99 protein-coding genes, 15 tRNA genes and 2 pseudogenes (2 of these 116 only partly in view) are annotated in these 115343 nt (G+C 42.1%); 72 read left to right on the top strand and 44 right to left on the bottom strand.

What is annotated here, in order from left to right:
• Together Q4A21_03115 and Q4A21_03110 are read left to right on the top strand one after the other, a co-directional pair.
• Positions 1 to 2009, top strand: the 3' portion of a protein-coding gene (locus Q4A21_03115) for a hypothetical protein (protein MDO4902510.1). Its footprint begins 1258 nt before the window's first position; only the last 2009 of its 3267 coding nucleotides appear in the window; the start codon falls outside the window, past its left edge; the stop codon is at positions 2007 to 2009.
• A gap of 8 nt (positions 2010 to 2017) precedes the next feature.
• Positions 2018 to 3187, top strand: a complete 1170-nt coding sequence (locus Q4A21_03110; protein ID MDO4902509.1) for a hypothetical protein — start codon at positions 2018 to 2020, stop codon at positions 3185 to 3187.
• 49 nt (positions 3188 to 3236) lie between these two features.
• Here Q4A21_03110 and Q4A21_03105 read toward each other — a convergent pair whose 3' ends face one another.
• On the bottom strand, positions 3237 to 5012 hold the full coding sequence (locus Q4A21_03105) for an ABC transporter ATP-binding protein (GenBank protein ID MDO4902508.1): 1776 nt from the start codon (positions 5010 to 5012) through the stop codon (positions 3237 to 3239).
• Between the two features lie 143 nt (positions 5013 to 5155).
• Between Q4A21_03105 and Q4A21_03100 the strand changes: the two genes are divergently transcribed.
• A complete protein-coding gene (locus tag Q4A21_03100) occupies positions 5156 to 7048 on the top strand; it encodes a fructose-bisphosphate aldolase class I (GenBank protein ID MDO4902507.1) in 1893 nt (630 codons plus the stop codon).
• Positions 7049 to 7278: 230 nt separating this feature from the next.
• On the opposite strand, the gene Q4A21_03095 is transcribed toward Q4A21_03100, so the two are convergent.
• Positions 7279 to 8019: a helix-turn-helix transcriptional regulator gene (locus tag Q4A21_03095; protein MDO4902506.1), complete on the bottom strand. Its 741-nt coding sequence runs from the start codon at positions 8017 to 8019 to the stop codon at positions 7279 to 7281.
• 202 nt (positions 8020 to 8221) lie between these two features.
• Here Q4A21_03095 and Q4A21_03090 point away from each other — a divergent pair, with 202 nt between their 5' ends.
• From Q4A21_03090 to Q4A21_03075, 4 genes are read left to right on the top strand one after another with little or no spacing between them, the layout of a single operon-like run.
• The gene (locus Q4A21_03090) at positions 8222 to 9775 is read left to right on the top strand and encodes an excinuclease ABC subunit UvrC (protein MDO4902505.1); all 1554 of its coding nucleotides are present in this window, start codon (positions 8222 to 8224) and stop codon (positions 9773 to 9775) included.
• A 40-nt stretch (positions 9776 to 9815) separates the two neighbouring features.
• Positions 9816 to 10445: a hypothetical protein gene (locus Q4A21_03085; protein ID MDO4902504.1), complete on the top strand. Its 630-nt coding sequence runs from the start codon at positions 9816 to 9818 to the stop codon at positions 10443 to 10445.
• A gap of 60 nt (positions 10446 to 10505) precedes the next feature.
• Entirely contained in the window at positions 10506 to 10715 is a 210-nt protein-coding gene (locus tag Q4A21_03080) for a hypothetical protein (protein ID MDO4902503.1), read from the top strand.
• A gap of 58 nt (positions 10716 to 10773) precedes the next feature.
• Entirely contained in the window at positions 10774 to 12090 is a 1317-nt protein-coding gene (locus Q4A21_03075; GenBank protein MDO4902502.1) for an FAD-containing oxidoreductase, read from the top strand.
• 79 nt (positions 12091 to 12169) lie between these two features.
• Here Q4A21_03075 and Q4A21_03070 read toward each other — a convergent pair.
• A tRNA-Ile gene (locus Q4A21_03070) sits at positions 12170 to 12245 on the bottom strand.
• 60 nt (positions 12246 to 12305) lie between these two features.
• Here Q4A21_03070 and Q4A21_03065 point away from each other — a divergent pair.
• Together Q4A21_03065 and Q4A21_03060 are read left to right on the top strand one after the other, a co-directional pair.
• Positions 12306 to 12725 carry a hypothetical protein gene (locus tag Q4A21_03065; protein MDO4902501.1) on the top strand — a complete coding sequence of 140 codons (420 nt, stop codon included), beginning with the start codon at positions 12306 to 12308 and terminating at the stop codon, positions 12723 to 12725.
• A 48-nt stretch (positions 12726 to 12773) separates the two neighbouring features.
• A tRNA-Met gene (locus Q4A21_03060) sits at positions 12774 to 12851 on the top strand.
• A gap of 92 nt (positions 12852 to 12943) precedes the next feature.
• Here the strand turns inward: Q4A21_03060 and Q4A21_03055 are convergent.
• The 5 genes from Q4A21_03055 to Q4A21_03035 all read right to left on the bottom strand — a co-directional run bounded on the left by Q4A21_03055 (position 12944) and on the right by Q4A21_03035 (position 16189).
• On the bottom strand, positions 12944 to 14317 hold the full coding sequence (locus tag Q4A21_03055) for an NAD(P)/FAD-dependent oxidoreductase (protein MDO4902500.1): 1374 nt from the start codon (positions 14315 to 14317) through the stop codon (positions 12944 to 12946).
• A 9-nt stretch (positions 14318 to 14326) separates the two neighbouring features.
• Positions 14327 to 14596 carry a hypothetical protein gene (locus Q4A21_03050; protein ID MDO4902499.1) on the bottom strand — a complete coding sequence of 90 codons (270 nt, stop codon included), beginning with the start codon at positions 14594 to 14596 and terminating at the stop codon, positions 14327 to 14329.
• Complete coding sequence (locus Q4A21_03045; GenBank protein ID MDO4902498.1) at positions 14593 to 15306, bottom strand: hypothetical protein; 714 nt, start codon at positions 15304 to 15306, stop codon at positions 14593 to 14595. Before Q4A21_03045 ends, Q4A21_03050 begins: the two co-directional genes overlap by 4 nt.
• 364 nt (positions 15307 to 15670) lie before the next feature.
• Entirely contained in the window at positions 15671 to 15856 is a 186-nt protein-coding gene (locus Q4A21_03040) for a hypothetical protein (GenBank protein ID MDO4902497.1), read from the bottom strand.
• Between the two features lie 256 nt (positions 15857 to 16112).
• Positions 16113 to 16189, bottom strand: a tRNA-Met gene (locus tag Q4A21_03035).
• Between the two features lie 61 nt (positions 16190 to 16250).
• Between Q4A21_03035 and tilS the strand changes: the two genes are divergently transcribed.
• From tilS to Q4A21_02995, 8 genes and pseudogenes are all read left to right on the top strand, one after another.
• Complete coding sequence (tilS, locus tag Q4A21_03030; protein MDO4902496.1) at positions 16251 to 17123, top strand: tRNA lysidine(34) synthetase TilS; 873 nt, start codon at positions 16251 to 16253, stop codon at positions 17121 to 17123.
• 56 nt (positions 17124 to 17179) lie between these two features.
• Positions 17180 to 19033, top strand: a complete 1854-nt coding sequence (ftsH, locus tag Q4A21_03025) for an ATP-dependent zinc metalloprotease FtsH (protein ID MDO4902495.1) — start codon at positions 17180 to 17182, stop codon at positions 19031 to 19033.
• A 1-nt stretch (position 19034) separates the two neighbouring features.
• Complete coding sequence (gene murJ, locus Q4A21_03020) at positions 19035 to 20663, top strand: murein biosynthesis integral membrane protein MurJ (protein ID MDO4902494.1); 1629 nt, start codon at positions 19035 to 19037, stop codon at positions 20661 to 20663.
• Positions 20664 to 20778: 115 nt separating this feature from the next.
• The gene (locus Q4A21_03015) at positions 20779 to 26151 is read left to right on the top strand and encodes a MucBP domain-containing protein (protein ID MDO4902493.1); all 5373 of its coding nucleotides are present in this window, start codon (positions 20779 to 20781) and stop codon (positions 26149 to 26151) included.
• Positions 26152 to 26226: 75 nt separating this feature from the next.
• Positions 26227 to 26769 (top strand): annotated as a pseudogene (locus Q4A21_03010) (GTP-binding protein).
• Positions 26770 to 26777: 8 nt separating this feature from the next.
• Entirely contained in the window at positions 26778 to 27305 is a 528-nt protein-coding gene (locus tag Q4A21_03005) for a hypothetical protein (protein MDO4902492.1), read from the top strand.
• Positions 27302 to 28528 carry a translation elongation factor 4 gene (gene lepA / locus Q4A21_03000; protein MDO4902491.1) on the top strand — a complete coding sequence of 409 codons (1227 nt, stop codon included), beginning with the start codon at positions 27302 to 27304 and terminating at the stop codon, positions 28526 to 28528. Before Q4A21_03005 ends, lepA begins: the two co-directional genes overlap by 4 nt.
• A gap of 80 nt (positions 28529 to 28608) precedes the next feature.
• Positions 28609 to 29322 (top strand): YebC/PmpR family DNA-binding transcriptional regulator, encoded by a 714-nt coding sequence (locus Q4A21_02995; protein ID MDO4902490.1) that lies wholly within the window; start codon positions 28609 to 28611, stop codon positions 29320 to 29322.
• 67 nt (positions 29323 to 29389) lie between these two features.
• Here Q4A21_02995 and Q4A21_02990 read toward each other — a convergent pair whose 3' ends face one another.
• Positions 29390 to 29830 carry a hypothetical protein gene (locus tag Q4A21_02990; GenBank protein ID MDO4902489.1) on the bottom strand — a complete coding sequence of 147 codons (441 nt, stop codon included), beginning with the start codon at positions 29828 to 29830 and terminating at the stop codon, positions 29390 to 29392.
• A gap of 136 nt (positions 29831 to 29966) precedes the next feature.
• Here Q4A21_02990 and Q4A21_02985 point away from each other — a divergent pair, with 136 nt between their 5' ends.
• Entirely contained in the window at positions 29967 to 30689 is a 723-nt protein-coding gene (locus Q4A21_02985) for a hypothetical protein (GenBank protein MDO4902488.1), read from the top strand.
• A 40-nt stretch (positions 30690 to 30729) separates the two neighbouring features.
• Here Q4A21_02985 and Q4A21_02980 read toward each other — a convergent pair whose 3' ends face one another.
• Positions 30730 to 31146 (bottom strand): hypothetical protein, encoded by a 417-nt coding sequence (locus Q4A21_02980; protein MDO4902487.1) that lies wholly within the window; start codon positions 31144 to 31146, stop codon positions 30730 to 30732.
• 181 nt (positions 31147 to 31327) lie between these two features.
• Here Q4A21_02980 and Q4A21_02975 point away from each other — a divergent pair, with 181 nt between their 5' ends.
• The 5 genes from Q4A21_02975 (at position 31328) to Q4A21_02955 (ending at position 36487) form a co-directional block, all read left to right on the top strand.
• Positions 31328 to 32068 (top strand): transcriptional regulator, encoded by a 741-nt coding sequence (locus Q4A21_02975; protein ID MDO4902486.1) that lies wholly within the window; start codon positions 31328 to 31330, stop codon positions 32066 to 32068.
• Between the two features lie 18 nt (positions 32069 to 32086).
• Positions 32087 to 32638, top strand: a complete 552-nt coding sequence (locus Q4A21_02970; protein ID MDO4902485.1) for a nucleotide exchange factor GrpE — start codon at positions 32087 to 32089, stop codon at positions 32636 to 32638.
• A 321-nt stretch (positions 32639 to 32959) separates the two neighbouring features.
• Positions 32960 to 33172 carry a hypothetical protein gene (locus tag Q4A21_02965; protein MDO4902484.1) on the top strand — a complete coding sequence of 71 codons (213 nt, stop codon included), beginning with the start codon at positions 32960 to 32962 and terminating at the stop codon, positions 33170 to 33172.
• Positions 33173 to 33223: 51 nt separating this feature from the next.
• Positions 33224 to 34099 (top strand): reverse transcriptase family protein, encoded by an 876-nt coding sequence (locus Q4A21_02960; GenBank protein MDO4902483.1) that lies wholly within the window; start codon positions 33224 to 33226, stop codon positions 34097 to 34099.
• A 24-nt stretch (positions 34100 to 34123) separates the two neighbouring features.
• Positions 34124 to 36487, top strand: coding sequence for a phosphoketolase family protein (locus Q4A21_02955; protein MDO4902482.1), 2364 nt, complete (start codon positions 34124 to 34126; stop codon positions 36485 to 36487).
• A gap of 40 nt (positions 36488 to 36527) precedes the next feature.
• Here Q4A21_02955 and Q4A21_02950 read toward each other — a convergent pair whose 3' ends face one another.
• Positions 36528 to 36902, bottom strand: coding sequence for a hypothetical protein (locus Q4A21_02950; GenBank protein ID MDO4902481.1), 375 nt, complete (start codon positions 36900 to 36902; stop codon positions 36528 to 36530).
• 251 nt (positions 36903 to 37153) lie between these two features.
• Between Q4A21_02950 and dnaK the strand changes: the two genes are divergently transcribed.
• Positions 37154 to 39046, top strand: coding sequence for a molecular chaperone DnaK (gene dnaK, locus Q4A21_02945; protein MDO4902480.1), 1893 nt, complete (start codon positions 37154 to 37156; stop codon positions 39044 to 39046).
• Positions 39047 to 39102: 56 nt separating this feature from the next.
• Here dnaK and Q4A21_02940 read toward each other — a convergent pair whose 3' ends face one another.
• Both Q4A21_02940 and Q4A21_02935 read right to left on the bottom strand, forming a co-directional pair.
• On the bottom strand, positions 39103 to 39336 hold the full coding sequence (locus tag Q4A21_02940) for a hypothetical protein (GenBank protein MDO4902479.1): 234 nt from the start codon (positions 39334 to 39336) through the stop codon (positions 39103 to 39105).
• A gap of 38 nt (positions 39337 to 39374) precedes the next feature.
• Entirely contained in the window at positions 39375 to 39752 is a 378-nt protein-coding gene (locus tag Q4A21_02935) for a hypothetical protein (protein MDO4902478.1), read from the bottom strand.
• 331 nt (positions 39753 to 40083) lie between these two features.
• Here Q4A21_02935 and Q4A21_02930 point away from each other — a divergent pair, with 331 nt between their 5' ends.
• On the top strand, positions 40084 to 40470 hold the full coding sequence (locus Q4A21_02930; GenBank protein ID MDO4902477.1) for a DNA-binding protein: 387 nt from the start codon (positions 40084 to 40086) through the stop codon (positions 40468 to 40470).
• Between the two features lie 54 nt (positions 40471 to 40524).
• Here Q4A21_02930 and Q4A21_02925 read toward each other — a convergent pair whose 3' ends face one another.
• Positions 40525 to 40923 carry a hypothetical protein gene (locus Q4A21_02925; protein ID MDO4902476.1) on the bottom strand — a complete coding sequence of 133 codons (399 nt, stop codon included), beginning with the start codon at positions 40921 to 40923 and terminating at the stop codon, positions 40525 to 40527.
• A 76-nt stretch (positions 40924 to 40999) separates the two neighbouring features.
• On the opposite strand from Q4A21_02925, the gene Q4A21_02920 reads away from it, so the two are divergent.
• The 3 genes from Q4A21_02920 to Q4A21_02910 all read left to right on the top strand — a co-directional run bounded on the left by Q4A21_02920 (position 41000) and on the right by Q4A21_02910 (position 43884).
• On the top strand, positions 41000 to 41281 hold the full coding sequence (locus tag Q4A21_02920; protein ID MDO4902475.1) for a hypothetical protein: 282 nt from the start codon (positions 41000 to 41002) through the stop codon (positions 41279 to 41281).
• 48 nt (positions 41282 to 41329) lie between these two features.
• Positions 41330 to 42418 (top strand): molecular chaperone DnaJ, encoded by a 1089-nt coding sequence (dnaJ, locus tag Q4A21_02915; GenBank protein MDO4902474.1) that lies wholly within the window; start codon positions 41330 to 41332, stop codon positions 42416 to 42418.
• 92 nt (positions 42419 to 42510) lie between these two features.
• Positions 42511 to 43884, top strand: coding sequence for a DUF1704 domain-containing protein (locus Q4A21_02910; protein ID MDO4902473.1), 1374 nt, complete (start codon positions 42511 to 42513; stop codon positions 43882 to 43884).
• Between the two features lie 5 nt (positions 43885 to 43889).
• Here Q4A21_02910 and Q4A21_02905 read toward each other — a convergent pair whose 3' ends face one another.
• Positions 43890 to 44156: a hypothetical protein gene (locus Q4A21_02905; protein ID MDO4902472.1), complete on the bottom strand. Its 267-nt coding sequence runs from the start codon at positions 44154 to 44156 to the stop codon at positions 43890 to 43892.
• 174 nt (positions 44157 to 44330) lie between these two features.
• Here Q4A21_02905 and Q4A21_02900 point away from each other — a divergent pair, with 174 nt between their 5' ends.
• From Q4A21_02900 to Q4A21_02860, 9 genes are all read left to right on the top strand, one after another.
• Complete coding sequence (locus Q4A21_02900; GenBank protein ID MDO4902471.1) at positions 44331 to 45710, top strand: RimK/LysX family protein; 1380 nt, start codon at positions 44331 to 44333, stop codon at positions 45708 to 45710.
• Positions 45711 to 46628 (top strand): 30S ribosomal protein S6--L-glutamate ligase, encoded by a 918-nt coding sequence (rimK, locus tag Q4A21_02895; protein ID MDO4902470.1) that lies wholly within the window; start codon positions 45711 to 45713, stop codon positions 46626 to 46628.
• 141 nt (positions 46629 to 46769) lie between these two features.
• A complete protein-coding gene (locus tag Q4A21_02890; GenBank protein ID MDO4902469.1) occupies positions 46770 to 47234 on the top strand; it encodes a hypothetical protein in 465 nt (154 codons plus the stop codon).
• 42 nt (positions 47235 to 47276) lie between these two features.
• Positions 47277 to 47353, top strand: a tRNA-Lys gene (locus tag Q4A21_02885).
• Positions 47354 to 47431: 78 nt separating this feature from the next.
• Positions 47432 to 47797 carry a phage holin family protein gene (locus Q4A21_02880; protein ID MDO4902468.1) on the top strand — a complete coding sequence of 122 codons (366 nt, stop codon included), beginning with the start codon at positions 47432 to 47434 and terminating at the stop codon, positions 47795 to 47797.
• Positions 47794 to 48021: a preprotein translocase subunit SecG gene (gene secG, locus Q4A21_02875; GenBank protein ID MDO4902467.1), complete on the top strand. Its 228-nt coding sequence runs from the start codon at positions 47794 to 47796 to the stop codon at positions 48019 to 48021. The genes Q4A21_02880 and secG overlap by 4 nt, the downstream gene beginning before the upstream one ends.
• 18 nt (positions 48022 to 48039) lie before the next feature.
• Complete coding sequence (locus Q4A21_02870) at positions 48040 to 49863, top strand: ABC transporter substrate-binding protein (GenBank protein MDO4902466.1); 1824 nt, start codon at positions 48040 to 48042, stop codon at positions 49861 to 49863.
• Between the two features lie 24 nt (positions 49864 to 49887).
• A tRNA-Leu gene (locus tag Q4A21_02865) sits at positions 49888 to 49974 on the top strand.
• Positions 49975 to 50031: 57 nt separating this feature from the next.
• Positions 50032 to 50388: a hypothetical protein gene (locus Q4A21_02860; GenBank protein ID MDO4902465.1), complete on the top strand. Its 357-nt coding sequence runs from the start codon at positions 50032 to 50034 to the stop codon at positions 50386 to 50388.
• Between the two features lie 34 nt (positions 50389 to 50422).
• Here Q4A21_02860 and Q4A21_02855 read toward each other — a convergent pair whose 3' ends face one another.
• From Q4A21_02855 to Q4A21_02820, 8 genes are all read right to left on the bottom strand, one after another.
• Positions 50423 to 51709, bottom strand: a complete 1287-nt coding sequence (locus tag Q4A21_02855) for a Mur ligase domain-containing protein (GenBank protein MDO4902464.1) — start codon at positions 51707 to 51709, stop codon at positions 50423 to 50425.
• Between the two features lie 70 nt (positions 51710 to 51779).
• Positions 51780 to 53456, bottom strand: a complete 1677-nt coding sequence (locus tag Q4A21_02850; protein MDO4902463.1) for a recombinase family protein — start codon at positions 53454 to 53456, stop codon at positions 51780 to 51782.
• A gap of 41 nt (positions 53457 to 53497) precedes the next feature.
• Entirely contained in the window at positions 53498 to 53671 is a 174-nt protein-coding gene (locus Q4A21_02845) for a hypothetical protein (protein ID MDO4902462.1), read from the bottom strand.
• Positions 53668 to 54450 (bottom strand): replication-relaxation family protein, encoded by a 783-nt coding sequence (locus Q4A21_02840; GenBank protein ID MDO4902461.1) that lies wholly within the window; start codon positions 54448 to 54450, stop codon positions 53668 to 53670. Before Q4A21_02840 ends, Q4A21_02845 begins: the two co-directional genes overlap by 4 nt.
• Positions 54451 to 54585: 135 nt before the next feature.
• On the bottom strand, positions 54586 to 56733 hold the full coding sequence (locus tag Q4A21_02835) for a type IV secretion system DNA-binding domain-containing protein (protein ID MDO4902460.1): 2148 nt from the start codon (positions 56731 to 56733) through the stop codon (positions 54586 to 54588).
• A 172-nt stretch (positions 56734 to 56905) separates the two neighbouring features.
• Positions 56906 to 57496, bottom strand: a complete 591-nt coding sequence (locus tag Q4A21_02830; protein ID MDO4902459.1) for an MT-A70 family methyltransferase — start codon at positions 57494 to 57496, stop codon at positions 56906 to 56908.
• A gap of 168 nt (positions 57497 to 57664) precedes the next feature.
• Positions 57665 to 57904, bottom strand: coding sequence for a hypothetical protein (locus Q4A21_02825; GenBank protein ID MDO4902458.1), 240 nt, complete (start codon positions 57902 to 57904; stop codon positions 57665 to 57667).
• A 9-nt stretch (positions 57905 to 57913) separates the two neighbouring features.
• Positions 57914 to 58177 (bottom strand): hypothetical protein, encoded by a 264-nt coding sequence (locus Q4A21_02820; protein ID MDO4902457.1) that lies wholly within the window; start codon positions 58175 to 58177, stop codon positions 57914 to 57916.
• A 187-nt stretch (positions 58178 to 58364) separates the two neighbouring features.
• Here Q4A21_02820 and Q4A21_02815 point away from each other — a divergent pair, with 187 nt between their 5' ends.
• Genes Q4A21_02815 through Q4A21_02805 form a run of 3 tightly spaced genes read left to right on the top strand, consistent with a single transcriptional unit; the run spans position 58365 to position 60908 of the window.
• Entirely contained in the window at positions 58365 to 59393 is a 1029-nt protein-coding gene (locus Q4A21_02815; protein ID MDO4902456.1) for a DUF2806 domain-containing protein, read from the top strand.
• Positions 59390 to 60724 (top strand): hypothetical protein, encoded by a 1335-nt coding sequence (locus Q4A21_02810; GenBank protein ID MDO4902455.1) that lies wholly within the window; start codon positions 59390 to 59392, stop codon positions 60722 to 60724. The genes Q4A21_02815 and Q4A21_02810 overlap by 4 nt, the downstream gene beginning before the upstream one ends.
• 4 nt (positions 60725 to 60728) lie before the next feature.
• Positions 60729 to 60908 carry a hypothetical protein gene (locus Q4A21_02805; protein ID MDO4902454.1) on the top strand — a complete coding sequence of 60 codons (180 nt, stop codon included), beginning with the start codon at positions 60729 to 60731 and terminating at the stop codon, positions 60906 to 60908.
• 144 nt (positions 60909 to 61052) lie between these two features.
• Here the strand turns inward: Q4A21_02805 and Q4A21_02800 are convergent, their stop codons facing one another.
• The 3 genes from Q4A21_02800 to Q4A21_02790 form a co-directional block, all read right to left on the bottom strand.
• A complete protein-coding gene (locus Q4A21_02800) occupies positions 61053 to 61904 on the bottom strand; it encodes a PD-(D/E)XK nuclease family transposase (GenBank protein MDO4902453.1) in 852 nt (283 codons plus the stop codon).
• 327 nt (positions 61905 to 62231) lie between these two features.
• Positions 62232 to 62308: transfer RNA gene (locus Q4A21_02795), tRNA-Pro, on the bottom strand.
• Positions 62309 to 62324: 16 nt separating this feature from the next.
• Positions 62325 to 62399, bottom strand: a tRNA-Glu gene (locus Q4A21_02790).
• A gap of 130 nt (positions 62400 to 62529) precedes the next feature.
• Here Q4A21_02790 and pyk point away from each other — a divergent pair.
• From pyk to Q4A21_02775, 3 genes and pseudogenes are all read left to right on the top strand, one after another.
• A complete protein-coding gene (gene pyk / locus Q4A21_02785) occupies positions 62530 to 63954 on the top strand; it encodes a pyruvate kinase (protein ID MDO4902452.1) in 1425 nt (474 codons plus the stop codon).
• 91 nt (positions 63955 to 64045) lie between these two features.
• Positions 64046 to 65292 (top strand): annotated as a pseudogene (locus tag Q4A21_02780) (glycosyltransferase family 2 protein).
• A gap of 44 nt (positions 65293 to 65336) precedes the next feature.
• Positions 65337 to 65411: transfer RNA gene (locus Q4A21_02775), tRNA-Gln, on the top strand.
• 99 nt (positions 65412 to 65510) lie between these two features.
• Here Q4A21_02775 and Q4A21_02770 read toward each other — a convergent pair.
• Both Q4A21_02770 and Q4A21_02765 read right to left on the bottom strand, forming a co-directional pair.
• Positions 65511 to 66467, bottom strand: a complete 957-nt coding sequence (locus Q4A21_02770) for a hypothetical protein (GenBank protein ID MDO4902451.1) — start codon at positions 66465 to 66467, stop codon at positions 65511 to 65513.
• A complete protein-coding gene (locus Q4A21_02765; protein ID MDO4902450.1) occupies positions 66464 to 66619 on the bottom strand; it encodes a hypothetical protein in 156 nt (51 codons plus the stop codon). Before Q4A21_02765 ends, Q4A21_02770 begins: the two co-directional genes overlap by 4 nt.
• Before the next feature lie 107 nt (positions 66620 to 66726).
• On the opposite strand from Q4A21_02765, the gene arcC reads away from it, so the two are divergent.
• Positions 66727 to 67662 carry a carbamate kinase gene (gene arcC / locus Q4A21_02760; GenBank protein ID MDO4902449.1) on the top strand — a complete coding sequence of 312 codons (936 nt, stop codon included), beginning with the start codon at positions 66727 to 66729 and terminating at the stop codon, positions 67660 to 67662.
• A 126-nt stretch (positions 67663 to 67788) separates the two neighbouring features.
• Here the strand turns inward: arcC and trmD are convergent, their stop codons facing one another.
• From trmD to Q4A21_02740, 4 genes are all read right to left on the bottom strand, one after another.
• Entirely contained in the window at positions 67789 to 68430 is a 642-nt protein-coding gene (gene trmD, locus Q4A21_02755) for a tRNA (guanosine(37)-N1)-methyltransferase TrmD (protein MDO4902448.1), read from the bottom strand.
• Positions 68424 to 69029 carry an alpha/beta hydrolase gene (locus tag Q4A21_02750; GenBank protein ID MDO4902447.1) on the bottom strand — a complete coding sequence of 202 codons (606 nt, stop codon included), beginning with the start codon at positions 69027 to 69029 and terminating at the stop codon, positions 68424 to 68426. Before Q4A21_02750 ends, trmD begins: the two co-directional genes overlap by 7 nt.
• A 199-nt stretch (positions 69030 to 69228) precedes the next feature.
• On the bottom strand, positions 69229 to 69597 hold the full coding sequence (locus tag Q4A21_02745; protein ID MDO4902446.1) for a KH domain-containing protein: 369 nt from the start codon (positions 69595 to 69597) through the stop codon (positions 69229 to 69231).
• Between the two features lie 18 nt (positions 69598 to 69615).
• Positions 69616 to 71988, bottom strand: a complete 2373-nt coding sequence (locus tag Q4A21_02740) for a cation-translocating P-type ATPase (protein MDO4902445.1) — start codon at positions 71986 to 71988, stop codon at positions 69616 to 69618.
• Positions 71989 to 72060: 72 nt separating this feature from the next.
• Between Q4A21_02740 and Q4A21_02735 the strand changes: the two genes are divergently transcribed.
• From Q4A21_02735 to Q4A21_02725, 3 genes are all read left to right on the top strand, one after another.
• Positions 72061 to 72136 (top strand) — tRNA-Trp (locus Q4A21_02735).
• A gap of 116 nt (positions 72137 to 72252) precedes the next feature.
• Positions 72253 to 73530, top strand: coding sequence for a phosphopyruvate hydratase (gene eno / locus Q4A21_02730; protein ID MDO4902444.1), 1278 nt, complete (start codon positions 72253 to 72255; stop codon positions 73528 to 73530).
• Positions 73531 to 73642: 112 nt separating this feature from the next.
• A complete protein-coding gene (locus tag Q4A21_02725) occupies positions 73643 to 74647 on the top strand; it encodes a DUF4367 domain-containing protein (protein MDO4902443.1) in 1005 nt (334 codons plus the stop codon).
• Positions 74648 to 74703: 56 nt separating this feature from the next.
• Here Q4A21_02725 and rny read toward each other — a convergent pair whose 3' ends face one another.
• On the bottom strand, positions 74704 to 76209 hold the full coding sequence (gene rny, locus Q4A21_02720; GenBank protein MDO4902442.1) for a ribonuclease Y: 1506 nt from the start codon (positions 76207 to 76209) through the stop codon (positions 74704 to 74706).
• A 142-nt stretch (positions 76210 to 76351) separates the two neighbouring features.
• Between rny and Q4A21_02715 the strand changes: the two genes are divergently transcribed.
• From Q4A21_02715 to Q4A21_02705, 3 genes are read left to right on the top strand one after another with little or no spacing between them, the layout of a single operon-like run.
• A complete protein-coding gene (locus Q4A21_02715) occupies positions 76352 to 76777 on the top strand; it encodes a hypothetical protein (protein ID MDO4902441.1) in 426 nt (141 codons plus the stop codon).
• Positions 76774 to 79158, top strand: a complete 2385-nt coding sequence (locus Q4A21_02710; GenBank protein MDO4902440.1) for an ATP-dependent Clp protease ATP-binding subunit — start codon at positions 76774 to 76776, stop codon at positions 79156 to 79158. The genes Q4A21_02715 and Q4A21_02710 overlap by 4 nt, the downstream gene beginning before the upstream one ends.
• A 3-nt stretch (positions 79159 to 79161) precedes the next feature.
• The gene (locus Q4A21_02705) at positions 79162 to 80364 is read left to right on the top strand and encodes a hypothetical protein (GenBank protein MDO4902439.1); all 1203 of its coding nucleotides are present in this window, start codon (positions 79162 to 79164) and stop codon (positions 80362 to 80364) included.
• 35 nt (positions 80365 to 80399) lie between these two features.
• Here Q4A21_02705 and Q4A21_02700 read toward each other — a convergent pair.
• The 3 genes from Q4A21_02700 to Q4A21_02690 all read right to left on the bottom strand — a co-directional run bounded on the left by Q4A21_02700 (position 80400) and on the right by Q4A21_02690 (position 80779).
• Positions 80400 to 80476: transfer RNA gene (locus tag Q4A21_02700), tRNA-Lys, on the bottom strand.
• Between the two features lie 48 nt (positions 80477 to 80524).
• Positions 80525 to 80601: transfer RNA gene (locus Q4A21_02695), tRNA-Arg, on the bottom strand.
• A gap of 103 nt (positions 80602 to 80704) precedes the next feature.
• Positions 80705 to 80779, bottom strand: a tRNA-Gly gene (locus tag Q4A21_02690).
• Between the two features lie 89 nt (positions 80780 to 80868).
• Between Q4A21_02690 and Q4A21_02685 the strand changes: the two genes are divergently transcribed.
• Complete coding sequence (locus tag Q4A21_02685) at positions 80869 to 81390, top strand: hypothetical protein (protein MDO4902438.1); 522 nt, start codon at positions 80869 to 80871, stop codon at positions 81388 to 81390.
• Between the two features lie 62 nt (positions 81391 to 81452).
• Positions 81453 to 81529, top strand: a tRNA-His gene (locus Q4A21_02680).
• Positions 81530 to 81623: 94 nt separating this feature from the next.
• Here the strand turns inward: Q4A21_02680 and Q4A21_02675 are convergent.
• Positions 81624 to 83153 carry a UDP-N-acetylglucosamine 1-carboxyvinyltransferase gene (locus Q4A21_02675; protein MDO4902437.1) on the bottom strand — a complete coding sequence of 510 codons (1530 nt, stop codon included), beginning with the start codon at positions 83151 to 83153 and terminating at the stop codon, positions 81624 to 81626.
• 157 nt (positions 83154 to 83310) lie between these two features.
• Between Q4A21_02675 and Q4A21_02670 the strand changes: the two genes are divergently transcribed.
• The 5 genes from Q4A21_02670 (at position 83311) to murB (ending at position 88797) form a co-directional block, all read left to right on the top strand.
• On the top strand, positions 83311 to 84633 hold the full coding sequence (locus tag Q4A21_02670; protein ID MDO4902436.1) for a hypothetical protein: 1323 nt from the start codon (positions 83311 to 83313) through the stop codon (positions 84631 to 84633).
• Positions 84634 to 84735: 102 nt separating this feature from the next.
• Positions 84736 to 86004, top strand: coding sequence for a serine hydroxymethyltransferase (gene glyA, locus Q4A21_02665; protein ID MDO4902435.1), 1269 nt, complete (start codon positions 84736 to 84738; stop codon positions 86002 to 86004).
• 45 nt (positions 86005 to 86049) lie between these two features.
• The gene (locus tag Q4A21_02660) at positions 86050 to 87549 is read left to right on the top strand and encodes a glycosyltransferase family 39 protein (protein MDO4902434.1); all 1500 of its coding nucleotides are present in this window, start codon (positions 86050 to 86052) and stop codon (positions 87547 to 87549) included.
• 40 nt (positions 87550 to 87589) lie between these two features.
• Positions 87590 to 87666: transfer RNA gene (locus tag Q4A21_02655), tRNA-Arg, on the top strand.
• Between the two features lie 84 nt (positions 87667 to 87750).
• Entirely contained in the window at positions 87751 to 88797 is a 1047-nt protein-coding gene (gene murB / locus Q4A21_02650) for a UDP-N-acetylmuramate dehydrogenase (protein MDO4902433.1), read from the top strand.
• A 139-nt stretch (positions 88798 to 88936) separates the two neighbouring features.
• On the opposite strand, the gene Q4A21_02645 is transcribed toward murB, so the two are convergent.
• Positions 88937 to 89530, bottom strand: a complete 594-nt coding sequence (locus Q4A21_02645; GenBank protein ID MDO4902432.1) for a DUF5684 domain-containing protein — start codon at positions 89528 to 89530, stop codon at positions 88937 to 88939.
• A gap of 78 nt (positions 89531 to 89608) precedes the next feature.
• On the opposite strand from Q4A21_02645, the gene Q4A21_02640 reads away from it, so the two are divergent.
• Positions 89609 to 90460 (top strand): bifunctional 5,10-methylenetetrahydrofolate dehydrogenase/5,10-methenyltetrahydrofolate cyclohydrolase, encoded by an 852-nt coding sequence (locus Q4A21_02640; GenBank protein ID MDO4902431.1) that lies wholly within the window; start codon positions 89609 to 89611, stop codon positions 90458 to 90460.
• Positions 90461 to 90529: 69 nt separating this feature from the next.
• Here the strand turns inward: Q4A21_02640 and Q4A21_02635 are convergent, their stop codons facing one another.
• The 4 genes from Q4A21_02635 to Q4A21_02620 all read right to left on the bottom strand — a co-directional run bounded on the left by Q4A21_02635 (position 90530) and on the right by Q4A21_02620 (position 95170).
• Complete coding sequence (locus Q4A21_02635; GenBank protein ID MDO4902430.1) at positions 90530 to 92785, bottom strand: hypothetical protein; 2256 nt, start codon at positions 92783 to 92785, stop codon at positions 90530 to 90532.
• A 215-nt stretch (positions 92786 to 93000) separates the two neighbouring features.
• Positions 93001 to 94242: a hypothetical protein gene (locus tag Q4A21_02630; protein MDO4902429.1), complete on the bottom strand. Its 1242-nt coding sequence runs from the start codon at positions 94240 to 94242 to the stop codon at positions 93001 to 93003.
• A 302-nt stretch (positions 94243 to 94544) separates the two neighbouring features.
• Entirely contained in the window at positions 94545 to 94922 is a 378-nt protein-coding gene (locus Q4A21_02625; protein ID MDO4902428.1) for a hypothetical protein, read from the bottom strand.
• 171 nt (positions 94923 to 95093) lie between these two features.
• A tRNA-Val gene (locus Q4A21_02620) sits at positions 95094 to 95170 on the bottom strand.
• Positions 95171 to 95284: 114 nt separating this feature from the next.
• On the opposite strand from Q4A21_02620, the gene Q4A21_02615 reads away from it, so the two are divergent.
• The 13 genes from Q4A21_02615 (at position 95285) to obgE (ending at position 113841) form a co-directional block, all read left to right on the top strand.
• Positions 95285 to 97555: a hypothetical protein gene (locus tag Q4A21_02615; GenBank protein ID MDO4902427.1), complete on the top strand. Its 2271-nt coding sequence runs from the start codon at positions 95285 to 95287 to the stop codon at positions 97553 to 97555.
• 77 nt (positions 97556 to 97632) lie between these two features.
• On the top strand, positions 97633 to 99459 hold the full coding sequence (gene typA / locus Q4A21_02610; GenBank protein MDO4902426.1) for a translational GTPase TypA: 1827 nt from the start codon (positions 97633 to 97635) through the stop codon (positions 99457 to 99459).
• A gap of 319 nt (positions 99460 to 99778) precedes the next feature.
• Entirely contained in the window at positions 99779 to 100993 is a 1215-nt protein-coding gene (locus tag Q4A21_02605; GenBank protein MDO4902425.1) for an MFS transporter, read from the top strand.
• A gap of 71 nt (positions 100994 to 101064) precedes the next feature.
• Positions 101065 to 102378: a phosphoglycerate kinase gene (pgk, locus tag Q4A21_02600; protein ID MDO4902424.1), complete on the top strand. Its 1314-nt coding sequence runs from the start codon at positions 101065 to 101067 to the stop codon at positions 102376 to 102378.
• 26 nt (positions 102379 to 102404) lie between these two features.
• Positions 102405 to 103172: a triose-phosphate isomerase gene (gene tpiA / locus Q4A21_02595; protein MDO4902423.1), complete on the top strand. Its 768-nt coding sequence runs from the start codon at positions 102405 to 102407 to the stop codon at positions 103170 to 103172.
• Positions 103173 to 103175: 3 nt separating this feature from the next.
• A complete protein-coding gene (locus Q4A21_02590; protein ID MDO4902422.1) occupies positions 103176 to 104621 on the top strand; it encodes a hypothetical protein in 1446 nt (481 codons plus the stop codon).
• A 41-nt stretch (positions 104622 to 104662) separates the two neighbouring features.
• Positions 104663 to 106546 carry an alanine--tRNA ligase gene (locus Q4A21_02585; GenBank protein MDO4902421.1) on the top strand — a complete coding sequence of 628 codons (1884 nt, stop codon included), beginning with the start codon at positions 104663 to 104665 and terminating at the stop codon, positions 106544 to 106546.
• A 117-nt stretch (positions 106547 to 106663) separates the two neighbouring features.
• The gene (locus tag Q4A21_02580; protein MDO4902420.1) at positions 106664 to 107923 is read left to right on the top strand and encodes a cell division FtsA domain-containing protein; all 1260 of its coding nucleotides are present in this window, start codon (positions 106664 to 106666) and stop codon (positions 107921 to 107923) included.
• A gap of 12 nt (positions 107924 to 107935) precedes the next feature.
• Positions 107936 to 109552 carry a hypothetical protein gene (locus Q4A21_02575; protein MDO4902419.1) on the top strand — a complete coding sequence of 539 codons (1617 nt, stop codon included), beginning with the start codon at positions 107936 to 107938 and terminating at the stop codon, positions 109550 to 109552.
• Positions 109552 to 109962, top strand: a complete 411-nt coding sequence (gene ruvX / locus Q4A21_02570; GenBank protein MDO4902418.1) for a Holliday junction resolvase RuvX — start codon at positions 109552 to 109554, stop codon at positions 109960 to 109962. Before Q4A21_02575 ends, ruvX begins: the two co-directional genes overlap by 1 nt.
• A gap of 11 nt (positions 109963 to 109973) precedes the next feature.
• On the top strand, positions 109974 to 111026 hold the full coding sequence (mltG, locus tag Q4A21_02565; protein MDO4902417.1) for an endolytic transglycosylase MltG: 1053 nt from the start codon (positions 109974 to 109976) through the stop codon (positions 111024 to 111026).
• A 257-nt stretch (positions 111027 to 111283) separates the two neighbouring features.
• Positions 111284 to 112447 (top strand): CHAP domain-containing protein, encoded by a 1164-nt coding sequence (locus tag Q4A21_02560; protein MDO4902416.1) that lies wholly within the window; start codon positions 111284 to 111286, stop codon positions 112445 to 112447.
• A gap of 74 nt (positions 112448 to 112521) precedes the next feature.
• On the top strand, positions 112522 to 113841 hold the full coding sequence (gene obgE, locus Q4A21_02555; protein MDO4902415.1) for a GTPase ObgE: 1320 nt from the start codon (positions 112522 to 112524) through the stop codon (positions 113839 to 113841).
• 43 nt (positions 113842 to 113884) lie between these two features.
• Here the strand turns inward: obgE and Q4A21_02550 are convergent, their stop codons facing one another.
• Both Q4A21_02550 and Q4A21_02545 read right to left on the bottom strand, forming a co-directional pair.
• A complete protein-coding gene (locus Q4A21_02550) occupies positions 113885 to 114175 on the bottom strand; it encodes a hypothetical protein (protein ID MDO4902414.1) in 291 nt (96 codons plus the stop codon).
• A gap of 30 nt (positions 114176 to 114205) precedes the next feature.
• Positions 114206 to 114361, bottom strand: a complete 156-nt coding sequence (locus Q4A21_02545; protein ID MDO4902413.1) for a hypothetical protein — start codon at positions 114359 to 114361, stop codon at positions 114206 to 114208.
• A 142-nt stretch (positions 114362 to 114503) separates the two neighbouring features.
• Here Q4A21_02545 and sbcB point away from each other — a divergent pair, with 142 nt between their 5' ends.
• On the top strand, positions 114504 to 115343 hold the 5' portion of the coding sequence (gene sbcB, locus Q4A21_02540; GenBank protein ID MDO4902412.1) for an exodeoxyribonuclease I. 615 nt of this gene lie beyond the right edge of the window; 840 of the gene's 1455 nt are visible here — the first part of the coding sequence; it begins with the start codon at positions 114504 to 114506; the stop codon falls past the right edge of the window.

Raw genomic sequence — 115343 nt, 5'->3', positions numbered from 1 at the left:
GAGGAAAGAGTGGGAGTTTCAGCTATAATTTAAGAGGAAGTCGCTGGAGTAGTCAGTTTGCTGGTGTTGGGACAAGAGCTCATTGGGACGCTAATTATAGTACAAAAAATGGACACGGAAATATTTCTGACGGTAGAGGTGTGATAACTAACCTAGGCGACCCCTCTGGCATAAACTGGTTTCCTGGAATTAACGGTGCCAATCTTAATATTGACGTTTATGTGGATCAGGTTCCCCCACCCCCACCATCCGAAGAGGACACCATCTCCGCCTCATCATCTGCTACTACCCAAATCAAAAAATCCACAGATTCCAACTGGAGCAACAATGGCAATATTATCGTTAAATCTGGCCAGACGATTAACTTCAAGCACACTGTAAGGGGTAATTTCTCCAGTAATTTCTCCAAATTCTATATTGGATGGAATCAAAATAACCGACACGCTTCATCTAGGCAAACAGGTAAATCTAACATAGGTCTAGGCAATAGAGCCTCTGGTGATATTGTTGTTCAGGGCGACTCTGCAGGTCTCAAGAATAATGTGCGTGTAACGGCATACACCGCCAGAGATGCGGATATGGGTAAAACTATCTGTGAGAATATCTCATACAATTGGAAGCTTGAGTATTCGTATAAAAAAGGCACAGTTATCGGAAATTCTCCAACCCATGTAATTACAAGAAACCCAAGCAGGGATCAAAATGGCTCTGGCCAATCTCAGGGGAAATGCTTCTATGTTCCTTATGAATATGAAATCAAGCCTTGCGTTGATGCTACGGTTGGCGGAACGTCATATAATTGTGGTGCTGACGATATTCCCGCAGAGCCTACTGAAACAATCAACCTCACACCAAAGCTAACTGGCGGTGGCGACAAGCCTGTCCGTGGAGGCAGTAGGTATAAAATCACTCGCTGGAAAGTTCCTCATAATTACGAGAACATCAAAACACCTAATAATGAGTCTACAGAAAACACAGAAAACACCTGCTCTGTTTACAGTAAAGCCTTTGCAGGTGCTAATATCGCTGATTGTGGTGTCGCTGAGACAGGTGAATTCTCAAGGACGAGTCAGAAGTTCAACAATCCTCTTCCAGAGATGCCAGAGGATGCGCATGTTGGTACAAGATATTGCGTTGCGCTATCGGTATCGCCTTATCAGATGTTGGGTAATGAGAACTCAGCGCAGCAATCTAGCAAGACTGCTTGGCGCCACTCTCGACCTATCTGCGCCATAGCAGTTAAAAAGCCACATATGGCAATATGGAATAATGGTGTTTATTCTCAATCTGGTATCGTAACCAATAAGAGCCGATACAAGAATACTCAATTTGGCTCTTGGGTTGAGTATGAAGCCATATCCAATTCTAAAATATTGCGATTCACTTCCGCAAGCTCTCATAATAGCAACAGCTTAACATTTTCTAATGATGGATCAACTGTTGGGGAGTTTAGCCCTAATAGCAGAAGTTCTAACCAAAGAATCAGGCAGGCAATAGAATCAAGATTCCCTAAGGGGTCTGGTGACGGTACTTTCGGAAAAACTTTCATTCTAGAATATAAAGGCAACCAAAGACTATATGATTATATAATGATAAATGCCATGGATACTAGGGTTATTTACGCTGATAATTTATATATTCAAGGTAACCAACACTACCAAAAATTAGGTCACCAGACAATAGTTATAGCCAAGAATATCTATATTGATAAGTATGTCGAAAAGATAGATGCTATACTGATCGCGGATAAAGTTGTTACTTGCGCGAAAGACTTTAAAGATGATATAACAATTGTCAATAACTCAGAGTGTAGCAAACCTTTGATTATAAACGGAGCCATACTAACCAATGATCTAAAATCATATCGCACGGGCGGAGATAATAAAACTGGTCAACCTGCCGAGATATACAACCAAAGACCGGACATGTATTTCTGGTCTCAGAGGCTAGGTGGCGGAAGAAATATACTAAAGACCACATACACTAAAGAATTGCCAGTGAGGTATTAAGGAGAGTTATGGAATTTTCGAAAAAAGATTTTATGAGGGGTGGTGTTTCGATGTTTATTGTCGTTGTTACCACCACGCTTATAGCCTTAATAACCGCTAGTTTCTTGAGACTCCAAGTGCGGGACCAGCAGATGGCAAGCACTCAAGACCTTTCTCAATCCTCGTACGACTCCGCTCAGGCGGGGGTTGAGGACGCTAAGCGTTTTATGGATAGGTATTATAGGGATTGCTCTATAGCAAATAGAGATAGTGCTAATTGTAAAAAGATAAGCGATGCTTTATCTAAATCATTAGATAGCTGTAATGCTTTGGGTGGATTTGTTGGTGCTACTTCTGGAGAGACGCAAATCCAGAGTTCTTCTGGTGGAGGCAGTGACTTAAACCAAGCATACACTTGCCTTAAAATAAAGAAGAATTCGCCAGATTTTTTGGGTGAGACCAGCAATGACCAGGCGAGGACGATACCTCTTAGGGGCGTTTCTCCATTCAATAAAGTAAGGATTAGCTGGCATACTAAGCGTAACGGCAGTAATAATGAAGCAATCACACTTGATTCTACCCCGTCCCCTAGACTAAAAAAAGTTGGTGATTGGGGTAATCGGCCTGCGGTGATAAAAGCACAATTTTATGGATATAGAAACGGAGGCTCCTTAGATGATTTAAACACCAACTTCTCTGATGACGGACATGGTATAGATGAGCAGATTTATTATCCTATAGGCTCTTCAGTATCTTCTTTTACTAGGGTAAAACTTCCTAATAATAAAAGAAGTGGGTCGAATATAACCAACCAAGTTACGCCAGTTGTCTGTAATAATAATTTTAATTCAGTTTACGCTTGTAGCTTGGAGGTTGTGATAGGGTCTGACATAAATTCTGCAAAAGTGGAGTCGTATTTAAGACTTACGCCTTTATATAAACAGGCAGAATTCAAGATTGAATTGATGAAAGATGATAAAGTCATAGATTTCGACGGTGTTCAGCCTATTGTAGATAGCACTGGTCGCGCTAACGATCAATTCCGTAGGGTTGAGAGTAGGCTTGAGATGGCGGGCAACGACCTCCCTCTTCCAGATTTCGCTGTTCAACAAGAAGGCAATACGCCTCTTTGTAAGAATTTTTATGTCACGCATTTAAAGAATAATTTGGGTGAATCTGGCCAGTGCGATGCTAAATAGTCTTAATGTGTACTATATAATTAAAAGACCCTTTGGCGGGGTCTTTTAACTATGCTTCTCCTGACTGTATCTTCCACAGTTTGGCGTATTGCGCGTCGAGTTTAAGAAGTTCTTTATGCGAGCCTTGCTCTACGATCTCTCCATCCTCGATAACGATGATTCTGTCCATCTGTTGAATGGTGGAGAGGCGATGAGCTATCACGATACTGGTGCGGTTCTTCATCAAGTTCTCGAGAGCGTCTTGGATTAATTTTTCACTTTCTGTGTCTAGCGCCGAGGTTGCCTCATCCAAGATGAGAATTGGTGAATTTTTCAAGATTGCTCGCGCAATTGAAATGCGCTGCTTTTGTCCGCCAGAAAGTTTGGTTCCGCGCTCGCCAACGGTAGTTTCTAAGCCATCTGGCAGATCTTTAATAAAGTCCCACGCATTGGCGAGTTTGGCTGCTTTAATTATCTCTTTTTCGCTAGCATCTGGTCGGCCGTAGGCGATATTTTCTCGTATAGTTCTGTCGAATAGTGATGATTCTTGCGGAACATAAGAGATTGAATTTCGGAGCGAAGATTGCGTGACTTTGCTGATATTTTGTTCGTCGATCAAAACTTCTCCGCTTTCAACATCAGAAAAACGCAAAATCATTTTGGTCAAAGTTGATTTTCCTGAGCCTGATGACCCGACAAGGCCAATTTTTTCTCCTGCCTTGATTTTGAGATTAAAGTCCGTAAATAGTGAAGTTGGCTTGTCGTCATGTCTGAAGTCCACGTCTTTGAACTCTATTTTTCCGCCCTTGACTTTAAGCGGCTTGGCGCCTTTTATATCTTTAATTGGATTTTCTGTAGAAATCAATCGAGTCATTTCATCTGCGTCACCAAACGCTTTAGAAATTCCGCGGATAATCCTGTTGATGTCCCAGAGTTGAGATAGAAGCCTTTGCGAGTAATCCATCATCAAGATCAGCGTTCCGAGAGAAATACCAAACCAAAATTGGCCAAAAACCGCCACCAACAAAATCAAAAGGTTTCCTGTTGCCAAAACTGACCCGAATCCTAAATCTCGAAGTGTCACCTTTTTAGCAAAATTCATCTCTGCAGAGAAAGCCTTCGCGCCTTGATCTTTGATGTTTTTAAGTTCCTGACTTTCGCGCGAGTTGGCCTTAGTAGACAGGATATTTGAGATTGCATCAGTAAAAATTCCGCTCAAACGGTTGTGTTCTTTGGTGGATTTTTTCTGTGCGGTGGCGACTTTGTCGAGCCCTGATGCTGAAATTATAGCAAAGATTATCGCTAGAGCGAAAAGGCCCAAAGTGTAAAGTGGCGCAATTGGTGTCAAAATTACAACAATTGCAATAACACCAATCAAAATTCGAAGAATATTAAATATTGCCGTATCCAAAAATCCAATGTAGGAATTGGCAAAGTTTCTCGCAGCGGAAACCATCGATCCGCTCATTTTTTGTGCATGGAATGACATCGACTGATTGACCATTTTTTCGAAGGCCTCTTCGTAAAGGTCATGATAAATTCGCATCTGCATTTTCCATAAAATCCAGATTCCGGCTCGCCAAACAAAAAGTTCAGAGAAGATATAAATACCGGCTCCAGCAAAAATTAAAGGAGAAAATACCTGCCATAACTGGTCTTGTGGAACCCCCGCCTGTAATTTGTTGATGACTTGCGCCACAATCAATGGCGAAACATAAGCGTTCAAAATAATCCCCAACGGAATCAATATTGCTACTGCTAAAGCGTGAAATTTATATTTTTTTGTGGCGCGCCAATAAATTTTAAGCGTCTCGGCGATGACGCTTTCTTTCTTATTTTTTGACATAATCTCCTTTGATTTTATAGTTTTTATAAAAAAGTCGTTATCATATTTTATCATTTTTATTTGGTGCCGTCAAGGGGTTGAAAGGTGTCGAAATTCGTGATATAATTAAGCGAAAGCACTATATTAAAATAAAAGGGTAGGCAATGGAACCGACAATTCTCTCAATTGGCAACGCGACAAAAGATAGTTTTTTAGACATCAATCAACGACAAGTTTATAAAGACAAGCAGAATGTTTTTCATTATGACTTGACTTTTGACGACTCTACGCTTGAGTATAAGAGGCGAGCGGGTATTTTGGGCGGTGTAATTTTGAGCGAAAAAATCTTTCAGGCGGCGCACATCAAGAGTTTTTCTAATATAAATCCGCGGGGCTTGACTACCTTTAACTTCGAAAAAGAAAACTATCCAGTTTTGTATCGCTATATTGTTTCGCACGGAGCGAGAAGTGTTATTTTGTCCAATTCGCCCAAGAAGTTGAACTGGGTTGCGCCGATTTTTGTGCCAGAAACGGTTTATATTGCAGACAATATTTTGTCAAAGAATTATTTGGCGGCATTCAAAAATTATCTTAAAAATCATCCGGAAATTCGTTTAATTTTTTCCTTGGAAGATTTTAACGTTGAAGTTTTGCGTGAATTTTTACCCCGCGCGCGAGTTGTTTTTGTTGATGTCAAGAAGCCGATTTTAGGTGATTTAATAGATTATAGTAGCGTTGAGACTGTGGGTAAAAGCCTGCGTGATTTGGGAGTAGAAATCTCTCTGATTGAGAATGGAGAAGAAATCTACGCTGTGCGCGATAGGGAAGTTATAAAAATTACAACAAAATTCCAATTAAATTCATTTTATCAGAAGTCGATCTTTCGGGCGTCATTCATTGGTGAAATTCTGAATGGAAATATTTTGCGTGAGAGTCTTGAAACGGCTGTCACTATCGCTGAAAATTCAGATTTTAACGCTATCTTGAAGCCGTTTTTAGCTAAGCAAATTTTGCTCCAGAACAAAGAAGAGCGTCTCCAAGTTATCTCTGAAGAGCCATCCCGGGAAGAAATCTTGCGCGAGGTGGCCCAAAAAATGCTGGGCTCAGGTAAAGGTATTTTTGCGGCGGATGAGAGCGGTGGAAGTATCGCTAAGAAGTTTGCTGAAGTCGGAGTTGATGATTCTACTGAAAATCGACGAGCCTATCGTGAAATGTTTTTGACTACACCTGAGATTGAAAAATATCTCAACGGAGTGATTTTAGCAGAAGAAACGGTTGAGCAGAAATCTGATAATGGCGAGTCTTTCTTGGAAAATTTGAAAAATCGCGGGATTTTGGTTGGAGTTAAGTTGGATGAAGGCTTGCGAGATCTGGAGGGATTTGATGGCGAGACAATCTCTGCTGGACTTGACAATTTAGCAGAAAAATTGGATAAGTATGCTAAATTAGGCTTAAACTTTGCTAAATGGCGCGTAGCATTTAAGATTGATAAAGAAAAAAATCTGCCATCGCCTGCGTCAATTGCGGTAAATGTTCAGACTTTGGCGAGATACGCTAAGATGTGTCAGATTGCTGGTATTGTGCCGATTGTTGAGCCGGAAGTGATTTTCTCTGGAAATCATTCAATTTCTGAGTGTAAAAATGTTACTGAACAAGTCTTGAAGGCGCTTTTTGAAGAGTTGAGATTGTTCCAAGTTGATATCTCGGCGGTTGTACTGAAGGTCAATATGGTGCTTGCTGGGCGAGATAATCCGCTCCAGTCTAGCGCACAAGAAGTGGCGAGTTCAACTTTGGAAATGCTCGAGCGAGCGGTTCCGGATGATATTGCTGGCGTGATTTTCCTTTCTGGCGGTCAAGATAGTCAGCGCGCGACACAAAATTTGGCTGAGATTGTTAAAAAATCTCGATTAAAGTTTCCTTTGACATTCTCTTTTGCGAGGGCTTTACAAGATGATTCGCTCAAAAAATGGGCTGGAAAGAAGCAGAATGTGTCATCCGCGCAGACAATTTTCTTCCAAAAGTTGCTAGAAAATTCCGCTGCTGTTTCAAGAAAGTAAGTTTCAAGCAAAATAAATCTCTCGCTGGCTTAACGAGAGATTTTGCTTTTGGCGTAAAATTATTTTTTGATGTTTTTGATGATTATTGCATAAATTCCGATGAGTATTCCAGAGATTGGATAAATAAACTTTGCGGAATCCCACGCATTAATACTGAATCCGAGAATCAAATACACAACTGTGACGCTCATCATCAAGATTGCGGCAAAGAGTCCGATTTTATTGTCGGTTTACTTATTGAATGGGCTGTTATCTTCAAAATTTTGGATTTTGGCGAAGGTAGAATTACCATAAGTTGAAGCTGTGACGCCAATTCCAAGAAGAATCATGAATGTTGCATTGGCTAGATTTTCTGGTGAACCAGAGATCGTGATGATTTGGTGAGCGGCGATAGCCAAGAAAGCTAAGGATGCTAGAATAATCGCTCCAAGATTTTTATTCTTATCTGCGATTTCGATTTCTTTATCGCTGAAAGTTTCTTCAATTTTTGCGCCAGATTTAACTAATTTGTCGTTAGCCAATTTATCTAGGTTCCCTGCGAATGTTAGTAAAGGAACGGATATAGCAAGAGATATCATAAGAGTTATTCCGCTCCAAATGCTAAAGTTGGGCATCTGTGCTGTAGTAAGACCTGTTCTAAATTTGAGATCAGACAGATATGCGGCTGCCGCCAACCCCAAGAATAGTATCAAGATTCCCACTGATCGAACTTTAGCGATTTGGCTGTAAGAATTCTCATATTCTTTTTTATCTAGTTTTCCGGTCTGATTATTGTCGTAAACTTCTCCCACAAGTTGGTCTATGCTTATTGAGAAAAATTTTGCAATTTGACTTGCTTTTTCTATTTCTGGAGAAGATTTTCCGCTCTCCCATGCCGATACTGATTGTCTTGAAACGCCAATTTTATCAGCGAATTGTTCTTGCGATAAATTTTTACTTTCGCGTAGTTTTCTTAAATTTTGACTAAACATAGTTTGTCCTTTCATATTAAGTTTATTATACTTCAATTATAGTAAGTTTCCAATATTTCAACCACCAAGTTTGCTTGAAATTTTATAATTTTCTTGCCAATATTTTTGACATAACAGATTGAATTATGCCAATATTCTTGACTTTTGATATTTATTGGTCTATTTTTGATAAAACTCAAGAAAAATGTTATAATATTATAATATGAATACAGTCATCGCTTCGAAATTGAAAAACCTTCCCAATTCCGCGGGCGTTTATTTTCATAAAAACCAAAATGATGAGATAATTTATGTTGGAAAGGCTGCCAGTCTTAAGAATCGAGTGCGGCAGTATTTTCACGCTTCAGCGCAACACGACAGTAAAACCCGTGCGCTCGTGGCGGAAATTTGTGATACGGATTGGATTGAGACGCAGAGCGAGATTGATGCGCTTTTTCTTGAGCAGGAGATGATCAAGAGATATAAGCCGCAATATAATATTTTGCTCCGTGATGATAAATCTGTTACTTTTGTAAGGATTGGCTTTACAGATGAGATTCCGAGTGTGACTTTTACCAAAAATCCATCTGATGATGGCGCAGAATATTTTGGCCCGTTTTATAGTGCTAATTCTGTTAAAAAAGCCGTTCGGACATTAAGAAAGTCGTTTCCTTTTTATGAAAAACCTTATTTGCCTACGCCTAATAATCTTAATTATCAGATTGGATTAACTCCTGCTCTGGAGAATTTTGATAAAAATGCGGCCCAGTTTGAAGACGCTCGGCGTGAGTATAAAAAGAATTTGCGAAAATTGGCGCGATATTTGCGCGGTGAAGGGCAGAAAATTCAGGCAGAAATTGACTTCGAAATGCGTCAACTTGCGCTCGAGCACAATTTCGAAGCAGCCGCCAAGAAGCGCAATCAACTTCGAAATCTGGCAGAACTTGCTCGCCAGCCGATATTTTCACGCGAGGAATTTCTTGACATCTCTAAGGATCACGCTTTGTCACAACTGGTCGATATTCTTTCGCTCGAAAATGCCCCACGCAGGATCGAAGCATTTGACATTTCTCATTTAGGTGGTAGAAATGTGGTGGCTTCGATGGTGGTTTTTACTAATGGCTTGGCGGATAAACGCGAATATCGAAAATTCAAAATGAAGTTGGGCGGTAACGACGATACTGCTAATATGCGTGAAGTTCTTTCGCGGAGATTTTCTAAAAAGCATGAAAAGTGGGGCAAGCCTGATTTGGTGATTGTTGATGGCGGTAAGGGGCAACTTTCCGCTGCCTTTGAAGAAATTCCGCCGCATATTACAGTAGTAGGGATTGCTAAGCGTGATGAAGAATTGATTATTCACGCGCAAAAATCTGGCGTAAATTTGGCTTGGTTTGAGAATAATTTGGGGGAAAAGTCGGGAGTTTCAGTGCGACGAGAAGGTGAGTTTTTTATCGTCAAACTTCATTCGCAGTCACATTCTCAAGGTCACGCGCGCAATCTATTGGGCGAAAATTCTTCGAAATTTGGTGATTTAGTCAAACTTTTTCAGCGAATTAGAGATGAGGCTCACCGTTTTGCGATCAACTACCACACAACAATTAGAGATAAAAGTCAAGTTAAAAATCAACTTGAGCAAATTGCTGGAATAGGGCCAAAAACGCGCGCAAAATTACTTAAAGAATTCGGCTCGGTGGCCAAAATTCGACTTGCTCAAAAGAGTGAAATTTCAAAAATTGTTGGCGAGAATTTGGCGGAGAAGATTAAGCAGAATTTGTAAAAAATTTCGAAATATGATAAAATAAACATAAGAGGAAAGGGTGGATAAGAAAAAGTTAAAAAAACGCCTCAAATGGCTGGCGGGACTAAAAAACTGGCAATTGTTTATATTGCTTTGTTTGGTTTTGGCGGTTGTGGCGACGGCTTGGCGAATGAACAACACGCAGATGCTCAGGCGCTTGGATGCGGTTATAGCGGCAGATGCGGCTCTGGATGAAGAAAAGGCTCGCGAAAATTTGCTTATCTTGAAAGAATTTTCTGCTCGACATATGAACGCTAATACGGGATTGATCTCTCTTGTGAAGATCTATGAGAAGGATGCGCAGTCGGAAATTTCTCGCGTGTCGAATCTTCGCCAAGGGGAAAATGTCCATAAAAAAGTGTCCGAGATCTGTGACCCGCAATTTGATGCGCGGACGCGATATTCTAGGCCGTATTTTGAGTGCTGGACTAGAGAGTTAGAAAAACTATCGCCTCGAGAAGGTGTTGACGCCCAGCCTAAATTTCGACCAAAAGAACTCTATGAGTATAATTTTATCTCCCCAATCTGGACGCCAGATCTTGCGGGTTGGATGACTTTGGTGGCGATTTTGATAGTTTTGGCGATAGTTTTTAAGATGATTTCCACTTTAATTTTGAAATTTATGCTTAAAAAGTATCAAAACTCTTGACACTAGTGTTTTTAAGGTGTAAAATGAAGATACACTAACAGTAGTAATGAAAGGATAAAAATGGCATACAGTCAGACAAATTCAAAGGGTGTAAAATATTTCCTACATAAATCAGAAGTTTCTCTTCGCGGCGGAAAAGCGCAAACTATTTATTTCTTCGCTAAAAAAGAAAAGAACGACAAAGGTGAGCCTTGCGATCTTCCAGCAGACCGAATTGTTAAAGAAAACCCACGCAACGGCTTCTTGACAGTTTCACGCAAGAAAGACTAATAATTTTAACTAGCGAGGCTTGAGAAATCTCGGGTCTCGTTTTATTTTGAAAGGAAAAATGAAAACTTACGATTTGATTGTGATCGGCTTTGGTAAGGCTGGCAAAACTTTGGCGGCAAAATTCGCCAAAATTGGCAAAAAAGTTGCCCTGATTGAACAAAATCCCCAGATGTATGGCGGAACTTGTATCAATATTGGTTGTATTCCAACCAAAACGCTGATTAACGCCGCTGAGAAGAATCTCAACTTTGAGCAGGCAATGGCAGACAAGACGGCTGTGGTTGGTCGACTTCGAAATAAGAACTTTGAAAATCTCGATAATCTTGTAGACATTATTGCGGGTCGTGCGGAATTTATTGAAGATAAGGTGATTAAAGTTAGTGCTCAGGATGATGAAATTATCCTTACGGCAGAAAATATTGTTATTAATACTGGCTCCGAGGCGGTAATTCCGCAAATTGCTGGCGTTAAAACTACCAAGAATGTATTCGATAGCACCGAGATTCAAAATCTTGATAATTTACCAGATCATTTGGCAATTATTGGTGCTGGTAATATTGGCCTAGAGTTTGCCAGACTTTACAATAAACTTGGTTCTGAGGTGACGATTTTTGAAACTACTGACAAAATTTTACCAAATGACGAGCCGGAAGTTGCGGACTTTGCGAAAAAATATCTCGAAGATCTTGGGATTAAGTTTAAATTTAATACTAATATTTCTCGGATTTCAAATGATGAAGCGGGCAAAGTTTTGATTGATGTTGATGGAGAAGTGATTGAGTTTGACTCCGTTCTCTACGCCGTAGGTAGAAAACCTAGAACTTCCAATCTTAGGCTTGAAAACACAAATATTAATCTTGGTGATAGAGGGGAGATATTAACTAATCAATATCTTGAGACGTCTGTTGAAGGAGTTTTTGCTGTCGGTGATGTTAATGGCGGGCCGCAATTTACTTATATTTCTCTAGATGACTATCGAATTGTTGCTGATTACTTGCTTGGAAATGGCCAATACTCTCTTTCTCATAGGCAATCAATACCCTCGGTTGTGTTCATCGATCCACCTTTAGCGCGGGTTGGTTTGACTGAAAAATCTGCAAAAGATCTCGGACACAATACTATATCTAAGTCAATTCCTGTTGCGGCTATGCCGCGCGGTCACGTTAATGGCGATTTGCGAGGGATTTTTAAGGCAGTGGTTGATGCTGATACTGGGCTGATTTTAGGCGCTAATTTTCTTGGCGAATCCGCTCACGAGTTAATAAATCTTGTTGCGATGGCCATAGACAATCAAATTCCCGGTAAAAATATCGCTCGGCAGATATTTACCCATCCAACAATGGCGGAAAATCTTAACGATTTGTTTGATATTTAGAAAAACCCGCATCGGGAGGTGCGGGTTTAATTTTATATAAAAATACCAGAGTTTAGTCTGGGATTTATTTAGAAAGGATTGGTAGGGGGTGCAGGGTTCGAACCTGCGACCAATCGTGTATGAGACGACTGCTCTAACCGCTGAGCTAACCCCCCACGCTTCCATTATAACAAATTTTGTGATAAAATTAAAGGGTGAAATTAAACTTAATCGAAATGAAGACTCAATTACGGCGGATTAACTATAAAATCCGTAACGGTGTTTTGACTACTAATAATCTCATGGTTATGATGGCTGTTGCGGTGGCAATTTTTTGGGCTTGGGGAAGTATTTCGGCGATGGGGCAAAATCACCTTCTTCAGCAAGAACTTGAGATTAAAAAGCGTGACGCTCGTATCGCAGAAATCGAACAGCAGACTCTTCAATTTGAGCAGAATTATCTTAAATCGGCTGAATATCAAGAATTGTCCGCCCGTGAGAAGTTGGGTCTTGTCAATGAGGGCGAGCATGTTTTAATCTTGCCTGATTATGAAGAAGAAGACAAAGCCAAGACAACTCCACCAAAAAAGCGCAGTAATTTTGCTGAGTGGATGAACTTCTTATTTGGCGGAAGCGCTAAAAAGATACAAAATTAAAAAAGTTATTGACTTTATTTTGCGCGGGTGATATAATTAAAGTTGTATCGCGGGATGGAGCAGCCTGGTCAGCTCGCTTGGCTCATAACCAAGAGGTCGTAGGTTCAAATCCTACTCCCGCAACCAAGAAATTATTTTCCGAAGAACCCCGTGCGAGAGGGTTTTTCTTTTGAATGAAGAAAATTTCAAAGTAAACCTTCGAGTTAAGATCGAAGGTTTTACCTTATTCTATTGGCACAAACGCGGATTGCTTCACTCCAAGATTGAAATGCGTGCGGCAGAGTGGCTAAATCGTGGGCATTCATACCCATTTTGGCTGCCAATGCGATTTCCCCAATCAGACTTGATGCCTCTGGCGCGACAATGCTTCCGCCTAAAATTCTCCCCTTGTTGTCGCAAATTAACTTTACGAATCCGTGTGAAAAATTCTCTGTATTGCTTCTTGCGATGAGATTTAGCGGTGCGATTGCGGTTTTTACGCGTAAATCTCGTTTGATACAATCATCTTCGCTCAGACCAACACTCGCCACCTCTGGGAATGAGTTTGTTATTCTTGGCGAGAATTCAACTTCTGGTGAAATTTTCTGCCGAGGCTTTAAGATATTGTGCGCGGCCACTCGACTCTGAATCAGTGCTTCTGTGGTCGAAGCACCGCCAGAAATTACTGCCCCACTTGCAAAGATATGCTTGCTAGAAGTTTGAAGAAGATTATCGACGATAATTCCACTTTCGTCATATTCAACATTAGCATTCTCGAGGCCGATGTCGGTGTTGGCCAATCGTCCATCCGCCACCAAGATTTCGTCGACTCGGACGAATTTTTCTTCCCCGCCACGCTGAAAAATAACTTTTTTACCCATTCTGTCTGCCTCAACTGCGACTACGCGCGTGTTGGTCAGAACTGCGATTTTCATCTCGTCAATCATTGCATTTTCTAGGGCTATGCCAATTTCTTCATCTTCTTTTGGTAAGATTCTGCTCGAAACTTCGCTCAAATAGACTTTTGTGCCAAAAATCGCCAAAATCTGCGCAATCTCTACAGCCTCGCTACCTCCGCCGATTATGAAGATGCTTTTAGGCGGACGAGTTGTCTCAAAAATAGTTTTAGGTGTGAAAAATTTGACATTTTTAATATTTATGATGTTTGGAATTTTGAATTCTGTGCCAGTTGCGATTAAGAAGTTTTTACTCGAGAAGTGTTTTTGATTAACTGTAATTTCGTGCGGATTGATGAATCGGGCATTTCCGCGAATTGTTTTTATACCAGATTTTTCATAGAAGTCAAGGTTATCGTGTGCGCCAGTGCGCTTAATAGCCAGATCCCGCCAAGATAGAAGTGCGGGGAAATTGAAGCCTAGTCCAGAAGTTCGAAGGCCGGTTTTGCTGGCTTTTTGCGCTTCAAAAAACACCTTAGCGGTATGAAAAATCGCCCGATTTGGGATCTCGCCGTAATTTGGGCTTTCTCCGCCAAGCAGATCCTTCTCAACTACAGCAACTCTCAGCCCGTTTTTTGCCGCCAGAATTGCCGCTGCGCTACCGCCTGCGCCCGTACCGATAACGATTAAATCGAAGTCGAATTTTGCTTTTTTCATTCTTTCTCCTTATAAAATTTTTTTGAAATTATCATATATATAACTTGCTTCTGGGTGAATTTTTTCTGTAATTTGGGTGATTTTTCTCCTGATGTCGGCGGTGGTGATTTCTGGCTTGTCGCTTTGCCAAAGTTGGAATTCTGCTAGAATCTTTTTTGTTAATGTCTCCAATTCTCCATCTGGTAATTTAACTATATTAAAGGTTTCATGAAGACTTTTTTCTAACTTTTTAAGAGAAAATTCTTCGATCTGACCAGATTTTTTTACCACTGTTCTCATTTTGAAACCCCTAAAAACCCGGCCCAAATTATTACACTGAGTAAAATTGCCCCAAGACTTGCGAATAATTTCAAAAATCGCTGATTTTGCTCTCGCCATATCTGTATTTGACTCAAGTTATGCCCGCCAGAAATCAAACAATACACTACAAAAAGCGGAAAATTGGCGATGAAAACGTAGGTGGTAAGCGCCACAAATTGCCACGCCGTGCTCACCATCGTTGTAGCCAAAACGGCTGAAAATAGCAGTGGAAAAATAAACAAAATCTCCGCCAAAACGCTCCCCGCTCCAAGAGAAAACGCCTCTGCTGAATGCTCGGAAGTCTTAGTTTTTTGGCTCAAATAATGAGCAAAGTTGCGTGGTAGCCAGATTTCGGTGCCGGTATTTTTACCCTTTTTATAGTAAAAGATCCAACTTGCCACAGACACTCCAGCGAGAAGTCCAATAGCGCCAGCCCAAAAGGCTTTAAAATTGCTGGCAAAAATGTTGCTCAGGCCACTCATCCAAAACGCCAGTGCAGAAAACAGCAAGATATTAGTGATAAAAACGCCCAATACCATTGCGGTTGACAACTTCATAATTTTGCGGTGTGGTAGCCTCTGGCTGATTTTATGACCACTAATCAGGGTAAAAATACTCACGCTCAGTTGAAAACTCGCCTGAACGCCTGCGGCCAAAATTATTACCAAAAACACCGTAAAAATATCCATAATCGTTATAAAAATTATACTATATTCGGCCAAAAAACACAAACATTTTGAAGATTTTGTTAGAATACTATTGACTTTAATTGATATTTATGCTATTATAAAACAGTAATATTAATCAAAACAAAAAGGAAAAATAAATGGCAAAACACGAAAAAATGGCAACTTGGGATCGACACCGCACTAAAAAAGAACTTCGAAATTTCATCGAAGCAAGAATTTCTACCTTTGACGATTACGAGGATTTTATCTAATATTTTTCTGAAAAGTCAATCCGCTCAGAATCGCTTGGCGGATTTTATTTTGTTTCGAAAAAAAGGGAAAAAGAAAACCCCTTCGAAGAAGAATATCGAAGGGGTAAAAAGAGTTAGGCGAGTATATCGGGGTCGTTGGAGTATTTCACAACACCATTTTCACTATAAGTTATCTGAGAATCCTGATCCATATGGAGTGCCTTTCTGGTAAGTTCCAGGTTACTCCTCTCCATTGGAGTTAAGTCCTGGCTGAGTCTTTCGTCGATCTCTTTGATTTGTTCTACTACTTTTAGTTTCATGTTTTTCTCCTGTGCTTAAAGCCCGCCGGTTGTTACGTCAAGAATTTTCATCCCTGCGAGCAACTTCGAACAATCTTCGAAACTCTTCGCAAGAATGAAATCTCTTTTCGAAAGGAGAATTCTCTAACTCTTTTATACTGTTCTGGCTGGACGACTAACCTGGTTTTGTTATAGTACATATATCGTAAAAAGTCAAGCTTAACTCAACCCAACAAAAAACCGCGCCCCGAAACGCGATTTTCGTTAAAATAATCTCTGGTAGTAGCGGCGGGGATTGAACCTGCGACCTTAGGCTTATGAGTCCTACGCTCTAACCAACTGAGCTACGCTACCATACCAAGGTATTTTAACACACTTTTTTGCGTTTTTCAAGAATTTCAAGTAAAATAGTTTTATGAAAAAGGCAATCGTGGCGGTTTCTGGCGGAGTTGATAGTGTTTTTTTGCTTGAATTTTTGATTAAGAAGTGGGGCGAAGAATGGTCGAAGAGACATCTCATTGTCGCGCACTTCGAGCACGGGATTAGAGGAGAAGAAAGTCTTGGGGATTTGAAGTTTGTTCAAAATTTAGCAGAATCCAAGGGCTTGCGGTTTGAATTTACTCACGGAAATCTCGGCGCCCAGGCAAGCGAGGCGCAGGCCCGAAGCGCTCGATATGCCTTTCTACGAGAGTTAGCGGACCGAGAAAACGCTGTGATTTTTACAGCGCATCATCTGGATGATTTGGTTGAAACAGTTGCGCTCAATATTTCTCGGGGGACTGGCTGGCGCGGTTTGGCGGTGCTGAATTCTTCTGACATCGAGCGTCCACTTTTGAATTTTCGAAAATCCGAAATCATTGACTTTTGTTTGAAAAATGGCATAAAATGGGTTGAAGATGCCACCAACGCCGAGCAGAAATACTTTCGAAATCAACTGCGGGTAAGGCTTGAAAATTCTGATTTTGACGCACATCAAGAAATCGCTGCGCTTCACGCTCGTCAAGTCCAAATCTCGCAAGAAATCTCGCAAATTACAGATGATATTATTACCAAAATTTGCGATGATAAAGGGCGGATTTGTCGTAAGTTTTTTGTTCAAAATGACAATAAAGTTTGTTTTGAAATATTGCGCGAAATTATCTTCCGTGCGTCTGGGGAGATTCCACTTCAACGTCAAACGCAGGATTTTCTTCATAAAATAAGAACATATTTACCTAAAAAATCAACACAAATTATTGGCGGGCGAAATGTCTACTTCGAAAAAGAATTTTTCTACTTCGAAGATTGAAAATTTTCAAAAAAAGTGATAAAATGGTAAGAACTGTAAGACTGAGAAAGGATGAAATGAAGAACGATAAGAAGAAAAAAACAATCAAGCGTGCCGGAAATGTGGCTTTTTGGGTGATGATTTTTGGTGGAATTTTGCTTTTTAATTTGGCGAATGGTGGATTTTCACCAAAGTTGAAGGATGTTGCTATTTCGAGTGTGATTTCTCGCGCTAATAAGGGTGAAATTGCCAAAATCGAAATTCAAGGAAATGATGTAAAAATTACACCAAAAGGCGAGAAAAAGCCAACTGAGCGATCTGTCAAGGAGAGCGGAACAATCTACGAGCAAGGTCTTGAAAAGGGTAAAACGGAAGTCGACGTCAAACCTATTGACACATCCAGCGATATGTGGTGGAACTTGGCGGTGATGCTTCTGCCAACAGTGGCGATTATTGCGTTCTTTACTTTTATGATGCGTCAGGCAGGCGGTCGAGATTCTCAGGCGATGAATTTTGGCAAATCTCGCGCAAAACTTTATGGTGAAGATAAAAAGAAAATTAAATTCGAAGATATTGCGGGCAACGAGAACGCCAAGCAGGACCTTTTCGAAGTGGTTGATTTCTTGAAAGACCCTAAAAAATACCAGAAGATGGGTGCTAAAATCCCAAGCGGTGTTTTGATGGTTGGCCATCCTGGAACCGGTAAAACTATGCTTGCGCGAGCGGTTGCGGGCGAGGCTAAGGTGCCTTTCTTCTCGATTTCTGGTTCTGAATTTATGGAAATGTTTGTTGGTGTCGGTGCGAGCCGAGTTCGAGATTTGTTCTCTAAGGCTAAAAAGAATGCGCCTTCGATTATCTTCATTGATGAAATTGACGCCGTGGGTCGTAAGCGTGGATCTGGAATGGGCGGCGGACACGATGAGCGTGAGCAGACTTTGAACCAAATTTTGGTCGAAATGGACGGTTTCGAAAAAGACACCGGCGTGATCGTCTTGGCCGCAACCAACCGCGTGGACGTTCTCGATCCAGCGCTTCTTCGCCCGGGTCGATTTGACCGCCGTGTTGAAATTTCTCTTCCTGAGCGAAAGGATCGTTTGGCGATCTTAAAAGTTCATTTCAAGAACAAGCCCGCTGTCGAAAACCTTGATCTTAACTCTTTGGCGAAGAAAACTGCAGGTTCGGCAGGTGCGGACCTCGCCAATATGGCTAACGAGGCGGCAATTCTTGCTGCTCGCGCGGGGCGTGAAAAAATCACCAATAAAGATTTGACAGAAGCCTTTGAGAAGGTGGCTATTGGTCCAGAGCGTAAGTCTAAAGTTATGTCTGATCTTGACCGCGAAATTACCGCCTACCACGAGGCTGGCCACGCCGTTGTTGGCCATGTTTTGCCAGACTCTGACCCTGTTCATAAGGTGACGATTATACCTCGTGGTCGAACCGGTGGTGTGACTTGGTTCTTGCCACCAGAGGATAAATCCTACACTAATATTTTTGAATATAAGGATGTTCTCGCTCGTGCGATGGGTGGTCGAATGGCCGAGATGATGATTTACGGCGAGAGCGGAATTTCGACGGGCGCTTCAAGTGACTTGCGATCAGCAACTAACATTGCTCGAAGTATGATTTCCGACTACGGAATGGGTGTTGAACTTCGGGACCAAGTTTTCCATGAAGAAGAGGGCGGAATGTTCTTTGATCGAATGACTCGCGAGAGGCCATTCTCTGAAAAAACTGCTGAAAAAATCGACGCCGAAGTCGCCGCTCTTATTAAAGAGGCCGTCGCTCGTGCCCAAGCGATTTTGCGAGCAAATAAAAAACCTCTCGAGGCTCTAACGCAGGCGCTTCTCGAGAAAGAAACTATCGACGAAGAAGAAGTTAAAGAGATTTTGAAAGACGCTAAACTGCCAAAAGAGGCGCAACTACACAACTAATATGTCAAAAGTCAAATCGATTTTTTCGAAAGCAAATTCGCGGCTAACGGTCAAGTTCGCCGCGATTGTGCTTGCTAGTTCGACGCTTCTCTCTAGTCTGCTTGGCTTTTTGCGAGACAGGCTTTTGAATTCTTACTATCTTGATTCTTATCCTGAGGGGATTGACGCTTATACGGTAGCCTTTACAATTCCTGATTTTATGTTCTTTATACTTGTTTCTGGCGCCTTAAGCGTGACCTTTATACCTGTTTTTAGCCAAAGAATGGCGAATTATAACAAAAAATCAGCCTGGCAACTGAGTTCTTCTTTGCTGAATTTTTTGGCGCTAATCACTCTAGTGACATCTGTTTTGATTATGATTTTTGCTGAGCCTTTAGTAAAATATGTCGTTGGGCCGGGCTTGAATGAAAGTTCTCGCGGGCTGGCCGTGTCTATGATGCGAGTGATCGCGATAAATCCGTTTTTGTTTGCAATTGCGACGGTGTTGACAAGTATTCAGCAGGCGATTGGGCGGTTTACGTTTTCTGCGCTGGCGCCAGCGATTTATAATGTTGGAATTATTATCGGAACGGTGTTTTTTACTGGCGGAATTAGAATTTTTGGCTTTGAGATTTTCGAGGGCGGAATTATGGGCGTAGCGCTCGGCGTGGCTTTTGGGTCGATTTTACAACTTTTAGTTGCGGCTTTTGGGCTGATTGGAGTTGATTTTGACTATAATTTTAAGATTTTTTGGAAGAATAAGGGATTCAAGCAGGTTTTGAAATTGCTCCCAACGCGGTCGATGGATCAGGGGCTGGATTATGTGAACTCGATTGTTGAAACCAATATGGCTTCACGAATGGGCTCGGGAGCGGTGCGGGCGTATTCGCAGAGTTTGACGCTCCAGATGATGCCAGTTAATCTGATTGGAGTGGCGATTTCGACGGCGTTTTTCCCTAATTTGACAGAAAAATTGGCGATTGGTCGTAAAGATTTGTTCAAAAAAGACCTTCAGGCGGCATTGAGAATGATTTTGTTTTTGAGCCTGCCGGTGGCGGTGATGTTTTTCTTCTTCCGTGGTTATATTGTGAGTTTTATCAAGAACGGCGGTGATGAAACGATTGCGGGGATTCTTGGCGTTTTGGTGATTTCGCTTTTTGCGCGATCTATCTATCACATTGCCGCTCGAAGTTTTTACGCGATGGAAGACACGCGGACGCCGTTTTATGTATCTGTTGCGGCGATTGGACTGAATATTTTCCTAGCGATTGCGTTTAGTCTTTTCTTGCGTGCGGGAGTTTATGGCTTGGCTTGGGCACAAGCAATTGGGGCGGTGCTTGAGATCGTGATTTTGACTTTTTTGATGAAAAAGCGAATCGATGGATTGTTTGATCTGGAATTTATTGGTGTTGTGATGCGAATGGTTCTGGCGGCGGCAATTACGGCTGTTGCGAGTTATTTGTTAGTTTCGATTTGGCCGCTTCTTGGTAGCGATCAGAGGTTTTTCTCGACTTTTCCGAAGTTCGTGATCATGGGAGTGCTAGCGAGCGGAGTATATCTTGGTACTTCGAAATTGCTGAGAGTTTCTGAGGCTGAGCCTATAATTTCTAGGATTAAAGCGATTTTATTCAAGCAATTTGGGCGAAGATAACTGAAGTTTTGGAAAATTACGGCAGAGATGCCGTTTTATTTTATTGACATTTTGCTTATGTTAATATATAATTTTAATAGAATATTGTCTCTTGTTGAGATTTAAGGGAGGGAAGATGAAAATAAGTGGAGACTTTTTTAGAAAGAAGAAAGAGAAAATAGCTTTGTTTGTGGCGCCAGCGGTTATTCTGGCTGGTTTATTTACGAGCGGAAAGATATGGGCAGAGAGTAGGGTTGGAGATTTCGTCAACAACGTTAAGACTACGCTGACTGTCTTGGATAAAGAAAATGGTGCCGAGAAAGTTAACTTTTTATCTGGTGAAACAATGACTTTCTCGTCGCGTATTGAAATAACGAGTGATGGTGGTGCTAGTTCCTATCCAGGAGCGTACCTTTTGATTAAATTCCCTAAAGAATACGCCGCTTCAGCCCCAGTTATCAACTCCACAGACTTGGTTACAAGCTCGTCTAATGTGGATACGGACACCCACTATGTTAAGCGACTAAACTATAAAAACTTAATCGCGGGATCTATAAATAGCATAAACTCCCAGTACAGGCTTAAAATTGTTGAGGCTCCGGCAGGATATAAGCCCGAGGTGATACATGAGTTGTATTCTGCAGACGGTAATCTGTTGAGCCGCCAAACTAAATCCGTTAATACTACTAAATCCGATCTTAACGCAGCAACATACAAGAGTAAGGTGGGGACATCCAATACGCACTATATTGCTAGATATACTGACCACACCAACTCCACTATAGATAAGAATTCGTATGAGACTATGGGAGTGATGGAATTTTCGATAACTAACAACATTACTTATCCATCGGGATCTTCGTACGGTAAAAAAGAGATAACAAGCGCATTCAATGAGTACGTAGTGCCTGAATATATGGAAGTTCATCAGGACTCTCTTGCTGATGGGTGGACCTTCGACCCTAATACTCGGATTGCCAGAAAGAATCTGTCGATAATTAGTGGTAAATCTAATGTCTCGGGCGCCAAGATAAAGCTTTACTATACCAAAAATACCGATGACTCTATCATAAATAAAACTGTAGAACACAATCATAAACTAGTAGTTGAAGTTAAAGATAACCCTCCTGTTGAGGGGACTCATAACTTAAACATAAGAGTAATGGCTAGGCGAGTTAGTGGCGAGGATAAGTTGACTGCATCTAAGATGCCGTTAACTTACGGTAATGGATACAGGTATGTCGCTAATAAGTTTGTATATAATATTAATACTATCTCCAATGATGGCGATTGGCGAATCGCTTTGAGGATTCGAAATGATGGTGATGGCGTTAGGGTTCCTTTGTCAAGAGTTGAGGATAGTATCCCTGACGAACTAAAGTTTACGAGTATTACTTTGCGCCCTGTGGATGTGTTTTTTGGCGTAGGTAATGAGAACGCTGTATTTCAGGTTTTCTTATATAAAAAAGACGGATCAAAGATTATGGCGGGAGAGATTAAAAAATCCACCCCTTCTTTGCGCCTATCCGCTATAGCTGAAATCGAAGATTATAGAAGGGTTGAGATTGTCATGCCTGAGGGTTATCAATTGCCCGACGCTCTGCCTGGACAGGATTCGTACGGGGTTGATTTAGATATAGATACGGACTTTAAGGATATTGATGAATATGCAAACAGTTTAGAATTTAACGCTGCTCCTACCGAACAGATAAATCGAGCCAAGGTATATTCTAGTGGTAAAGAATTGACGATTGACGCCTCTAAGTATTATGAAAAGATAGCCTCCAAGGTGGTTAATAAAATTACGCCAGGAAGAAATAAAGTGACATATACAGTCGGCGATTATGTAGACTTCTACGACTTATATTCTGCCATGATTTCTAACAGTGGGGTTTCTATCAATAAATTGAAAAACCCGAGACGTGCTATATTGTATAGCCCGGACTTCTCTCTAACTCCCCAGGTGCGTCAAAAGATAGCCGAAGGAGTAGTTGAGTATCACGAGAACTATAAAAATACAGGCAGAAGCGCGATAATAGACCTTAAGCCAAATTCTGGAACTAGTGAGGTTTTTGCTGGCATTAATCGAAACTCTCTTTTTAGTGTTAGCGAGGCTACACCTAATGGTAAGCATAAATTCGAGCTCGTTACATTCTGGGACGACTCTGATAAGAATTACATCGGCACCGAGGGACTAGATGACTTGGATTTCAATAACGACGGTAAGCAATCGCGCAATGTCGCTCGCTCGACCGCTAATATTATCGTTCTTAAGCCTGAGCAGGTCGCTATTAAGAAATATATTCGCGCTAAAGGAAGTGACTTCACTAAAAGCATAGATAAGCTAGATCCAGGTCAGGAGATTGACTACAGACTGTCGGTCATCAATACATCCGATCATCCTTTGTTGGCCTCTCGAATACTTGAAGTTTTACCAAAAGTAGGCGATAAGAAGATAGTCGAAGGAAATAACGGTGTTCAAGAGAGTAGAGGTTCTACTACCGGAGTTAAGATAACTGGGCCTATCGCACCGCGAGACGGATTTACGATCCTTTATTCTACCGATGAACCCGGCAATAATCAGAAGGAATCTTGGTCTAAGAATTTTATAACTGCAGACAAGATAGCTGATTGGTCTGCGGTCAGAATGATTAAAATCCAGCAAAATCAAGGATATCAAGTTCCGCCTCAAACTGTCGTTAATTTCGTTATAAACGCTAAAATTGACGACAATGCGGCCGATGGTTCTATTGCCAAGAATACTGCTGCGGTTTCAATTTCCTCTGGCGGAAATCTTGTTGAGTCTGATCCTGTCTCTGCTATCGTAAACTATCCAATCAAGATACAGGGTGTCGCATTTATGGACACTAACAACAATAGTCTTTTTGACCAAGGTGTCGACACTATTTTACCTAATTACCGCGTTGAGATTCTTCGAAATAATACTGTGGTCGCCGATCTTTTAACCAATGATCGTGGTGAATATAGCTATTCGACAAAAGATTGGGGCGCAAATTTCTCAGTGAGATTTACTAGACCGAATGGGATTGATTCGCATGCAATTCTTGTCCCTGCTAGAAATCAATCGAATGGAAGTACGCCCACCTCTGAAAGGGATAATGTGGCAACAACTTCGGATATTTATTTGAATTCCCAATCTAATAAAGTTCAAAATCGAAACATCGGTCTCTATATTCCGAAGGGTAGTTTGAGAGTAGTCTATCGATATACTACAAATCCAAATGGAGGATTGCCTTATTCTTACGAGAAGAGCTCTGAAGTCGTTATAGACACCGCTTTGATCGGTACCCCATATGATGTTAGAAGCAAACGCCTTGCGCAGATCTCAGACGGACGAGGCCTTGTTTATGAATTCGAGGAGGTAGGTCCTCAGGCACCGGAAGTTGGAGCAATTAAAAATGGAGAAACGATAGTATTCTTCTATTATAAGCCTAAGCTTGGCTCGCCGGTTAAGGCTAGATATGTCGATGAACAAGATCGTGAACTAAAATCTGAGGTAGTCGTGAAGCCAGATAGAACTCAAGTCGGTACCGAATATGCTTCGACCAAAGATAGCGAAATTACCAAAGATAATCTGGTCTACATCTTTAAACAGCTTAAAAATGGCTCTGCACCAGAGAGGGGTCGCGTAAGTGAGAATGAGCAAATAGTTACCTATGTCTACGCACCAAAACAAGGTGGATCGGTTAAGTCAAGGTTTGTTGACGAGCGTGGTCAAGAACTCTCAGCAGAAGTTGAAGTTAAGCCTCGTGGAACTCAAGTTGGCGTTGAATATTCTTCGTCTAAGCAGAATGAAATTCAAAAGAACGGATTGACTTATACATTTAAGCAGTTAGGTCAAGGCTCAGCATCTGAAAATGGTCGTGTTAAGGCAGAAGATCAGGTTGTAACCTATGTCTATACTCCAAAATTGGGCGGATCGGTGACGGCAAAATTTGTTAACCAGGATGGCGTTTCTATCAAGCCTGATGAAGTCTTAAAGGCTGATCAAACTCAAATCGGCACACAATATACTTCAAGCTACCCAAATGAGATTATAGCGACCGACGGAATTACTTATGTCTTCGAAAAGATTATCGAAGGCTCTGCACCTCGTGAGGGTCGGGTTAACGGTGAAGCGCAAGTAATTACTTATCGCTATGTGCCTAAAAAGGGTGGTGCGGTAATAGCGGAATTTATCGCTAAAACTGGCGAAAAACTTAAAACCGATGAAGTTGTCAAGTCGACAGACACTCCAGTTGGCACCAGTTATACCGCAAACAAAGATAATGAGCTAACCAAGAATAATCTTGTCTATGTTTTTGAGAGTTTGAAGCAAGGCTCTGCTCCGGAAACGGGCAAAGTTAAGGCTGAGTCTCAAACTGTGACTTATGTCTATACTCCAAAATTGGGCGGTAAGGTTGATGCTAAATTCTTGGATGAAAACGGTGTCGAAATTCGAGCACTTCAGAACATTTCGCCAGATAGAACTCAAGTTGGTACAAGCTATTCAAGCACGCCACCAGCTGAGATCACCTTCAATGATATTGTGTATGTATACAAAGAATTGGGCGGAAATTCTGCGCCTCAAAACGGACGCGTGAGTGAAAACCCACAGACAATATCATATATCTACACGCCAAAAAGAGGTGGCTCAGTAATTGTTAATTTTGTTAATGAAGCAGGCGATTCTATCAAGGAGACAGAAATTCTCAAGCCTAACGGTACACCAGTAGGTACTGCGTACAATGCGCAGGAGGATGCTGAGATCGAAAAAGACAATCTTGTTTATGTTTTCAAGGAGTTGAAAAATGGCTCTAAGCCAAAAACTGGTCGCGTTTCAGAAGATTCGACTGAAGTAACTTTCGTCTATGCTCCAAAACGTGGCGGAAAAGTTGTAGCTAAATTTACAACATCTGACGGCATTGAGCTTCAAGGCGAAGAAGAAGTTTCACCTCAAGATACACAGGTTGGCACCGAGTATGCTTCGACCAAGCCTGAAGAGATTGAAAAAGACGGTCTAACCTATATTTTCAAAGAGTTAAAAGAGGGATCAGCGCCAGAAGAGGGTCGAGTAAAGGTTGATCTTCAAACTATAAATTACATCTATGAGCCAAAGTTGGGTGACGCAGTAAGTATGCGGTTTGTTGACACTAACGGAGTTCTTTTAGGTGAGATTAAAGAAATTCTGCCAAAGGGAAAGCAAGTTGGTACACCTTACGAAGCTAAAATCCCAGAGACTGTCACAGTTGACGGCAAATCCTATCGTTTGAAAATTGTTCGAAGCGACAAAGGTGACGCGAAGGAGAAAGGTAAAGTTTCTGAAGATCCACAGATGATTACGGTTATTTTTGAATTCATCCCACCAGTTGAAACGCCAAACACGGGTCATGCACAAAATGACAAGGATAATACTGGGCTTATAGCTATAGTTGCATCTATAATTTTAAGTCTTGGAGGAATTTCGATCTTTACTATTAAAAAATCAACCAACAAGACAAGAAAATAGTCCTTAAAGAAAATCCCTCTAAAGGGGATTTTCTTTTGTGTGAAAAGTGTTTTTGTGGTATAATTTAGCGTAGTTATGAATTTAGAAAAAATCAGAAATTTTTGTATTATTGCGCATATCGATCACGGTAAGTCGACTCTCGCCGATCGAATGATGGAGCTGACCGGCACCGTTTCGACGCGCGATATGAAATCGCAGTTGCTCGACAGTATGGACTTGGAGCGAGAAAAGGGTATCACGATTAAACTTGCTCCTGTGACAATGAATTGGAAAGGCTATGAATTTAATCTGATCGACACGCCCGGCCACGTGGACTTTTCGTATGAAGTTTCCCGCTCACTCCAAGCCTGCGAAGGCGCGATTCTCGTCGTCGACGCCTCTCAGGGCATTCAGGCGCAAACCCTCGCCAATGTTTACCTTGCGATGAACGCCGAGCTCGAAATCATCCCTGTCCTCAACAAAATCGACTTACCCGCTGCCGACGTTCCGCGAGTTTCCAAGGAGGTGATAAATCTTCTCGGTTGCGATGAGAGAGAGATCATAGGAATTTCCGCCAAAACTGGTATGAATGTCGAAGCCGTCCTCGATGCTGTAATTGAAAAAATCCCCGCACCGAAGGAGGTTGAATGATTCAAGCGATAAAAAGATTTTTCAACGACCCAGAATTTTACGATTCGATATCGTTTATCTTTCGAAAAAGAGATGTGATATATTTTGCTTGGAGCGATTCAAAGATCGAAGACGGCAAAATTTTGTCAAAATACAGTTTTTTGTCAAGATTCGCTTACAATATTTTGTTTCGAAAAAAGCCACAAATTATCGTCGAGGAAGAGATTGAGGGGGTGAATTATGTCAGGATTTTTGTTTTTCGAAATGAGGAATTGAAGAAAAAGTCTGGACTGTCGAAAGAGGATTTAGTCAAGGAATTGAATCACGAAAAAATTGGTCTGGCGCTGGGATTTCCTAAATTTGCGATTGAGGATTTTTTGAAAAATCCAAAAAATCGACTGAAGGTTTTCGTTAAATGGCGACGGTCGCTGTTTATCATTGAAAATTCTGAATCTCGAATTGAAGATTTGAAAAATTGGGCAAAGCAAAATGGAATTGCTTGGAGAAATATTAAGATTAAAGAGTTGGGCGGAGGTAAAAAATGAAACCCCTCAAAGCGTTAATTTTTGACAGTTATTATGATGATTATCGTGGTGTGATTTTGTATGTGCGCATTTTTTCGGGCGAATTGAAGAAGGGCGAAGAAATCAAAATGATGGCGACCGATTCTAAAGGTTTGGCGCTGGAAATTGGCAAACTTCAGCCCAAAATGACGCCGCACGACAAGATGTCCGCTGGCGAAATCGGCTACATTGTGACCAATCTCAAAACTACGCGCGAGGCTAAGGTTGGCGATACTGTAACCCTTGCCAAAACGCCCGCCGCGGAGCCTCTCCCGGGCTATAAAAATGTTCAGCCGTTTGTTTATGCTGGGTTTTTCCCTGTTTCGAATGAAGATTATCAGGATCTCAAAGACGCGGTCGAGAAATTGTCGCTTAGCGACTCGGCGCTTCAATTTGAACCAGAAAATTCGCCCGTTTTGGGCTTTGGCGTTAGGATTGGTTTCTTGGGTCTACTCCATATGGACATTGTCCGTGAGCGACTCGAGCGCGAGTATGACCTCGACCTTGTAATTACCAACCCTTCGACCGACCACCATGTTCTTCTTTCTAATGGCGAAGAACTCGACATTAAATCTGCTGCCGATCTTCCTGATATGAGTAAAATTGCCGAGATCCGTGAGCCGTGGATCAAGGGCGAAATCGTTGTGCCGCAAGATTATGTTGGCGCGGTGATTCAGTTGATTGTTTCGAAAAGGGGTCTTCAAAAAAATCTCAGTTATATTGATGAGCGAGTTTTGGTGAGTTTTGAGGCTCCGCTTGCCAATCTTTTGACTGATTTTTACGACCAGTTGAAAAGTGTTACGAGTGGATATGGCTCATTCAATTATGAACTTTGGGACTATAAGGTCGAAGATTTGGTTCGTGTAGACTTTTATATTGCGGGCGAAATTGTGGATGCTCTCAGCGTGATGTGCCACCGTTCAGAAAGCGTTCGGATCGGTCGCGAAATCACCGCCAAGTTGAAAGAAGTTATCCCGCGGCAGAACTTCCAAGTGGCAATTCAGGCGGCGATTGGTGGTAAGTTTATCGCTCGAGAAAACCTTTCTGCTTATCGAAAGGATGTGACCGGCTATCTCTACGGTGGTGATGTGAGCCGCAAAAAGAAACTCCTCGCCAAGCAAAAACGGGGTAAAAAACGCATGAAGAAATTTGGCAATGTCGAAATTCCGAGCGAGGCGTTTACGGTGATGTTGAAGAGGGATTAGCTTGCGAAAATTGATAATTTCTCTAAAAAATGCTAAAATATATTTAGATTATAGATATAAATTAATTTCGAAGGAGAATTATGGCTGGTCACAATAAATGGTCCAAAATTAAACGACAAAAGGGCGCGAATGACGCCAAGCGTGGTGCGGTTTTCACTAGAATTGGCAATCAAATTGCCATTGCGGCGCGCTCCGGTGCCGATCCTGATATGAACCCTGCGCTTGCCCTCGCGATCGAGAAAGCCCGCGCGGTCAATATGCCCAACGTCAATATCGAAAGGGCGATTGCGCGCGCCGCTGACAAAAACGCCGCCGCTCTCGAAGAAGTAACTTACGAAGGTTACGGTCCGGGCGGAATTGGTCTCATCATCGAGGCTGCCACTGATAATCGCAACCGCACTTTCCCAGAGGTCAAAACTGCGCTCGTCAAAAACGGTGGTCGAATTGCCGACGCTGGCAGCGTGATGTTTCAGTTTGCGCGAAAGGGCGTGATTGCGGTCAACGCTTCAGGCGAAGACGCTCTGCTCGAAATCCTCGACGCTGGCGCCGAAGATGCCATCGAGCAGGATGGTGAAATCACCGTTTATACCGACCCTAAAGATTTGATGAAAGTTCGAAGCGCCTTAATCGAGGCTGGGCTTGAAGTCAAAGAGGCGGAACTTCAATATGTTCCCAATTCAGAAATCGAAATTTCGGACGAAGAAACTCAAGCCAAAGTTGAAAAACTAATGGATGCGCTCGATGATCTTGATGATGTCGTCAATGTTTCGACAAACGCTTCTATAGCGGAATAATCTATAAATTAAACCTCTCGAAAATCTCGGGAGGTTTAATAAAATAACCCTCCAAAATTGAAGGGTTTTAATTCTGCTCTGCGTATTTCTCTGCATTATAGATTAGGATGGCAAAAGCCACTACGCTTATTATTACATGAACCAACACAATCGTTAGCATAGTTCGCCAATCAGTTTTGGGCACAAACCAAGCGATCCAGATTGGAGCCGCAAGAAGTGGTAAAACCACAAAAGGTAAAACCAAAAATCTTAGCCCTGCCTTCTTTCTATCGTGCCTTGGTAGGATTTTCAACAAGAAACCCAACCACAGGATTAAGGCAGTCATTTGGCTTGGCTCAATCTCATACATCGCGATCGAGTAGCAGAGAAGTGTGACCGGTGTAAAATCCAGCACTGCAATAGTTACGGATAGTAGTTTTCCGCCGCGCTTTTGCCAGATTTTCCTTTCTAAAAACCAGATTGTCGGTGAAACATATGCCACCGCGACGACGATAAAGCTTAGAATCATAAAAGGTTCTTTTCGTATAAAATCCATTTTCCACCCCTTATTTTATAGAATTTTTGAAATGTGAATTTAATTTTACGATATTTTTGGAAAAAAGTCAATATTTGAAATTTTACTCAAAAAATGTTATAATCTGAAAATGAAAAATATCCAATTCTTAGTTGAAAATTATCAGACTCCGCCGCACGCCATTGAGTTGGTTGAAAAATCTCGAATTCTCCTCCTTGCCGGTATTTCTGGTGCCGGCAAAGATACCACCAAAAAGCACCTTTTGAAAAATCCAGAATACCGCGACATTATCAGTCACACTACTCGCCCGCCTCGCGAGAATAGTGGCGTGATGGAACAAGATGGCGTGGATTATAATTTTATCTCTAAAGAGCAGGCTGAAGAAATGCTCATCGCACGGAAGTTTGTTGAGGCTAAATTTGTCCATGGCAAGATTTACGGAACGAGTGTTGCGGAGATTGAGGCGGCGCACAGGGATGGGCAGATTTCTGTTACTGATATTGATATTCATGGAATTGCTGAGTATAAAAAGTTGAGTTCTAAGGTTGTCGCGGTGATGATTTTGCCACCAGATTATGAAACTTGGCGGGCGCGTTTTGCTAACCGCTATCAGAGCGAGGCCGAGTTCGAGCGCGATTTCAAAAAGCGCCTGCCTGAAGCTATCGAATCGCTCGAAGCGGCGCTCGCCGAGCCGTATTTTCACTTCATCCTTAACGATGATTTTCGAAACACGGCGAGAATTATCGACCAAATTATGCACCAAGATATCGAATTTAACTACAAAGACATCGAAGTTCGACTTTTGGCGGAAAAATTGCTTAAAGATATAAAAGCGAGAAATCCAGAGAATTAACAAAATAGAAAGCCCTACAATTTTGTAGAGCTTTATTTTATTATCTGATATCAACGAATGAATCTATTCGCCATTTAAGAATTCGCTTAAATTCTTCTTTGATTTCAGATTTTAGAACTGGAAGAGTCCTGAGAACTGATCTGTATCTATTTGGATTGCTCCCGCATTCCTCAGATAGAGACACCTCGGAGGCTAATGCCATATTAATGAGTTTAACAGAGAACTCTCCATTGGCGGCGGCTTTCATTTCTACATATAAATGAGGTAGTCTGCCGACTAGAGTGTGAACCTCTAAGATTGTATCCTTAGGAAGAAGGTCAAGTCGAAGACTTTTTGTATATTCTTCAATTTCTGAAACCTTTTTCTTCCAAGCGATTTGAAGTTTATTGGTATCACAAACTTCGATCAACCCTTTATCAGAGAGATTATCTTCCAGTTTTTTGATGAGCTTTTCCATTTTTATAACCTTTATCCGCCCTGGAAATATGGCGGGGCTTTCTATATATATTTGGTTAAATTCTTCTAACCATATCTTGATTATAACATAAAGATACTAAAAAGTCAATCATTTTAGGATTTTAGAGATCAAAAATTAGCACTCTCTTGACCCAAGTGCTAATTTGTGTTAAACTGTAAATATGAATATCACACCGCGACAAACGCAAATTCTTGTGGCGATAATTGAGCAGTATGCTGAGGTTGCTGCTCCTGTTGGAAGTGTTACGCTGGCGAAACTTTTTGGTGTTTCGAGCGCAACAATTCGAGCGGAAATGGCTCGACTTGAAGATGTAGGACTCATCACTCAGCCGCACACTTCTGCGGGTAGAATTCCAACTGATAAAGGCTACCGTTTTTATGTTAATCGCTTGACAGAATCGCAAGAAGATGGCGTTATAATGCTGAATGCTGATAACTCGCGAGATAATTTTGTGGGAAGTACGCGTGTTATTTCGAGCAGAGTTTCTTCGCAAAAAGAGCGAGCGGATCACGCTATTCGTTCTGCCGTAGATAGTCTGGTTGAACTTACCGGTAACTTGGGTCTCGCGACAATTGGGGATCAACTTTATATGAACGGAATCTACAATCTGTTTTCTCAGCCGGAATTTGAGAGTGGTGAGGCAGTCCAATCTGTTGCGCAACTTCTTGACAATCTCGAGCCGTGGCTCCGCGAGGCCAACCCCAACCAGCCGCTCAACATTTACATCGGCTCAGAAAACCCGATCGGCAAAAATTCTGGCGTAAGTTTAATAATTTCCAAGTTCGAAAGTCCATTTTCAGCAAATTCATACATCGGCGTGCTCGGCTCGACCCGCCAAAATTACGCTAAAACCATCAAACTTGTGCGCCACACGGGCGAGATTTTGGAAGAAATTTTATAATTTTAAGGAGAAAATTTTATGGAAGAAAATAATTTTGAAAAAAATCAAGTAGCGGAAAATCCTGCGCCAATTTCGAACGAAGAAACTTCGAAAAAGCAGGGCGGACTTTTCAAAAAAAATCCCAAAGTCGAAAAACTGAAAGAAGAAAATGGGCAATTGTTGTCAGATTTACAACGAACTCGCGCCGACTTTGAGAATTTTCGAAAAAATGTCGAAATCCGCGTTTCGAATGCGCAGATTTTGGGTGAGAAAAAGGCGATTTTGAACTTTTTGCCAATTTTGGATGATATTGAGAGAGCGATTGCGCACTTGCCGGCTGATCTTGCTGAAAACGCTTGGGCTCAAAATGTTGTAAAAATGGCTACAAACTTGGAAAAATCTCTAGCCAACGCGGGCGTTGAAAAAATCGATTCTTCAAAGGGTGCGCCGTTTAATCCGGATTTTCACGAAGCGGTTCAGTTTGACGACGACGGTGAGGGTGAAGAAATTGTCGCCGAGCAATTGCGCGCTGGCTACAAATTGAAGGGCGAAGTCCTCCGCGCCGCGATGGTGAAGGTTGGGAGGGGTTAGTTGCTAGATGTCTTAATATTGACAAATATAAAATCATCTCGTATAATAATTTATAGACATACGATTCGTATGTACATTAAAATCCTTTTCTATTCTGAAGTGTCAATTATTTAGTGTTGACATCCTTTGTTGGGGTGTCGAGTGTTGTAGCGTCACTCTATTAAACGAGATATGTTGTTTGGATCTTATTTATAAAAAATAAACTAGACGGCGGGTATTTCTCTCATGGGGTTCGGTAAAATCTTTCATTAACTAGTATTTCGGATACTTGGCATGACGGCGGCCTTTTGGCTGAAATATTAAATTTTAATAGAAAGGAGGATGATGTTTAATCGAAAGATTAAAATATCACGTACTTTCTTTCCTGATGGAAGAAAGAAGAGTGAGAGGATCGAGAAAAACATCTCGGTCGGTAATTTTACCGAACTGGCTCAATTACTAATTGTAGCTGTCGTACTTCTAATCAGCATGCTCTCTACTGATGAGCGCTATGTTATGATTTTGATTTCGATGCTGGAAGCTATAAATAAATAGTAATTGAGCACCAAAATCTGCAATTCATTGAAATGGATTTTAGATTTTGTCATGGCTAAGTTGAAATCTTTAAATAGACTATGTAGAATTCTTGAGATTGACAAGGATGATCTTTTACATATAGTAAATAATAAGAGTGTACACACTTTTTATAAATGTAAAAAAGAAGGCTTTAAGTGTAGGAGAATTGATGAGCCTAGGGGTGATTTGAAAATTGTCCAGAAAAAAATACATTCTAGAATTTTGAAGCCAGAAGTTCAAAAAATGCCAGAAATAGTGATGGGGTATAGAGGAGGGGGAGACTCGGTAATTAACGCCAAAATTCACCAGGGCGCAAAAGAGATGCTAAAGTATGATTTTGAAAATTTCTTTCCGTCTATTTCTAGTGATCGAATTAGGTATGTTTTTCGATATGAATTAGGTTTTACCGCCTATGTGGCGAATTTATTAACATATTTATGTACTAATAACGAGGGCGTATTGGCACAAGGAATGCCCACTAGCTCTTCGTTAGCTATTTTGGCTACGAAGAAAATGGCAATTAGATTGGGCGAATATGCCAAAGAAAATAATATCAATATATCAATTTATGTTGATGACATTACGATCTCTTCGCGGAGGAGGGGCGAGTTATCCAGGCTTAAGGGCGGCATTGAATCAGTTATTAAATCTACTAAACTACCCATAAACAATATGAAGAGTGGAAAAATAATAAAGAAGGGTCAGCCTGGATTTAGTGTTACTGGAATTACCATAACACGAGATAATAAGCTTTCTATCGGCAGAAGGAAGAAGTCTAAGATGAGGTTAATTAACAGGGTCGTCAATAGGGGTAATAAAACTAAAAAGATGGTAATGTCTAGAGATGGACTTATTAATTATGAAAAAAGAGTTAAGAAGTTATCTTCTCTGTTGATTGAAAAATAAATATAAACATGTTAAAATATAAGAATGAATAGTGGGCAAAATCTTGATAATATTAAAAAGTTTATTCGCGCGACCAATTTTTTAACTGTGGCGCAGATTTTTTTGAAAGAAAATTTTACTCTCGAGCGCAGTCTTGAATTCGACGACATCAAACCGCGCCTCCTTGGTCACTGGGGCAGTTGCTCTGGCGTAAATACGGTTTACGCGCACCTTCTCGCGGCGCAGAAGAATCTCGATTTTGCTTCGAGCCCGCTCAAAACGGCGTTTATGCTTGGCCCGGGTCACGCGTTTCCGGCGCTTCAAGCCAATCTTTTCTTGGAAGGCACACTTTCGGAATTTGATAAAAATGCTCCGCGAAATGCTAAAGGTCTCGCGCATATTTCGCGTAAATTCTCTTGGCCAAAGGGTTATCCAAGCCATGCTAGCCCCTACACACCCAATGTTATTCTTGAGGGTGGTGAACTCGGCTATTCGCTCGCGACCGCTTTTGGCGCGGTGCTTGACAATCCTGATCTGATTTTGGCGACATTGATTGGTGACGGCGAGGCTGAAACTGGCGCAATTGCCAGTGCGTGGCATCTTTCTAAGTTGATTGATCCAGTTAAAAATGGCGTAGTTTTGCCGATCCTGCATCTTAACGGCTACAAAATTTCTGGTCCAACAATTTTTGGTTCGATGAGCGATTTTGAACTTATTCAATATTTCCACGGTCTTGGCTACAATCCCAAGATTATTGATGAATATTCTGCCGAAGACATTGACGCAGATTTTGCTAAAACTTTGCGTGAAGTCTACTGCGAGATCTCCAAGATAAAAATGAATCTTGCTCCTCGCGATGACTTTGTTCGTCTACCGATGATTATTTTTCGAAATAAAAAAGGAAGTGGCGGAGTTAAAGAAGTTAATGGCGAAAAAATCGAGGGTAACTCTGCGGCGCATCAAGTGCCTCTGCCGAACGCTGGTAAAGATAAGGCTGAGTTGAAGGCTCTTGAAAATTGGCTCAAATCTTACGATTTTGAAGAACTTTTTGACCGAGAAAAGGGAGAATTTAGCGCTTGGTTGGAAGAATTTTTGCCCGCACGAGGATCTCGTCTTGGTATGAATAAGTTTTTGGAAGGCTGGAATAATTTTAGGCCGCTTGAAATGCCTAAAATGGCAGATTCGCAGGGTGAAAAATCTCTCGCAATGAATGCAATTGGTGAATTTTTGCGCGATGTATTTAAGCAAAATCCCGACAATTTCCGCTTTTTCAGCCCAGATGAGACTTATTCCAACAAATTGAATGCGATTTTCGAAGTTACTTCTCGAAGTTGGCAGCGTGATATTAAGCAATGGGAAAAAGATTTGTCAAGAGATGGTCGGGTTTTGGAAATTTTGAACGAAACTTCGCTTCAAGGTTTGCTTCAAGGCTATATTTTAAGTGGTAGACACGGTGTAATGACGAGTTACGAGGCGTTTATGCCGATTGTTTCAAGCATGATGGATCAGTACGCTAAGTTCTTGATACAAAGCCAAGATGTGGTATGGCGTGGCGATATTGCTTCGCTTAACTATGTCTTGACGTCTACTGGCTGGCGACAGGACCACAATGGCTTTTCTCACCAAAATCCGAGTTTTTTGGATGAAGTTTTACGACGGCATAATGGAATTGGGCAAGTTTTCTTGCCGGCTGACGATAATCTGGTCCTTGCTTCAATGAAAAAAATGCTCGAAAGTCGAAATAACATCAATGTTTTGATTGCTGGCAAGACGCCTGAGCCGAGATTTTTCTCACTCGAACAGGCGGAAAAGATAATCGAACGGGGCGGAATTTTTGTTTATGACCTCTGGCGCGGAGAAGAATTTGATGCTTGGCGGGCTGGCGGTTCGATCGATAAGCCTGATGTGATTTTGGCAGCGAGTGGTGACTATGTCTTTAAGGAGGTCGTCGCTGCGGCGCAGATTTTGAATCAAAAAATGACAGGTGAGAAAAAGAAGAAAATTCGAATCGTCTATCTCTCGGCGATGAATTCTGGCGGATTTGGCACCTTCAAAAATACACTTTCTAAGCAGAACTTCGTCAATATTTTCGGTGAAAAAACTCCCGTGTTTTTCTCCTCCCACGGCTATACTCAATCTGTTAAAGCACTTCTTTTTGACTATATAAACCCTTCACGATTTACTGTTAATGGCTATGAAGAAAAGGGCTCGACGACGACGCCATTTGATATGTTGGCGCGAAACCAAGTGTCGCGATATGATGTGGCTGAGCGTGTGTCGGAGCACTTTAACCATAAAAAATTGGCGCAACAATTTGCTCAGAAGCGACAAGAAATTCTTGATTTTGCTGAAGAAAACTCTGTCGATCCGAGCGAAATTGAAAACTTTAATTATTTGCGATTTTATTAAAAGAAAACCGCCTGCTTAAATGCGGGCGGCTCAACTTGCTCTACCATATTGAATAAATCAAGTCTAAGCGTCGAGCTTCGATGTCTCGCGCCAAGCGCTTGATTATAGCCTCATCCACCTTCAGTATTGCAGATGCGGCAAAATCTTTGTATCTATTCATGTCGCTTGATGGGATGTTCCTATTTTCATACATCTTTCCATCTTGAATCATGAATAAAAACTCCTGATTCGGCTTAATGAGATAAAATCTCACTTCGAACCCATCTTGCGATAAAGCAACCGTCATTCTGACAGCCTCTTCTTCAGAGCTATCGACGAAGGATGTGAAGTTGGTTGAGCATCGCTTATCCTCTGCGTTTACGGAAAAGCGTTTTGTGATAGCGAAAGTATTGTTGTATCTTTCTAGCAGTGTCATTTCATGTACTAGTCTCGCCCTCTTCTCGGCGAGCCTCTCTAATTTAATTTTATCCGAAGATGTTTTTATAATACCATAAAATACATAAAAAGTCAATAAGTAAATACACATTAATACTATGTTGTAAATAAAACAACATTAGCACTCTTGACTTGTGAGTGCTAAAAGCGTATAATTTAGATATGGCGCTGGACACAACTGCGAGGGCGCCAACTGAATTTTGTGAAATAATTTAATAAGAAAGGATAAAAATGGGAAAAATTATCGGAATTGACCTAGGTACAACCAACTCAGCATTTGCGTATATGGTTGCTGGAAAGCCAGAGGTTATCACTAACGCGGAAGGCAATCGCACAACTCCAAGTGTGGTCGCAATCAATAAAAAGGGCGATCGTCTCGTTGGTCAAGTTGCGCAACGCCAGCGCGTCACCAACCCAAAAAACACGATTTATGGCGTAAAGCGCCTCATCGGACGCAAATTTACAGATGCAGAAGTTCAAAAAGACCTTGACATTTTGCCTTACGAAATCGTTAAAAAAGGCGACGGCGTTGCTGTAAAAATGGGTGACAAAGAATACACTCCAGAAGAAGTTTCAGCGATGATTTTGAGCAAAATCAAAGCCGACGCAGAGGCATTTCTTGGCGAGAAAGTCACAGAAGCAGTTATTACCGTTCCTGCTTACTTCGACGATTCTCAGCGTCAAGCAACCAAGGACGCGGGTAAAATCGCAGGGTTGGAAGTTAAACGAATCATCAACGAGCCAACTGCTGCCGCGCTTGCGTATGGTTTGGATGGCAAAAAAGATGAAAAAATCGCCGTCTTCGACCTTGGTGGTGGTACCTTCGATGTGTCGATTCTCGATATCGCGGATGGCGTTTTCGAAGTTCTTTCGACCAACGGTGACACGCACCTAGGTGGTGAAGACTTCGACAACCGAATTGTCAATCATTTCCTCGATGAATTTAAAAAAGAAGAGGGAATCGATCTTAAAAACGACTCCGCGGCAATGCAGCGACTCAAAGACGAGGCGGAAAAAGCCAAGAAGGAACTTTCTTCAACAACTTCTTACGAAGTCAACTTGCCGTTCATTGCGATGGAAGACGGCGTGCCAAAGAACTTCGAATATACTTTGACTCGTGCCAAACTTGAAGATCTCGTATCTGATCTCATTGAGCGTCTTGCCGTGCCAGTAAATAAAGCGCTTGACGATGCTGGACTTAAAGCGAGCGATATTAGTGAAGTTGTGATGGTTGGTGGTATGACTCGAATGCCAGCCGTTGTGGAAAAGGTTGAAAAAATCTTCAACAAAAAGCCAACCCAAGGTGTTAACCCAGATGAAGTTGTGGCTGTGGGTGCGGCAATTCAAGGTGGTGTTTTGGCGGGCGATGTCAAGGATGTTCTCCTTCTCGATGTGACACCTCTAACGCTTGGTATTGAAACTGCTGGTGGCGTTCGAACTCCAATGATTGATCGCAACACTACTGTTCCAACTTCTAAGAGTCAAGTTTTCTCGACTTACGCTGACAATCAGCCACAAGTTGAAATCCATGTGCTTCAAGGTGAGCGTGAAATGGCTGCCGACAACAAATCGCTTGGAAACTTCATTTTGAGCGGAATTGCTCCTGCGCCACGAGGTGTGCCACAGATTGAGGTGACTTTCAATATTGACGCCAACGGAATTTTGACCGTTTCCGCCAAGGACAAAGGCACCGGCAAAGAGAACAACATCACCATTCAAAACAGCGGAAATATGAGCAAAGAAGATATCGAAAAGGCTCAAAAAGATGCTGAACTTCACGCCGATGAAGACAAAAAGAAGCGTGAAACTATCGAGGCCAAAAATGCTCTTGAAAACGCCATCTATCAAGCCGAGAAGATGCCAAAAGAATTTGAAGGCAAAATCTCCGACGACGATAAGGAAGCGATCGAGAAAGCGGTAGAAGAAGCCAAGAAGTCTCAATCTTCGGACGATAAGGCTGAACTCGAAAAAGCCGCTCAGACGCTTCAAGACGCGATTATGCCAATCGGTGCCAAGTTGTACCAAGCCGAACAAGCGGCTGCCCAATCAGATGAAAAATCTGGCGAAACCAAAACTTCGCGCAAAAAAGCTGATGATGCTGTTGAGGGCGAAATTGTAGAATAGCCTACCCATAAAATAAAAAATCACCCACTTTTGTGAGTGATTTTTTAATGTTGAAACTATTTATTTTCGAGCGATTCGATTCGTTTTTTGAGTTCTTGAATTTCAACTCGCTGGCTTTGCTCGTAGTCGCCGTCAAGTTTATGGCTTTCCAGATAGTTGTTGTAGAAAAAAGCCACAAAACCTACCATTCCAACCAACCCCAACACAGATAAAATCGTGATGATAAGATGGATTATTTGCCAATCTCTTTTGGCGAAGAATTTAATGTGGTTAGATTGTTTTTTGCTCATATATACTCCTTTGAAAAGAGCCTACGCAAAACTCTTATCTATTTGATATAAACCATTATTGCTCCGTGTGGAACATACACGGTCTTAACATGCCTTCCGAACGGAACGGGCAGGAAGCCAAATAATTGATATCTGCCTTCAACAACAACATTATAACTTCTTCCTGTCTGTATTCTGAACGAACGAGCCGATTGATAGTTGACCATTTGTCTAGAGGTTGATTGGTCGTTATCGTAAGCATCGGCAATTACGATTCTTGAGTTCAGGATAGGATTTCCGTTTGTTAGTGACTTATCGATAACAAACGAAATCGAACGAGTGTCTGCCTTAACGGTATTATCTTCAAGGGCTGTTGCCCCAACGAATCCGAGAGCAAGCAGGGCTGTTATGAATAATTTTGAAAAGAACTTCTTCATTTTTATTACCTTTTATCTTTCTATTATGAAGATTTTGGCGAGTTGTGCGTAGACCTACCTAAATATTAGCAAGTCGCTATAAGTTTGTCAATAAAAATAAACATAATTTGCTTGATTTTTGCTTGAAAAAACGGTAAAATAAAACTGCGAAAGCGATTAAGATTAACTAAGAACATTTGCGGGTAAAATCTGCAACAAGTTGCCAATCTTTTGCCAACAAGTTGAGAATTTTTTCTTAACAAGTGTAGAAAATTTTCCCGACAAGTTCACAAATCTTTTTCAACAAGTTGTCATGGATTTCTCGACAAGTTCAGAAAAGGAGCAACTCTTTATGTCTATCAAATTCAAAGCGGTTCAAAAAGCCAATCCTCGCAAACTCGACGACCCCAAAAAACACTACGCCACCGCTATCTCCGCTGGCCTCGTCGATCTCGATACGCTGACCAAGCGGATTGCGCGACGCTCGACAACCGTTTCGGACATTGATATTATGGCTGTATTGAAGGCGCTAACCCACGAAATCGCCTATTCTGTGGAGGCGGGCGAAACCGTCCATCTTGGCGATCTGGGCTATTTTCATATCACGCTCAAAAGCAAGGGGCAGGACAGCGCCAAGGCGGTGAGTGCTGGCGACATTGAGGCTGCCAAGGTGCGCTTTGTGGCTGGAAAGGAACTTGAAGCAGTGTTGAAGACCGCCCAATTCGAGAAAGAAAGTTAAACGAATAGCAATAAAAAGGCGCCTCTCCTGATGTGGAGGGGCGCTTGTAGTGTGCTAGAAGTCTCTAATCTCGACTCTGCGAGTCCGGGCGGTCAATCCAATGTCTGCCAGAGAAGATTTTTCCTTCTTCTCGTGATATATTGTGATTTTCTTAGTGATTGAGTCGATTTTGACATCAATAACGATTTCGCCATCGCCAAGACTCTCATCAGATTTAAGTGAGTATATCTCAAGAAAATCGTTAGCTACGGATTTAACAGATTCTTGCTTGAAAGCAAAATCCAAGTTAAAATCGCTTGTGTCAAAATTTTGAACCCAGTAATTTTTGGGCAGATTGTTATCATCTCGAATTTTTTCAAGATCGATGATTTCTTTTGCGAGTTTGCAGACAGCGTCAAACAGAGAAGTACTCTTGTTGGTGAAGCCGTTGATTCTGATATGCGAAATGTTCATAAGGTACCTCCAAATATAGATATAACCCCATTTTACCATATATTGACAAAAAATCAATATGTGATACAATTAAAATATGAATAATTTCGAAAATCAAAAACCAAATAGCCAAGAAAATCACAGCGAGCAGTGGGAAGTTTCGCCCCAAGAAATGCCAGCATTTAGTCAAATCGAACGCCTCGAAGCCGAGAGAAACGAGATCGCTACGACGTATTTTCAGGGCAGGCGCGAGGATTATCTCGAAGAATGGCAATATCTGATGGCGCGCGAGGGCTTCGAAGATATGAAGACTGCGCAACTTCGAAAAAAGGATAACGAGATTTATATCGCACGCGCTCAGCAATCTTCGCAAAACTAAAACATTAGCACTCTTGAAATGAGAGTGCTAATTTGTTATAATTAAAGAATGAGTAAATCTGACTATTATGATGTTTTGGGCGTAAAAAAGGACGCCAGCGCTGATGAAATTAAGAAGGCTTTTCGCCGAAAGGCGGTGGAACTTCACCCCGATAAGGGCGGTGATGAGGCCAAATTTAAGGAGGTTAATGAGGCTTATGAAGTCCTAAAAGATAAGGAAAAGAGGCAACGGTATGACCAATTCGGCCACGCTGGCGTGGGCGGCGCAGGCGGTGGCGGTAATCCTTTTGAAGGGTTTAATTTTGGCGGGCAAGGCATCAATTTTGACTTTGGCGGTGGATTTGGCGATATATTTAGCGACCTTTTTGGCGGTGGCTTTGGCGGTGGTCGGAGTTCTGGGGTGCGTCGCGGGCGAGACCTTCAAACAGAAGTTGTGTTGAGTTTTAAGGAGGCGATTTTTGGGCTTGAAAAAACGCTCGAAATCACTCTCGATGATGATTGCGACCACTGTAATGGGAGCGGTGCTGAGCCAGATTTTGGTATGAAGAAGTGTCCGACTTGTGGCGGAAGTGGTCAGCAGACGCGCGTGACGCAGACGCTGTTTGGGCCGATTCAGCAGACCACAACTTGCGAGACTTGTCAAGGTAGGGGTGAGGTGCCAGAAAAGGACTGTGGTGTTTGTGGTGGGGCGGGCGTGAGGCGCCAGAAGCAAGAGATTAAACTTAAAATCCCAGCCGGAATTGATGACGGTGCGACGATCCGTCTTAGCGGTCGCGGTGAGGCGATAAAGGGTGGTGAAAAGGGTGATCTATATGTTAATATTCGTGTCAAGGCGGATAAAAAATTCACTCGTGAGGGCGATTTAATCTTGAGCGAAGAGCGCATCTCTATGATTGACGCGGCTCTCGGCACCGAGATCGAGGTAGAAACTGTCGATGGGCCTCTAACTATCAAAATTCCTGCTGGAACGCAGAGTCACACCGACTTTAAGTTAAGCGGACACGGCGTGCCTCATCTGCGTAGCGACAGGCGAGGAGCGCATATTATCACTATTATCGTCGAAACGCCAACTCGACTTTCTAAGAAGCAAAAAGAACTGCTTAAAGAATTTTCCAAAACCAAGAAAGGCATTTTCTGAAAGTTTGCCGACATTTTTAATATTAAAGCGCCCTGATTTAAGCAGGGTGCTTTCTTGACTTTTTGCGCAGAATGTGGTAATGTTTATTTAATATGAATAAATTTAACGCGCCGAATTTTGAAAAGTCGCCAGAAAAATTCTCAACTCGCGAGGCTTATGAAAACATCGATCCCGCGATTTTGAGCAAATTTCGCCCAGCAAATGCTGAAGAGGCGGAGGCGGAGTTTCACAAAAATCCATATCTCTACAAGCCTAAAAATAATTATCAAAATTACACGCCGGAAAGTGTTTTCGAGCTTGGAAAAAGCATCGAAAGCGCGATTGAGATTCTCGAAAATGACCAAGATTTGTCAAAAATCGAGCAAGAAATCTACGGCTCGCAGATTGAAGTTCAAGCCAAACGCTATAAATTTTTGCGGGCGGGCTTGGATTTTAAATCGGCACAAACGGAAGAAGAAAAATCCGCCGCGCGCGAAGAATTTATGAAATACAACCGCGAAATCTGGGGCGCGCCAGAACGCGAAACTTTTGAATCTTTGCTCGGCGAGAAATTATCTAAGCTTTCGAAGAAGGAATTTTCGGGTCACGGAAAATGGATCCGCGAGTCGCTTTTGGCGGAATTTCCAGATGTGGATTTGGAGAAAACCGGCGAGAGATTTAAGCCTTCGAACGAGGTTTTTGAGGCTTTTGGTGACGGCGTGCGAATGCTTTTTGCTGAGCAATTGGCGCAAGTTCCGGACGCGCCACGCGATGGTGATAAATTTTCTGCCCAAGAAATTGGCGAAGTTTTCCAAAAAGTTTTGGGTAGCTTCGAAGACGGAACAGAATTTTCGAAATATGAAATTTCTTGGAAGGATTCTGGCGCGATAAGCGTAAACTCCTCCAAGCGGCAAATCTCAATTTCGAAAAACCGCGCTGGCGTTTCGAAAAAGCAATTGGAGGGCTTGGTTGCGCACGAAATCTGCACGCATTACTACCGTGCGCAGATTGGCGAAGGCTACGGAATTACGCCACTTCGAAAGGGGTTGGATGGCTATCTTGACACCGAGGAAGGGATTGCGCGGGCGATGGAAATGGCGGTTTCTGGTAAATATGTCGAAGCGGGTGTTCCACATTATTTGACAGCCGGAATGGCGGAATTTATGGGCGCGAGCTTCCGTGATGCTTATGAAATAAACTGGCGAATTTACGCGTTGGAAGATTCAAAAACTGGAGAAATTTCGGACGAAGACATTCAAAAAGCGCAGGCAAAAGCCTACAAAAACACTCAGCGAATCTTCCGCGGGACGGATGAGCTGCCATGGTTTAAGGATTTGAGTTATTATAACGGCGGGCAAAAAATCTGGCAATATATCGAGAAAAATATCGACGATCCGATGCTTTTTGATAATTTGTTGCTTGGTGGAAAGTCTAATGTTTTCGATAAATCTCATGGGCGGATTTTGTACGGCTTAAAAACTCAATAAATAAATTAAAAACCCCGCGAATTTGCGAGGCTTGGAGGTTTAGACTGCCGAACGGGCAGAGATGAGCGCTTTATGTGCTCTTTGCTGTGGCGAAAGACCGCGTTTTTGTGCGCGCGGAACTCATACCGTGTCATAATTCTCTTACGGAGGTATTGTTCTCCGCAGGCTTGCAAATACTCACGCTCACTGACAAATCGACCGCCTTCTTCCCAACCATCTGGCAAGACGACGATCTCTGTGCCATTCAATAATCTGATTTCAGGTTTTTTCATAAAACCCCCTCCTTAAAGTTTCTAACGAGTTTTGGTAAGGTCTCGCAAACCGGTTTTTATATTGCATCATAAAATTATACCAATGTCAACTGAATGCACAATATTGACTTTTTGCGTAAAATATGATAAAATTAAGCCAGTTATTCACCCAAATCAAAAGAGAAAAGGAGTAAAATGCGCAAGCCGGTTTTTGGATTTTTTAGAGAGAAAAGAGACATAGAAGAATTTAAATTTAAAGCCGAGCACTATAAGCAGGCGTATCACGAACTTTTCTCGGAGTTGGAGTTTAGAGGTGTTGAGCCTGTTTTTTTGATGGGGAACGGGACTTATTTGGGTGATGGGGTTTTTTCGAAACACTGGGTTCAGGTAGAGAAAGACGGTGAATTTATCTTCGAAAAACGAGGTAAAATAAAAGTTGATGTTCTATGGGCCAAAGATTACTTTGAAGGTGACGGCGTGCCACAGATTAATTCTGTTGAATTTCGAAAAGTTTGTTCTGACAAAAACCTAACATACAATCTTTTGGAAGAATTTCAACCAAAAAGTTTTTTGGCGCAAAATGAGACAGAAATTATCGCCGCATTCGAAAAAATCCCAACCAGCAAGGTCGCGGTCAAGACATTATCGGGAAATTCTGGGGCCGGCGTTTTTGTGGGTGAAAAATCTGATTTTAATCTGGCGGAATTTGGTAAAGATTTTCCACTTCAAGTTCAAGAATTTATTGAAACCGATTGCGGCGTGCCAAATATCGTTGAGGGTCGTCACGATTTCAGGGTGATAATCATCAATGGCGAGGCGATTCTTGCGACGCTTCGAACTCCGCCCGAAGGTGGCTTGAAGTCCAATATTGGCTATGGCGGTACGACTTTTTTACTCGAAAAGGAAAAAATTCCGCAAGATTTGCTTGAGATTTGTGCTAAAATTGATGAAAAACTTGCCGCGATTGGAGCAGATAGATTTTATTCTGCTGATTTTGGCCTGACTAAAAACGGCTGGCGATTGTTTGAAGTTAATGCAATGCCCGGCACGATTAACAGAGGTCGTGGTGAGTTTTCAGTTGAGTATCAGCGCCAACTTGCTAACTTTTTTGCAGCGGCTACTATCAAAAATTCTGTGCTGAAAATTGGTCGTGCTGAGCGGGTTAATTTGCCGAATTTCGAAATTGCTGAAATTCCCGCTAAAATCGACAGCGGTGCGTGGAGTTCTTCGATCGACTGCGAAAGGGCGGAAGTTTTTGAAGAAAATGGTGTTCAGAAATTGCGATTTGTGCTTTTCTCCAAAAATCGTCCAGAATATACGGGGCGAGAAATTGTGACGGAAAACTTTGAAGTTACAGAGGTGAAGAACTCTAATGGCATCGAAACGCGTTTTGTGATTTTCGAAAAAATTGAGATTGGCGGGCGAGTTTTCGAGAGTCGCTTTACGCTGGCGAGGCGCGCGCATTTGCGTTATCCGATCTTGATCGGGCGGCGACTTTTGCGCGAAACGGGCTTTTTGATAGATGTGAATTTAGGGCAGGGATTGCCTGATGATGAAGAAGAAAGGGATTTGTAAATGAAGATTGCAATTTTGTCAAACTCTGAAGAGAATTATTCAACCAAAAGACTAAAAGAAGAGGCGGAAAGCCGCGGTCACGAAGTTGATATTATTGCCTATCGCGATTGTTATATTTCGATCGATGATAAGAATCCCAAGGTGCTTTTTGATGGTAAAAGTGTTGAAAAATACGATGTGATTATTCCACGCATTGCTAGTTATATGACCAAATATGGCACCTCTGTTGTGCGTCAGCTGGAAGCGATTTACCCAAAGGCGTTTTTTGTTAATAAATCGTTGGCGATTACTCGCGCGCGCGACAAACTTCGTTCGACGCAGCTGCTTGCTAAGGCTGGCGTTTCGATTCCAAAAACCGTCCTTTCTCGAAACACCGCCGACATCGATGATTTGCTCGAAGAAATTGGCGGCACGCCTGCGATCATCAAGTTGGCTCGCGGAACGCACGGCAATGGCGTGGTTTTGGCTGAAACCAAAAAGGCTGCCAAGTCCGTTCTTCAAGCATTTTACCTCAATAACTCCGACGGGACTAACATTTTGATTCAAGAATTCATTAAGGAATCCGCCGGCACCGATATCCGTGCGTTTGTGGTGGGTTCGCAAGTGGTGGCTTCAATGAAGCGCCAGAGCCTTGATGATGATTTCAGAAGCAATCTTCATAAAGGCGGTTTGGGTGAGCCGATCAAACTCACGCCAGAAGAACGAAAAATGGCCGTGCGCGCGGCTAAGGCTATGGGGCTTTCGATCGCAGGTGTTGATTTGATGCGCTCTGAGCGGGGACCTTTGGTTTTGGAAGTTAATGCTTCGCCCGGATTTGGTATCGAAAAAATCACCTACCGCAACGTCGCTGGTAAAATAATTGATTATATCGAAAGAAACGCCAAACGGGGCAATAAGAAGGATAAGATTGGCGCTTAGGCTTGTGATTTGATTTTTTGAATTTTCCGCAGGGCGCGCCCGAGGACTTTTCGAAAAACAGATCTAAGCCGTAAGCATTTTAATCACACCTCCTTGAGCGTGTGGTTTTGATTTTTGATTGCTTCGTGATAAAATAAAATTATGGTTGTGCTTATTTTCTTCTCAATCTTGGTGATTTTTCTGATACTTTCTCGGCGTAAAATGGGCTATTTTACTCTTGCGCTTTTTGCTGGATATGTTTTGGATAGTTTTTGGAATAGTGAAGTCACGCAAGCCTTAGCAACTCTTGGTTTAAACATTCCGCTAGCCACATTGAGCGGAATGGCGGGGCTTTTCTTGACGCTTGCGCCCGCAATTACGATCCTTGTCAAAAATCCCAAACAAGAAAATTGGCTTGGTGGTATAATTTCTAGTGTTTTCTCTGCTGCGGTGGCTTTAAGTTTGAGCATTTCGCATCTATCGCGTGTTTTTTCTTTTGATTTTTTGTCTAAAAATTTGGCATTGACTATCGAGCCTTTTGCGAAATATTTAATTTTGGGCGGCGTAGTGGCTTCGATTTTAGGAATAATCTCATTCAAATTAAAAAAGTTGGATCAAAAGTCTTGACTTTTTGAAAATTTTAATGTAAGATAGAAAAGTGTTATAGATGGGTCTGTAGCTCAGCTGGTTAGAGCACCTGCCTTTTAAGCAGGGTGTCGTGGGTTCAAGCCCCACCAGACCCTCCAAATTGAAAAATAAACACTCGCCTGTAAAAGACGAGTGTTTTTATTGAATAGAAAAAGTTAATGTGGTATAATTATAGAGTGAAAGACACATTGCAAATTTTTATTGTTAGATGGTTTTTGAATAGTTTTGCGCTATGGATTTTGGTTTCTATCTTTGGCGATATTAAAATTGGTGCAGACACGGGAACTTTCTTTTTAGCGGGATTTATTTTTTCACTTTTTAATAGTATGTTGAAGCCAGTTTTGAAGATTTTGGCATTACCTGCGATAATTCTAACACTTGGGATTTTTACGATTTTTGTTAATGGATTTATTCTGTGGCTTTCGATCAAAGTTTCGCCTAATTTATCGATGAGTTTTTGGAATTCGGTTGTGGCTGGAGCGGTTATGAGTTTTGTGAATTATTTACTGACGGAAAGTGTTAAAGAAAAGGAGATTTTATGAATTTAGATACAATTTTACAGATTGCAACGGTAGTTTTTGGCGTGTTGACAGTTGTTTTGATTTTGCTTCAACAACGTGGCGCTACTCTTGGAGCAGGTTATGGATCCTCTGGTGAACTTCACATTGAGCGACGAGGTGTCGAGAAAAAAGTTTATCAAACTACTATATTTTTTGCGATGATTTTTGTGATGTCGATTGTTGCGATGTTAGTTTTGCCAAAATAATTTTGATTTGGAGAAAAGGTGGAGAAAAAAACTAATTCGAAAAAGCCTCTGGGCTCGAAGTCATTGACGATTTTTAAGGGCGATAAAAAAGTTTCAATCTCGAAGATTAAGGATGTTGATTTTGCTAAGGCGGCAGATCTGGCTGAAAAGGTTGTGGTTGGGCATGCTCGTAAGCATATTGGCTCGCGTATAAAAAATCTTCACGAGATCCGTCGGTCGGTGATGGTTTGGCTTGGTATTATGGTCGTTTTGGTTGGCTCATTACTGATATTTAGGAGTATGGGGCAGAAGAGTTACCGCGAGCGAGGCTTTGCTGATGGTGGCGTCTACACTGAAGGAGTTTTGGGCGAGATTTCAACGCTCAATCCGCTGTTTGCTTCTTCTACTCCGGAAAAAATATTTGCCGAGATCGCTTTTTCTCGACTTTTTGATATTGACTCGAGCGGAAAATTGAATTATGAGGCAGTCAAGAATGTCTCAACGCAAGACAATTATAAGAATTTTACACTCAAACTCAGGGAAAATATCATCTGGAGTGATGGGGGTAAATTAACAGCAAACGATGTAATTTTTACAACGGAAATCTTGAAGAATAAAACACTTTTTCCGCAGCGATCTCAGATATGGAAGAATGTTGAAATTTCTAAAATTAGTGATTTTGAAGTATCTGTAAAAACACCTTCTGGCACACCTTTAGTTCTCCAAAGTTTTGATTTTCCTATTTTACCAAAACATAAATTTAATAATTTGTCAATTGATAAAATTAGAGAAAGTGATTTTGAAAAAAAACCTGTGACTTCTGGAGAATTCTCGTATAGATCATTCTCGAAATCAGATAATAAAAGTGTGATTCGGCTTGAGAAAAATGATAAATTTTATGGCGGAGCGCCCAAATTAGACTTTTTCGAGATTGCCGCCTTTACGGAAAAAGATACCTTGAAAAAATCTTTATTAAATGGTGAGGTATCTGGAAGTGGCGAATTTTCTGATGGCGAGTTTTCTGTTCAAGAAAAGTCTAAATTCAACAAAACGGAAAGTAATCTTAACAAGGGAATTTTTGCGTTTTTCAACAATTCCTCTGAGATCTTGAAAGAAAAGACTCTCCGACGGGCACTTGCAGAAGGCATTGATATGTCGAAAGTTAGGGAGAAGTTGTCTGACGTTTCTTCACTTAATTATCCAATATTTGAAGAGTTTTTCAATAGCGATGAGTCTCCTAAAATTAAATATAATCAAGCAGAAGCAGAGAAAAAACTTGACCAACTTGGCTGGATTAAGAGCGGCAATATCCGCCAAAAAGATGGTAAAAAACTAAAGTTGAATATTTCTTCAACCAATAATAAAAATCTTGAGTCGGCCGCTTCTGAAATCAAAAATCAACTTTCCCAAATAGGTGTTGAAGCTGTATTGACAATTGCCGATAAAGATGATAAAACTGGGGCATATATTCAATCAGTTGTTCAAGCAAGAAGTTATGATATTTTGCTCTTCGAAGTTGATCTTGGTGCTGATGCTGACATCTATCCATTCTGGCACTCTTCTCAGGCTACGCTTGAAGGCCTAAACTTCTCCAGCTACAAAGATTTTGTGGCGGATGATATTCTCTTTAATTATAGAAATTCTGTCGATGAAAATGCCAAGAAATCCAGAATGACAGCGTTTGTTAATAGGTGGCTACAAGAGTCTCCCGCGATGCCTGTTGCTAGATTAAAATCGACATACTTTTCTCGAAGTAGCGTGAACGCATATTCATCAAAAAATAAATTAGTCAATCAATTTAACAGATATACGGATGTTAAATATTGGCAAGTCAATACAAAAAACCTTTACAAAACGCCATAATTTTGATATAATAAGATTGGTTTTGCGCGCGTGGCGGAATTGGTAGACGCGCTAGCTTGAGGGGCTAGTGGGCTTCGGCCCGTGGAAGTTCAAGTCTTCTCGTGCGCACCAAAATTGTTTTATGACTTCGAATTGCTGAATGGCGGTTCGAAGTTTTTATGATTAATTATGATAAATCTATATGATACTTATTTCTTGACTGTATCTGTTACCGTACTTATAGTTAGGGTTTTGGTGTTTATTTTTCCCAAGCCCAGTCCGACGGTTGGCGGATTTAGGCTTCATCATTGGATGTATGGGGCTTTTTTGACCACTTTGCTAATTTTGGTGCGAGGTATTTTTCAGAATATTTACCTTTTGGCTATATTTATGGGAATTTTTCTGGACGAAGTTGGTTTTATCGTGATTAGAGGAAAATACCACGAGGATAATTATAGCTCCAAGTCGTTTATATGGATTATGTTTTTTACGATTTTGGTTTTTATTTTTAAAGAGCCAATTGTTGATTTCTATCTTGGAATTTAAAAAATCGCCCGCATGTTGGGCGATTTTATTTGGATTATTTTTTGAAATTTTGTCGAAGCCAACCATCGAGCGAGCCGGCGCTCATTGCAAGAACGAGGCGGTTTTCTGCTTGAAGTTGCGCAATTTTTTCTGCTAATTCTGGCGACATTTCGATGATTTGGGTTTTTGAAGAAATGTTTTTTGATAAGAATTCTGGCGTTAGGATTTCGAGATCGGGATTTTCTCGACTGAGGTAAGTTGGAAGCCAGATGACTTCATCCGCGTTTTTGAAAACCTGCTCGGTGTAGTCTGGTGCGACTTCGTGCTGGCGGACATTTTGGTGCGGCTGATAAATTAGTGAAACCCCAGAAAATCCTTGACGCCTTGCAACTTCCTTAGCCATCTGGAGCGTAGCCTCAATTTCGACCGGGTGGTGTCCATAATCGCTATAAATCCCTTCGGCGATCCGCTCGAAGCGACGATCTGTTCCTGGGAAATTGTTAAGCGCCTCAACAGCACGCTCGAAGTAGCCTTCGCCCAAGTTGAAGCCACTTTCCGCCAGAAAGTCGAGCGCTTCTAAAACGAGCGTGGCGTTTTTGAGCAAAAAATCTCCTGGTAGTGTCAGCGATTCTTCAACTGATTTTAAGAGAATTTTGTTATGAATTTTACTGTAAATTTGCGGATTCTGGTCTTGCCAAGAGAGGGTAAAATTGCTTTGTTTGGCAAAATCTTGAAATGCCGAGAAGTATTCCTCGGGCGTTTTATAAACATCGGTATGGTCGTGATCGATAGAGGTAATAAGACTTAAAAAGGGCGAAAAATGGAGAAAATTACGATCGAACTCATCCGCTTCATAAATAAAAAATTCGCTTCTCGGATCAAAAAATCCGCTTTCGCCATAAGTCAAAGTTGTGCCAACAGACCAACTCGCAGGGACACCAAGTTGTTGAAGTGTCCATATAAGCATACCAGTAGTAGTGGTCTTGCCATGGGTGCCGGCGATGGCTAGCATTTTGAGATTTTTTTCTTCAATGATAAAGTTGAGAAGTTCGTCCCGTTTGGAGGTTTTTAGCCCGAGTTCTTGTGCGAGGACGAGTTCTGGGTGATTCTGTGGCAGGGCAGAAGTATAGACTAGCCACTCCACACCATCTTCTATGAATTTTTTCTTCAAAAAGTCGCCGTTTTGCTCGCCGATGTGGATTTGGGCGCCTTTGGATATGAGTTTTTGTGTCATTGGGCTTGAATTTTGGTCGCTGCCAAAAATCTCAAAGCCCGCCTGTTGGGCAATTTCTGCCAGCGGGCCAAGACCGACGCCACCAATTCCTGAGAAGTAGATTTTCATATTGCGATTATAACACATCTCACCCCCACCAGTCCAGAAAACCAGTAAAATCAAGCGACGAGAGGATTTCTCAATCGCTTGATTTGTCGTATTGTCCGATAAAATTGTAATAAATACTCACCTTGATTTGGCGGTTTCGCCCCTTGCCAATTGGGTGGTGAATAACAATCCTATCAATCAACTGGTTAACTGTTTCGATGGTTAAATCAGAAATAGTTGTGTAGCTATCAATCTGCTCAATAAATTTTGTCAGATTATCGCTTGCTTCTGTTTGCTGGTTAAGGCGAGCTTCGAAGTTCTCAATTTTTCGAGATAGGTCTTTCTGCTCGGCTTCGTAGGTTCGGTTAAGGGTCGAAAATCGCTCCTCCGTGATTTTGCCCAAAGCCAAGTCCTCGTAAGCTCGCTGAATAATGCGGTCAATGGTCTGGTGGCGTTGCTGGGTATTTTTCAGTTCCTTTCGAACCTGCTTGATTTGCTCGTCTTGTTCCAGTTGATACTCTTGTTTGAGCTTGGCTAAAAACTGTTCTTTATCGAAATGAAAATCACCAAGCAAGGCGTTCAAATCGCTTTTGACCAATTCTTCCAAAACGGCTTTTCGAATGTAATGGGGATTGTCGCAAGGTTCAAACCGCTGACTATACTTGCCACATTTGTAGTGGTCGAGAATTAAGTCTCCCTTTTTCTGGGGCGTGAAGCGGTGTTTGGTGCCACAAGTCCCACAAAAGACCAGTCCCGCAAACAAGTTGGCGTGACCGCTGTAATCGTGTTTGGCTTCAATTCGACGGTGCTGGCGGATTTTTTGAACCGTGTCAAAAGTCTGCTGGTCAATGATAGCCTCGTGGGTGTTTTCGAAAATCAGTTGCTGGTTTCGGGGAATTTTAATCACTCGCTTGTCCTTATAGGATTTGACGCGACTCTTCAAATTGACCGTATGCCCCAAATAATCCTCTCGTGTCAGAAGTGAACTGATTGAATAGGCATTCCAAGCATAAGGATTTTGAGCGATTGAGGGGCTCAAATTAGTCAACTTTGTTCCCTTGAAAAAGCGGTAAGCGCTGGGGGTCAAAATTTTGTCAGCTTCAAGTTGTTTGGCGAGGGTTGTCAGAGGCAAGCCCGTTTTGACCGTTTCGAAAATCCGCTTAACCACTGGGGCGGTCTCGGGATTGGTAACCCACTGCTTGGGGTTGCTCGGGTCTTTCATGTAGCCATAAGGCACATGGGAGCTGGAATGCTCGCCAGCTCTTGCCTTTGCCAGTTTGGCAGCCCTGATTTTCTTGCTGGTGTCTCTGGCGTAAAAGTCGTTAAACATAGCTTTTAGCTGGATAAAACTGGCGTCCGAATCCGTCTGCTTGAGGCTATCAATGTTATCTCCTCTGGCAATAAACCGCACATCATAGGCAGGAAAGGTCAGCTCGGTCAGTTGTAAAACGTCCAAGTTCGACCGACTGAGCCGACTCAAATCCTTGACCACAAAGGTGGAAACTTTGCCAGATTCGACAAGCCTCAACGCCTCTTGAATAGCTGGGCGTTTTAAGGTTGTGCCACTAAAACCGTCGTCCACAAAAAGGACTGGGTTGGGCAAGTTTTCTTGTCGGACGACTTCTTCCAAAAGGCGTTTTTGGGTACTAATGGAATTGCTTTCGCCATCTCGGTCGTCCTCATTGCTCAAACGGCAGTAAAGCACGGTCACGTCTTTGAGAGTCGAAAAATCCAAGGTCTGGTAGTCTTTAATTGTCAATGTTCTCATCTGTTTAGTTCTCCTTTAAGAACCAACATAACCTAGTCCTATTATAACTCCGATTTGGATTTTTGTGGAGCGTTTTGGTCTGGTTTTTGGGCTAAAATTAAGCCCTGAATCAGGCTGTCCAGCTGATATTTTCCGACAAAAAAGCGGTTGGTGAAGTAAGTGGTTTGCCCGATTTTTCGAGCGTTTTGGTTGGGGGCTGGTGGGACTTGCTTCATGCTTGACCGCCTTTCAAATGGCTTGAAAACTCGTCCAAAGTCACTACCGAAAACAGCTCCCAGTCATTGTAAAGCTCGGCTTGAATGGCTTTTGCCAAGGCTTGTTTGCGATTATCATCTGGCACAACCCAAAGTACAAAAGGAAAAACCTCATTTTGGCGTTGCTCAATCCCCGTCCGATAATAGGCGATGTACTGCTTGCACTTGTTGACGATGCGGGCAAGGCTTTCGGTATTTCGGTCAAGTTCGATGAAATAGGAATCTTCAAAAGCCCCATTGCTGAGCTGAAGATAAGCGTCAGGTTTGAGCGTTGAACCCGTTCCAGCTACGGTCGAATACCCTCGCCAGCTTTTAGGTTCAAAGGCAAACCGCTCCAAGCAAATTTCGGAGTGATGGCGGTCAAGCTGAACGGCTTCCAGATAAAGCTGGGTGACCGCCAAGGTGTGCTCCAAATGACCAAGGCTGGGTTCATAAGTGTTTTTATACCGCAAGATAACAGCCTCATCTTGTTGCTTCAAAATCTTCAAGCCTTTGAGTGTAATACCATAAACAAAGCTTCCGCTACCAGCTCGCACGCCACCAATGCGACGATCGAGGCGATGAAGCAAGCCTTGGTTGGTCAGCTTCATCAGAGTAAAATTGGCACGCCGAAGTTGGGTGGCTGGTTTTGTGCTACTGGTAAAAAATAGGCTGGCAAGCTGGCGACTGGTCGCATAGCGAGCCTTGTCCAGAAATTCAAGCAGATTAGTTTCAAGGTTTGTCAGATAAAAATGTTCCATAAAAATCCTTTCTGTTTGGCTGATAAAATGAAGAAAATAGAGGGTAAGTCGCCTGACAAGTCGGCAAGATTTTCCTAATATTACAGGGAAAACCTGCCCAGCTTGGACGACCCGATAAGAAGAGCGACAGGAAGCCTAAGTTTTGGCTTTTCTGCCGATTGGCTGGGCTGGTTTGTCGTCTTTGGTCGCAACTTCCAAAGCCAAGTCTTGAATGGCTTGGTCTATGGCTCGGCTATCCTGCCCATAGCGGTCGAGACTTTGGGCGTAGAGATTAGCCTTGTTTCGAGTTGAAGCTGGGGCTGGATTGGTTTTCCCAGAAACCCACCGCCAGCCAGCTGAAGTCAGGGGTAATTTAGCGTAAATGTGGTAGGCTGGTAGGAGGTGAAAATCTTCTGCTTCCAAGTCCAAGGTTTCCTTGGCAACTTCTCTGGCTTCACCTAAACTTAATCCAAAAACAATTTTATTATGGCAGTTGGCGTCAATGGCAGACTTGAGTTTGGGCGATAGCTGGTTGCGGTATTGGTGGGATAAGGTAAAGCCAACACCCAAGCCTCTTGCCTGTGTTAAGGCATCATCGAGATTGGTATTGAGGCGAAGATAGTCTTGAAGTTCGTCGATATAAACCAAAACGGGGTGGCGTTTTTCTGGCGGAACATCCGCCCGCTTCAAGACCAACAGCCAAAGGCAAGACACCAAGATAGAACCCAACAATTTTGCAGCCTCCGCTCCAATAATGGATTTATTCAGGGGGACAAGCAAGGTCTTTCTGCTGGTGAAAATATCCATGAGACTAAATTTAGCATTAGTCTGCCCCAAAACCGCCCGAAGTTGCGGTCTTAGTAAAATCTGTCGCAATTTGTTCAAAACTGGGCTAATATACTGCTGGCGTTCTGCCGACGAAATCCTCTCATACCACGCCCAAAAACTATCTAAACCAATGGGGTCAGATACCTGCTTCAAGACCTTGTGCTGAAAGGCAGGATTGGTCAATAAACTGGGCAACATGACCAAGCTGGCATTAGGTAATCTTGCCAAGGTTAAAAACGCGTGAGACAAGACGTCGAGGCTTCGAATGCCAAAATTGTCTGGGTAAAGTTCCTGAAAGAGGTGAAGCAGGCTATCCGCCACAATTTCGGGTGGCACGCCATGTTTAACCAAATCAAAGGGATTTATTCCCACCACCAGAGAAGCCGTCGGATCAAGCACGACCAAACTCTCTTCCTGCCCTTTGGGGTAACGCTCCAGAATATCGCTAACCAAATCACTTTTAGGGTCAATAACCACCGTGCTTCGCCCAGCCTTAATGTCTGCCAAAATCAGCTGAAGCATGGCGGTGGATTTCCCAACCCCAGTCGGTCCCGTTAAGACCGTGTGGTAAAGTGCCTTGTGGGGCGACAGGCTCAAGGGTCTGGCTGGCTCTTCCAAACTTCGTCCAAATACTCGTGCGTAACTGGGGTTGTTCACCATGCCAAGCGGTGGGTCAAGGCGTTTGGGGTGAATCTCGCTCAAGCCCTGAATCGCCATATCGCCAACTGGCAGACAAAGAAAGCAAGCGACTTCGGAGGCATTGAGCCGGTAAGGTGGTATTTTGGGTAAGACCAACCGCTCCAACAAGTGAGGCGACATAGATTTGACCTCCACCTTGGCCAAGCTGTTTAATTGCCGAAAACTAGCCAAAAGCGTGTTGGTCAATTCTGTTTGTCGAAGCGAACTGCGAGACTTAATTCCAAGCCGAACCACGGCTTCGAACTGGGCTTCTTGGAGCTTGTCGGTTAGTTGTTTCTTGCTTGTAGCGTTCAAAGGCGGTAGATTACCTGAAATCACCTGATACCATTTGGCGAAGGGATTACCCAAATCTTTTGGGATTGGTTTAGGTGGCGTGGCTCGCCCGAGAATCAGCTGGAGACAAATCGCTTCATCTGAAGCCAGCAGACTCGCCACCGACAGGCTTGAGCGAATCATCTCCTCGGCGTTTTCAATCTTTAATTGACAATAGCTGTGCTTGATGCGGATTTCTTTTGCCACATCAAGTTTTGGGCGTTTGACCTTATTTGAAAAAGTAATCGGTCGCTGGGTTTGAAGCAGTTGACTAACCACCGCCTTATCTTTTTCTCTCGTGCCTAAAATGTAGGAAATCTTATCCTTGCTTAGCCAAACTTCAAAAGCAATTCCCCCACGCCGACTAAGACCAGACAACTGAACCGCCAAGCCCTTGATGTCCTTGACGTCAAAGGGTCTTTGGTAGTCCCATTTTTGCCAAGTAAACTGTTTTAAGTCTTTCATCACGACCTCCAATGTTTGCGGTGAAGCCAGTATTTAACCAAACTATAAACTGAAATCAGCCCACCAGCCAAGAGAATCAGAAAAAAGTAGACCTCCTGAATCATATACGCCCCTTGATAAAGCAACCACGCCCCAAAGAAGAAAGACAAGGCAAAGGAAACGAATTTCTTCATCAAGCGGTCTCCTTTCTGAAGTCAATCGGGTTTGGGCTGTACTTAGGAACTGGGAATTTGGGTAAAATCACGTCGCTGTCAATCTCATTTCCCCAATAAGACCAATGCGGAAAAGTCCTCTCTCGGGCAAAGAGCTCCAAGCACCGTTGCCCTTTGGCAATTCGGTCAATCATATCCAAGAAGAGTTTGGGCTTTTGGGAATGCCTGCTTGTTGGCGCGAGATACCAGTTTATCAGACGGCGGTCTGGCAGGTATTTCTTGCCTTTGGTCGCAAAAATGAGGTGCTCAGTAGCGTTTCTAAAATAGTAAGAACCCAAGCCCAACCGCAATTTATTCCAAGTAATCAGGCTTCGATAGGTGAAGCCCCAGCCCTCAAGCAGGTCGAAGGCATGAGGTAAGGAGGCATTGGTCACCCAGAGAAAGAGCCAGCTATCGTCCTTGGTTAACTCATTTATTGGGAGCTCTTTGATTTGGTTAAGATTCATGGTTTGGTAGTGGTTGCCAGCTCCACGGCTACCACCTTGACCGCAATCAGCTCCCCAAGGCGGGTCGATAACCACCACGTCAAATTTAGGTTTTGGTTTTGTCATAAAACTCCTTTCTGTCGGCTGTCCGACAATGCGGTTATACACCAGGTTTATCAAAGAGAAAAGTCCAGCCACCACCGTTAAGGCGAGCGATAAGAATGGTTTTTCTAAACCTTAACAGTAGTGGGTGCGACTTCTTTTTGACCAATTGTTCGATGTTGTAAAAATTACTTAGAAACGCCTCCTTTCATCAAATAATTCTTTCAGCAGTTGGTTTTGGGCTTTCAGAAAATCCTCATTGACCGCTTGGCGAGTTTCGAGGAACTCCGCCAAAGCAAGGTCTTCTTGCGAATAGGTTTCAAGCTGTTCAGCTTGTTTTCTTTCCTCCTCTTCGCCCAAGGCAATCAAGAACAGACCGAGCAAAAACAGAAGTCCAGCTCCCAAAATAAGAGCGATTTGCCAAGTTTCCATAAGCACCTCCTACTTAAACCGTTGAATTGAAGCGTAAGTGAACGCCTTGATGATAAAGTCCGTCCGCTCCAAGGCTTGGGGATTTTGGGTGAGGATTTGACTTTCCAGCTCTGAAAGACTGGCGACCTTGTTCAAAATATCCTGAGCCAAAAGCTCGTTGGCTTGAACCGAAGCCATATCTTGAGACAGGTTGCGAGCGATTGCCAGCTTGGCTGGATTGAGAGCGGTGACTGGCAGGGTTTCTGCTTTGTAATGTTGGGGTAGATTGGACATGAGACTCCTCCTTGAAAGTAAAGTTTTTTAGCGTTTTCACCTGTTCTGACGAGCATTTTCGGTAGTTGGGTGATATAATATAGACATAAACTTAGTCGACCTTGTTTACATTTTTAGTTTATCACGCTAAAGAAGTAAATACTTGCCGATTGTAGTGCCAAAATCTTGCCAAAAAGGAGGTGCGGTATTGTTTACAATTTCGAGACTTCTTCAGATTCTTTTTGAACGTTCCAAGCATAAAGATTGGACTGACCCGAAGAATTTGACCGAGGGTATTGCTTTGATTTTAGAGCCCACCAGCTTTGTCCACACCAACGAAACCTTCTATAACAAGCTATATACAGGAGTAAATAAGGGGCGGACGCTTTACCAAGATATTGGCGAAAAAATTGAGCAAATGGGCTTTTCTGCCTATATTTTCAAGGTCGAAGAACGATTTTTGAATAAAAATCACAACGAACGCAACATCTCCTTGGCGGATACTTTGGAAGAGTTTCGAGATGTTCTCGAAACAGATACACCGCCCCGAGATATTCAACTGGGACTCCTCGCCTCCTATGCCAGCAATAAAACGACCCGTCCCTATTTGTTTTTGTCGGAATGCTTGTTTTATAGCTTGGCTATTTGTCACAATAAAAATACCAGCTACCAAGAGTTGGAGCTGGAAAATACGGCGAGCGTGACAAACCCTCTATTTGATAAGGCTTTGTTTTTGGAAGGGGAATATTCTGCTCGAACTTATCAAACGCTGAATCTTTTGACAAAGGAGGAGTTAACCATCTTTAAGAAAATCGCTCCACTGACATTTTACGATTGTGCAGAAGATGAGTTGTCTGGCGAGCTTGTCGAAGACCGTTATTTGATTTCACACGAAGACTATTTTGACCTTTTCGAAAAATACGGCGTTAAGGCGGTGGAAATTTCGAAGATGCTTGAGTGCGGTTTGTTAAGTAGTGGTGGAGTTCATGAGCTCGTGGTTGAAAGAGGTTATTTGTCAGGATTTCAAAATGACAATTTGGTCTTGACCCTTACCACAGAATCTGATGACATTTTTACGATATCCTACAAAGCCTTTCATGTCACGCAAGCTGGCAAGGATTTGATAGAGATTTTGGGGATTGAGACGGATGATGGTTTTTTTAGGAAACTAAAAGAACTCTTTGAGCGCAAGGTAAATAAAATAAATATTTTAACAATAAAGGTGTTTGAAGTATGACAACAAAAGATAAAAGCCTGATTCGACGATTTTTTATTTTTATGGCGGAAGGCTATAAAGATAGGTGGTTTGTGTCGGTTGCTACGCTAATTAATTTTATAGCAACGATAAGTAAGATGTTTTCCGCATCTACTCCTGCAGAAACTTTTATGTCTATAAATTCGCTTATTCTCAATATTGGAGTAGTTCTTTTATTATTGGCTGCCTTTAATATGTATGAAGTGGAGCGAAAGAGGGAGGAGCGCGAAAAAGAGTTACAAAAAGAACTTGATAATAATAAACTTTACATCAGTCATCTATTATCTTCAATAGCGAATGAAAATGTTATACTCTCGGACAGTCAAAATAAACACAGTCTCGATAAGCCTCTATTCAATTTATTAGCCGATATATCGGAAGACTATAGTGATTTATTGGAAGACTTAAAGCGGAAAAACCCAGATATAGACTTAGATAAAATTGAGGAAGTTTTTAGGTATGGTACCGCCGTTCAACAAAAGGAATTCTTGAAAGTACTAAATGTTGATGACGATAGTAAAAAATTATTTGATAATTTTCAGATTGTTATTTCTAAAACACAAACTGCCTTTTTTCAATATATAAAAATGTTTAGGAGTAATTTTAAGGATTACCTTAAGGACTTTTTGAAGATTATAAAAACCGACACAGAAGCTTATCTAAGATTACAGGGGGTTGATGCTGATATGAATGTATCAATTAAGCTATTTGATTCAGAGGTTTGCTTATGGTCTACCGCTCCATTACCTCAAATGTATTTAGCTTTTACAGGGAATGAAATAAGGGATAATGAACGAATTCTTAAGCGTAAAGTAAGAACAGCTCCTTCAATTTTAGAAGATAACTCAATATACCATAAATCTTTTCAAAAAAATTATATCCTGATAGATAGTACAGTAGTAGACGGTAAATCCGATAATTCTGAATTTTATAAGGATAGGAATATATTTGACTTTAATGAAAATATAGAACATAATATTATTGCTGTAGCCCCTTTATTTTCTCTTCATGACGGACAAAATTCATCCAGAAAAATGTATGGATTTTTGACGATTGATGCTATAATAGAGGAGAGTAGCCTTGAGAAATGCCATGAAATATTTGAGTCAAGTGATTTTAAACAAATATTAAACATAAAATCACATATACTTAGTTATTACATGTATGAAACGTGCTATAAAATGTCGCATGATATCACAGTTCATTTAGATGTTGATATAGAATTAGATACCGCAAAATTCTTTAGCTACGCTTTTACAAAAAAAGAACTGAATAGTATTTCCGAGCTACTTACAATAAATCAGAAGGGGTGATATTGTGGAAACAACAAATCACATTCAAAATACTACTAATCTAGATGAGATACTTGCGAGATCTGTAAGAAAAATTCCTACAGATAAACAAATTCTTATCGCTCATCATAAAAAAATGAGAAGAATTAGACGGAAAAAATATCCTAATCTTTACGATATCGCATTAACTCAAGAAAGCAAGTAGTATACTCCCTCGCAAAAAAGCGAGGGATTTTTTATTTATTTACATTAAAAATCCCCACGGCTTTCCGTGGGGATTAAAAGGTGCTTTGAGTGTTAGGGTTGATGGATAAGACCCTAAATATCAACTATTTGCAGCTATTTTCGCCTAGAGAGTTTCGGAACTGATACCGAACTGCTGGGCGACCGCCTCGGGATTTAGACCAAATTCTTTGACCACTTTTCGGGCGACTTCTAATAGCTGAGCTTTAGCTTCGGCTCTTTCCTCTGCTCGAATCTCCTGCTCTTTAATCCAGTCCATAATATCTTCCTCCGTCCAATCTTTGGTTTCATATAGAAAATCATCTGTTGCTGTAAGAATTGATGGAATATTTCCAGATGAATATGGCTTATTTAAGAAAAATTCATACAATGATTTTTCATCTTCTGTCATATTGTCGGGACTATATTTATCAATCTCGATGATTGTCATCTGAATCATCTGCTCGTGACTGTCAGACTCTTTATCTAACACGAGCAATGGCTGATTATTCTCTAGACCTTTTAGCCCAAAAGTTCTAAAAGGAATATCATCGTCAAAATATCTTCCTTTTACGATAGCGACACCATAAACAGGCTTCATCAGAGGGTACCTATCTTGAACTTTAGTATCAACGTCCATATTCCTGAACTGCTCAATGATTATACCGCTCATGTAGAGAAGCAATCTCCAAAAGAAGAAATCTTGTTTAGAAACTTGAATCTCAATGATAATTTCTTTTCCGTTTTTTAATTTGACGGAAATATTAATTATCATTTTTAGAGATTTAACCCTACCATCTTCATGACGTTCTTGAACATAAAATAGCTCGCCATTAGTATAACGAAAGTCCGCAACTGTCTCAATGTCTAAATTTAGAAACGTTTTTGAGAAGAATTTGAGAAATTCAGGTCTATGAAAGGCAATCTTTGACTGCTCGTCCTTCATCGGACTGACAGGTAACCGTTCCTTAATGCTCAATAAATTTTCCTCGCATTTCTAACACCTTGACCCTAACCAGCCAAGGTGAAAAGCACCTTTTGGCTGGTTAGAGCCGTTCGAGTTTTTAATTTACTCGGAATAATCCATCTGACTATATTATAGCATAAAGTAAGCGTTTTTTCAAGAGTGGCGAGTTTTTCGAGACTCAAAAAGCCCTATTTCAAGGGCTTTTTAAGGGGTTATGCTGGTTTGATTTATAGTTGATTATTGTTGGTTTTCTGGACTGGCAGGGGGTGAGTGTGTTATATCATATTTGAGATAAAAATAAAACCGCCTTTGAAAAGACGATTTTAGAATAATTTCTTCTGGTCGGGGTGAAAGGACTCGAACCTTCGACCTCACGGTCCCAAACCGCGCGCGCTAGCCAACTGCGCCACACCCCGACAGGGGAATAAATTTTGGTGATCTCACGGGGAATCGAACCCCGATTGCCAGGATGAAAACCTGGTGTCCTAACCGTTAGACGATGAGACCATTGAGCCAGTTTTGGGGTGATAAAACTGAACTCGATTTTTATTATAACAAAATACCCCGATAATTTCAAGCCCTTTTTATAACAAAATAAATTTCGTTTAAGATGAATTTTATGATATAATTGAAGAGTATGAAACCACTATATAAACGAACAAAGATTTTGGCTACGATCGGGCCTGCTAGTGATAGCGAAGAAATGATCGAAAAACTAATCAAAAACGGTCTTAACGGCGTTCGACTTAACTTTTCTCACGGTTCTTTTGAAGAGCACGCTGCGAAAATCGAAAAAGTCCGCGAGATTTCTGCTCGACTAGGTAAAAATATTGCGATCCTCCAAGACCTTCAAGGTCCAAAAATTCGACTTGGCGACATTGTTGATAACCGACTTGATGTGGTTGAAGGCGATGAGCTCGTTCTTGATTATACCGTAAAAGAGCATGACGGCAGCAAGACTTTACCGGTTCAATATAATTTGGCGGCTAAGGTTAAAGTTGGTGAGCCTGTTTTCATCTTTGACGGAAAAGTTAAAACTGAGGTTGTCGAAGTTATTTCCGACACCGCAATCCGTTTGAAAGTTCTCAACAAGGGTTATGTTGCTTCTCGAAAGGGCTTGAACTTGCCAGATACCGACTTTGGTGGTGATGTTATCACTGAAAAAGACAAGCGCGACATCGAGTTTGGTGCAACTCAAGATATCGACTTTGTTGCGATGAGTTTCGTTCAGACAGCGGAAGATATTATTGCTGTGCGAGAAATTTTGGATTCTTACAATTCAGATGTAAAACTGATCGCCAAGATTGAAACTAAAATGGCTGTTCAGGATGAAGAGCTTGAACGAATCGTCCTTGCATCTGATGGTATTATGATTGCTCGTGGCGATATGGCTTACGAAGTTGCTCCAGAAGTTGTGCCAATCGTTCAGCGCAAGATTATTGCTCTTTGCCGCAAGCATGGTAAGATTTCAATCGTTGCGACTCAGACAATGGGCTCAATGGTTGATAATCCACAACCAACTCGCGCAGAAGTTTCTGACGTTGCCAATGCAGTAATCCAAGGCGCTGATGTTGTTATGCTTTCTGACGAGTCTGCGATGGGTAAATATCCGCTCGAAACTGTCCAAACTATGCGCGACATTATCGAATACACCCAAGAAAACGCTGCCGTATCTCCAATTGACGATATCGTAGAGCGTGGTGAAGATGCTTCTCTTAACGCAATTTCACTTGCTGCTGTTGAACTTGCTGAGCAGATTAACGCTGATGCGGTTATTGTTGAAACTAAATCTGGCGAGGCTGCTTCAACAGTTGCTGCCAATCGTCCAGCGCTTCCAGTGGTTGCGGTTTCTGATTCTGCCCGCGTTGCGCAACAGCTTGGTTTGACTTACTCAATTCAAGCGTTTGCTAATGAAGGTAAGGATGTCGAGCAATTTGCTTCTGATCTTAAACAAAATGGCTTCTTTGGCGAAAATCAAAACCCAACAGTCGTGATTGTTTCAAGCGAGCAAGCTGGTCTTGTGAGCGGTGCAACTGACACTATCCGCGTTCGAACAGTCTAATTTTAGACTTCGAAAACCTAAAACTCTCGCATTTTGCGGGAGTTTTTTGTAAAAATTGTCAGGGAGAGGTAAGTATGGTAAAATAGAGTATATGATTAAAAAACTTGTGGTGGCTTTACTCTTTTTGGCGCTATTTGCTCTGTCTGTCGCGGTTAAGGGTGGTGGAATTTTGGGTATTTATGGTGCAGTTCTTTTAGTGTATTTAATAACAAAGATGTTTTTATCGTTCTTTTATAGACCTTTTGGCGGAGAAGTCAAAAGAGGAATTAAGATTGACTGTGTTATCCCGACTTATAATGAAAACGGCGAGGGGTTGATTGAAACGCTTGAAAGTCTGGCAGTTCAAACTTACCCGATCAGAAAGATCTATCTGATTGATGATGGATCTTCGGACAAAAGTGGCTTTGAGATGGTTAAAAAACATATTAAGAGTAATCCTGAAAAATTCTCCAATGTTTTTACTCATAGCGCTCGGCGCGCAATAAAGGCAAGCGTCACGCGCAGGCTTGGGCTTTTAGGACTTCAGATGCGGATATGTTTTTTACTGTCGATTCTGATTCTTATATCTATCCAAATGCGCTTGAAGAGCTGGTTAAATGTTTTAATAATGAGCAAGTTTATGCTGCGACAGGACATATCAATGCGCGCAATAGGGATGAAAATCTGCTCACGCAATTAATCGACATTCGATATGATAATGCGTTTCGGGTAGAACGCGCCGCACAATCAATGACCGGCAATATTTTAACCTGCTCCGGCCCGCTCAGCCTCTACAAGCGCGAAGTCATCATCCCAAACCTCAAACATTACACCAATCAATATTTCCTCGGCGTAAAAGTCAATATCGGCGACGATCGCTGTTTGACCAACTACGCCGCACGACTCGGCAGAACCGCCTACCAATCAACCGCGCGATGCGATACTGATGTGCCGAATAATCTGCGAACTTTCGCTCGCCAGCAAATCCGCTGGAACAAATCTTTCTTTCGAGAAAGTTTAATCGCTCTTTCAATGTTTGCTCGAAGGCCACTTCTCAGCGTTTGGTCATTTCTCGAAGTCGTCCTCTGGGTTTTGCTGATGACTTCGACCATAAACCTATTTGTCGGCAACTTTGGCAAAATTGATTTTTGGTGGGTTGCGGGCGCGGTGGCAGTGATTTCGATCTCTGCGCTGTTTCGAAACGTTCACTACGCAGTTAAGTATCCGCTTCTTTTCCTACTCTCGCCGTTTTATGGCTTTCTTCATATATTTTTACTCCAACCAATCAGGCTTTATGCTCTGCTGACTTTGCGCGATGTTCGTTGGGGGACACGTGTTTTTAAGCCAAAAAATAATTAAAAGTCTTGAATATTGGCGCAACTTCTGGTAAAATATTGAAGTATTGGGATGTCGCCAAGTGGTAAGGCACCGGGTTTTGGTCCCGGCATTCGGGGGTTCGAATCCCTCCATCCCAGCCAAGAAGACTACACGAATTGTATATCGATTCGTGTATTTTTTATATATAAAAGAGACGCGCTTCCAGAGTGGCATGTCTCTTTTTATGTATCTATTTAATGCTAATGATTATCATTCCATCCACCGTGACCCCAGCAGGAATTTGCCCTGCCTCTGGCGGACGGATTTCCGTATGCGGGTGTCCCGTCTCGACAGTATCCGTCTGGGCCACGAGGTTGAGGCTGCTGTCGCGGTGTCGGCTGATGCTGTATTTGTGGTCGAGGCTGTGGGGTGGCATTTTTTGAGGCAGCCTCTTGCTGTCTCCGTCGAGCCTCTGCCGCCTGTCGATACTCTTCATTACGCCTCTCTATTTCAGCTCTTTGCTTTTCTTCGGCTTCGCGTCGAGCCCGTTCAGCTTCTTCCGCTTTACGCTTATCATCTTTCAATTTTTCTGATTGTAGGTATTTGCTATTCAATTCCTTGAGAGTTGCTTTGTCTTTGTCGGTAAGAAAAATGTCGATTTCAATGCTCTGATCCGCCATACGGTCGTTATTTAAAACCGTATTTTTAACGACAAATTCCCCAAAGTATTTCTGAGAAGTGATTTTTTCTGTATCAAAATCAGACTTAGCCCAATCGCTAATAGGAATTTTTCGAGAAATCTTCGAAGTAAATTTTCCATCTTTATCGCTAGAAATACTCACTCCATTGCTATCCAATTTGGCATTTTCTACATCAGAAAATTTGCCAGAAATTTCAACTTCTTTACAGTCGAGTGGCTTTATTTCACTATCGTAATTATCGATAGAAACCTCAATCGGCGTTAACTCACAGGGAATCTTCTGCTTATCGCCTCCAATAATATTAATGCTATATTTCTTAGACTTTTCCCTATTGATAGTTTTATTAAACTCTTGGTAAAGATCGGCCTTTTCGAATCCTGTGATCATTCCGTCAATAGATACACAAATAACGAGGGCTAGAAGTATTCCTGTAACTATAAGTAAAGCATTGAACTTCGGTTCGTCTAAGTTAAGGTATTTTTCCGTAAGATTTTTTGTCGTTGCGACTTTCTTCATTTCGAAACTCCGCTATTTTTAGTTTTTTCGTAATATTCTGAAAAAGATTCTTGATACGGTTTTCTGCCAATAATTACCAAGAATATCGTAACAGCCACCACGGCTAACATAAAAATAATTCTAAATTTTCTCGAAACTTTCAGCTCTTTCATGACTTCAATTATACGGTTTTTATTTTTACTAGTCAAGGACTTGCTTTTTTGTGTTGAATATTCTAGAATAAGTATATAATCAACCATAAAAATAAAAAGGAAAAGTTATGAGTAAAATTGTAGTGGCGCTCGGCGGAAATGCGCTCCAAAACGGCAAAGAAGCCCGCGCCGATCAGCAAGAGGCGGTTGCCAAGCAAACCATAAAACGGCTGATGCCTTTGATTGAAGAGGGGCACCAAATTGTGATTGTTCACGGTAACGGTCCGCAAGTAGGCAATATAATTCTTCACGAGGAGGCGATCAATACTGAGGCGACGCCGACTATGCCACTTCATACGGCGGTTGGAATGACGCAAGGTATGATTGGTTTTTGGCTTCAAAAGGCGCTAAAAGAAGAATTCCATTCAATAAATCTTAAAAAAGACGCTGTGGCGGTGGTAACGCAGATTGAAGTTTCGCGGTCGGACCCTGCGTTCGACAGTCCGTCCAAGCCGATTGGGCCATTCTACACGGAAGAAGAGGCTAGGACAGCCGAGCAGGAGAAGGGTTACGCGGTCAAAGAAGACTCGGGGCGTGGGTGGCGTCGTGTGGTTTCTTCGCCTAAACCGATCGACATTGTGGAGCTTTCTGTAATTGAAAGGCTATTGGAATCGGGCGCAGTGGTCATCGCAGGTGGCGGTGGTGGTATCCCTGTTGAGCGCAGTGCGGACGGAAGTCTGTCTGGCGTGGATGCGATTATTGATAAAGACTTTGCGGCGGAACTTTTGGCTGAGCAGATTGGTGCGGATATGTTGCTGATTTTGACGGCGGTGGATTATGCTGCCATCAATTTCGGCAAAGAAAATCAAGCAGACTTGAAGCAAATTTCTGTCGAAGAGGCCAAAAAGCATATCGCAGACGGACAATTTGGTGCGGGATCGATGCTACCTAAGATTGAAGCCTGCGTAAAATTTGCCGAATTTGGCGGAAAAGCGGTGATTACTTCACTCAAAAATGCACAAAACGCTATCGAAAATGGCGATGGCACGGTGATCATTGGTTGAATTAATCGGACTATAATTTTGCATAAAGCAAATTAACTTTCGAATTTTCCGCAAGGCTTGCCCGAGGACTTTTCGGAAATAATTTCTTTATACAAGATAAAAAACATCCTTCTTGCGAGGGATGTTTTATTTTGAGTGGTTGGTACGCCATTTGGCGATTTCGCCGTGGTGGCCGCTGAGGAGAACCTCTGGGACTTTTAGCCCGCGAAATTCCGCAGGGCGCGTGTATTGCGGAAATTCCAGATTGCCACCGTCAGAATAGCTCTCGATCTCGGCGGAAGTTTCGCCACCAAGAACGCCTGGTATTAGGCGCACGATACTGTCGATGATGGTCATTGCTGGCAGTTCTCCTCCGGTCAGGACGAATTTGCCGACACTGATTTTCTCATCAACTAATTCAAATATTCGTGCATCGAAGCCTTCGTAGCGACCGCACAAAATTATCAAATCGCGTGCTTCGTCGGCGTAATTTTGCGCCATTTGTTGATTCCAGATTGTGGGGCTAGGTGACATTGCAATGACGCGGGCGTGTGGCGATTTGCTCTTAGCAAACTCTACCGCTTCAAAAAGGGGCTCGGGCTTTAGTAGCATTCCATCGCCTCCGCCATAGGGTGTGTCGTCGACTTGCTTGCGAGGGCCAATTCCGTAATCGCGTAAATTTATCATCTCGAAGCGAACAGCGCCTTGATTTTGCGCCTTCCACATCATTGAGCCATTAAGTACCGGCTCGAACATTTCTGGGAAGAGGGTGATTATTTGGATTAGCATTTCGAGTCCCTTAGGAAGTTATTGATTGTTTTTGCTAAATCTTGCGGGTTGTCTATATTGACTTCATGCCCAGAACTTTGGATGATTTCGAGAGTGGACTTTGACAATAGTTGGCTCATTTTCTTCGAAGATTTTTTATTGGCGAAGTCTTTTTCTCCGACTACAACTAACGTTTCCGTGGCAATATCATTGAGGTTGTCTTCAAGATTTATATTTTTTAATGAATTGGTTAAAGATAGAACATTTTCTTTACTTTGATTCATTTTTTTGAAAAAAGATATTGGAAGCATTCTGAATATTGTCGACTGAATCGAAAACAAGAATCTTGGAATCTTGTAAGGCGTAGCGATTAGAATGAGTTTATTTATCTTATGAGGGTTATTTATGGCGTATTTTAGAGATAATAAACCGCCAAGAGATAATCCGCATAGCGTGAGTTTTTCCTCAAATTTATTGCATTCTTCTTCAAATATTTTATAGAGACTATCAAAATCACTAATACTTGGCAGGCTTAGCGCTACAGATTCCTGATGAAGATTCTTGGAGACTTTTGCCCAAGAGTTTTTATCTTGACCGAGTCCGTGAACTAAAATTAACATATTTATATTTTAGCATATTTTGATAATTTTGGCAAATTCTAATAAAAATCAAAAATCCCGCCAGGAGATGAAAAGGCAGGGTTTTTGATAAGTATAAGCTCTCAAACTTGTAGTTTGCTCGCATAGAGCTTTTGTTTTTCCGCAGTTCAATTGTTATAAGCGAAACTCCACTTAACGCTTATGTTTGAACTAATTTATATTATACATCAAAGTCATCGAGTTCTGCAAGGGCTTTTCGAGTTTTTTCTGTGAAATTTTCAGAATTTGCCGAGTTTTCCACAGGCTTATCTGTTGAGTTTTCCACAACAGTTTCTTTTGGAGCGGAATTTTCAACAATTTTTAGATTATAGCGCGCATCATTCTTTACTCCCAAAGCGCGAAGTAGATTTCGAAGGCTCTGAGCAGTTGCACCACGACGGCCGATGATTCGTCCAAGATCCTCATCACCAACGGTTAAAGTCAACAAAACTCCTTTTTCATCAATAGTGCGTTCAACTTGCACGGCCTCTGGATTCTCAACGAGATTTTTTACGATATATTCTACAAATTGCTGGTCGATAGTCGCCATAGTCCTCCTTTAATCAGTTTATGCTTTAATTTTATCACGAATTTTGCCCAAATTCAAGTTGGTCGCCAAGAAAATTAGTGCGAAAATACTTGAAAGCACCGCAAAAATAGGGAATGTCTGAGAGGTGAGTAGGCCAATTTCAAGTAGTGGGCGGAAGAAGATCGCCGTGGCAGTAAATGCGAAAATTGTCCAAATGAGAAGCAGACTTCGCCAAAGGTTGAGCGGAAGGCTTGCACGCACCACGCTAAAGAACCCGATCACGCCTAAAAGGTAATATTGCGTTGTTGATATCGCCTCGCTTGTCCAGCCGTTTTGTGAGCCAAAAATTCGAATAAAAATCACGCTAAACACCACCATCAAGGCACTTGGTAACGCTGCAAGAAGGGAACTTCGTAAAAAGTTTTTCTCGACTGGCTTGTCGTTTTTTTCGAAGGTCAGCACAAATGGCGGGAAGCCTTCGATAATTTGATCTACTAATGTAATTTGGACCGGAATGAACGGGAAAATCATTAGCGCATCTCCGCCAAACAAAATCGAAATCATGCAAATTATCGCCAAAATAAACGAATAGATTGTCTTGATGAAGAAGATTGGGGCGATTCGGGAGATGTTGTTGACCACGCGGCGGCCTTCGAACAGAATTTCTGGCATATCGTTAAAGTCTGAATTGAGAAGCACGAGGTTGGCTATTTGGCGAGTTGCGGGATCGCCTTCAGCCATTACGATTGAGCAGTCCGCTTCACGAAGCGCCAAGATATCATTGACGCCATCACCTGTCATCGCGACTGTGCGACCAGCATTTTTGAGCGTTTGGACGAGCAATTTCTTTTGATGCGGAGAAACTCGACCAAAGATTGCTGTTTTGGTGGCGATTTTTTGAAGTTCCTTATCTGAGATTTTGGAGCAATCGACAAAATTCTCAAAGTTGTCAAAGCCTGCCTCCTTAGCAATAAAAGAAACAGTCACGGGGTTGTCGCCAGAGATGATTTTAAGATCTACTTGCTGTGAGCGGAGATATTCGAGCGTCTCTCGGGCACCATCACGGATTGGGTCGAGAATTTCGAGCAGGGCAAGTTTTGAAATTTTGGATGGCAATGAGATTTTATGCGAGTCAATTTTGCTTGAAGAAACCGCTACCGCCAAAACGCGAGAGCCTCGAGATTGTGCTTCAATCGCTTCTTTAGGCAATTTAGAAAAGATAAATTCTGGCGCCCCAAGAATTATCGTGCCAACACCTGAAATCTCCATCGCACCCCATTTGCGATCGCTCGAGAATGGGATTATGTTAGAAGCCTCAAAATCGTGTGAAGTTTTACTAAATTTCTTTCTGATGGCCTGAGCGGTTGGGTTGTTGTCTTCTGAAAAACTCATATACGCGGCGATGATTTTTTCCGTATCGTCTTCGGAGAATTTTTTGCTTAAATTATAAAAGCCTGCCACCTTCATTTTTCCCTCTGTTATTGTGCCGGTTTTGTCGAGACATAGCGTATCGACACGGGCTAGAGTTTCGACAGAATACATTTCTTGAACGAGAACTTTACGAAGTCCTAACTTAATCACGGCTGTGAGGAGAGAAGTAATTGTAAGAAGGGCAATGCCTTTAGGGAGCATTCCGAGAAGTGGGGCTGCTGTATAAATTACAGCGTTTTTAATCTCGCTACCTTTGTGTGGGGTGTGCTTAGCAAAGTAAATCAGCCACGCTTCAAAAAACAGAGCAAGACCAAGAGGGATGATGATTTTACTAGTGAAGCCGGCAATTTTGTTAAGAGAGAAGAGAATTTGCGAATTGATCGGCTTGAGTGTTTTAGCCTCAACCATAAGTTTGTTGGCGTAATTGTCGGCGCCGACTTTATGTACGCGCGCCAAGATCTTACCACTGGCCAAAAAACTTCCAGATAAGACTTCCGCATCCAATTCTTTAAGCACCAAGTCGGACTCACCTGTGAGCATCGCCTCGTTGGCTTCTGCCATACCTTTAATCACGATGGCGTCGCTTGGGATTTGCTCGCCGGCAGAAAGTTCTAAGATGTCGCCGAGAACGATCTCTTCTGGATTGATCTGTTGTTTTCTTCCTGAACGAAGCACGGTGACTTTTTCTTTGGACAAAAGATTGAGTTTGTCGATCATCTTCTTGGCTCTAATCTCTGTTAAGATTCCAGTGATGGCGTTGACGGCAATCACGGCAATGAAGACCATATTTGTCCAAGCACCAACCAGTGCCAGCGCCACGGCAATAGCGAAGTTCAAAAAGTTGAACGGCGTGAAGACATTCCGCTTAAAAATATCCCAGTTAGAATTGCTGGTCGATGCCGTAAAATTGTTAGTATTTCCGAGTTCTATCTGTTTTTGGACTTGTTGTTTATTTAGCCCGCTAAATTTCTCTTTGCTCATATAATATATTATAACATTTTATGCGTTAAATCGGTTGAGATTTTATAAAAAGTATGCTAAAATTGTGAGCATACGGGCATAGCTCAGTTGGTAGAGCACAGGTCTCCAAAACCTGGTGTCGGGAGTTCGAGTCTCTCTGTCCGTGCCAAATTCGATTTTCAAAATCGCCTCTCGTGGAAAGCGGGGCGGTTTTTATTTTTTTTGAAGTGAAATTTTCGATCAAAAAACCTTGACCGCTTCGCTTAAAAGGCGTAAAATAGGAGTATGGAATACATAATTAAAGAGATTAAAGGACGACAAATTTTGGACTCGCGCGGTAATCCTACCGTGGAGGCCGATGTAATTTTGGAAAGTGGCGCAATGGGTCGCGCGGCTGTTCCGAGCGGTGCTTCGACTGGTTCTGGTGAGGCGCTTGAACTTCGCGATGGCGGTGACGCTTACGTTGGAAAAGCTGTAACTAAGGCAGTTGATAATGTGAACGGTGCGATCCGTGAGGCTTTGATTGGCAAAAATGCTGAAAACCAAGAAGAGATCGACCAAATTATGCTCGACATCGACGGCACAGATAACAAATCTAATCTTGGTGCTAACGCTGTTTTAGCGGTTTCGCTCGCGGTTGCTAAGGCGGTCGCTGCTGAAAAAGGCATTGAACTTTGGCAATATATCGCTGAAAAAACCAACTCCAAGCCAAGCCTTCCGCTTCCAATGATGAATGTGATGAACGGTGGTGCGCATGCTGGTTGGGCAACTGATATTCAAGAGTACATGATTATGCCAGTTGGCGCAAAAACTATTTTTGAAGCAGTACAAATGGGCGCAGAAACTTTCCACGCTCTCGCCAAAGTTCTCAAGAGCAAAGGCTACCCTACTACTGTTGGTGATGAAGGTGGTTATGCTCCAAAAGTTCAAAACGGCAACGAAGAGCCACTTCAATTGATTTCTCAAGCAATCGCTGATGCTGGCTATGAACTCGGTAAAGATATCGCGTTCGCGTCCGACCCTGCTTCGACAGAATTCTATAAAGAAGATCAATACGATCTCAAGGCTAACGGCGTTAAACTTTCAAGCGAAGAGATGATTGCGTTTTATGAAGATTTGACTTCAAAATATCCATTCACCTCAATCGAAGACGGGTTGGCGGAAAACGACTGGGACGGCTGGAAACTTTTGACTGAAAAATTAGGCAATAAAATCCAATTGGTCGGCGACGACTTGATGGTGACAAACTCAAAATTGCTCCAAAAATCAATCGATCTTGGTGTCGCTAACGCAATTTTGATTAAGCCAAACCAGATCGGATCGCTTTCTGAAACGATCGCCGCTGTCAAATTGGCACAAAGCAACGGCTACAACACCGTAATGAGCCATCGCTCTGGTGAAACTGAGGACACCACAATCTCGCACCTTGCTGTTGGCTTGGGTTGTGGTCAGATCAAGACTGGCTCGCTCTCACGCACCGACCGCGTTGCTAAATACAACGAGTTGATGCGAATCGCCGAAGCCAACCCAGAACTTGAACTTGCTCGACCTTTCGGCAATTAGTTTTTGAAAGTATAAAACCGCTCCATTAAATTGGGGTGGTTTTATTTTGCTCAAAAATCTTGAAAAAGCGTAAGTTTTATGATAAAATAAGCGTAAGTTAATTGGAGATGAGATGAAAGAAATAATTGTAAATGGCAGGCGATATGATGCCGAAACTGGACAATTGTTGGAGGTAGTTGAGCCTAAGGCTCCAGTTTTTGAAGCAAAAAATATCCATCAATCACCCCAAAAGTCACAAACCCTGAACAGAAAATTTGTGCGAATGCCCGAGAAGAAGACTTCTGAGCAGATCGCTATTGAGCAGTTTAAGCGTCGCCACGATTATGCTGAAGAGAGAAAGTTGGCATCTTTGGCGGAAGTTAAAAAATATCACGCTGAAAACTCTCGCAAAATTCTGCGCAGAAGTGGATCAGCGGTGATTCAGCCAATTTCAAGAAAGGTTGAAGGTGTGACCCGCGCGGAAAATTCCTCTTCGAAAGACAAAAAATCTGAAGAGATTGCTCCGTATAAAATCCATCCAATTCAAGCCCAGGCAATTGCGCAAATCCAGGCTAAGAATTCTGACAAAATTTTACCGTCAATGGCAGAGATTAAGCAGAATGCGATTGCGTCTGCCTTGAATCGCGTGGCTAAAGAGCAGCAAATCGAACAAAAAACCCAGAAGAAATCGCGTCGAGCGTGGTGGATTTTTGGTGGAGTTTTTGCTGTGGCGATCATTGTTGGTGCTGGAATTTTAATGAATTTACCACAAATTTCTGCTCAAGTTGCTTCCGCGCAGAGTGGATTTTCTGCTACAATTCCTTCTTTTCAGCCAGAAGGTTTCAGGTTGAAGGAATTGCCATATTTTGATGGAAAGTCAATAGTAATGAGATTCTCCAATAATAACAAGAACTATGAGATTAAACAGATACAATCTTCTTGGGATTCTGCTTCACTTCTTGAAAATTATGTATTGACAAAGTGGGGAGAAGATTATACAACTTATCGTGAAAAAGGTCTGACCGTGTATAAAAAAGATGGCTCGGCCGTGTGGGTTAACGGTGGTCGGATGTTCGAAATTTCTGGTGCGGAAGAACTTTCTAATGAAGAAATTTTGCGCATTGCTGTCAGTTTCTAATCTATTAAACTTCAAGAAAAATAAAACTTCGCCCGAGTAGAGCGAAGTTTTTAATTTTATTTAGCGTATTCGATCGCACGAGTTTCACGGATGATGTTGACTTTGATTACGCCAGGATATTGCATTGTGCTTTCAATCTTGTTGGCAACATCACGGGCAAGTTTGATCGCGCTGAGATCATCGACTTTTTCTGGGCGAACAATCACGCGGATTTCACGACCGGCGCTGATTGCGTAAGCCTTTTCAATCCCATCGAAGGAGGTTGCTACGTTTTCGAGTTCTCGCATTCTCTCGGCAAAATTTTCTGCGGCGGCATTCCTGACGCCAGGTCGAGCCGCACTCATTGCGTCTGTAATTTTAACAATAATCGCCTCTGGAGTGGTTGCCTCAACATCGTCGTGGTGTGCGGCAATAGCGTTGACAACGCGTGGATCCATGCCGTATTTTTCGGCGAGTTCTGCTCCAATTTGCGCGTGCTTACCCTCAATTTTATGAGTTACGGCTTTACCGACATCATGGAATAGGGCGGCAGTTTTGGCGATTTTTACATTTGCGCCAATTTCTTCGGCAATTAGGCCGGCGATATTGGCCATTTCTGTGGAGTGTTTGAGGACATTTTGCCCATAACTTGTGCGGAATTTGAGTTCTCCAAGCAGGCGGAGCATCTCTCGGGGTAGGCCAAAGACGCCAACTTCGCGCGCGGCATCTTCTCCTGCGCGGTTGATCTCTTTGTTGATTTCTCGCTCGGCCTTTTCGACAACTTCTTCGATTCGAGCAGGGTTAATCCGACCATCTTTCATTAAAATTTCCAAAGAAAGTCGCGCAATCTGGCGTCGAACAGGGTCGAAACTGGACAAAACCACCATTCCGGGAGTATCGTCAACCAGCACATCAACACCGGTGGCGCGCTGAATTGCTTGGATGTTGCGGCCTTCTTTGCCGATGATTCGACCCTTCATTTCGTCATCTGGAAGTTTGAGGGCGGTGACAGTGCGATCAGCGGTGACCTCGCTCGAAATCCTTTCCATTGCGCTCACGAGAATCGTTTGAGCGCGAGTTTCAGCGTCCTCGGTGGCATTTTTTTGGAGTTTTGCTACAAGATTGATCATATCTTGCTTCATATTTTTTTCTGCTAAGACGAGAAGTTTTTCTTCTGCCTCCTTTTTGGAGAGTTTAGCGATTTTCTCTAGTTTCTCCGATTGGCGATTGCGAATTTCGAGCACTTCATTTTTGAGATTTTCGACTTCAATCTCTGAATTTCGAAGTTTCTCGGCGCGACTATCGAGTTGGTCGAGTTTTTTGTCGAGGTTATTTTCGCGCTCAGCAAGGCGATTTTCCATCTTGCGGATTTCAGCGCGACGCTCATTGTCGTCTTTTTGTGCATCAGATGTGATTTTTAGCGCTTTTTCATTAGCACGCTCTAAGATTTCTGCTGATTTTTTCTTGGCTTCAGCGATAATTTTGTCGGAATTATTGCGAGCGTTGGCGCTTTTTACCTTTTCATACGCCAAAACACCACCGCCACCAGCCGCAAGACCAGCGATGAGAAGAAGTATTTCCATAAAGTTCCTTTCAGTATTTGTAAAACAAATTTATCAAGTTTAATATCATTCAAAAGGCTAAAAAGCCTACTTCAATTATAACACAAAAATCATAAAAATTGTTGAAAAAAATCAGATTTTGGCGTATAATCTTAATATGCTTATGGCTTTTATTTCTTGGTGGTATGGAAAAGGTTGGGCGTGGCGCGCGGAGCGGATTTTGGATGGCTTGGAGCGCTCGATGGATACTTTTTCTCTTGGGCTTTTAGTGAAGACTTGGTTCTCGCCATTTAGGCAAATTGATGCTGGTGGAAGTAGCGGAGGCTCTCTTGAAGTGTGGTTTAGGCGTGCGATGGACAAGCTGTTCTCGCGGTTTGTCGGGGCTTTTTTACGCACGATTATGATGGCGGTTGGCGTGATTTGGATTTCTGCTAAGGCTATTTGGGGGATGTTTTTGCTTTTGCTCCATCCGATTTTACCGATTTTACCGATTTTGCTTGTGATTATGTTTTTTGTTGGATGGACGCCTAAAATGCCTAAACTTCGACAGATTTTTAATCTTGAAAAATCAAGGAGTGTAGAAAGATGAGTCAAATTTATAACTCTATCAGAGCGAAGAAATCTCGCCTTGAAGTTGGCTTAAAGCCGTGGATTCTCGTACTTAAAATTGCTAAATGGGCGTTGATTTTAGGCGGAATTACATTGATTCTATCTGGGCAAAAATTGGGCTGGCTGGTCTTGTCTATTTGGCCGGTTATTTCTGCTATATTAAATTGGCGGGCCGGCGAACTCCACAGATTGAATCCAATTTCTGGATCTTCTAAAATTGAAGATTTATTATCAAGCAATATTATTGGTAAAATATCAAGTAGCGTGACTTCTACGGAGATTGCTAAAATTGTAATGGAATCGAGCGGTGGGCAATTTATTGTGGCCCGATTTGGTCTGGGTAAAACCACTATTGAAAGTTTGGCTGGATTACCACAAAATTCGCCCGAAAATATTTTTCAAACAGCGCTGGAGATTCATAAAAAACTACACACAAATACTATCTCTGGATCGGTTCTTGCGCTGGCAATTGTAAAAAATTACCCCGAACATGAAAAACTTTTGGCGCAATTTCGGATTGATTTTGGGGATCTCGAGAGAGGCGTCGCTTGGCATGACCATCTGTTTTCTCTAATTGACAGGGCCAAGATTCCTGTTAGGGATGGCGGACTGGCGCGCGATTGGAGTTTTGGCTGGACGCCAATGTTGGACAGATTTGGCCAGAATATTTCTAGGGCTGTGTCTGGCAATATTTTGATGAGTTCTAACTTGGAGCAGCATCACGAATTGGTTGATAGAATGGTTGAGCAATTTTCTAAGAACGGTCGCCAAAATGTCGCGTTGATTGGACCTGATGGTGTAGGCAAATCTACCGTAGTTAATGCATTCGCTCATAAAATTTTGGACGGGAATTCTAAAGTCCCTGCCACTCTGCAATACCGTCAGGTTGTGTCGTTGGACGCAAGCAGTCTGATTAGCGCGGCTCCAGGTCGAGGCGAGATTGAGAGCCTTATTAATCATATTTTGGTTGAGGCGTATTCTGCTAAAAATATAATTTTGTGTCTTGATAACGCGCAATTGTTTTTCGAAGAAGGTGTTGGCTCGGTTGATATTTCGAATGTTCTTCTACCGATTATTGAGGCGGGTCGTGTGCGGATGATTTTGACAATGGATGAGCAGCGCTTCCTTCAGATTTCTGCTAAAAATCCGGCGCTTGCGGGGGCACTTAATCGACTCCAAGTTTTGCCTGCTGGGTTCGAAGAAACTTTGGCGGTGATGGAAGATAAGTTGATCCTTTTCGAAAACCAAAATAAAGTTTTTTACCGATATCAAGCGTTGAAGCAGGCGTTTAATCTGAGCCAAAGATATATCTTCGATCTTGAAATGCCGGGCCGTGCGGTACGACTTCTTGAAATGGCTACTGGCTTTGCGGAGGGCGGTATAGTTGATGCGCAAGCGGTGGAGAGAGCGATCGAAAAAACTATGAATGTCAAGGTAGCATCCTCTAATTCCGAGAGCGAGAAGTCTACTTTGCTCAATCTTGAAAACTTGCTTCATCAGAGAATGATTGGTCAAGAAAAGGCTGTTTCTGCTGTCTCGAATGCGCTTCGACGAGCGAGAACTGGCGTGCGCAACCAAAACCGTCCGATCGGAACATTTCTTTTTCTCGGGCCGACTGGTGTGGGTAAAACCGAACTCTCTAAGGCGCTGGCGGAGATTTATTTTAATGGTGAAGAAAATATCGTGCGCCTCGACCTGAATGAATTTGTCCGCGCAGAAGATGTCGCTCGCCTGATTGCAGATGGCTCGCAGGATGCCAATTCGCTCACTGCGCAGATGATGAAGAAGCCGTTTTCGGTTGTGCTTTTGGACGAGATTGAAAAGGCTCATCCCAATGTCTTGACTGCGCTTCTTCAAGTTTTGGATGAGGGTATTTTGCGTGATGAGAAGAATCGCGAGATCTCCTTCCGTGATGCCATAATTATCGCCACATCCAACGCGGGCGCGGCGCGGATTTCGGAGTTGATTTCTCGAGGTTATGACGCGAATTCGGCTGAGCCGATTATTCTTCAAGATTTGATCGAAAGCCGTGAGTTTAAGCCAGAATTTCTTAATCGCTTTGACGAAATCGTCGTATTTGAGCCTTTGAGCAAAGATAATTTGCTTGAAATTATAGATTTGATGATCGCTGGCGTTAACAAAACTCTCGCTCAGCAAAAGATTAGCGTTTCTGTTTCGCCTGAGGCAAAGAGTCTGCTCGCCGATCTTGGCTACAATCCAGTAATGGGCGCGCGACCGATGCGCCGCGTAATCCAAAAAGTTGTCGAAAACACCGTTGCGCGAAAAATGCTCTCTGGTGAAATTTCCGCCGGCTCCAATATTGAGATTGGCGCTGAAATCGTGAAAGAAATGGCGCGCTAGTCAATGAAGCAACTCTTCAAAATTGGATTCGACCTTTCTTTGGCGTCGCTCAGCCCGATCGCGTCTTGGTTTTTGCTCGGCGTAATTCTTGACGCTAATTTGGTGAATATTTTTTCTTTGACTTATCCGCTTCAATTTTTGTGGCTTTTACTTAAGGATATTTTTGCGGTTGGCGGAAATCTTCTTGCTACTAAAACTCGCAATTCGCAACTTGCCGATGCTGGAATTATTGTCGGTGCGCTTATATCTGGCGTGATTTTTGGTATTTTGGCGCTCAATATCGACGGATTTATTAGATTTATGAATATGGATCCGCAGATCTATCGCGAATTTTCTCTTTATATCGTGCTTCAACTTTGGATCCAGTTGATCGTGATGATGATTATAGAAAAACTTTATTACGCCGACAAAAACACTTTAGCGAATAAATATTCTACAATTTTTAACTCAGTTAATTTTGTTTGCCTGATCGGTTCTTCTCTGCTGACTAAAAATAAATGGGTGATTGTTGGATTTACGCTGATGATGATTTTGTCGGCCGCGCTGGTGATTGTGCGGAGAGAATTACGCTTTTCGAAGATTAAATTTAATGTCTTAAGCGCTGCTCGACTTAATTCAATGGATATTTTGGAGAATTCTGTTTTATTTTTTGTCTATCTTTTGGGGATTGGGCAGGCGTTTTCTTTTGGCGCAGAATATGCGCTTGCGATCACTTTTGCGACTCTCGTGACCGATATCCAGTGGGATGTGTCGACCGCGATTCAAACTAAGGCCAAGATTGATATTGCTAAAAATCGGATGAACTTTAAGACGAGTTTTCGAGATGCGTATGTTTTGATTGCTGTTCTAGTGGCGACTTCTGTGGTGGGGTTTGTTGTAATGAAGAATTTTTATCAATTAAATTTGGTGCTAGCGGTGATTTATACAGGTATTGAATATATCGCCTATTGTTTTTATCCGCAATATCGCTTGAAGATGGACTTCCTCCAGCTTAAATATTCCGCCGTCAAAACGACTGCGGTTAAATTCTCGGCTATGATTTTTCGCTTGATTTTGGTGGTGATTTTATCTCCGATTACTCCTTTTGCGCTTGCTGTAGGGCAGTTATCGGCGCAACTTTATCAAGTTTTTTGGATAAATTTAATTTTTCATCGAAATTACAAAATCCTTAAAAACGGCAAAGCGACCAAAAAAGTTCGAAAATAAAAATCCAACTCTGCAGAAAAGTTGGACTTTTATTTTGGAGGGCCAGGAGGGGCTCGAACCCTCGACACCCTGCTTAAGAGGCAGGTGCTCTAACCAGCTGAGCTACTGGCCCAATATTGATATTTTACCGCAAAATTTAGTAAAAATCAAGTGTAAAATTTGGTACCCCCGGTAGGATTCGAACCTACGGCCAGGAGGGTAGAAACCTCTTACTCTAATCCACTGAGCTACGGGGGCTGACCACTACCATTTTAGCACAAAATTTTTCAAAATTCAAATTTTTCAAAAAAGCAAAAACTCCCGAAATTCGAGAGTTTTCACTAAAACAAAAAAGATCAAATGGTGCGGGCGGAGAGAATCGAACTCTCATCACTTGCTTGGAAGGCAGGTATATTAGCCGTTATACGACGCCCGCATATTACAATTATAGCAAATTGGATTTTGAATTTCAATAGTTTTTGCTTGAAATTTGCTAAAAACCACTGCTTATGGTAAAATTTTATTATGAAAATGAACTCTTATATCACGCGGGCTAAGTTGGAAGATGTCGCACATACTAGCGGATATGCCAAAACGCAAAATGGAGCAAGTTTTGGTGCGAGTGGTGGTGGTCGGACTTTTGCCCAGCGGCAGAGTGTGGATTATCGAAATTCTCGCGTGGGGCAATACTCCCAGTCAATATTGGGGCGGAATGATATGACTCGTCGCGGTGCCGTTCTTCAAAGTGTTGAGTCTACTCGTAAGCGGATTTTGGACAATCGGCAAATTAGAGAAGAAAATTCAGAAAGTAATAGAAGAATTGCGGGCAGTCGAGAGGATGGTGTTGGCACTGGTAATCGTCGGAGTTCTTCACTTAAACCTTGGCAGGTTGAGAATTCCACCCGAGTTGCTATGCGCCGTAGTGAAAAGAAAGATTTTTCTGGCGTCACCCAGTCTGGGATGGCAGGATTTCATGTTGGCGGAAATGGTGCTTCTAGCGCGCCAGCAACTTCGAGCAGATTTTTTAACGTTAAACCGAAGTTTTAGATAAAATCACCGCAAACTTGTCTTGAAATAATCAAAATTTTATGTTAAAATTAAAAGGCTTGGCGGATGTAGCTCAGCTGGTTAGAGCGCTGGATTGTGGCTCCGGAGGCCGTGGGTTCGAACCCCATCATTCGCCCCAAGTTGAAAATAAGCCGCGTTTCGAAGTTTCGAGCGCGGTTTTTGTTTGTCTCTGAAACTTATTAAAAACCGCCCGAGAGTTCGAGCGGAGATTTTTAAATAGTGATAGTTTCTATCTGGGCGCCGAGAGAGTTGAGCCTTTGAGCAAAATCTTCGTAGCCACGATTGATGTTGTAGACATCTCTCAGGATTGAAGTACCTTCGGCGGCGAGCATTGCGATCAAAACGACCACGCTCGGGCGAAGTGCGGGTGGCGCCACGACATCGGCTGGCTTCCAGCGGGTTGGGCCAGAGATATAGACGCGATGCGGATCAACCATTTCTATCTGGGCGTTTAATTTTGAGAGTTCGGTGAAGTAAATCGCGCGATTCTCATAACTCCAGTCGTGAAGAAGTGTTCTGCCTTCCGCTACTGTTGCGATGAGCCCAAGAAATGGCAAATTGTCCATATTCACACCTGGGAAGGGCAGTGAGTGAAGTTTGTCTTTTGGTGCGTGAAGTGTTGATTTTTTTACAACAATATCGAAGAGGCGGGTTTTGCCGTTTCGAGAAAAATATTCTGGCGAAATTTCAAATTCGGCACCCATATTTTTGAGAATGGCGAGTTCAAGTTCTGTAAATTCTGCTGGCGCACGCCTAATCGTTATCTCAGAATTGGTCACCAGCGCCACCGCCACAAAGGTTACCGCTTCGATTGGATCTTCGCTAACGAAGTATTCAACATCTTTTTCAATTTTGTCGAGTCCATGAATGGTGAGAATTGTCGTGCCGATACCCTCAATTTTAACACCTAATTTTTCAAGGAAGAAGCACAAATCCTGCACCATATAATTGGGGCTGGCGTTGCGAATGGTGATAGTTTGACCACTCAGAGCTGCCGCCATAATCACATTTTCAGTAGTAGTGTCGCCACGCTCAGTGAGAAGAATTGCATCTTTTACTTTTTGGAGGGAATTTTTAACTTCATAAAAATCACTCATCGACTCAACGCTACAGCCAAAGAATCTTAGTCCAGAAAGATGCGGCTCAACTGTACGTGCGCCAAGATTGCATCCGCCAGAAAATGGAATTTTGAAGTGCGAATACTGATGAAGAAGCGGCCCTAAGAACATCAGGATCGAGCGGGTTTTTTTAGCCGCAGCAATGTCCATATTTTCGAAGTTCAATTCACTTGGTGGTATAATTTCTAGATCGTTTTGCTCGTTGAGCCAGCGAGTTTTGACGCCGATTGAGTTCAAGACTTCGATGATACGGTTGACCTCTTCGATTCTTGCTACGCGTCTTAGAGTCGTTTTTCCTTTGTTGAGAAGGCTTGCACAGAGCAGTCCGACGGCTGCGTTTTTGCTTGTGTTGACGGTGATTTCTCCGCTCAATTCTCTCCCGCCACGGACACGAAAGTTGGTCTTTTTTTGTGAATTAACAGATACGATCTCGCTTGAAAGTTCTTCTGATATACGCGCTAGCATTTCTAGCGTGATATTTTGCTTGCCACTTTCGATACGGTTGATTGCGCTTTGCGAAGTGCCGACTTTTTCCGCCAATTCTGTCTGTGTTAGTCCGCGATGCGCACGCGTTTCTTGAATTAAGTTTCCGATTTTCTCTAAATAGGCTTGCTCGTTTTTCATAATGTGATTATATCATATTTGATATATTTAGCGCAAGGACTTTATTATATAGAAATAAGAGCTTGTTATAGTTGTGCTGTTGGTTGCTATATCTAGAATTGGAATAAATTCAGGCTTTCATTCTGGAAGGCATTATGATATAATAAGCTTAACAATTATGAGAAGAGTAAAAATTTTATCGATTATTGCAGTTTTGGCCGCACTTGGTGGCGTTATGGTTGGCGCGGATAGGCGTACTTATGCCGCACAGATTTCTGATGTAAAAACAAATGTAGAGATACAGATTCATGATAATCCCAATTCTACCGCTCCAACTGGAGTGAATCCGCCAATATCTAAATTTAATCTAAAGTTTGAGATTGACGATGAGGTTTTTCCGGATGATTATTTTACCTTTGAGACGCATGCTCTGCCGGAAATGGCAAGTCAAGATATTGTTATGGAAGGTAAGGTTGTTGGTCGTCTCCAAAAAGATAATGATAATATCATTGCTGGGAGTAGAAAGTACCAGGACGGCAAGACTGTAGACGTGTCTGACTTGAGGCCTGAGGACAACTATAGATATAAGTATACAGTTACTTTTAATGATGTTGCCAAGAGTTTTCATAGTATAGTTTTTAATTTAACTAATACCAAGAGAACAGTACAGCTTTCCATAGCTAATAAGCAGTATACAACTAGGGCGTGGGTTAGAGTTAATGATGTGGAGGTTGCATCCAAGAGCTATGATGTTGCTGCGTGGAGCAAAACCAAATATACTACTGATTTAACGCATTCTACTACTAGGTTTGATTTGAATAGGAATGAAATACTTCTTACTATCGGTGTTAGGCTTCAGGAAATACTTGGTGAAGATGGTGAGATTGAGGTATCTTTGCCTGACAATTCTCCTCTTAAATTCATCAAACAGTCGGATAAGACCCGAGAATTATCAAACTTTGTTTATGATGAGAGCACTCCAGTTAATCGCCACGGCTTAATTATTAGTGGCGCGCAAGATGCTTATTTGCCAAAGCTAAAAAACCTTGATGAATCTAAAATATCATTCATTGTTGCTGAACAGGCTTCGCCGAAGATAGTTTCTAGCCTTAGAGGCATAAATATAGGGTTGTCCGACGCTGGTAAAAAATACTTTATCGAAAATAGCGGTAAATTGCCACAGGTTGAATATATTCTCAAGATAAAGAAAGGCGGAAAGGAGATTCTATCCAAAACTGTCTCTGCAAATGTTTCTATTTCAGGAAATACGGCTGATTTTATTTCTAAAATAAACGAAAAGCTGGTTGAAGATAGTGGTGACACCAATACTAAGATCGAAGTTGAGGCTTATCCTTCTGGCACTGAGCTTACGATAGAAGAAGTTAAAGCCCCAAATACCGGTTTTACTAAGGATAGAGGGACTATTTCTGCAATCGCTCTCGCCATAACTGGCGTAGTACTTCTCTTTCACGTAGTGTATTTATTAAAAAATAAAGCTTAATTTTGATTTATAGATTTTTTGTGGATTTTGTTGTATAATGGCATAATGTTGTAGCGTAAAAATTATTCGAAAATAAAGTTAAAATTAAGGAGATTGTTATTTATGGACGAAAAAATTTTTAACGCGATTAAATCTGAAGAAACTCGCCAGCGCGAAGGGTTGGAGTTGATCCCGAGCGAGAATTATGTCTCGCGCCAAGTTCTCGATGCGCTTGGGTCGGTTTTTACTAATAAATATTCTGAAGGCTACCCCGGTAAGCGCTATTATGGAGGGCAAGAAAATACCGATATCGTGGAGACTTTGGCGATCGAGCGAGCTAAGCAACTTTTTAACGCAGATCACGCCAATGTTCAGCCGCACTCTGGCGCTAACGCCAATGAGGCTGTGTATAACGCTTGGCTCGAAGTTGGCGACACCGTTCTCGGCATGGATCTTGCGCAAGGCGGTCACTTAACTCACGGCTCGCCTGTGACTAGAAGTGGCAAAATCTACAACTTTATTCGTTACGGTTTGGATGAAAATGGTGAAATTGACTACGCTCAGATTGAAAAGTTGGCCGACAAGCATAAGCCCAAAATTATTCTGGTGGGATTTTCTGCTTATCCTGGCAAAATTGACTACGCACGAATTGCTGAGATTGGCCAAAAACACGGCTCGCTCCTGATGGCCGACATGGCGCACATTGCAGGACTCATCGCGGCGGGCGTGAGCGAAAATCCTTTCGACTACGGCTTTCACGTCATCACGACAACCACGCACAAAACTCTTCGCGGGCCTCGCGGCGGGCTGATTTTGTCGCGCGGAACAGTTTCGAATCCACTTCGTGCGCCAGAAAAAACGCTCGAAAATATCCCGACCCTCATCGACCGCAGCGTCTTTCCTGGTACGCAGGGTGGTCCGCAAATGCACTCAATTGCGGCTAAGGCGGTGGCGTTTTTTGAAGCGCTTCAACCTGAATTTCGAGAATACGCTAAGCAAATTTTAGAAAATTCCAAAGAACTTGCTGAGCAGTTGAAGAGGCGGGGCTTTAAACTTATAACCAACGGAACCGAGAATCATTTGATCCTTGCTGATATTTACGGAAGTTTTGGCATTGATGGCAAAACGGCTGAGATTGCGATGGACAAAATTGGCCTGACGCTCAACGCTAATTCGATCCCTAATGATACGCTTTCGATGTTTGCGCCGAGCGGAATCCGCCTCGGCACTCCTGCCATCACTTCTCGTGGACTTCGCGCTGAGCATATGTCGCAAATTGCCGAGTGGATGAAACTTGCCATCGAATTTCGAAATGATGAAGAAAAATTGGTGGAATTGAAAAAAGAGGTCGAAGCCTTTGCGCTACAATTTCCGCTGCCGAGTGATAGGTAGCGCGAAGCATTGTTAAATGATCTTCGAGGTGATATAATTATGCTTATGAAGAGTGCTCGAAATTTTTGGGATAAAATCTCAAAAGAGAAAAAATACAAAATTTTAGTTGCGGCAATCTTAATTTTTGCGTCTGTTTGGGCGTTGATTTTGGCATCGCGCCAGCAAGTTTGGTTTGATGAAAGTTATTCCATCTGGATAACTAAAGGTAAAAGTTTTTCGGAAACGGTTAGCCTTACCTCTGTTGACGCTCATCCGCCGTTTTACTACTTGATTTTGAATTTATGGGGAAATCTTGTTGGGTGGAACTTTTTTGGACTTAGGATTTTAAGTGTGATTTTCTTCATTCTTTCGATTTTTGTGGCGATGAAGTTTACGCAGAGTATTTTTGGGCGGAAAATGGCTATAATATCAGGCGCTGTTGTGGCATTTTCTCCTTTTTTGCTGAGATATTCATTCGAGATTAGGATGTACTCGCTTGCGAGTTTGATCACGGTTGCTTCGACTTATGCGTTATTTTTGGCTCAAAAAACTCCCAAATCTAAAAAATTATGGATTATCTACGCCATCTTGGTTGCTACTGGTATGTGGACGCTTTATACTTTAGCGATCGTATTTTTATCGCATTTTTTGATTTTAATCAGCAAGAATTTGAGTCAGAAGAATTACAAAATCTGGCAAGAAAATTGGTTCAAGTCATATGTATTGGCGGTTGTTTTATGGCTTCCCTGGCTACAAAGTTTTATTTTTCAATTGAAAAACTCCGCATCTTCGGGTATCGGTGATTACATTGGCTTCTCTCAGATAGAAAATATGTTTAATTTTTTGTTCTTTTATCAGCCAGTAGGGGCGGTGGCGCCAATTTTTGCCCTTGTAGGCTTACCTTTAGTGATATGGCTAGTGCTTCAAAATAAAAAATATTTCTCTGAAAGCAAAATACTTTTCCATTCGGCATTTGTGCCTTTCTTGATTACGATAGTCCTTTCTCAGCCGATTTGGCTCAAAAAGCCGTTTTTTGTGGAGCGATATATGTCTCAATTTGTGATTTTGGCGTATCTGGTGTTGGCGATTTGTATAGCAAAAATACTTCTTTTGAGTAATAAAAGACGAAGTTTAGTCATTGTTGTGTCTATTCTTGTGGTTGTGATTGTCGGAAACTTTAATCTTTGGCGCGTTGGTAACTTTAATTTCCAGAACTATCGTCTATCTAATGCGCGGGAAAATATGGACAAAATTGCTTCAATTTGTGGTAAAAATACAGTAGTGATGGATGATATCTATCTATTTATGGAGTTGGAATTATATAATGATTCGCGCTGTGATTTTAGGATTTTTACGCCAGACGCAAGAAGTTACGGTGGTGGATACGCTCCAATCAATAACTTCGAAAGACGAATTATTGGTGCGGATATTTTTAAGACGCCTGACATCTTGGCTGTAATGAATAAAGATAAAAAACCTGATTTCTTGGACAGGTTTATTGAACAAAAGCAAGAAAATTTACCCTACTTTGAAAACCTCTCTATCTATAAATTATCCAAAAAATAACTTGAAATTGTGCTCTCGATATGATAAAATATAAACATACGCGCCCGTAGCTCAACTGGATAGAGTACTTGGCTTCGAACCAAGCGGTTGTAAGTTCGAATCTTGCCGGGCGTACCATAGAAAGCGCATCTCAGGCAGGTGCGTTTTCTTTTGTGCCTAAATGCTTGCGTCAATTATACCATATATGATATAATCTAAAATATGATAGAATTTGAATCTCTCCTAATTGAGCAAAACATTAATCTTGCTAGTCTTACAACTATGAGACTTGGCGGGAATGCTAGATATTTTACCAGATGTAATAGTATAGAGCAGATCCGTTCCGCGATCAATTTCGCCGATCAAAACAGTCTGCCGATTTTTATACTTGGGGGTGGTAGCAACTTGATTGTCCGCGATGCGGGCTTTAATGGGCTGGTGATTAAGAATGAGATTCTGGGCGTAGAGAAGATTTTTGAAGATGAAGAATCGGTGATTTTCTCTGTTGGCGCAGGTGAAAACTGGGATAAACTTTGTCGCCAGATCATTGAAAAAGAAAATCTGAGCGGTTGTGAGTCTATGGTGATGATTCCGGGCACAGTTGGGGCGCTGGCTGTTCAGAATGTTGGTGCTTATGGTCAAGAAACTGTCGATATTTTTGAGGGATTGGACGCGGTTAATCTTGAAACTGGCGAGATTGAGACTTTTTCTCGCGAGGCGTGTCGGCTGGGTTACCGCAGTAGTATTTTTAGGGAAGAAAAGGCTGGCAAATATTTCATCACCACTGTTAGGCTTAAATTTAATAAGCATTTTACTCCGCCTGAAAATCTTTATATTTCTGTTGAAGAATATTTTAAGCAGAAAAATATCCCTCGCCAAAATCTCACGCCCAATGATATTATGCGCGCGGTGATATATCTCCGGAGCGAAAAACTGCCCGACCCGAGCGACATTCCAAGTGCGGGGAGTTTTTTTAAGAATGTTGAACTTTCTCGTAAGGAGGCGGAGAAATTCAAAATTAAACATCCCGACGCGCCGATTTTTTATGAACAAAATAAATGTAAAATACCGACGGGCTGGCTGATTGATAGGGCGGGGCTAAGGGGTAAAATACTCCACGGAATGCGCCCGCACGATAAAAACGCGCTGATTTTGACCAATATTTCCGCGCAGAGTTATAGCGATCTCGACTTGGCGCGGGCTGAGATTAAGCAGGCGGTACGAGATAAATTTGGTTTCGAAATTGAGCAAGAGCCACTCGAGCTATAGTTGAAAATATTTTTATCAATAGGCAAAATAAAATTTATCTATAGTTAAAAATAATTTTATCTATAGATAAAAAAGTTTTTATAACTATATAAAAATCCCTCCATAACTATTTGGAAGGATTTTTATATAGTTGTAGAGATTATTCTGTCTTTTCGGTTGATTCTTTAACCACTTCTGCTTCTTCTGTTTTTGGCTTTTCTTCTGATATTATAGCCTCTTGTGGGGTTCCGGCAGGCTCTTCTTCAACGACTTTGTAGCCAAGAATAGTGCCTTTTGCTAAGGATTCTTTACCGAGAGAATCATTCCATGGATTTTCAGTATTTGCCATTTGGAAATACCAAATTATAGTAGTGATTCCAGCAGTTAAAAGTCCAAGAGGGTAAAGGAAGAACGAGTCTGCTTTACCGAGTTTCTTGCTGATTTCATTAGCTGCAAGAATGCTGATTACGCTGACAGCAATGCTTCCAACATACGGAATCAATCCCAATAGTATAAGCGCGCCGTTGTAGCCACCAAGTTCGAGGAATTTCCACATATTCAAGAATGGCACCCAAGCCTTCCAAGACTCAATGCCAGCCTTTTTGAAGATCTTTGACAAAGGCCAAGACATTAGGACATAAATTGCTACGCCAATTGTAATGGCGAAGAAAAAAATACCCGCAACTGCCATAAGACCAGCAAATATATCTGAGTCATTCATCATTGGTGAAGAATTATATGAGTAATTATACATTTTTTCCTTTCGTTAGTTTATTCTATAATTATACTGATTGAGTTTGAAAAAATCAATACTTCGCGATATAATTTAAGAATGAAGATATTGAACGGTGCGGAACTCCGCGATTTTATTAAAGAGCGTCAGGCCAAGCAGGTGCGGGCTTTGCGCCAAAGTTGGCGAGTTGTGCCAAAACTTGTGATATTTTACCACTCCGATAGTGCGGTTGTGGAGACTTATATGAGACTAAAAAAGCGCTACGGCGAAGATATTTTGGTTGAAGTTGAGCAGAGAAAAGTTGAAATTGACACCTTGAAACAAGAAATTCAAAAGGCCAATGCGGACGAAAGCATCCACGGAATTATTGTTCAGTTGCCGCTTGAAAATAATAATGGCGAGCGCGTTACGGGCGACGATTTGGATGACATCCTGCGCGAGATTGCGCCAGAAAAAGATGTCGATGGCTTGAACGGCGGAGCATTCGACCCTGCTACCGCGCAGGCAATAAATTGGCTCCTTGCTGGCTACAATATCGACCTTTCGAAAAAGAAGATTGCGATCGTTGGTCGTGGGCTTTTGGTTGGCGCGCCACTTTATCGAATGTGGCAAAATTCTGGATACAATGTCGAAATTTTTGGCCGTGATAGTGCGGATAAATTAACAGAAATCTTGCCTCAATATGATGTAATTGTTAGCGCCACGGGTGTTCCAGAACTTATAAAAAGTGAGATGTTGAAGAATGGCGCGGTGGTGGTTGATGCTGGCACGGCTGAGCAAGGTGGAGAGATTAAAGGTGATTTGGCAGAAAGTGTCAGAGAGTCTCGGCAAGATTTAACTTTGACGCCCAAAATTGGTGGTGTCGGACCTTTAACGGTTGCGGCGCTAATCGACAATGTGATAATTTCTGCTCGGCGCGTGGCACAAGAAAAAGGTCAGCAGGATCTATAAAATAAAATACCCTTCGGAATGAAGGGTATTTTGGTCGAAGCCTTTAGGCTCCAAGTGGAGCGGTCAGGCTTATTTTTTGAGGCTTACGAAGTAGTAGCCAAAAGCAGTTGTTAGCGAGAAGATCGCCAAGATTGCTTGAAGGTCGGCACCAGTTCGTGGCAATTCTGCTGGAACAGATGGGGTTTGTGGTGCTGGTGGAGTTGGAGTTTCTTTTGGTGGAACTTCAACATTTGCGCTGTCACATCCATCGTTGTCGCCAGGAATTGTTGGAGTATCGACACAGGCGATGTTCTTCATTTTACCAACTTTTAGGGCTTGCGCCTTAATTGTGATGGTTTGCTTTTCACCAACTTTGAGGGTTGGGATTACATATGTAAGAACGTCATCTTTAATTTCACCCTTGTCGCTACTGATAAACTTGATGTTTTCAGGAGTTTTGTCGGTTACTTTGACATTTTTAAGATCTACATTTCCAGTGTTTGAAACGGTGATTTCGTAGTTGAAATCGCGGTTCTCTGGAGTGATGAGATTTTTAACGCCATTTACAGTCTTCTCGATCGAAATTGAAGGAGTGTTAACTTTTGGCAATTCTTCAACGATAATTTGCTTTTCGCAAGTTGAACTTTGTGCGCCGTTAGAAATCACAGTTGCTTTAATTGTATATTTACCAACAGTGTTGATCTCGATGTTAGTCTTTGATCCGTTGTTTTCGAAAGTCTTGACAATTTGACCGTTTGAGTTTTTAATTTCGTATTTTACGGTAACGTTATTTACGACATTAATTTTAGTAATATTGACAGAAACTTCGAATTTTGTCCTTGAAATCTTTGAGATTACCAAGTTTTCACACTTTACGATTGGAGTTTTTGGTTCTTCGTATTTAACTTCAAAAGTGTAAGAACAGTTGGCGTTGGTGTTTTCGCCGTTAGCCGTAATGATTGTTGAAGTTACGGTGTATTTCTCATTCTTGTACTTATCGACGGTGAATTGGAATTTTTCATTCGCGGCGATAGTTTTGTTTGCAATAACTGTTCCGTTGGAGGTTTTTACGATGTAGCGAACGCCAGTGATTTGGGTGTGCTCAACTTTGTAGGAAGTTGTGGCCTCGTAAGTCACTGATCCGTATGGACGGCCATTATTGTAGGTTGGGTTTGAGCCACTGATCGCACTGATTGGTTTAACTGTAAGAGCTGTACACTGATAGACTGGAACTTTTAGTTGTTCACAAGTCTTGTTTACACGGACGCTAGCAGTGTCATTTTGAACAACTTTTTGATCGCTTGCTTGAGCAAGGTTAGTCAAAGTGTTTGTACCGCAGACTGGCAATTTGGCGTTTTCTACAACTTTTGCTCGAAGTCGAACGATTGCGTTGCTTCCAGCGGTGTAAGCGCCCATATTTGCGCCGTGATCTCCAAGAACTACGGTATCATCGATGCTTGCGCCTTTGAAGCCATTGTTGGCGTTGTATAATTTTGCGCTACCCTTGATATATTCAAGACCGTTAGGCAAAGTGTCTCGAATTACGAGATTTTTGATGGTCGAAGTGCCTTCATTTTTGGCGTCGATTTGAAATTCAACTGTGTCGCCAGATTTGGCGTCAACAATTTCGCTCCATTTTTTCTCGCCGCCGATTTTTCGAACAGTCTTCGAAAGGCTGATTTTTGAAACTTCGGCAAATTGTGGTTTAACAGTAATAACTACCACGCCAGAATATTTCATACAACCTGGGATTCGGCCGTCCATTTTATCGTAACCGAGTTTTGCGCCAGTTGAAGTCATAATACTGTCTGGCAATTTGGTTCCATTTTTGAAAACATTGTTTTCATAAATCGCAGAACCTGCCACATATGCCAAGTTGAAATCTTGGTCTGCTACAAAGTTGGCGCCATCATGGACTTGGCCAGGGTTGGCGTTGCTTGCAGAAACCGCACCAAGCACTTGGATGTTACGGCCAGTTGTAGTTGGCAAGTTGAATTTTGCTGTCACATTTTCCGCTACAAGATTAAGATTCTCGCTTGCGTCATTGTGAACGTACATTCTAACTTGGTATTCTTTGCCTGGTTGAACCTTCATTTGATTGGTCCAGGCTGCGTTTGAACCTTTTTCTCTAATACCCACAAAGTCGGTCTCGCTACCGCCAATTACTGGGTTGTTGGAAATCGAGTTAAAGGTGATGTATGGGGCAGGGCTCTCCATTGTGAAGAGTTTTCGATCTGGTCCCCAAGCCTGTGCGGCGATAAGGCCGACAGTCGCTACGGCTAATGTTGAAAGCATCACAGGGTGAGATTTCGCAAAAGTCGCAACTTTTTTCAAAAAGTTTCTCATAACTTTTCCTCCACTTGTTAATTATTTATAGAATTATATCATAAATTTGTTAAAATGTCAATATTTTTGTGTTTCGAAGGGTAAAATTCTGGTCGAAATTCCGAATTGTTAATCTAAAAATTAGGTCGATTGAATTATCAAACAATGAAAATCCCAAGCGGTAAATGAACCGCTTGGAATTATAATGTGCTTGGAGGATTGAAACAAATGAGTTTCTAATCATCCATAGGGATCTCGTTGGCATCTTTACTGCCATCGTTGACTCCTTGATTGGTTGTTCCGCCATTTTGCACTGGTGGAACGACTACATTTTGACCAGTTAATCCTGGTCTAGTGTCTCCACTAGGGGTTTGAACTGAGCCGTCTGAACCCACGTTCGTTCTCCCGTTGGAATCACTAAAGCCTCCGTTGCCTTGCCAATTACTTGGCGGCGTAACGCCACCGCCGCTACCTTGATTGCCTTGTGGGGCAGAAGGTTGAGTAGTTTGCTCAGAAGGTTTTGGCGCTTCTGGAGCAACATACTCGGCTGGTGGCTCAACCCAACTTGTTGGTGGGTTGTTTGAGCCATCAACCTTGCCTCCGCCTTGTGGCATTGGAGGTGCTTCTTCTGCCTTCTTAGGCACAGTTGTAGTGCTTGGTGGGGGAGTTTGCGTTGTTGGCGGTGGAGTCTTCTCCTTTGGCGGAGTTGGTGGCGCAGGGATTTCCTTCTTTGGCACCGTTTTATACGGTGTGTGAAGTTGCGCATTTTCACAATAATAATTGTGATAGTATGCTTTCCCGTTATACACCACCTGAAGCATTTGGTAATTGCTCCAGTCGCGAGGATTTTCATCCTGCACTAGCACACCCCCTTTGCCCATACCTGTTGAAGTTGTATTCTTCATCAGGTCAAAGGCTCCACTTTCGAGAGTAGCGGTAGTGAAGATCTTCTCAACTTGATAATACGCGTTTTGCGCATCTTGGGTTAAGAATCTCTTACCGCCTTTTTCCTCTGCCAGCTTGGCTGGAACCGGAATTCCGTATTGACGAAGTAGGTTTTCGAGTGCCACCTCGTTGTGGCGACCGCTCCACAGGATTTGGCTTACCGCCGCTTGAGGGGAGTTTGCTCTAATGGCATCCTCTCCAGGGCGAGACGGTGAGATTTTCATCTCTTTGTTTGGTATATTTTTTATATCAAACAATTGAAATCCATCTCCAGCCTTATCAGCAGTGATGATAGTTTCAAGATTTTTGTTAGAAATCTCGGTAAACTTGTCATCTTCCTTGAAGTAGTCTCCAAGGTCTGCCGCTGTTTCTTCTTTCTTGGAAGAAGACGCCACGCTCGCAACGGCTTGCTGCGAAGCTACTGCTTTATTTTCTTTAGGCTTATTCAGCCAAAAGAGAAAAAGTATGCCAGCTATTGCTAGCCCGACCAACAGGGCGGCCATCAGCTGCCCTAGTATTTTTGAATTCTTCATCGTTTCAATCCTCCTCATTTTTTATTTTCACCCCAAAGGGTGAATTGAATCGATGATTGTGTTGTCTTTACGACAACGATCCGCCAACCTCAATTGAGGGGTCGTTGCCGTAAAGTTCAATAACTCAATTGACCTAATTTTTAACCTCCGTCGACGCATAGACTCCGCCGATTGCCTTGATTATAGCACAAAATATTAAAAAAGTCAATAATTAAAGCATAAACTTACGATAAGCACAAGCATTTTAGAAAAAAGAAAACCTCTCCGAATAGGAGAGGTTGAGAAAGTTGCGCTGGAGTATTTCAAGCTTTCGCCTCGTCCTCTTTTTGGATTTCTTCCCAAAGCCGTTTAACTTTGGCAAGGAATCCCTTCTTGCCGCGATTTTTATCGATAAATTTACTGATAAAGACTTGTGTGGCAATGATTAGCCCTCCCAAAATCCACAATAAGAAATTGTTTGGGATTTGTAGCGATAGGCCAATCAGGAAAAAAGACATCCTCCATCCATTCCTACCAAAGAAAGATATGATGTTTATCTCTCTGATATAGTATGCTGATATTAGGGCGGCGATCGCTATGAACGTAGTTGTTCCAGCTACGAGAGTTGTGCTCTCAAAGATTCCGCCAATATTAATCCAGTTAAGGATAGAGATAATAAGTTTTGTGAGAAGATGAATCATCCTCGACACCTCCAAATTTTTAATTTACTTCTCGGCTCTTTTTGAACGCTGAAGCATAATTTTATTTTAGCATAAAAATGCTAAATGTCAAGATATGTGAGAGTTCTTAAAACAGATGATAATAAAAATAAAACGCCAACCATTAAGTTGTGCGTTTCGTCAAATAATTACTGGTGGGTGATTAGGGACTCGAACCCCAGACCCTCTCGGTGTAAACGAGATGCTCTAGCCAACTGAGCTAATCACCCAATGTCTTGATTTTAGCACAAAAAATCCTGCTGGTCAAGAGTAAAATTGGATTTTTTATATTTTTAACACAAAACCTTGAAATTTTGCGCGTAAAATGATTAAATATAAGCATTATGAAGCGATTTTTTTGGGTGGTGATTTTATCTTTGATGTCCGTATTGCTTTTTGCTGGAGCTACTAATGCTTCATTAGTTGGCGAAACTGGAGTTACGTTCGAAAAACAATATGAAAGAGCTAAAAAAGAAGGTTGTAAGGCTTTCTATCAAGCGGGTGCTGGTGGAACTGTAAATCCTAGTAGAGATAGTCAAGAGTGTGATAAAGCTATTTCTAGGAAAGATAAGTCTAATGGCAAAATTATTTCTAATGCGCAAGAGTGGCTCTTGACTAAATGTACTGCTTATGCTAAAGTTGATCATTCTCGAGGCAATATAACTACAAGCACTGATAATTCTAAAAAATGCTTAGCCGAATCTAAGAAGCAGGGTTTTGCAGCTAACAATACCGTCGATGCTCAAGATCAAATCACTCAAGGTACTCAGTTGGGAACTTCGCAGCAGAAAGAGGAGGGGGGCGGTGGCGGAAAAAAAGACAACACCTCCTGCGAAGTCCAGTGGGTTGGCTTTGTTGTTTGTCCTGGAGCTCGCATTGGAACTGCGATCGTAATTAATCTTTATAATGTTATTGCTAAGAATCTGCTAGAAATTAAAGCAGGAAGTCTTTTTAGGCAAGGCAACCCCGCCTATAAAACTTGGAATGACTTTCGAAATATAGCCAATGTGCTTTTGGCGATTGTCGTTGCGGTAGTGATTTTTTCGCAAACAACCAATGTCGGGATTTCTAATTACGGCATTAAACGGATGCTGCCGCGGATTATACCTTATGCTGTGATTATCAATATTTCGTTCTGGGCAGTAGCGGCGCTAGTAGATCTTTCTAATCTTTTGGGCTACAATTTTTATATGTGGCTTGGTGCGAGCGGTGGATGGGACGCTGCCAAAGAGACTGGCGGAATGGGCGATTTGGTAAATTCGATTCTTACTGGCTCTGCTGAGATTGCCGGCTTTGCCGCCGTGACGGCGGTTCTGGTGGCAACCGTTGCCGGTGGAAGTATTTTGGTGCTTCTGCTTCTTGCTGGGCTTGCTCTACTCTTGATGTTTGTGATTTTAACTGGTCGTCAGGCGGTGGTTGTGATGCTCGTCGTTATTTCTCCTATAGCGTTTGTTTCTTCAATCTTACCGAATACAGAAGGTTTTTATAAGAAGTGGAAGGGCTTTTTGAAGGCGATGCTGATGATTTATCCTATCTGTTCTTTGATGATAGGTGGTATGATCTTGGCTTCAAATGTACTTTATGGAACTGCCGATAATGCATTGTTTAAGATGATTTATGGGCTCTTGCCGATTGTTGGTTTGTTTGCTGCTGCTGCGGTCATTAAGGGTGTGGCTTCAGTATTGGATAATCTTACAGGTACAAAAACCTTCTCTAAAGCTCTGGCGAAGACTGAGGGAGCTAAAAGCGCCGTCAAAAATAGTCCAATCAGTAATGCGGAGAGAAGGTTTTGGGGTAGTAAAAGGCGAAATTATATGGAGAACCTTGAGGCTAAGAAGCCTAACAGTAAAAGAGTCCGCGCGATACGTGCTTGGCAGAATCTTGGCAATAGAGCCACTAGAGGCGCATCTGAACTAGCGAATGACAACAAAAAATTCCAAAATCAGCAAACTTTTGATGTGCTCAATCGTATGGAAGAGGCAGGAAATCTTACAGATCCTGGCTTGAGCAGAGAGAGAAACAGGCTACAAGCGGAATTTAATAAAGAACAGCATGAACAGCACCAGTCTGAAGGCGCAATTATCGCCTCCAATATGGCTGGAAACACAACAAAATACAACGCAGCCTTTCAGAATATCAAGGACGGCGATGACTTTGGTAATCTTGCTGCGGCAATTCATAGTGACACACTGCTCGAGAATAAAGATCGTGCTGAGCTCATGAAAGCTCTTCTTATGAGCGTGAGCGCCGATGTAGCCAATAAGTCCAAAGATACGATCTCGCGCGTAATGAGCAATTACACTAAAAAATACGAGGACAGTGACCCTTCGATCAACGAGATGTCCAAAAAACTCTATCGAGAAGGCACTGCTCGGCTCGACCATAATGATCTTGAGGGATTTCACGGATCGATGTCTGCTGAGCGTGTGGCTAAACTTAGCCTTGGCGAGCAAAAGGCGCGCACTCAATTTATGAATACGTCGGCCAGCCTTCAAACTAAAAATCGAATGGCGCAGGTTGATAATATGGTTTTGTCTAATCAGAATCTTAGAAATAATTCTCGCGAAGATACGATTGGCGAGATTGAGCGCCGAGCTAATTCTCAAAGGCCATAATTTCATTTGATTTTTACAGTAAAAAATGTTAAAATATCCAAAGTTCTAAAAATAATTTTAATCAAGAAAAGAGATTTATGAATCCAGAAAAAATCAGGAACGTGGCAATTATTGCTCACGTTGATCACGGTAAAACTACGCTCGTTGACGGGCTTTTGAAGCAATCTAACACCTTTCGAGACAATCAGGCTGAGATGAGCCAAACTTTGCTTATGGACTCGGGCGACCAAGAATCTGAGCGCGGAATCACAATTACCGCCAAGCAGACTTCGATTTACTACGGTGACTATAAGATCAATATTATTGATACGCCTGGTCACGCCGATTTTTCGGGCGAGGTTGAACGCACTCTCAATATGGCTGACGGCGTGATTCTCGTCGTTGACGCGCAAGAAGGTCCGATGCCACAGACTAAATTTGTGCTTTCGAAAGCGCTCGAACTTGGCTTGAAGCCAATCGTCGTGATGAACAAGATTGACAAGCCTGCGCGCCGAATTACAGAGGTGAATGACGAAGTTTCGAACCTCTTTTTGGAGCTCGCTACGCAGGACGACCAACTTCTTTACCCAACTTATTACGCGATTGGTCGCGACGGCAAAGCGTGGGCGGAAGTTCCAGAAAATCCAGAAATGCCAGCAGATTTTTCTCCGATTTTCAATGCGATCATTAACGAAATCCCTGCACCGCAGGCTGACATGAACGGCGACTTTCAACTTCTTACCACATCTTTGACTTACGACAACTTCCTCGGTAAGTATGCTATTGGTAGAATTGCTCGAGGTAAGGTTAAAAGTGGCGAAAATATTGCCCTTATCAAAAGAAATGGTGAGATCAAAAAGGCCAAAATCGACAAACTATTTGCCTATCGTGGCTTGAATCGTGAAGAAATTGCAGAGGCTTTTGCTGGCGATATCGTGGCGATTACGGGTGTTGCGGAGGCAGAAATCGGCGAGACTCTCGCAAGTATTGAGAATCCTGAGGCTTTGCCAACCATTGAAATCGAAAAGCCAACACTTTCGATGTATCTTGGCCCAAATACTAGCCCAATGAAGGGTCGCGAGGGCGAGTTTACGACTTCTCGCCAGATTGGCGACCGTCTCAAAAAGGAACTTGAAACCAACGTTTCTCTTCGTGTTGAAGAAACTGGAATTGGATTTATTATCTCTGGTCGTGGTGAACTTCACCTTTCTGTTTTGATTGAAACTCTTCGCCGTGAAGGTTTTGAGTTCGAAGTTGGCCGCCCGCAAGTTGTCACAATTCAAGAAGATGGTGTTGAAAAAGAGCCTGTCGAAGAACTCATCATCGAAATTTCGCCAGAATTTTTGGGCGCCGTATCTCAAGAGATGGGTGTTCGTCGTGCCGAGATGGTATCTCAAGAAAATCTGCCAACTGGCGCCTCTCGTTTGACTTATAAAATTACGACTCGCGCGATGATTGGACTTCGCAATTTGATGCTGACAGCAACCAAGGGTACAATTATTATGAATACTTTGCCTGCGGGCTATCAACCGATGGGTCCTAAAATTCCATCGAGCCGCAACGGTGTGCTTTTGGCGTTTGAAAAAGGCATCACGACACCTTACGCTCTTCAATCAGCAGAGTCTCGCGGCGAACTTCTTGTTGGGCCTGGAACAGAGGTTTATGCCGGTATGATTGTTGGTCTTAACAATCGCCAAGAAGATCTCGAAATTAACGTCGTGAAGGAAAAGCATCTCACGAATATGCGCTCAAAGTCTAGTGATGGCAATGTTCAGTTGACGCCATTTACAGATCTCAGCCTTGAGCAGTGTATTGACTTTCTCGCAGATGATGAACTTCTCGAGGTTACACCTGAAAATCTCCGACTTCGAAAGCGCTACTTGGATGCCAATGAGCGCAAGCGAATGGCAAAAACTGGAAAATAGTTTCTTCTAATTGATGAAATACCGGAAAAATAGCAAAACAAAAAATCGCCCCAAGGACTAAAAGGGCGATTTTGATTATTTTAGAAATTAGCGATTTCGATTAACGCGAACATCAACGCTATAACTACTATCTGTTTGTTTGATTTTTACTACCTTAAACATCGGGTAATTTTCCTTCCTAATGATGGTTTTTATTTTTTAATCTTTTTTGTTTTTGTTCATCATTATGTTTTGTATTATAGCAGAATAATTATAAAAAGTCAATACCTTTTGGCCAGAAAATTTGACAAAAGTTAAAATAACAGATATAATATCGCTTATGGTTAAAGATTTTTTAAGAAAAATTAGACAAAAACGCAATTATTGGTTCTTGGCGAATTTTGATGAAATCCGCATTATTTATGTTGCGGATTTGTTTCGAAGTGTCGCGATAAATTTGACCAGTGGCATTGTTTTTATGTATTTTTATAAAATTAGCTACGGCTGGTCAGGCGTTTTGTTGTTATTGGCGTTGTCGTATCTGATTAAATTGGTGTTTCTGTGGGTTGGCGGATTTTATATTGCCAAACATGGTCCAAAGCATGGAATTTTGCTGTCAAATTTACTACATATTCCGATGATGATTTTTGCTTCTATGGCGAAAGAATTTGGCGTGTGGATGGCGATTTTGACAATTTTTATTCAAGGCGCGGCGATTTCGATTCATAATATTTCAAAATATGTTAATTTTGCTAAGGTGAAGAGCGTGAAAAACGCCGGCAAGCAACTTGGCGTAATGAGTATTATCGAAAAGGGCGCGGGGATTTTTTCGCCACTTTTTGGTGGATTTTTGGCGATGAATTTTGGTCCACAGGCGGCGATGTTGGTTTCTGCGGGGCTTTTTGCCTTTTCGGCGATTCCGCTACTTTCGACAAGAGAGGCTACGGCGACAAATATCAAATTAAACTTCAAGAAATTTCCGGTTAAAAAATATTTGAAGACGGTTTTCTTGCCGCAAATTTGGGTTTCGCCACCAACTTCAGTAATTCATTATGTTTGGAGTGTTTTTGTGCCAATTTTTATTTTTTCGAAGGAGAATCCGTATGGCGTGATGTCGGCTCTGGCGAGTTTGACGGCAGTGTTTCAAATTATTTCGGCGATTATTGTTGGAAAGCTTATCGATAAGCGACTTGGTGGGAAGATGCTTCGAGCTTCGTTGTTTTTTAGGGGCTTGGCGAATGCTGTTCGAGGGTTGTTTGTGAATTCCGTTTTTGGTGTGGTGGCGACACAGTTTGTGACGGGGTTGACTTCTGTTGGGCAATCGATGTCAATGTATAAGGGTGCGGCTTTTGAGGCGGAAGATTCTGGGATGCGGATTGAATATAATGTAATCCAAGAATCGTTTTTCTTTATTGGGTCTCTGATTTATTCGATTATTTTGTATTTTCTATACCTCTGGTTTGGCGCAGAAGCGGGAATTCGAATTTTTATGGTGATTTCTGGTCTGACACTGATGTTATTTGGTGACATAAAATATAGTGTTTATAGAAAATAGTTATTGATATTCTTTGATGCTTATGTTAAAATAATAGCAAATATTCTAAAATAAAAAATAAAAGGACCAAAATGTTCAATAAAAAAACAATCAGAGATGTTTATCTGCGCGGAAAAACCGTGCTTCTTCGGGCGGATTATAATGTGCCGATTGAATATCTGGAAAGTGGTGACGCTCGGATTTTGAGTAATTTCCGTGTGCGGGCAAGTTTGCCGACCCTAAGATTTTTAATTGAAGCGGGTGTGAAGAAAATTGTGCTGATTTCTCATCTTGGCAGGCCAGAGAGTTTTAATAATTTGAGTGAATTTGCTCGCGCCGAGAGGCTGGAAAATGGTGACTTGAAATTCTCGATGAGACCAGTATTTGATGAGTTGCGGATTTTGCTCGCCGCAGAAATGGGGCGCAATCTATTGATGAATTTTCATCCTGTGCCGATTTTTCCTGAAACTAAATTTTTTACTTCACTCAAAGATTCGCCAGACAACTATAAAATCGAAATGCTGGAAAATTTGCGATTTTTCAAAGGCGAGAAGAAAAATTCGCCAGAATTTGCGCAGAAATTATTAGAAATTACTGGGGCGGACTTGTTTATTCAAGATGGGTTTGGCGTGATTCATCGCGAGCATACTTCGACAAGTGCGATTACGCAGATTTTGCCGAGTGTGGCAGGATTTTTGCTTGAGAGAGAAGTTTCGACCATTTTTAAGGCTCTTCGCAGTCCATCTCTACCGCTCAGTGTGGTGATGGGTGGCGCCAAAATCAGTGATAAATTACCTCTGGTAGAGAATTTTATTGACAAATCTGATAATCTGATTCTTGGTGGCGCGCTTGCTAACACTTTTTTGGATTTTTATAATTTTGAAGTTGGGAAAAGCAAAATTGAGGCGGAGCAAGATCAGGTGATTCTTCAGGTGGAATCTCGCGCGCGTGCAAAATTTGGCGAAGGATTTCGAAAGAAGTTTATTCTGCCTACCGAATTTGGCGTAAGCAAAGAATTCAGTAAGACTGCGCCTCGAAAGCCAGCGAATTTGAACCAAATCCAAAAAGATGACATAATACTTGACATTGGAGAAGATTATGCTAAATATTGCGCCAAAATTCTTAAAAATTCTAAGACTATAATGTGGAACGGCACGCTTGGCGTGAGTGAACTCGATAATTTTAGTGTAGGATCCGAGATTATCGCTGAGTCAATCTCTGAGGCTACCAGAAACGGTGCGACTTCGATAATAGGCGGTGGCGACACTTCTGCTTTTGCCTTAAAATATTTAGAAGAAAATCCAGAAGTCGGAAAATTTTCTTTAATCTCGACTGGTGGCGGTGCGGCATTGGAACTCATGAGCGGGAAAAATTTGCCCGGACTGGATGCTTTACAAGATAAATAAAAAATGCTAAAATAAGGATAAGAATTATGAAAAAGAAACTTGTTATCGCCAACTGGAAAATGAACTTAAATATGCACGAGTCGAGCATTTTTCTTCATAAATTGAGTGAAAAGGTCAAGACTCATCGCGCGATTGATGTGATTTTAGCACCATCGATTTTTACGCTCCAATCGCTGAGTATTCAGGTGAATCATCGCCAATTTAAGTTGGCTGCGCAGAATTTTTACTGGCGCGATCATGGTGCATTTACTGGAGAGGTGGCGATTTCGCAGTTGCGCGGAATTGTTCAGTATGCGATTGTTGGACACAGTGAGCGGCGAAATTTATTTTTCGAAAGTGATAAAGAAGTCCGCGCTAAAGTCGCTGCGGCGATTAGAAATAATATTAGGCCGATTCTTTGTATTGGCGAAAATGCCGACGAGCGCAATTTTGGCGAGACCAATTTAGTGCTTTCTGACCAACTTGCTGGTGGACTGGCTAATGTTTCGAGCGAGGATATCGAAAAGATTGTAATTGCCTACGAGCCGGTTTGGGCGATAGGTACAGGGGTGAATGCTAAGCCTAATGACATCAAGGTGGCGGCACGAGTGATTAGAAATCAGATTAAAGAACTTTACGGCGCAGAGATGGCCAAGAAAATTCAAGTGGTTTACGGAGGTAGTATCCAACCGGAAAGTGCTGCGGACTATTCCAAGATAGATGAGATTGACGGACTATTTGTGGGTGGCGCAAGCCTGAGCGCAGAAAAATTTACACAGATTATAGATAAAGTTTATGAAACAGTGAAAGGGTAGGCAATGCGAGACATAGATTTTGATGAATTGGACAAAGCGGTAAATAATTATTTAGACAAAAAGCCAGAGATGAAGAAGTCTGAAAAGACTATGGAAATTTTGGCCGAAGAAAATCCAGCGGAAGAAAAATCCAAAAAAGTTGAGATGAAGGATGAGCGAAGAATGGTTTTTTCTCGAAGGCGAGTTGTTGATGCTGGCAGTTTTCATCGCGGGATCGCATCCTCGGAGGTCGAAGCACCTTCTCGGGTATCAGAAATTGAAGAAAGGCCTGTCGATGAGCCGACGACCGAGCCTGATTTTTCTAAACTTTTGAGTGAGAATTCTGACAAAGTTCTGAGTGAAATTTCCAGCAAGACAGACAGGGCTATTGAAAACTTCATCGATAAAAATATTTCACAATATAATAAAGAAAATTCAAGTATAGAAAAAGCAGATATTTCTGAAAAAGTTCATGTTGATGATGCGGAAAATTATTCTGACAAACGAGATTCTTTTGATGAGGTTTTGGCGTTAAATAAGAGCGACTATCAGGCGCCGGTCCTTGAGCAGATTGATATTTCTCCAGATGAAATTGATGAAAGTGAGTTTGAAACTTCTGATAAAGATAAAAAAGATATCGAGGCAGAAGAGAAGTCTGAAATTCACGCAGAAATCAGTCGAGATAATTTAGTCATTCCAACTCGTCCAGGTGTTTACAAAATTGAAGAAAATGGTGAAATGAATGTTTTTTCTGGGTCTAAAAAATCTGAAAATACTAAAGAAATCCAAGATTCACCTAAAGAAGACGATGAAGAGTCTGAAAAAATTAATGTTTCTATCAAAAAGTTTGCGGATGAGCCTATTGATGACAACGCTCCAATTTTGACAGAAAAAATGATCCAAGAAAAGCAGGAGTCTTCAGAAAAAACTGAAGTTGCAGAAGAAAAGCCTGTAAAAATTGGAATTAATTTTGCCGATAGCGACGACTTGAAGGTTGACGACACTCAGACGAAGGAATCAACTCTAGACAATTCTTCTAAAACGGACGAAGAAATTGAAGATGCGATGAATATTTTGGCTTCCAAGCCCTTTGAAAAACCTAATAAGCCAGAGAAAATTATCACGCAACCAATTTCGTCAAGCGCAAAACTTTCTGCAGAAGAAATCAAAACTCCATTTGTCGCTAACGCAAAAATCGATAAGCGACCTCTCGGAATGGGCGCACCTACCGGCGTTTCTAACTTCGAAATGAAGAATGATTTTGCGAAAAGAAAAAAAGAAATTCGTCGTGCCAAAATGGATAATCCTGAGCCTTCAACTCCGATGCTGGCGCGCGACGAGTACACTGCACCTACCGTTCATAAGAAAAAAAAGTCTGGCTGGGGTGCTGTGCTGGCGATGATTTTAGTGATGGGACTTGTGGCGGCAGGCGTCGGCTTGGCGGTTTACTACTTTTCGTTAAATAATTAAAAAACTGGATTTTTAGCGCAAAATTTGATAGAATATATCTTATGACAGCGCAAGAAATTCGAAAATTATACCTAGATTTTATGAAGAAAAAAGGCCACGCCCAGATTAAGCGTGCGCCTTTGATTTTGAAAAATGACCCAACTACACTTTTTACTGGTAGTGGAATGCAGCCACTTTTGCCGTATCTTTTGGGTGAAAAACACCCAAAAGGCGTGCGATTAACAGATAGTCAGACTTGTCTGCGTGCGCAAGACATCGATGATGTCGGCGATAATCGGCATACGACATTTTTTGAGATGCTCGGAAACTGGTCACTGGGCGATTATTTTAAGGAAGAGCAGATTCGCCAATTCTTCGAATTTTTAGTGGATGAAGTTGGTCTTGACCCGCACAAAATCTATGTTTCTTGCTTTATAGGTGATGAAAAATACGGCATTCCGCGTGATGATACGAGTGCGCAAATTTGGCAAAAAATTTTTGCGGAGAAGGGTATTGACGCTAAAATCGTTGAACTTGGCACGGCTGAAAATGGCGACAAACTTGGACTTCAGGGCGGACGGATTTTCTTCTATAATGATAAGGAAAACTGGTGGAGCCGTGGTGGTGGTCTTGATAGTACGCCGATTGGCGATCCTTGTGGTCCTGACAGCGAGGTTTTTTACGACTTTGGTGAAGAGAATCACGATGCAAGTTTTGGGCTTGCACATCCAGCCAGCGATAGCGGTCGATTTATGGAGATTGGTAATCAGGTGTTTATGGAATATCGTCGAATGGAGGACGGAAGTTTCCAGCCACTCGAGAATAAAAATGTTGACTTTGGTGGAGGTTTGGAGCGAATCGCGGCTGCCAAAATCGGCTCGCCCGATGTTTTCAAAATTAGCGTGATGAAGCCGATTATTGATAAACTCGAAGAAATTTCTGGTAAAAATTACAACGATTTTACTTCTTCGATGCGTGTGATCGCGGATCATTTGCGCAGTGCGACTTTTTTGGCGGTTGATGGATGCGTACCAAGCAATAAGGAGCAGGGTTATGTGATGCGAAAATTCATTCGGCGCGCGATGTCTAAGGCTTTTGATCTTGGAATTGAAGAAAATTTCATCGAAAAAATCGTGCCAGAGATCGTTGCGATCTACGCCCCTGATTATGCAGAGGTTGCAGAAAGTGCTGAAGATATTGTCGCTGTTATGGTTAAGGAGGAGAAGGCGTTTCGAAGGACTTTGAATAAAGGTTTGAAAGAACTTGAAAAATTTGCAGAAGATGGTCTAACTGGTGTTGAGTTGTTCCAACTTTACGACACCTATGGATTTCCTGTTGAACTTTCGACCGAAGAAGCGCTTCGTCGAGAAATTTCTCTCAGCTCGGACTGGCTAGAAGAATTTGCTGAAAAGATGCGAGAACAGCGCGAACGCTCACAAACTGCTTCGAAGGGTAAATTTAAGGGCGGACTCGGTGGCCAGACACGCGAACATCTTAAACTTCACACCGCAACTCACTTGATGAATGCGGCACTCAGGATTGTCTTGGGCGAAGAAATTGCCCAGCGCGGCTCCAATATTGACGAAACTCGCCTCCGCTTCGACTTTACTTTTGATCGAAAATTGACGGACGAAGAAAAACTCTCTGTCGAAAATTTGGTCAACGAGCAAATCAAAAAGGGATTGGAAGTTTCGTGGGCGGAATTTGACACGGATTACGCCTTGAACGAGCTTAAAGCGATCGGTGTTTTTGGCGACAAATATGGTGAAAAAGTTAAAGTTTACACAATGAAAGCCGACGGCGAGGCTCCTTTCAGTGTCGAAATCTGTGGTGGTCCACATGTCGAGAACACTCGTGAACTCGCAGAAGGTGGCAAAAAATTCAAGATTAAAAAAGAGCAGTCTTCGAGCGCAGGCGTGCGCCGAATCAAGGCAGTTCTCCAATAAAATTGAATCAGTCTAAAGTTTCGACTTTGGGCTGATTTTTTTCAAAAAAACAAGTTTTCAGGTTTTTGGGTATAAAAATTTGACCAAAAACCATAAGTGCGATATAATAAAATTACTATGTTTTTCAAAAATAAGCAACCACAACCCGCCACTGATAATTATATTGTTGCGCTTGACATTGGAACTGAGTTTGTTAAGGCGCTAATCGCTGAAGTTGATGGCGACGACCTTAAGGTTGTCGGCGTTGGTCGAGCACGGCAACAGGTTTCAGATATGCATTCTGGGGCGATTGCTGATATTGCCAGTGTGGTTCAAAATTGTGAGAATGCTTTGATTGAAGCAGAGGATGAAGCAGGCGTTCAGGCGACGCTTGCGATCGTTGGCATTGCTGGAGAACTCGTTAAAGGCTCAACCAACACTATTAGATATAGAAGGCCGCAGCCCAATAAACCATTGGATGAAGCGGAAATGGAATTTATTATTGATAAAATTCACGAAAGGGCTCAACTCAAAGCACAGCGAGAAATTGCTCTCGAAACCGGCAATAAAGAAGCAGAGATTAAACTTGTCAACTCCGCGATTGTTGGAATTCATATAGATGGTTATAAAGTTTCCAACCCAATTGGATTTCAGGGTAAGGATGTGGCAATCCAGATTTATACTGCATTTGCGCCAACTGTTCATATTGGCGCGATTGAGCGTGTGGCCAATGAACTCGCACTTGACCTTTTGGCGGTTGCAGCCGAGCCTTTTGCTGTAGCAAGAAGTGTTATTGGTACTGATTCTTCGAGCAATTTTACGGCGATTTTGGCGGATGTTGGCGGTGGAACAACAGACATCGCGGTTGTTAATGATGGTGGTGTTGAAGGCACTAAAATGTTTGGTATTGGCGGTAGGAGTTTCACTAATCAGATTGCCAACGAGATGAGCCTTTCTTACAAAAATGCGGAGAAATTGAAACTTAGCCTTAATGGTGAAAACCTCAAATCTGAAGTGGGCAAGCAAGCACTTGAATCTGTTGAAAAAACTCTCGAAGTTTGGCTCTCCGGGGTTGAACTTGCCTTGGGCGACTTTGACAATGTGGATTATCTACCTAACAAAATTTTGCTTTGTGGTGGCGGGGCGAGCCTTTCTAATCTCGCGGATTCTCTCAGGAAAACCGATTGGTGGCAAGATTTACCTTTCTCTAAAAAGCCCGTAGTCAAGCACATTCAGCCAGAAGAAGTTTCTGGAATTACCGACAAGACTGGCAAAATCACCGACCACACCTTTATCACAGCAATGGGTCTTCTCCGAGTCGGATACGATACTTTAGGGAGCGCGGATAATTCGAATGAAAGTTTTAAGGACAAGTTAAACAAGATTTTGCGAAATTAACAGAGGTAAGAAATGGAAGAAAAGATTAAAAAAGATGTAATCTATATAGATATCGAGGATGATATCACCGATATTGTCGAAAAGGTTAAAAATTCGAAAGAAAAAATCATCGCAATTGTGCCACCTAAAAGTATTGGCGTTCTTCGAAGTAGTGTAAATTTGCGCCTTTTAGCCAAAACTTCGACCAAAGTCGGCAAAAGAATTGTGATAGTGACAAGCAATCCATCTCTTGTAACAATGGCTGGGTCTGCTTCAATTCCTGTCGCTAAAACTCTTCAAAGCAAGCCAGAAATTCCAGAAATTGATGTTTTGGAGGTTGATGGAGAAGATGTCATCGATGGCGAGGCTCTGCCTGTGGCTGAATTTGCTGGAAAGAGCAAGGATGAAAAAGAAGCGGAGATGCTTGATAATCTTGACATTGATGATAATAAGACTTTTTCGAAAGCCAAGCCGGAGGTCAAAAAAGACGCCCGCAAAAAATCTGCGATTAAAGTTCCTAATTTTAACGCTTTCCGAAAGAAGATTTTTATTTTTGGCGGACTTAGTCTCGTTTTAATTGCTTCCTTGGTCTGGGCGATTGTCTTTGCGCCAGCAGCAACGGTGACAATTTCTGCTAAAACTTCTGATCTGAATATTTCTGAGAAGGTTTCGCTTTCAACTTCTGCGGCAGAAATTGATTCTGGAAAAGGAATTTTGCCACTAAAAACTGAAGTAGTTGAAAAAGTTGAAGAAATTAAATTTGAGGCTACTGGCACCAAAGAAGATGGTGAGGCGGCGAGTGGAACTTTAACATTGTCGCAGAGCACAGAGAGTGATCCTGTAACTGTCAAATCTGGAACGGCTTTTTCTGCTGGAGGATGTAATTTTGTAACTACTGGGACTGCAACAATTCCTGGCGCGCGACTTCGAGGCGGGTCGGTTACTGCTGGCTCTACTTCTGTGAACATTCGAGCAACACAGATTGGAGAGCAGTGTAATTTGCCTGCGCAAAGATATTCTTCATCTGTTGATGGCGTTTCTGCTAATGGAGGACAACTTTCTGGCGGAAGTAAGAGAACTTACAAAGTTGTGAGTGAAAATGATGTAAATGCGGCCCGCCAAAAACTTAGCGAGGCTAAAAATGATGGCGTAAAGAATGAACTTCTTGCCAAATTTGATAGTAATTTCAAGATCATTGATGAAAGTTACGCCATAGAAACTGGTGAAATTGAACTTTCTCCTAATGTCGGCCAAGAGGCGCCAAATGGTGCAGTCGCTAAAATTAAATCTAAATATCGAATTTCCGCAATTTCAAAAAATGATATCGACCAATATCTTAAAAACTTGACCAATTCTAAAATTAAGGCTGATTCTAAACAGATCTTTGGTGAAGGAATTAAAGATTTCCAAATTACTAATTTTAACTCCGGTGAGTCAAGTGCCAATATCTCTGCTACCGCAAAAATCGGTCCTAAGATTAATGAATCAGAACTTAAAAACCAAATCAAAGGCAAAGTTTTTGGCGAAGTTCAATCTAAAATTGAGGCTATCGAAGGCGTTCGAAATGTCGATGTGAAATTCTCATATTTCTGGGTTTCTAAGATTCCAAATGATGACAAAAAAATCACAATTAAATTTACGGTAGAATAATGAAAACTCGTAAATTAATGTGCTTGGATGTCGGCACTCGCAGAATTGGCGTTGCCCTGGCGGATTCTAGTATTAGGATTTCGATCCCATTTACTACTGTTGAGACGGATGATTCTGGATCAGAAATCGAGCAGATTGCTAAAATCATAGCGGCAGAAGAGATAGATACTCTTGTCGTGGGCCTACCTAGAAATTTGAGCGGAGAAGAGACTGCTCAAAGCGTCTTCACTAAAAACTTCGCACAAAATTTTGAAGATTTGGTTGGAAAAATTGTTTTTCAAGATGAGAGTTTGACGAGCGTTCAGGCTGAAAATTTGCTCAAAAGTTATAAAAAGCCATACTCCAAGGCTGATATCGATATGAATGCGGCGGCTTTGATTTTACAAGATTATTTAGAAGAGAATTTTTAGAAAGGTGGAAAGTGGAGAAGAAGAAAAATTTTAAGAAGATTGGGCTAATTTTATTGGTGATTTTGCTCCCCTTGTTTTCTTTTGGCGGCACGGTTATGTTCAAATATTTTAACGATATATCTGTAAAAACTCGCGGACAAGATACGCAAATTATCGTCAATTCTGGTGAAACTTTACCGCAAATCGCAGAAAAATTAAAGAATTTCGGCTGGATTTCTAATAAAAAATCTTTTGAATTTTATGCTAAGTTCAACAAAAAAACAGATTTCAAGGCTGGAGTATATAAATTTGAAGGAGAGAAGTCTATTCCAGAGATTTTGGAGATTTTGAATTCTGGCCAAGTTCAGAAGACTTTTGCGGTCACATTTTTGCCCGGTGGCACGGTGGGTGGTGCAAAGAAATCGTTAATCTCTGCTGGATTTTCCGAACAGGAAGTTGATGAAGCCTTAAAATTGGATTACTCCAAAGATTTCCCTGTGCTTTTTGCCGATAAGCCTGCTGATGCGGACCTTGAAGGTTATTTTTATGGCGAGACACATATCTTCGAAAAAGGCACGAGTGCTAAAGTGGTGATTTCGAGATTTTTCTTGGACTTTGAAAAGAAGATCAAAGAGATGGATCTTGCTGAAAAATTCAAGAAACGCGACCTTAATCTTTACCAAGGTATAACCTTAGCGTCAATTGTTCAAAAAGAATCTATTGGCTGTGGAGCAAAGTTGATTTGCGAAGACCAAAGGCAAATTGCTGGCGTTTTCTTTAATAGAATGAAGCAGGGAATGAATCTTGGATCAGATGTAACTTATCAGTATATCGCCGATAAAACAGGGGTGGCGCGTGATACGCAGTTAAGTTCTCCATATAATCTCCGCATCAATCCTGGATTAACACCAACACCTATCTCAACGCCAAGTTTATCCGCTCTAAATGCGGTGGCTGAACCTGCTGAGCACGATTATTTATTCTTTCTAAGTGGGGATGATGACCAGACTTATTTTGGTAAAACTTCTGCTGATCACGAGAAGAATATAGTCAACCACTGTAAAGAAAAATGTAAAATCATTTAACTTGTGTTAAAATGCCCTAAAACCTTGACTTTTGGGGTATTTTTTGGTAAAATACGGATGTAAATCGTGGTAAAAATTTATGGAGAATTGAGATTTTATCAGCGAGGCACCTGCCAGAAATTGTCGTAAGAGCGCACGATTTAAACTAATATTAACTAATAAAGGTCGACACCGTGCTCGTCTCAATAGAGGGACAAAACTAAGGTAGTGCGGCGCAGTAATGCGTCTGCGGGAGAAAGATTATTCGTAATCAACAAATGGTGAAAAAATCACCAAAAATTGAAATTTTGAATTCTAAACACTCAAGATCTGCTAAAATTTCTGGATTTTTGGGTAAATTTAATAACAAAACAACACTAATGTACTCTGCTGTATTTATTGCAGTAGGTACTTTAGCTATACTTGGATCCAATCCTTTAGAGAAAGAATCTCAAGTAAATAGTATTGCGCCGACAGAAACAACTTCTGTTATATCTCAGGTAGAAAGCAAGCCTGCTTCTGTTGATACAGTTTCTGAAACTAACTTAGTAGCCAACTTGGCAGAGAGCGCCAACCTTTCTGTTGCGCCAAACACTGCCAGCCTATCCGTTTCAGTTTCTGTACTTCAGGATTCTTCTACCGAGACTTCTGGTGTGGTAGAAAAGCCTAAGATCCTTGAAGTTGCCAACGAGAACCGTGAGATTAAGACCTATAAGGCAGAGTCCGAAGAAGATATCGCTAAAGTGTCGGAGAAATTCGGTATTACTGCACAAACTATTAAATGGGTGAATAATATCAAGGGTGGCAAGCTTGAAGCGGGCAAAGAAATCCGTATCTTGCCGGTTGATGGTATTGTATATTCGCCAAAAGCCGAAGACAATCTCGAAGAAATTGCTAAAAAATATGAAGCAAGCCTTGAGCGAATTCTTTCTTACAATAATATAGAAAATAATAAACTCGAAGCAGGAAAAGAAATTGTCATCCCTGGCGGTATTTTACCGGAAAAAGAACGCCCAGATTATGTCGCTCCAGTTGCTCGACGATTTTCGGCTTCTTATGGTGTTTCTCAATCGTCAGTTTCCAATTCTGCAATTATTGCTTCCAACTACAACGCTAAAGCCGGGAATGCTTACGCTTGGGGTAACTGTACTTGGTATGTTTATAACCTTCGTCCAGATATCGGAAGTTTCTGGGGTAACGCATCAAGTTGGGCATATAGCGCGCGAGCAGCTGGTTATAAAGTTGATTCAACTCCAGCTGTAGGTTCAATTGCGCAATGGAACCCTTATGCTGGTGGTATGTCCGGTTGGGGACACGTTGCTTATGTCGAGGCTGTTCATGCCGATGGAACAATCACTGTTAGCGAGATGAACACTCGTGGTCTTGGCGTGACAAGCCGAAGGACTATTCCAGCGTCACAAGTGTCCAACTTCATTCACTAAAAATTAAATCACTCTTCAATAAAGAAGGGTGATTTTTGTTGGACAAAATTGCGCCAAAATGTTATAATTGTATTATGTTTATAGATACAGCAAAAGTCTTCATTCAGGCTGGCCGCGGCGGAAATGGTGCGGTTAGTTTTCGGCGCGAATTATACATCGAAAAGGGCGGCCCAGACGGTGGCGATGGTGGACGTGGTGGTGATGTTGTTTTTCGTGCTACTAAGGATCTCAATACTCTTCTTAATTTTCGATATAAGCCAGAACTAAAGGCTAAAAATGGCGAAAGTGGCTCCAAGCGTAACAAAACCGGCAGGTCTGGCGAGCATCTAATCGTTAAAGTTCCGATGGGCACGCTTGTCAAAAAAGATGGCGAAATCCTCGCCGACCTCAAAAAAGACGGAGAAGAAGCCGTAGTCGCGCGCGGCGGTGATGGCGGATTTGGTAACGCACACTTCAAATCTAGCGTCCGTCAAACTCCGCGAGTGGCAGAACTTGGTGAAGAGGGTGAGACTTTTGAAGCAGAACTTGAACTTAAACTTTTGGCGGATGTTGGTCTTGTTGGTTTCCCGAATGCCGGCAAATCAACATTCTTGAGTGTGGTGTCTAATGCCCGCCCAGAGATCGCCAACTATTCTTTTACTACTTTAACGCCTAATCTTGGTGTGGCAGAGATTGACGGATACAATCTGCTGATTGCTGATATTCCAGGTCTGATTGAGGGCGCTAGCGAGGGTAAGGGTCTTGGTGATGCGTTTTTGCGCCACGTTGAGCGTACGGCTGTTTTACTTCATCTAATCGATATCTACGAAGAAAACCCAGCAGAAAAATATCAGATTATCAGAGAAGAACTTCGAAAATACCAACCAGAACTTTTGACTCGACCAGAAATTGTTGCATTGACTAAAAGTGAAGGCATGGATGCGGAACTTATTGAGTTTCAGATTGAAAATCTTCGAAAAGTTGCGGGCGATGCCGAGATTTTTGCGATTTCGTCGAGCGCTCATCAGGGGCTGAAAGATGTTCTTCGGGCTCTTCGAAAGAAAGTTGAAGAAAAGCGCGCACAAGAATTGGCTCTCGAAGAAGAATCTGAATCTCTCGATGATGAAGATCTCGCAGTGATTTCTCTTTCGGAAGAAGAAATTTCCAAGAGTTGGTGGGTTGAGCGAGCGGAAGATGACGACGGCGATGAGTACTTTGTTGTCCGCGGTGACAAGATTGAGAAGTTTGCTCGGCGGACCAACTTTGGCAATATTCATGGCGTGAATCGTCTGCGCGACATTTTGCGCAAGATGGGTATCGAGCGCGAACTCCGCGGTCAAGGTGCTTTGAATAATAGCGTCATCTGTATTGCGGAAAATTATTTTGAACTTGTTGACTCTGAGTGGGAAGATTAAAAAGAAAACCGCCTTTCGAGTGAATGGCGGTGCTTTTTGGAGTTTATTTTCGAAGGCTCTCGACAAAATTGACGATCTCTTCGATCCTTTCTTTGCTGAGCATACTCTCGAAGGCCGATTTTACGACCTCGAGAGATGCTTTATCTGGAATATCTCTCGCTATTTCGAAAAATGCATATTCGATATTTGAAAAAATCAAAGTTGCTGTCTTTGATTTCATCATCTCTGGTACGTCATATCGCATGATAGCGAGCGGTAGGTGTCCCTTAGATGGACTATATAGAAAATCCCCCATCGTGATCGGGGTGGGTTTTTCAAAAGGGTTGAAAACCATATAAGAACCTCCTACTTCTTCGGAATGCGGTTATTTTTCCGCCTCTTCATCTTTTCGAAAAACTTCTTTTTTGTCTTTCGAAGTGTGATTATTGCCCTTGTTTCCGTAAGGTTTTTCGATCAACTTTCCGGTTATGTGTAGCGCAAGGCCAGTAGGATTTGTAGAGTATGGGAATGGATTTGTCATTTTTTCCTCCTTTAATGTGCGAGCCTTTCTCTGGCTAGTCGAGTGAAGTTTTGAAAAACTTCGACAACAAATAAATTATAACACATTCAGGCAAAAATTCAAAGCATTTGCTTTTTGAGTTAAAATAATGTAAAATCAAAGTATGAAAACCTTCTTTTTTTATGATCTTGAAACCAGCGGATTTAGCCCGCGCCGAGATCGGATTATGCAATTTGCTGGACAGAGAACAGATGTGAATTTTGAGCCAATTGGCAAGCCTGTGAATATTCTGGTGCGACTGAATGATGATGTTCTGCCGAGTCCGGGCGCGCTTATGGTGACCAAAATCAGCCCGCAACAGACTGTTGAAGAGGGCTACACGGAGGCGGAATTTGCTCGAATGTGCGCCGAAGAATTCTTCACGCCAGACACAATCGCGGTCGGCTACAACAATATCCGCTTTGACGATGAGCATATGCGACATCTGTTTTGGCGCAATTTTTTCGACCCGTATGAGTGGCAGTGGAAGGATGGTCGAAGTCGCTGGGACTTTCTCGACGTTGTTCGAATGGTGCGCGCGCTCAGGCCTGACGGCATCAATTGGCCTTTTGTCGAAAATCCTGAAACGGGCGAAAAATTCCCCTCAAATAAACTCGAACTTTTGACGAAGGAAAACGGCATCGAGCATGAAAACGCCCACGATGCTTTGGCTGATGTCATTGGCTTGATTGAGGTCGCTAAACTTCTTAAAAAATCGCAACCCCAAATGCTGGACTACTTGCTAAAAATGCGAGAAAAGTCGGAAGTTCAGAAACTCATTAATCTTGAAAATCCAACACCGTTTGTCTATACTTCTGGGCGATTTTCTGCTGAGTTTGAGAAGACTTCGCCCGCGCAAATTGTGGCTCCTGCACCCAACCGTAATGCTGTCATTTGGGATTTACGCATTTCTCCCGAGCCGTTTTTACAGATGTCAGTAGAAGAAATTATTGATAATCTTGAA

The organism is bacterium (genome assembly GCA_030530825.1).
Lineage (GTDB): Bacteria > Patescibacteriota > Saccharimonadia > Saccharimonadales > Saccharimonadaceae > Nanogingivalis.
The sequence above is the reverse complement of the archived record's forward strand: the minus strand, read 5'-3'. Positions and strand labels throughout refer to the sequence as shown.

What these genes read in the sequence shown, in the direction of transcription:
- Q4A21_02890 (MDO4902469.1), top strand. Translation starts at nt 46,770, where the DNA reads ATGGTTGTGCTTATTTTCTTCTCAATCTTGGTGATTTTTCTGATACTT.
- Q4A21_02825 (MDO4902458.1), bottom strand. Translation starts at nt 57,904, where the DNA reads ATGGAAACTTGGCAAATCGCTCTTATTTTGGGAGCTGGACTTCTGTTT.
- murB (MDO4902433.1), top strand. Translation starts at nt 87,751, where the DNA reads ATGATAGAATTTGAATCTCTCCTAATTGAGCAAAACATTAATCTTGCT.
- Q4A21_02845 (MDO4902462.1), bottom strand. Translation starts at nt 53,671, where the DNA reads ATGAAGCAAGTCCCACCAGCCCCCAACCAAAACGCTCGAAAAATCGGG.
- Q4A21_02580 (MDO4902420.1), top strand. Translation starts at nt 106,664, where the DNA reads ATGTTTTTCAAAAATAAGCAACCACAACCCGCCACTGATAATTATATT.
- obgE (MDO4902415.1), top strand. Translation starts at nt 112,522, where the DNA reads ATGTTTATAGATACAGCAAAAGTCTTCATTCAGGCTGGCCGCGGCGGA.
- Q4A21_03040 (MDO4902497.1), bottom strand. Translation starts at nt 15,856, where the DNA reads ATGAAACTAAAAGTAGTAGAACAAATCAAAGAGATCGACGAAAGACTC.
- Q4A21_02975 (MDO4902486.1), top strand. Translation starts at nt 31,328, where the DNA reads ATGAATATCACACCGCGACAAACGCAAATTCTTGTGGCGATAATTGAG.
- Q4A21_02725 (MDO4902443.1), top strand. Translation starts at nt 73,643, where the DNA reads ATGAAAGAAATAATTGTAAATGGCAGGCGATATGATGCCGAAACTGGA.
- Q4A21_02850 (MDO4902463.1), bottom strand. Translation starts at nt 53,456, where the DNA reads ATGAGAACATTGACAATTAAAGACTACCAGACCTTGGATTTTTCGACT.
- Q4A21_02965 (MDO4902484.1), top strand. Translation starts at nt 32,960, where the DNA reads ATGATGTTTAATCGAAAGATTAAAATATCACGTACTTTCTTTCCTGAT.
- Q4A21_02840 (MDO4902461.1), bottom strand. Translation starts at nt 54,450, where the DNA reads ATGGAACATTTTTATCTGACAAACCTTGAAACTAATCTGCTTGAATTT.
- Q4A21_02860 (MDO4902465.1), top strand. Translation starts at nt 50,032, where the DNA reads ATGATAAATCTATATGATACTTATTTCTTGACTGTATCTGTTACCGTA.
- Q4A21_02900 (MDO4902471.1), top strand. Translation starts at nt 44,331, where the DNA reads ATGCGCAAGCCGGTTTTTGGATTTTTTAGAGAGAAAAGAGACATAGAA.
- Q4A21_02575 (MDO4902419.1), top strand. Translation starts at nt 107,936, where the DNA reads ATGGAAGAAAAGATTAAAAAAGATGTAATCTATATAGATATCGAGGAT.
- Q4A21_02935 (MDO4902478.1), bottom strand. Translation starts at nt 39,752, where the DNA reads ATGAAGAAGTTCTTTTCAAAATTATTCATAACAGCCCTGCTTGCTCTC.
- Q4A21_02995 (MDO4902490.1), top strand. Translation starts at nt 28,609, where the DNA reads ATGGCTGGTCACAATAAATGGTCCAAAATTAAACGACAAAAGGGCGCG.
- Q4A21_02830 (MDO4902459.1), bottom strand. Translation starts at nt 57,496, where the DNA reads ATGACAAAACCAAAACCTAAATTTGACGTGGTGGTTATCGACCCGCCT.
- Q4A21_02960 (MDO4902483.1), top strand. Translation starts at nt 33,224, where the DNA reads ATGGCTAAGTTGAAATCTTTAAATAGACTATGTAGAATTCTTGAGATT.
- Q4A21_03090 (MDO4902505.1), top strand. Translation starts at nt 8,222, where the DNA reads ATGAATACAGTCATCGCTTCGAAATTGAAAAACCTTCCCAATTCCGCG.
- Q4A21_03110 (MDO4902509.1), top strand. Translation starts at nt 2,018, where the DNA reads ATGGAATTTTCGAAAAAAGATTTTATGAGGGGTGGTGTTTCGATGTTT.
- dnaK (MDO4902480.1), top strand. Translation starts at nt 37,154, where the DNA reads ATGGGAAAAATTATCGGAATTGACCTAGGTACAACCAACTCAGCATTT.
- glyA (MDO4902435.1), top strand. Translation starts at nt 84,736, where the DNA reads ATGGACGAAAAAATTTTTAACGCGATTAAATCTGAAGAAACTCGCCAG.
- tilS (MDO4902496.1), top strand. Translation starts at nt 16,251, where the DNA reads ATGAAAAAGGCAATCGTGGCGGTTTCTGGCGGAGTTGATAGTGTTTTT.
- Q4A21_02835 (MDO4902460.1), bottom strand. Translation starts at nt 56,733, where the DNA reads ATGAAAGACTTAAAACAGTTTACTTGGCAAAAATGGGACTACCAAAGA.
- Q4A21_02910 (MDO4902473.1), top strand. Translation starts at nt 42,511, where the DNA reads ATGAATAAATTTAACGCGCCGAATTTTGAAAAGTCGCCAGAAAAATTC.
- Q4A21_02930 (MDO4902477.1), top strand. Translation starts at nt 40,084, where the DNA reads ATGTCTATCAAATTCAAAGCGGTTCAAAAAGCCAATCCTCGCAAACTC.
- Q4A21_02990 (MDO4902489.1), bottom strand. Translation starts at nt 29,830, where the DNA reads ATGATTCTAAGCTTTATCGTCGTCGCGGTGGCATATGTTTCACCGACA.
- Q4A21_02905 (MDO4902472.1), bottom strand. Translation starts at nt 44,156, where the DNA reads ATGAAAAAACCTGAAATCAGATTATTGAATGGCACAGAGATCGTCGTC.
- Q4A21_02675 (MDO4902437.1), bottom strand. Translation starts at nt 83,153, where the DNA reads ATGAAAAACGAGCAAGCCTATTTAGAGAAAATCGGAAACTTAATTCAA.
- Q4A21_03045 (MDO4902498.1), bottom strand. Translation starts at nt 15,306, where the DNA reads ATGGATATTTTTACGGTGTTTTTGGTAATAATTTTGGCCGCAGGCGTT.
- Q4A21_03015 (MDO4902493.1), top strand. Translation starts at nt 20,779, where the DNA reads ATGAAAATAAGTGGAGACTTTTTTAGAAAGAAGAAAGAGAAAATAGCT.
- arcC (MDO4902449.1), top strand. Translation starts at nt 66,727, where the DNA reads ATGAGTAAAATTGTAGTGGCGCTCGGCGGAAATGCGCTCCAAAACGGC.
- pyk (MDO4902452.1), top strand. Translation starts at nt 62,530, where the DNA reads ATGAAACCACTATATAAACGAACAAAGATTTTGGCTACGATCGGGCCT.
- Q4A21_02545 (MDO4902413.1), bottom strand. Translation starts at nt 114,361, where the DNA reads ATGACAAATCCATTCCCATACTCTACAAATCCTACTGGCCTTGCGCTA.
- Q4A21_02955 (MDO4902482.1), top strand. Translation starts at nt 34,124, where the DNA reads ATGAATAGTGGGCAAAATCTTGATAATATTAAAAAGTTTATTCGCGCG.
- Q4A21_02980 (MDO4902487.1), bottom strand. Translation starts at nt 31,146, where the DNA reads ATGGAAAAGCTCATCAAAAAACTGGAAGATAATCTCTCTGATAAAGGG.
- murJ (MDO4902494.1), top strand. Translation starts at nt 19,035, where the DNA reads ATGTCAAAAGTCAAATCGATTTTTTCGAAAGCAAATTCGCGGCTAACG.
- rimK (MDO4902470.1), top strand. Translation starts at nt 45,711, where the DNA reads ATGAAGATTGCAATTTTGTCAAACTCTGAAGAGAATTATTCAACCAAA.
- ruvX (MDO4902418.1), top strand. Translation starts at nt 109,552, where the DNA reads ATGAAAACTCGTAAATTAATGTGCTTGGATGTCGGCACTCGCAGAATT.
- Q4A21_02685 (MDO4902438.1), top strand. Translation starts at nt 80,869, where the DNA reads ATGAAAATGAACTCTTATATCACGCGGGCTAAGTTGGAAGATGTCGCA.
- Q4A21_02920 (MDO4902475.1), top strand. Translation starts at nt 41,000, where the DNA reads ATGAATAATTTCGAAAATCAAAAACCAAATAGCCAAGAAAATCACAGC.
- pgk (MDO4902424.1), top strand. Translation starts at nt 101,065, where the DNA reads ATGTTCAATAAAAAAACAATCAGAGATGTTTATCTGCGCGGAAAAACC.
- Q4A21_02660 (MDO4902434.1), top strand. Translation starts at nt 86,050, where the DNA reads ATGAAGAGTGCTCGAAATTTTTGGGATAAAATCTCAAAAGAGAAAAAA.
- typA (MDO4902426.1), top strand. Translation starts at nt 97,633, where the DNA reads ATGAATCCAGAAAAAATCAGGAACGTGGCAATTATTGCTCACGTTGAT.
- Q4A21_03050 (MDO4902499.1), bottom strand. Translation starts at nt 14,596, where the DNA reads ATGAGAACAGTGGTAAAAAAATCTGGTCAGATCGAAGAATTTTCTCTT.
- Q4A21_02855 (MDO4902464.1), bottom strand. Translation starts at nt 51,709, where the DNA reads ATGAAAATCTACTTCTCAGGAATTGGTGGCGTCGGTCTTGGCCCGCTG.
- rny (MDO4902442.1), bottom strand. Translation starts at nt 76,209, where the DNA reads ATGGAAATACTTCTTCTCATCGCTGGTCTTGCGGCTGGTGGCGGTGGT.
- Q4A21_02820 (MDO4902457.1), bottom strand. Translation starts at nt 58,177, where the DNA reads ATGTCCAATCTACCCCAACATTACAAAGCAGAAACCCTGCCAGTCACC.
- dnaJ (MDO4902474.1), top strand. Translation starts at nt 41,330, where the DNA reads ATGAGTAAATCTGACTATTATGATGTTTTGGGCGTAAAAAAGGACGCC.
- Q4A21_02745 (MDO4902446.1), bottom strand. Translation starts at nt 69,597, where the DNA reads ATGGCGACTATCGACCAGCAATTTGTAGAATATATCGTAAAAAATCTC.
- Q4A21_02810 (MDO4902455.1), top strand. Translation starts at nt 59,390, where the DNA reads ATGACAACAAAAGATAAAAGCCTGATTCGACGATTTTTTATTTTTATG.
- Q4A21_02645 (MDO4902432.1), bottom strand. Translation starts at nt 89,530, where the DNA reads ATGTATAATTACTCATATAATTCTTCACCAATGATGAATGACTCAGAT.
- Q4A21_02750 (MDO4902447.1), bottom strand. Translation starts at nt 69,029, where the DNA reads ATGTTAATTTTAGTTCACGGACTCGGTCAAGATAAAAACTCTTGGGCA.
- Q4A21_02740 (MDO4902445.1), bottom strand. Translation starts at nt 71,988, where the DNA reads ATGAGCAAAGAGAAATTTAGCGGGCTAAATAAACAACAAGTCCAAAAA.
- Q4A21_02640 (MDO4902431.1), top strand. Translation starts at nt 89,609, where the DNA reads ATGAAGATATTGAACGGTGCGGAACTCCGCGATTTTATTAAAGAGCGT.
- Q4A21_02705 (MDO4902439.1), top strand. Translation starts at nt 79,162, where the DNA reads ATGAAGCAACTCTTCAAAATTGGATTCGACCTTTCTTTGGCGTCGCTC.
- Q4A21_03095 (MDO4902506.1), bottom strand. Translation starts at nt 8,019, where the DNA reads ATGTTTAGTCAAAATTTAAGAAAACTACGCGAAAGTAAAAATTTATCG.
- lepA (MDO4902491.1), top strand. Translation starts at nt 27,302, where the DNA reads ATGAAACCCCTCAAAGCGTTAATTTTTGACAGTTATTATGATGATTAT.
- Q4A21_03075 (MDO4902502.1), top strand. Translation starts at nt 10,774, where the DNA reads ATGAAAACTTACGATTTGATTGTGATCGGCTTTGGTAAGGCTGGCAAA.
- ftsH (MDO4902495.1), top strand. Translation starts at nt 17,180, where the DNA reads ATGAAGAACGATAAGAAGAAAAAAACAATCAAGCGTGCCGGAAATGTG.
- Q4A21_02715 (MDO4902441.1), top strand. Translation starts at nt 76,352, where the DNA reads ATGGCTTTTATTTCTTGGTGGTATGGAAAAGGTTGGGCGTGGCGCGCG.
- Q4A21_03100 (MDO4902507.1), top strand. Translation starts at nt 5,156, where the DNA reads ATGGAACCGACAATTCTCTCAATTGGCAACGCGACAAAAGATAGTTTT.
- Q4A21_02770 (MDO4902451.1), bottom strand. Translation starts at nt 66,467, where the DNA reads ATGAAGAAAGTCGCAACGACAAAAAATCTTACGGAAAAATACCTTAAC.
- Q4A21_02985 (MDO4902488.1), top strand. Translation starts at nt 29,967, where the DNA reads ATGAAAAATATCCAATTCTTAGTTGAAAATTATCAGACTCCGCCGCAC.
- trmD (MDO4902448.1), bottom strand. Translation starts at nt 68,430, where the DNA reads ATGCTAATCCAAATAATCACCCTCTTCCCAGAAATGTTCGAGCCGGTA.
- Q4A21_02585 (MDO4902421.1), top strand. Translation starts at nt 104,663, where the DNA reads ATGACAGCGCAAGAAATTCGAAAATTATACCTAGATTTTATGAAGAAA.
- Q4A21_02635 (MDO4902430.1), bottom strand. Translation starts at nt 92,785, where the DNA reads ATGAGAAACTTTTTGAAAAAAGTTGCGACTTTTGCGAAATCTCACCCT.
- Q4A21_02925 (MDO4902476.1), bottom strand. Translation starts at nt 40,923, where the DNA reads ATGAACATTTCGCATATCAGAATCAACGGCTTCACCAACAAGAGTACT.
- Q4A21_02550 (MDO4902414.1), bottom strand. Translation starts at nt 114,175, where the DNA reads ATGGTTTTCAACCCTTTTGAAAAACCCACCCCGATCACGATGGGGGAT.
- secG (MDO4902467.1), top strand. Translation starts at nt 47,794, where the DNA reads ATGAATTTAGATACAATTTTACAGATTGCAACGGTAGTTTTTGGCGTG.
- Q4A21_02670 (MDO4902436.1), top strand. Translation starts at nt 83,311, where the DNA reads ATGAGAAGAGTAAAAATTTTATCGATTATTGCAGTTTTGGCCGCACTT.
- Q4A21_02940 (MDO4902479.1), bottom strand. Translation starts at nt 39,336, where the DNA reads ATGAGCAAAAAACAATCTAACCACATTAAATTCTTCGCCAAAAGAGAT.
- Q4A21_02765 (MDO4902450.1), bottom strand. Translation starts at nt 66,619, where the DNA reads ATGAAAGAGCTGAAAGTTTCGAGAAAATTTAGAATTATTTTTATGTTA.
- Q4A21_03080 (MDO4902503.1), top strand. Translation starts at nt 10,506, where the DNA reads ATGGCATACAGTCAGACAAATTCAAAGGGTGTAAAATATTTCCTACAT.
- Q4A21_02560 (MDO4902416.1), top strand. Translation starts at nt 111,284, where the DNA reads ATGGTGAAAAAATCACCAAAAATTGAAATTTTGAATTCTAAACACTCA.
- Q4A21_02625 (MDO4902428.1), bottom strand. Translation starts at nt 94,922, where the DNA reads ATGATTCATCTTCTCACAAAACTTATTATCTCTATCCTTAACTGGATT.
- Q4A21_02970 (MDO4902485.1), top strand. Translation starts at nt 32,087, where the DNA reads ATGGAAGAAAATAATTTTGAAAAAAATCAAGTAGCGGAAAATCCTGCG.
- Q4A21_02630 (MDO4902429.1), bottom strand. Translation starts at nt 94,242, where the DNA reads ATGAAGAATTCAAAAATACTAGGGCAGCTGATGGCCGCCCTGTTGGTC.
- eno (MDO4902444.1), top strand. Translation starts at nt 72,253, where the DNA reads ATGGAATACATAATTAAAGAGATTAAAGGACGACAAATTTTGGACTCG.
- Q4A21_02950 (MDO4902481.1), bottom strand. Translation starts at nt 36,902, where the DNA reads ATGACACTGCTAGAAAGATACAACAATACTTTCGCTATCACAAAACGC.
- tpiA (MDO4902423.1), top strand. Translation starts at nt 102,405, where the DNA reads ATGAAAAAGAAACTTGTTATCGCCAACTGGAAAATGAACTTAAATATG.
- Q4A21_02590 (MDO4902422.1), top strand. Translation starts at nt 103,176, where the DNA reads ATGCGAGACATAGATTTTGATGAATTGGACAAAGCGGTAAATAATTAT.
- Q4A21_03055 (MDO4902500.1), bottom strand. Translation starts at nt 14,317, where the DNA reads ATGAAAAAAGCAAAATTCGACTTCGATTTAATCGTTATCGGTACGGGC.
- Q4A21_02710 (MDO4902440.1), top strand. Translation starts at nt 76,774, where the DNA reads ATGAGTCAAATTTATAACTCTATCAGAGCGAAGAAATCTCGCCTTGAA.
- Q4A21_03005 (MDO4902492.1), top strand. Translation starts at nt 26,778, where the DNA reads ATGATTCAAGCGATAAAAAGATTTTTCAACGACCCAGAATTTTACGAT.
- Q4A21_03105 (MDO4902508.1), bottom strand. Translation starts at nt 5,012, where the DNA reads ATGTCAAAAAATAAGAAAGAAAGCGTCATCGCCGAGACGCTTAAAATT.
- Q4A21_03065 (MDO4902501.1), top strand. Translation starts at nt 12,306, where the DNA reads ATGAAGACTCAATTACGGCGGATTAACTATAAAATCCGTAACGGTGTT.
- Q4A21_02605 (MDO4902425.1), top strand. Translation starts at nt 99,779, where the DNA reads ATGGTTAAAGATTTTTTAAGAAAAATTAGACAAAAACGCAATTATTGG.
- Q4A21_02615 (MDO4902427.1), top strand. Translation starts at nt 95,285, where the DNA reads ATGAAGCGATTTTTTTGGGTGGTGATTTTATCTTTGATGTCCGTATTG.